The organism is Pseudonocardia lutea (assembly GCF_042658055.1).
GTDB lineage: Bacteria > Actinomycetota > Actinomycetes > Mycobacteriales > Pseudonocardiaceae > Pseudonocardia > Pseudonocardia lutea.
Genome location: NZ_JBHSQK010000018.1, coordinates 57,095 through 170,667, shown reverse-complemented (window position 1 = coordinate 170,667; position 113,573 = coordinate 57,095). Strand labels below are relative to the sequence as shown.

The window sequence follows — 113,573 nt, the reverse complement described above, 5'->3', positions numbered from 1 at the left end:
CCTGGTCCGGCTGGTCGCGGAGGGCGCGCTCGACCCGCACGTGACCCGGGTGCTGCCGTTCGACGAGGCCGGCACCGCGCTCGCCGAGGTGGAGGCGGGGCACGCGGAGGGCAAGGTCGTGCTGGTGATGACAACCGGGGCCGCGCCCGCCTAGCGTCCGGTCCGGGAGGCGCCGATGGAACGGGTCCCGGCCGAGCGGCTGGGTCCCCGGGCTCGCCGACCGGCTGCGCGCGGGGGCCCGCGTGCTCGACGTCGCGTGCGGCACCGGGCAGGTCGCCCGGCTGGTCGCCGACGCGTTCCCCACCAGCACGGTCACGGGCGTCGACGTCGTCCCCGAGGCCGTCGCGGCGGCGCGGGGCTGGGCGCGATGTGGGGGCACGAACGGGCCGAGGCGCTGCTCGCCGAGGCCGGTTTCACCGTGCAGGCCCGGCTGCCCAGCCCGCGCCCGCAGAACGCGATCTACGTCGCACGTCCGGCGGGGTCCTAGGCTGCGGGGAACCGATCCCGCCGCGCGCTCACCGGCGCGCCGGCGCGCGGGACTATCCGGGGACGCGAACCGGTTGACCAGCACGGGACTGCAGGACGAGAAGGGAGCAGTGATGAGCCGCTACGAGAAGGCGATCCTGGCAGGGGGCTGCTTCTGGGGCATGCAGGACCTCATCCGCAAGCGGCCGGGCGTGGTGAGCACCCGCGTCGGCTACACGGGTGGGGACGTCCCGAACGCCACCTACCGCAACCACGGCACGCACGCCGAGGGCATCGAGATCGTGTTCGACCCCGAGAAGACCAGCTACCGCGAGCTGCTGGAGTTCTTCTTCCAGATCCACGACCCGACCACGAAGAACCGGCAGGGCAACGACATCGGCCTGTCGTACCGCTCGGCGATCTACTACCTCGACGACGAGCAGAAGCGCGTCGCCGAGGACACCGTCGCCGACGTGGACGCCTCCGGGCTCTGGCCGGGCAAGGTGGTGACCGAGGTCGAGCCGGCCGGCGACTTCTGGGAGGCCGAGCCCGAGCACCAGGACTACCTGGAGCGCATCCCGTGGGGCTACACCTGCCACTTCCCGCGACCGGACTGGGTGCTGCCCAAGCGGGCGGACGCGAAGGCCTGATCCCGGGCCGGAGCCGGACCGCGGCACGGCGCCCCGCTCACCCGCGGTGAGCAGGGGCGCCGTGCGTGCGTTCAGGCGTGGTCGGCCCGGCCCCACTCCTGCGGCGATGTGTACTGCAGCAGCGAGTACAGCCGCTTCTGCACCGTGGCGATCTCCCGCACGGACTGGGCGACCAGGCTGCGGTCCAGCGGGGTGAGCCGGCGCATCCACACGACGTCGGACACCGGCTCGCCCCGGTCGAACTGGGCGAGCTGCTGGTGCAGCCGCACCCGCTGCAGCACCTCGAACACCTCGATCAGGGTCTCGGCCTGGTCACGGGACAGCAGCACCGAGCCCGCGGCCGCGGCGAGCCGGGCCCGGGTCGACAGCTCGGGGGAGCGCACGCTCAGCGCCGCCCAGCGGGCCATCTCGACGACCGGGCGCAGGGCGTGGGCCTTGAGGTCGAACGTGCCGCCGCGCCCCGCGAGCACGTCGCGCACCGAGCGCAGGTGGGCCCGGTGCGACAGCGACTCCCGGACGAGCAGCTTCATGGTCGCGGGGTGGTCGCGGACCCCGGCGAACACCTCGGTGACCACGGGCCGGGCCGGGTCGCCCTGGACGGGGCGGCCGTCGAGCAGCAACGAGGCCATGAGCATCCCCTGGTTGGCCAGGGGCTCGGTCAGCCACTGCTGCGCGGCGGCGCGCCACTGCGTGCGGGTGCGGGCGAAGAGGGGCGACGCCGGCGTGGCGCCGTGCGCGTCGACCCGCAGCCCCGCCCGCCGCAGCACGTCCGCCACCTCGGCGAACGCGCCCCGGTAGGTCTCGGCCCGGGGGCCGTCGACGGACTCGGCGAACACCACCGCGGAGTCGATGTCCGAGCCCAGGGTGGCCTCGCGGCGGGCGTTGCTGCCCAGCAGCATCCAGGTGACCTCGTGCTCGTCGAGCGCCGGGCGGTCGGCGAGGACGAGCGTCAGGACCCGCCGCAGGACGGCGTCGACGACCGTCGAGTAGACCGCCGTCGTCTCCGAGGCCGCCCGCCGCTGCCGGACCAGGTCCCCGAGCAGCAGCGGGAGTCGGCGGGCCAGGCCCACGACGTCGTCGAGCCGCTCGGCGCGGACCACCTGCTCGCGCAGCACCATCCCGGCGGCCGACGGCGAGGCGAGGAAGTCCTGCGGGTCGACCGCCCCGCGCAACCGGCCCTCGGCGTCGACGACCAGCAGCAGGTCCAGCCGGTGCTCGGTGAGCTCCTGCAGGACGTCGGCGGTCGGGGTGCCGGTCCGCACGGTCCGCGCCGCCGGCGTCATCACCTCGACGACGGGGGTGGCGCCGGGACGGCCCTCGGCCAGGACCCGCGCGCGCAGGACCGCGTCGGTGACCAGCCCGAACCGCCCGTCGCCGGCGGGGACGGCGAGGTAGCCGGAGCGCCGCTCCGTCATCAGCCGTGCCGCCTCGGCCACCGTGGTCGCCGGCGTGCCGAGCACCGGCTCGGACACGACCAGCTCGTCGACGGTCCGGAAGCGGGGCACGGCGTCGGCCCGGTTGCGCGCGGCGAAGAGGTCGTGGGCGAGCAGCCGCACGCCGGCGGGGGAGGAGAACGCCGCGGCCACGGCCTTGCGGGGGATCCGCACCAGCCGGACCGGGCCGAGCGCCACCACCCGCGGCCCGACGGCGGCACCGGTCAGCACCGAGGTCTGCCCGAAGACCCCGCCCCGCCCGACCGTCTCGTCGGCGGGCCGGTCGCAGGCGTCGTCGACGGTCCACATCTCGACCTGGCCGGACAGCACGACGTGCACCGCCTCGCCGGCCTGCGCGAAGGCGTCGAGGATCTGCGCACCCGGCGGATGGTCGACGATCTCGGCGGCCTCCGCGACCCGGCGCAGCTCGTGCTCGGGGAGCGAGCCGAACGGCGGGGTCCGCCCCAGGAAGCCCGCGAGATCCTCCACGGGCGCCATCGTGTCAGGCGGCCGTCCGGGCACCGCCGGGGCAGGTCGGCCGGGCGCGGGTCAGCGCAGGTCGGGCCAGGTCAGGGTGGCGGCGCCCCAGGTCGCGCCGCCGCCGAAGGCCGTGAGCACGACCTTCTCGCCGGGGCGCAGGCTCCCGTGGTCGTGCGCGTCGGACAGCGCGACGGGGATGGACGCGGCGGCGGTGTTGCCCACCCGGTCGAGGTTGGCCACCACCCGGTCCGCGGGCAGGCCCAGCCGGTGGGCCACGGCGTCGAGGATCCGGCGGTTGGCCTGGTGCCCGACGAACCGGTCGACCTCGCCGACGGTCCAGCCGGTGCGGGCGAGGACCTCCTCGGTGGAGCGGGTCATGCGGTCGACGGCCTGCCGGTACACGGCCTGGCCCTGCATGGTGAACCAGCGTTCGGGGGAGCCGGGGTCCCGCGAGCCGCCGCCGGGGGTGATGATCAGGTCCTCCTGGCCGCCGTCGCTGCCGAGGACGATGTGGTGGAGGGTGGGGTCGGTCACGGTGCCGCCGCCCGCCCGCAGCACCACGGCGCCCGCAGCGTCGCCGAACAGGAAGGCGGTGCGGCGGTCGCTGGGGTCGACGATGGTCGAGAACGTGTCGGCCGCGACCAGCAGCACGGAGTCGGCGGCGCCGCCGGTGATCATCGCGGCGGCGGTGGACAGGCCGTAGAGGAACCCGGAGCACACGGCGTTGACGTCGAAGGCCGGGACCGTGCCCAGGCCCAGCCGGTGCGCGACGAGCGGCGCGGTGGCCGGGCAGGTGCGGTCCGGCGTGGTGGTCGCGAGCACGACCAGGTCGACCGCACCGCTCCCGCCGGTGTGCAGGTCGGCCTTGAGCGCGCGGGCGCCGGCCTCGGCGGCCAGGTCGGAGGTCGCGGTGCCCGGGTCGACGTGGTGCCGGGTGGCGATGCCGCTGCGCGACCGGATCCACTCGTCGGAGGTGTCGAGGGTCGCGGCGAGATCGTCGTTGGTGACGACGCGGCCGGGCAACGCGTGCCCGAGCCCGGTGAGGCGCGGAGCGCGGTCCTGCATTTCGGGGCACCCGGTTCGGAGTCGGCGACGGCGGACCGGGTCGAGTCTGGTGCCTCGCCCCGCGTGCCACAACCGGGCTGTACCTGCGGATCTTCGAAGCAGCGCTCTACTGGTCGGTAGGCCGAGCGGGCGGGGGAGACCCGCGCCGCGGACGCTGCACCGACCGGCGGGGCGCCACATGGGTTTTCGTGCGAAACCCACTGTGCGAGACTCGACGCGCCGCCTTCCCCCGAGGACGAGGAGAGTCCCACCGATGGAGTGGACCGGAGCCCGCTACGCCGACGGGCCGACCGTGGAGGTCGAGACGTGGGTCGACGCGCCGCCGGAGCGGGTGTGGCCCGCGGTCGTCGACGTCGAGGCGATGCCCGGGCAGAGCCCCGAGGTGCAGCGGGTGGAGTGGCTGGAGGATGGCGCGCCGCGGGTGGGCGCGCGGTTCCGGGGCCACAACGCGCACGAGGCGCTGGGGGAGTGGTCCACGGTGTCGCACGTCGTCGAGTGCGAGGAGCCGCGGGTGTTCGCCTGGGCGGTCGAGGACGCCGACCACCCCACGGCGACCTGGCGCTTCACCCTGGAGCCCGCCGACGGCGGCACCCGGCTGCGGCAGTGGGTGCGGATGGGCCCGGCGCGCTCCGGGCTCAGCGTGGCCATCGACCGGATGCCGGACAGGGAACAGAAGATCGTCTTCGTCCGGCTGCGGGAGTTCGAGCGGAACATGAGCGGCACGGTGGAGGCGATCAAGAAGCGCGTCGAGGGCGTGTGATGCGCACCGCGACCACGGTCGAGGGATCGGCGGGCGACGTCCGGCAGACCGTCGAGCTCGTCGTCGAGGCGGAGAAGCTCGGCATGGACGCGGTGTTCGTCGCCGAGGCCTGGGGCTCCGACGCGCCGTCCGTGCTCGGCTTCCTGGCCGCCCGCACCGAGCGGATCATGCTCGGCTCCGGGATCGTGCAGGTCGGCACGCGTACGCCGGTGGCGATCGCGCAGGCGGCGCTCACCATCGCCGACCTGTCCGACGGCCGGTTCGTGCTGGGCCTCGGCCCCTCCGGCCCGCAGGTGATCGAGGGCCTGCACGGCGTGCCGTTCGCCCGGCCGCTCACCCGGACCCGCGAGGCCGTCGCCGTGATCCGGCAGGCGTTCGCCGGGGAGAAGGTCGCCTACACCGGCGAGACCGTGCGGATCCCGCTGCCCGGCGGCGAGGGCCGGCCGATGCGGCTGTCCACCGCCCCGAACCCGGACATCCCGATCTACCTCGCCACGATGTCCCCGCGCATGCTGCGGCTCACCGGCGAGACGGCCGACGGCTGGCTGGGCACGAGCTTCGTGCCCGAGGGCTCCGCGGCCTACTTCGGCCCGCTCGACGAGGGGCTCGCCGCAGCCGGCCGCACCCGCGCCGACCTGGACGTCTGCCAGGGCGCGGAGGTCGCGTTCGCCGCCGACGAGGAGGAGCTGCGCACCATGGTCGCCGACCGCCGCCAGGGGCTGGCGTTCAGCCTGGGCGGGATGGGCTCGGCCACCACGAACTTCTACAACGCCGCCTACAGCCGCCAGGGCTGGGCGGAGGTCGCCGCCGAGGTCCGCGCACGGTGGCAGGCCGGGGACCGGGCGGGAGCGGCCGGGCTCGTCACGGACGAGATGGTGCTGGGCACCACGCTGATCGGCACCGAGGAGATGGTCCGGGCACGCCTGCGGGTCTGGCGCGACGCGGGCGTGGACACCGTGCGGCTCTACCCCGCCGGCGAGACCCTCGACGAGCGGCTGACCACCCTCGGCCGCGCCCTCGACCTCGTGCGGGACATCGGCTAGGGGGGCGACCGGTCCGTCCTCCGGACGGTTGACCGGCCCCTTCGAACGGGTGAACAATCGTCGCCCTCGTGGAGGGAGCGGACGATGTCGTGGAGCCTCAGCGGACGGTACGTCGAGACGTGCTCGTGCGAGCTGATGTGCCCGTGCAACCTGACGTTCGACCACGGCGCCACCTACGACTTCTGCCGGGCGACCCTGGCCTTCGACATCCGCGACGGCGAGATCGAGGGGACCGATGTCCGGGGCCGCCGGGTGGTCGCGATCATCGACACGCCGAAGGTGATGACGGACGGCAACTGGCGCCTCGGGATGTTCGTCGACGACCAGGCCACGGACGAGCAGTTCGACAAGCTGACGCAGGTGTTCGGCGGCCGGCTCGGGGGCCCGATGGCCGCGCTGGCTCCGCTCGTCGGCGAGGTGGTCGGGATCGAGCGCGCCGCGATCGAGCTCGACCACGACGGGCTGCGGCACGGCGTGAGGGTGGCCGACGCGATCGACTTCGAGGTGGAGGACATCGTGCCGTTCGGGGTGGAGGACGGCAGGCCGGTGCGCTTCGACGGCATGTTCCACCCGGTGGGATCGAACCTGACCATGGCCGAGGCCCGTCGCTCGCGGATCGACGCCTTCGGCATCCGGTACGAGGGCAAGACCGGGCTGTCCACGTCCGAGTTCTCCTGGGCCGCCTGACGTGGGGGCCGCCCCGGCGCAGGATCCTCCCGCCGGAGGTGGCGGCCTCGCGCCGGCCTATGCCGCCGTACGCGCCCGGCTCGGCCTGGTCGCCGTCCTGCTCGCCGTCGCGGCGATCGGCTGGTGGTGGACGGCCCGCCAGATGCGGGGCATGGACCAGGGGCCGTGGACCGGCCTGGGGGAGCTCGGGTGGTTCCTGGGGACCTGGGTCGTGATGATGGCCGCGATGATGTTCCCGTCGGTCTCCCCGACCGTCGCCCTCTACTCCCGCCTGACCCGGCGGCGTTCCCCGGTGTCGCCGCTGTTGTTCACGGCGGGCTACCTCCTCACCTGGGCCGCGGCGGGACTGGGAGCCTTCGCGGTCGCCAGGCTCCTGAACCAGGTCCCGGGCGACCCGTTGACCTGGGACCGGGCCGGCCGGTGGATCGCGGGAGCCACGCTCGTCGTCGCCGCCGTGTACGAGCTCACCCCGCTCAAGGACGTCTGCCTGGGCAAGTGCACGAGCCCCCTGGGCCTCCTGCTGACCTCCTGGCGCGACGGTCGCTGGGGCGCGCTGCGGATGGGCGCGCGCAACGGCGCCTGGTGCGTCGGATGCTGCTGGGCGCTCATGGCCTCGTTGTTCGCGCTGGGGGTGATGAGCCTGGTCTGGATGGCGGTCGTCGCCGGGATCATCGCCGTCGAGAAGACCCTGCCGTGGCGGCGGGTGACCACCTACGCGACCGCGGCGCTGCTGCTCGCGCTCGGCGTGCTGCTCCTCGCCGCCCCCGACGTCCTGCCGGCCCTTACCGTGCCCGGGCAAGCGCCGATGGACGCCATGTCCTAGAGCCCGTACTCGCGGATCTTGCGGTAGAGCGAGGACCGGGCGATCTGCAGCTGCGCGGCGGCGGCGACCTTGTTCCCGGCGCACTCCCGCAGGGCCTCCCGGATCGCGTCGGCCTCGGCGGCCTCCATCGGGGTCAGCCGGGTCCGCGGCGTCGCGGCACGCAGCCGGGCGGGCAGGTCGTCGGCGTCGACGACGGCGCGGTCCTGCCGGGCGAGCCAGCGCGCCACGCCGGCGAGCTGGCGGAGGTTGCCCGGCCAGGGGTACCGGCGCAGCAGCTCGGTGGCCGCCGGGGTCAGCCGCGGCCGAGGTTCGCGGCGGTTCACGGTCAGCTCGTCGAGCAGGCCGTCGAGCAGGGCCGGGATCTCGTCCGACCGGCTGCGCAGCGGCGGCACCACCACGGCGTCGAGGCCGAACCGGTCGAGCAGCGCCTGCTGGGCGGGGGTGGCGCCGGCCGGGTCGCCGGACCACGTGCCGGCCAGGCGCACCGGGCTGCCGTCGCGGTCGTCGAGCAGGGCGCCGAGAGCGGCGCAGGCGCTTCCGTCGAGCGTCTCGAGATGGGTCAGCGCCACCGCGGAGCCGCCGTCGAGCGCCTGCCGGAGGGCGTCGAGCCAGGCGGGTAGGCCCGTCCCGGGCAGGCGCGCGGCGTCGTGGACCGCCAGGCCGAGCCCGGCGAGCAGGGTGGTCTTGCCCGTGCCCGGCTCCCCGTGCACGAGCAGCGGCTCCGCGCCGAGCCGGCGGCGCACGGTGTCGGCGAGCCCGTCGCCGGACGCACCGGCGGCCGCGAAGGCGGTGCGGGCGGGCGTGCCGGGCCGCTCCCCGGCCTCGGGAACCGTCACGATCAGCCCGACCGTGCGGCCGGCCGAGGTCACGGTGCGGCACCGCACCTCGGGGCCGTCCGGACCCGCGGGCACGGTCACCTCGGTGGCCCCGGCCAGCTCGTCCTGCGCCCGGGCCCACCACGCGCGGTGGTCGAGCTCGAGGCGCGCGCCGGCCCGGTTGGCGATGAGGATGTCGCCGTCGAGCACCACGACCGCCGCCGCGCTGCGGCGTCGGGCGCTGAGGTAGTGCCGGAACAGCTCGCGTTCGCGGGCGCTGCTCGTGCCGTAGAGCTCGGCCTCGATCTCCCGGACCAGCTTGAGCAGCGTGGGCCGGACCAGCGGGTTCGCGTCCTCGGCGCGGCAGGTCATGTTCAGCGCGCCGAGCACCCGCCGGGTCATCGGGTGCCGCACGGGCGCGGCCGCGCAGCTGAAGCCGTGCAGCGCCCCCGAGTAGTGGTCCGCCCCGGTCACGACGACCGGCCGGGCGGTCTCCAGTGCGGTGCCGATCCCGTTGGTGCCGACGTGCTCCTCGGCCCACTCGGTGCCGACCACGACCGAGCGGCGGTCCAGCCGCCGCCGCAGCTCGTCCGTGTCCGTCCAGCGCCACAGGACGGTGCCGGTCGGGCCGGTGAGCATCAGGCTGGTGTCCGCGCCGACCAGGGCGTCCGCCGCGGCCTCCAGGACGGGGGTCGCGGTGCGGCTGAAGCGGTTCTCCTCCGGCCGGGCCTGCGGCAGCTCCAGCTGGTCCGGGTCGACCCCGGACAGCCGCGACCGCCGCCAGGACTCCACGATCTCCGGCCGGCGCGGGATGCGCTCCACCTCGCCGGCCAGCAGCCGTTCCCGGTCCCTGTCGATCACCTGTGCTCCACCCGCCGCAGCGCCGCTCCGCAGCCTCGCGGCGACCCCGACGCCGCCGCCGCCGTCGCCGCCCGACGCTACACGGCGCGACCAGGCCGATCACCTCGGCGAAGGGCGGGGATCGCGCGCGCCGCCCCCGGGGGCCGCGTCAGGACAGCGCGCGCAGCTCGCCGCGGGCGGGTTCGGCCAGTGACCGCACCACGTCCCACAGCTGGTCCTCGTCCATCGCCATCACCGTGGGGGGCGCGGCCGGGACCACCGCGTCGTCGTTCTGGGGAAGCCGGTCGTCGTCGACCATCTCGCGTACCTCCGTGCTCGGACCAGAGGGTCACTACCCCCGGGAGGAACCCGGTATGCGGGCCGGCGATACCCGGATCCGGACGAGACGTCGTGCGACGCGCGACGTGTCGCCGGCGGCGGCCGCGGGTAACCCACCGGGTGGTTCGCAGGACTGCAGGACCACCGCACGCCCACCACGCACCGACACACCACACCACTCACGACACCGCGGCCGTCCGGCCGCGACGAGGAGGCGCATCCCCGGTGACGACAGCGCGCCCGCACCCCACCACGACCGACGCCGGCATCCCGGTCGAGAGCGACGAGCACTCGCTGACCGTCGGCCCCGGCGGCCCGATCCTGCTGCAGGACAGCTACCTCATCGAGCAGATGGCGCAGTTCAACCGGGAGCGCATCCCGGAGCGCCAGCCGCACGCGAAGGGCAGCGGCGCCTTCGGGTACTTCGAGGTGACCAACGACGTGAGCGCCTACACCAGGGCGGCGCTCTTCCAGCCGGGTGCGCGCACCGAGCTCGCGGTCCGCTTCTCCACCGTCGCGGGGGAGCGGGGCAGCCCCGACACGTGGCGCGACCCCCGCGGCTTCGCGATCAAGTTCTACACGTCCGAGGGCAACTACGACATGGTCGGCAACAACACGCCGGTCTTCTTCGTCAAGGACCCGATGAAGTTCCAGCACTTCATCCGGTCGCAGAAGCGGCGCGCCGACAACAACCTGCGCGACCACGACATGCAGTGGGACTTCTGGACGCTCTCCCCGGAGTCGGCGCACCAGGTCACCTGGCTGATGGGCGACCGCGGCATCCCGCGCACCTGGCGGCACATGAACGGCTACACCAGCCACACCTACATGTGGATCAACGCCGCCGGCGAGGAGTTCTGGGTCAAGTACCACTTCAAGACCGACCAGGGCATCGAGTGCTTCACCCAGGACGAGGCCGACCAGATGGCGGCGGTCGACACGGACTACCACACGCGTGACCTGTTCGAGCACATCCGGGACGGCGACCACCCCTCCTGGACGCTCTTCGTGCAGATCATGCCGTACGAGGACGCCAAGACCTACCGCTTCAACCCCTTCGACCTGACCAAGGTGTGGCCGCACGGCGACTACCCCCTGACCGAGGTCGGCCGGATGACGCTCGACCGCAACGCCACGGACAACCACACGGAGATCGAGCAGCTGGCCTTCCAGCCGAACAACCTGGTGCCCGGCATCGGCCCGTCGCCGGACCGGATGCTGCTCGCGCGGCTGTTCTCCTACGCCGACGCCCACCGCCATCGGCTGGGCGGCAACTACCAGCAGATCCCCGTCAACTCGCCCGTCGTGGAGACGCACTCGTACTCCAAGGACGGCGCGATGCGGGTGAAGAAGGTCTCCGACCCGGTGTACGCGCCGAACTCCTACGGCGGCCCGGCCGCGGACACGACGCAGCACGTGCCGACCTGGCAGGCGGACGGCGACATCATGCGCACCGCCTACGTCGACCACGCCGAGGACGACGACTGGGGCCAGCCCGGCACGCTCGTCCGCGAGGTGATGGACGACGCGGCCCGCGCCCGGCTGGTCGACAACGTGGTCGGGCACCTGCTCAACGGCGTGTCCGAGCCGGTCCTCGAGCGCGCGTTCGAGTACTGGCACAACATCGACAAGGAGATCGGCGACCGGATCGAGGCCGGGGTGCGGGAGAAGGCCGCCGAGAAGGACCCGAAGGCCGCCGACCAGGGCAACCCGGCGCGGGAGACCATGCAGGCCAAGGCCTGACGACCGCCCCGGGGGACCGGGGGACCACGGAGCGGCCGGGCTCAGCCCGCCCGCTCCGTCGCGTAGATCAGGTTGAGCGCCTGCCCGGGCGCCGGGGTCACCGTGACCTCCCCGAACCCGGCCTCGCCGAGCATGCGCACCGCCAGCTCCCTGCCCCACGCCGCGCCCAGCCCCGCGCCGCCGTCGGCGAGGGAGACCGTCATGCAGTGCAGGGTGCTGATCGTGTAGATCCACGGCGCGAACGGGTTGCCCACGTTGTCGGCCAGGTCGCTCGCCGCGGCCATGTCCACCATGACGAAGCGGCCGCCGGGCACCAGCGCGTCGTGGATCCCCCGCAGCATCGCGGCGGGGTCGACCTGGTCGTGCACCGCGTCGATGGCGAACGCGACGTCGACGGGCTCGGCCGGGCGGAAGGCGGCGGCGTCCGCGCGCTCGAACCGCACGTTCGTCAGCCCCTCGGCCGCCGCCTCGGCGCGGGCCCGCTCCAGCGCGTCCTCGGCGATGTCGTAGCCGGTGAACGTCGAGGCCGGGAAGGCCTTCGCCAGGATCACCAACGCGTGCCCGGTCCCGCACCCGACGTCGGCCACCCGCGCTCCCGCCGCCAGCCGCTCGGTCAGCCCGGGCACCAGCGGGAGCCAGACGTCGACGAGCAGCTCGTCGAGCGGGCGGCGGTTGAGCTGGTCCATCACGCCGGTGAAGTCCGGCGCGAACGCCTCGTAGGGCAGGCCCCCGCCGTGGCGGAAGGCCTCCGCGATCCCCTCGAGGTTGCGGCCGAGCAAGGGCACCATCGCGGCCATCGGCGCCATGTTCTTCGAGCCCGGCCCGGTCAGCGCGGCGGCGTGCGCGGCGGGCAGGGTGTACCGCCCGTCGTCGTAGGTCACGATCCCGCCGGTGACCATCGCGCCGAGCCATTCGCGCACGTAGCGCTCCTGCAACCCGGCCCGCTCCGCCAGCTCGGCCGAGGTCGCCGGGCCCTGCGCCGCGGCCTCGAACAGCCCCGTGCGGTGCCCGAGGTCGATCATGATCGTCAGCCCGCCGGCGGTGTAGACGCCGAAGAGGTGGCGGGCGAACTCGCGCACCGCGCGCTTGTCGGGGACGTCGGTGTCCGCGCTCCTGGTCATGCGGTGATCCTGCAACCTCGCTGCAACCGTTGCCCAGGCCCCGCCCGGACGTGACCGTGGACACATGAGAGCAGCGCGGTTCCACGGTCCCGGCGACATCCGCATCGACGAGGTCCCCGACCCGGTGGTGGGGCCGGGCCAGGTCGAGGTCTCGGTCGACTGGTGCGGCATCTGCGGCACCGACCTGCACGAGTTCCTCGAGGGGCCGATCTTCATCCCGGGCAAGGGCGAGCCCCATCCGCTCACCGGCGTGGAGATGCCGGTGGTGCTCGGCCACGAGTTCGCCGGCGTGGTGTCGGCGGTGGGCTCCGGGGTGACCGGGGTAAGCGAGGGGGATCGGGTCGCCGTCGAGCCGTACTGGGTGTGCGGGGAGTGCGTGGCCTGCCGGGCGGGCCGCTACAACATCTGCCGCAGCCTGGGCTTCGTCGGGCTGTCCGGCGACCAGGGCGGGTTCGCCGAGCGCTGCGTGGTGGACCGGCGCTGGGTGCACCCGCTCGGCGACCTGCCCACCGACCTCGGCGCGCTCGTCGAGCCGCTCGCCGTCGGCTACCACGCCGTGCGCCTGTCCGGGCTGCGTGAGGGCGGCACCGCCGTGGTCTACGGCGCCGGCCCGATCGGGCTCGTGACCACGGCGGCGCTCAAGGCCGCGGGCGCCGGGCAGGTGGTCGTCGTGGAGCCCGCGGCGGCACGCAAGGCCAAGGCCGGGCCCGCCGGCGCCGACGTGATCGTCGACCCGGTCGTCGACGACGCTCCCGCGGCGATCCTCGACCTCACCCGCGGCGGCGCGGACGTCGCCTTCGAGTGCGCCGGGATCGACGCCGTGCTGGCCTCGGCGATCGGCTCGGTCCGCCCGGGCGGCACCGTCGTCAACGTGGCGATCTGGGGCCACGTGCCGCAGGTCGCCGTGAACGACCTGGTCATGAGCGAGATCAGCCTGATCGGCTCGCTCGCCTACTGCGGCGACCACCCCGACACGATCGCCCTGCTGCGCGACGGGAGGGTCGACGCCGCCCAGTTCGTCACCGGCCGGATCGGCCTGGAGGACATCGTGTCCGGCGGTTTCCGGGAACTGATCGACAACAAGGAGGAGAACGTGAAGATCCTCGTCTCGCCGAAGGAGGTGCTGGCATGAGCGTCGCACTGGTGACCGGGGCCGGGCGGGGGATCGGCCGGGCGATCGCGCTGCGGCTGGCCAGGGACGGACACGCCGTGGCCGTCAACGACGTGAACAAGGCGAACGCCGAGGCCGTGGCCGGGGAGATCGTCGACGCCGGCGGGTCCTCGGTCGCGCTGCCGTTCGACGTGACCTCCCGCGACGCGGTCCTCGAGGGCGTCGCCGCGACCGTCGAGCAGCTCGGCGGTCTCGACGTGATGGTCAACAACGCCGGGATCGCCCAGGTCAAGACCCTGCTGGAGGTGACGCCCGAGGACCTGGAGGCGATCTTCGGCGTCAACGTCTTCGGTGTGGTCTACGGGATCCAGGCCGCCGCCGAGCACATGAAGGAGCACGGCGGCGGGAAGATCGTCAACGCCGCGTCGATCGCCGGGCACTCGGGCTTCGACTTCCTCGGGCACTACTCCGCCACGAAGTTCGCGGTCCGCGCACTGACCCAGGCGTCGGCGAAGGAGCTGGCCCAGTACAAGATCACCGTCAACGCGTACTGTCCGGGCATCGTCGGCACCGACATGTGGGACCTCATCGACGAGAAGATGGGCCCCTACCTCGGCAACGAACGCGGCGAGACGCTCAGGCAGTACACCGAGCTGATCGCCCTCAAGCGGGTCCAGACGCCCGAGGACGTCGCCGGGTTCGTCTCCTACCTCGCCGGCCCGGACTCGGACTACATGACGGGGCAGTCGGTGATGATCGACGGCGGGATCGTGATGGTCTGATCCCGGGGTTCCTCAGAACGGCGGCTCCTCGTCGAGGTCGACGGGCGGCGGTGGTCGTTCGGGCTCGGGTCGGACTCGTTCGATCAGACCGCAGGCCTCCTCGTCCGGGCGGACGAAGGGTCTCGGGCCGTCGTCCGTGCCGTGGGAAACCTGCGGCGGAGGTTCGGACAACAGCGGCTCCGCGGTCGTCTCGTAGGTCTGCCCGAGCGGGCTCGTCCAGCGGAAGACGCCGGGCTCGGGCTGGTCGAGGGACCAGCCCGCCTGCTCGAGACCGTGGTCGTGGCGACGCCGATCTGCGCCATCACCTCGTACAGCCCCGCCTGCTCGTGCGCGACCTGCCGGTACCGCGCCTGCAGCAGCACCGGGGGGTCCTCGTTCGCGGTCGCCGCGAGATCGATCGACGCCAGGACGGCGGCGAGCTCCGGGCCGGGCGGCATCGCCGCCAGGTCCTCCGGAATCGCCACCACCTGCTGCACGGATCGAACGTAGATTCGACCCCCGACAGTTTCCGGCCGTCGCCGCTCGACTCGGCGGGTGCTGCGCAGGTTCTGCCGCCGCGGTGGTCGCGGCCGGCATCGTCCTGGTCGAGCGCTGACCGTGGGCAGGATCAGAGCCCGTCCCGGACCACCCGGTACCAGAGCGTGGTGGCGTGCGGGAGCCCGGTCAGCCGGGTCCGCTCCAACCGCACCGACCTCCCGCCCGGCGAGTGGAGCAGCGGCACACCGTCGCCGAGCAACTCAGGAACGATCGAGACCGCGATCTCGTCGACGGCCCCGAGCGCGAGGCACTGCCGCGCGAGATCGGCGCCCAGGATGTTCACGGCCCGGTCGCCGGCGGCGGCGAGCGCCAGGGCGAGCCCCTCCTCGACGGACCCGGCGAAGGTGACGCCGGCCGGGGGCTCGGGGTCGGGATGGTGCGTCACGACGATCGACGGCCCGGACCACGTCCCGCCGAAGGCGCCCTCCGCGTCCGTCCCCGCGTTGGGGTCGTCCCCGCGGTAGGTCCGGGCCCCGACCAGCAGCGCCCCGGTGTCCGCGGCCAGCTCCTCCGCGTCGGGGTCCGGCCCGAAGTGCGGCGCGAGCCAGGACATGTCCCCGCCGGGCCCGGCGAGGTAGCCGTCGAGGGACATGGCGGCGGAGTACACGACGCGGGGCACGGGAGGCACCCTGCCAGCTCCGGCCCCGAGCTGCGAGGAACGTTGCGTGGCGTGATGATTCCCCGACACCGAGGCGCCGGAGGGAGCCGACATGGCGGGGGACTCGCAGCTCAGCGCGGGACTGAAGGACCGGCACGTCACGATGATCAGCATCGCCGGCGTGATCGGGGCGGGCCTGTTCGTGGGGTCCGGCACCGCGATCGCGACGGCGGGTCCCGCCGTGCTCCTGGCCTACGCCTTCGCCGGGCTGCTGGTCGTGCTGGTGATGCGGATGCTCGGCGAGATGGCGGCCGCGACCCCGGACTCCGGCTCCTTCTCCACCTACGCCGACCGCGCGATCGGCCGCTGGGCCGGGTTCAGCGTCGGCTGGCTGTACTGGTGGTTCTGGGTGCTGGTCATCCCGGTCGAGGCGACGGCGGCCGCGACGATCCTCAACTCGTGGATCACGGCCGTCCCGCAGTGGACGTGGGCACTGGTGATCACGTCGCTGCTCACCGTCACGAACCTGTTCAACGTCGCGAACTACGGCGAGTTCGAGTTCTGGTTCGCGCTGCTCAAGGTCGTGGCGATCGTCGCGTTCATCGCGATCGGCGTGCTGGCCGTGCTGGGCGTCCTGCCCGGTGGCCAGGTCAGCGGCGTGAGCCGGCTGTGGGACACCGGGGGCTTCCTGCCCAACGGCGTGGGCGCCGTCGTGGCCGCCGTGCTCGTCACGATGTTCAGCTTCATGGGCACCGAGATCGTCACCATCGCGGCGGCGGAGTCCGAGAACCCCGCGGAGAAGATCGGCCGGGCCACGCGCTCGGTGATCTGGCGCATCTCGGTGTTCTACCTGGCCTCGATCCTGCTGGTCGTGGCCCTGGTGCCGTGGAACGACCCGAGGCTGCCGGACAACGGCTCCTACCAGACGGCCCTCGACGCCATCGGCATCCCGAACGCCAAGCTGGTCGTCGACGTCGTGGTGCTGGTCGCCGTCGCGAGCTGCCTGAACTCGGCGCTCTACACCGCCTCGCGGATGATCTACTCGCTCGGCCGCCGCGGGCAGGCGCCGCGGGCGGTCATGCGGACCACCTCGACCGGGGTTCCCCGGATCGCGGTGCTCGCGTCCACGGCCGTCGGCTTCCTCACGGTGATCGCGAACTACGTGTTCCCCGAGGAGGTCTTCTCCACGCTGCTCGCCACCTCGGGGGCGATCGCGCTGCTCGTCTACCTGGTCATCGCCGTGTCGCAGCTGCGCATGCGGCGCCGGCTGGAGCGCGAGGACGTCGCGCTGCCCGTGCGGATGTGGGCCTACCCGGTGCTGACCTGGGCGGTCATCATCGTGATCCCGGTGATCCTGGTGTACATGGCCCTGCGCGAGGGCTCCCGCTTCGACCTCGCGATGACGGCACTGATCGCCGCGGTCGTGGTCGTCGTCGGGATCGTGCTCACCCGCCGGGCAGGGCCCGGCCCTGCTCAGAGCCAGGAGGGGTCGGTGTCGAGCGAGGTCCGGTCGAGCGAGGCCAACAGGTCCAGCTGAGGGCCGACCTTCGGCAGCTCGAACCGGAAGAAGTAGCGGGCGGCGGCGCGCTTGCCGTGGCCGAGCTCGTCCTCGCGCCCGGCCGCGGCGAGCAGCTGCTCCAGCCAGATCCACGCGACCACGAGGTGCCCGGCCGCCTCGAGGTAGACCGACGCGTTGGCCAGCCGCTCCTCGGCGTCCGGGTGGGCGTGCAGCACGGCGGTGACCTCGACGAGCCGGTCCAGCGCCGCGCGCAGCCGTGCGCCGTACTCGGCGGCCTCCCCGCCGGCGTCGGACGCCCGCGAGATGGTGGCGGCGACGGCCTCCTGCAGCGCGGTGAAGCCGGCACCCCCGGCCATGACGACCTTGCGGCCCAGCAGGTCGGCGGCCTGGATCCCGTGCGTGCCCTCGTGGATCGGGTTGAGGCGGTTGTCCCGGTAGTGCTGCTCGACGTCGTACTCGCGGGTGTAGCCGTAGCCGCCGTGCACCTGGATGGCCAGCGAGTTGGCCTCCGGTCCCCACTGCGAGGGCCAGCTCTTGGCGATCGGCGTGAGCGTCTCGAGCAGCAGGTGCGCACGGGTGCGCTCGGCCTCGGTGGGGGCGGTGCGCTCCTCGTCGACGAGCATCCCGCAGTAGAGGACCAGCGCGAGGGCACCCTCGGCGTAGGCCTTCTGCGCCAACAGCATCCGGCGCACGTCGGCATGCCGGACGATCGGGACCATCGGCGTCGCGGGGTCCTTCGCCCCGGCCGGGCGGCCCTGCGGGCGGGTCCTCGCGTAGTCCAGCGACTTCAGGTAGCCGGTGTAGGCCAGCGCCGCCGCGCCCGCCCCGACCCCGATCCGGGCCTCGTTCATCATGTGGAACATCGCGGCCAGGCCACCACCGGCCGTCCCGACCAGGTACCCGACGGCGCCGGGTTCGCCGCCCGGGGTGTGCGCGCCCTCGCCGAGGTTGAGCAGGGTGTTGACGGTGCCGCGGTAGCCCATCTTGTGGTTGAGCCCGACCAGCGCGACGTCGTTGCGCTCGCCGTTCTCCAGGTACTTGGGCACCAGGAACAGCGAGATGCCTTTCACCCCGGCCGCCCCGCCGGGGATCTTGGCCAGCACCAGGTGGACGATGTTCTCGCCCAGCTCGTGCTCCCCGCCGGAGATCCACATCTTGGTGCCGCGCAGGCGGTAGGAGCCGTCGGCCCGCGGCTCGGCCTTGGTCGTGATGTCGGCGAGCGACGACCCGGCCTGCGGCTCGGACAGGCACATCGTCCCGTGGTAGCGGCCCTCCAGCATCGGCGGCACCCAGGTCGCGATCTGCTCCGGCGTGCCGTGCGCGAGCAGGAGGTTCGCGTTCGCGACGGTGAGCATGGCGTAGGCCCAGGTACCGATGTTCGCCGCGTGGAACCACGCCTGCACCGCCGTGCCGACGACGTGGGGCAGCTGCAGGCCGCCCACCTCGGCGTCCATCGACGCCGACAGCAGCCCGGCCTCCGCCGCGGCGCGCAGGGCGGGCGCGACCTCGTCGTGCAGCCGGACGCGCCCGACTCCGTCCGTACCGACGAACTGCGGCTCCTCGGCGTCGTTGCGCTTGTTGTGCGGCGCGAACTTCTCCGCGGCGAGATCGGCGGCGAGCTCCAGCACCGCGTCGACCGTCTCCCGGGAGTGCTCGGCGAAGCGCTCGCGCTTGGTCAGCTCGTCCACGTGCAGCCAGTCGTGCAGCAGGAACTGCAGGTCGCGGCGGGACAGGATGAGATCGCGGTCGCCTCGTGGCATCGTCGCTCCCGGAGGGGTTACTGATCGATCAGTAAGTAGGGTGGGCGCGACGGGCGGCGGCGTCAAGGGGAGCGGGCCATGGGTCGGGTCACGGCGGACACCACGACGGCCGGCGAGCGGATCCTCGCCGGGCTCGACCTGTGGGCGGAGTGGGCGACGGCGACCCAGCGGGCGATCGTCGGGGCCGCACTGGAGTCCTTCGCCGAGCGGGGCTTCCACGGCACGTCGCTGAAGCACATCGCGCAGGGCTCGGGGCTCAGCACGGCCGCGCTGTACGTGCACTTCGCCTCGAAGGAGGAACTGCTCTTCGCGCTCAGCCGGCGCGGGCACGCCATCGCGCTCGACCTCGTGCGCGCCGCCGCCGCCGACCCGGACCCCGCCACGGCGGTGCGGGTGCTGGTCTACGCCTTCACCCGCTGGCACGCCGAGCAGCGCACGACCGCGCGGGTCGTGCAGTACGAGCAGGGCGCGCTCACGGCCGCGCACGCCGAGGTGATCGCCGGGCTGCGGCGGGACACCGAGCGGGTCGTCCGGGGGCTCCTCACCCGGGGGGCCGAGGACGGCGCGTTCACCGTGCCCGACGTCCGGGGCGCGAGCGCGGCCGTGCTCTCCCTCGGCATCGACGTCGCCCGGTGGTTCGTCCCGGGCGGCCCGTGGACGCCCGACGCGCTGGGCCTGCTGTACGCCGAGTTGGCGGGCCGCATGCTCGGGATGCCAGCCTGAGCACATGCGGATCGCCCTGGCCCAGATCGTCTCGACCCCGTCTCCGGAGGACAACCTCGGGCTCGTCGCGGACGGGGCCCGTGCGGCCGCGGAGGCCGGCGCGCGGGTCGTGGTGTTCCCCGAGGCCACGATGTGCTGCTTCGGCGTGAAGCTCGGCCCGGTCGCCGAGCCGCTCGACGGCCCGTGGGCGGGCCGGGTGCGGACGATCGCCGCGGACGCCGGCATCACGGTCGTCGCCGGCATGTTCACCCCGGCCGAGGACGGGCGCGTGCACAACACGCTGCTGGCCACCGGCGGCGAGGTCGAGGCGTCCTACGAGAAGATCCACCTGTTCGACGCCTTCGGCTTCGCCGAGTCGGACACCGTCGCCCCGGGCACCGGCCCGCGCACGATCCAGGTCGACGGGCGCACGATCGGCCTCACCACCTGCTACGACCTGCGCTTCCCGGGGCTCTACCAGGAGCTGGGCGACCGCGGGGCGCAGCTGGTCCTGGCGCCGGCGTCCTGGGGGGCGGGGCCGGGGAAGCGGGAGCAGTGGGACCTGCTCGTGCGGGCCCGGGCCCTGGACTCGACGGCCTTCGTCGCGGCCTGCGACCAGGCCGATCCGGTGACCGCGGGCCGCGAGCGCGGGAAGGCGCCGACGGGCATCGGCGCGAGCCTGGTCGCCGACCCGTACGGCGCCGTGCTCGGGCAGCTGGGGGCGGAGCCCGGGCAGCTGGTGGTCGACGTGGACCTGGACGAGGTCGACGCGGCGCGCAAGGCCATTCCCGTGCTGGCGAACCGCCGGTTCTGACCGTTCCTCGAAGCGCCCGCCCGCGGGTAGCCTGCGGCGGATGTCGTGGACGGTCGACGGAGTGCGCATCAGCCGGGTGGTGGAGCACGTCATGCCCTTCCCGGTCGACTTCTTCGCCGAGGCGACGCCGGCCGCGGTCGCCGCGGAACCGGACCTCGCGCTGGACTTCGTCGACGCCCACGGCCGGTACCGGATGAGCCTGCACGCCTACCTGCTCGAGGCGGGCGGCCGGCGCATCGTCGTCGACACCTGCTGCGGGAACGGCAAGGACCGCCCGCTGATCCCCGAGTTCGACCACCGCGACGGCCCCTTCCTCGACGACCTCGCGGCGGAGGGCTTCGCGCCGGACTCCGTCGACACCGTCGTCTGCACCCACCTCCACCTCGACCACACCGGCTGGAACACCCGGCTCGTCGACGGCGAGTGGGTGCCCACCTTCCCCCGGGCCCGGTACCTGCTCGGTGCGGAGGACCTCGACGCGTGGGGGCGGTCCGACGACCCGCTGCACGCCCCGGCCTTCGCCGACTCCGTTCGTCCGGTGCTCGACGCCGGGCTGGTCGAGGCCGTCCCCGGTGACCGGCCGCTCGCGGACGGCGTCGAGCTCCGGGCGACGCCCGGGCACACGCCGGGCCACCTCAGCGTCTGGATCGGCGACCGGTGCGTGATCACCGGGGACGTCCTGCACCACCCGATCCAGTGCCGGCACCCGGACTGGACGGCGACCGGCGACGGCGACCCGGACCTCGCCCGGCGGACGCGGCGGGAGCTGCTGGAGACGGCGGCCGCGTCCGGCGCGCTGGTGCTCGGCACGCACTTCGCCGGCAGCAGCGCGGGCCAGGTGGTGCGGGAGGGGAGCGCGTACCGGTTCGTGCCCGAGGACTGACGCGCGGACCGACCCGGCGGCGGATGGCAGGCTGCGCGGATGAGCGCGCCCACCCCACCTGCTCCGACCCCGCCCGCGGCCGAGCTGCACCTCCACGTCGAGGGCACGATCGAGGCCGAGCTGCTCGTCCGGCTCGCCGAGCGGCACGACCTCCCGCTGCCCTCCCGCGATCCCGCCGTGCTGCGCGCCCGCTACGCGCACTTCACCGACCTGCAGTCCTTCCTCGACGTGTACTACGCGAACCTCGCGGTGCTGCGGACCGAGGAGGACTTCCACGAGCTCGCCACCGGCTACCTCGACCGCGCGCGGGCGGCGGGCGTCCGCCGGGCGGAGGTGTTCTTCGACCCGCAGACCCACGTGGATCACGGCGTCCCGCTCGAGGCGGTGATCCGGGGGCTGAGCAGCGCGTTCGAGGCGGCCGAGGAGACGCACGGGGTGTCCGCGGCGATGATCCTGTGCTTCCTGCGCGACCTCGGCCCGGAGGCGGCGGAGGAGATCCTGCGGGCCGCCCTGCCCTTCCGCGAGCACTTCATCGGCGTCGGGCTGGACTCGGCGGAGGTCGGGTACCCGCCGTCCCTGTTCACCCGCGTCTACGCGATGGCGGCCGCCGAGGGCCTGCACCGGGTGGCGCACGCGGGGGAGGAGGGTGGGCCGGACTACGTGCGCGAGGCCCTCGACCTGCTGCACGTCGAGCGCGTCGACCACGGCATCCGGGCCATGGAGGACCCGGAGCTGGTGGCGCGGCTGCGCGAGGAGCGGATCCCGCTGACGGTCTGCCCGCTGTCGAACGTGTCCCTGCGCGCCGTGGACACCCTCGCGGAGCATCCCCTGCCGCGGATGCTCGACGAGGGCCTGGTCGCCACGGTGAACAGCGACGACCCCGCCTACTTCGGCGGGTACGTCGACGCGAACTACCGGGCCGTCGAGCGCGACCTCGGGCTGGACCGGGCTGGGCTCGCGCGGCTGGCCCGCAACTCCGTCGACGCCACCTTCGCGCCGGAGGAGGACAAGCGGCGCTGGCGGGCCGAGGTCGACGCCTGGGCGGGCTGACGGGGAGGACGACCGGCCGGGATCCCCCGTCGGATCCCGGCCGGTGCCGCCTCAGTTGTTCGCCGTGGCGAGCTCGAGGTACTCGGCGAACTTCTTGCGGGCGGCCTCGGTGCGCGTCGGCACGTGCTCGCTCGGCACGTCGTGCGCCTCGTAGCCGCGCAGGATGCGCTTGGCGACGGTGGCCTTGTGCACCTCGTCCGGGCCGTCGTAGATGCGGGCGGCGCGCGCGGCCCGGTACATCTGCTCCAGCGGCAGGTCGCCGGAGAACCCGAGCGAGCCGTGGATCTGGATGGCGCGGTCGATCACGTCGTGGAGCACCTTCGCGCCCCAGAACTTGATGATCGCGATCTCGTTCCGGGCGTTCGACGCGCCGACCTGGTCCATCTTCCACGCCGCCTGCAGGGTCAGCAGCCGCGCCGCCTGCATCTCCGCCGCCGAGGTCGCGACCCAGTCCTGGATCATCTGCTTGTCGGCCAGCACCGAGCCGTGCGCGTACCGCGACACCGCGCGCTCGCAGAGCATGTCGAAGGCGCGCTTCGACTGGCCGAGCCAGCGCATCGCGTGGTGGATGCGGCCCGGGCCCAGGCGCTGCTGGGCCAGCTTGAAGCCGTCGCCGGGGTTGCCGACGAGGTTCTCCTTCGGCACCCGCACGTTGTCGTAGACGATCTCCGCGTGCCCGCCCTCGAGCTGCGGGTGCACGGTGGAGTGGTCCATGACCGGGATGTCGCGCAGGATGTTCACGCCCGGCGTGTCCACCGGCACGATGATCATCGACGAGCCCTGGTAGGGCGAGACGTCCGGGTCCGTGACCGCCATGACGATGAGGAAGTCGGCGTGCGAGGCGTTCGACGAGAACCACTTGTGGCCGTTGATCACGTACTCGTCGCCCTCGAGCACCGCCCGGGTGGTGAGCAGCGTCGGGTCGGCGCCGGCGCCCGGCTCGGTCATCGAGAAGCAGGAGCGCAGCTCACCGCGCAGCAGCGGGTGCATCCACTGCTCCTTCTGCTCCGGCGACCCACCGATGGCCAGCAGCTCGGCGTTGCCCGAGTCCGGCGCCTGGTTGCCGAAGATGCCCGGGGCGAACTTGCACTGGCCCAGGATCTCGTGCATCAGGCCCAGCTTGACCTGGCCGAACCCGCCGCCGCCGAGCTCCGGCGGCAGGTGCGCCGCCCACAGGCCCTGCTCCTTCACCTTCTCCTTCAGCGGAGCGGTGATCCTCGCGTACGTCTCGCGGTCGATGTCCAGGGTCTCGAGCGGGATGATCTCCTCCCGGACGAACTCCCGCATCCACTCCAGCTTCTTCTCGAACTCCGGCTCCGTGGAGAAGTCCCACGCCATCGTGTCCGCACCTCCGCGACTCGCTTCGCCGACGCCTGCGCCGGCCGTTGCCTGCACGCTAGTTGATGCAGTCGCCTTACGGCAGTCCCCCTCGCCGAACGGCACGGCACGCCCCTCGCCGGGCCGAGCGCGACCTCGGGGTGGGCGGTGCTCCCGGTGCGCGCGACCACCGCGTCCGTGGCGGGATGATCGACGCCGGGTGCCGGTATTGGTTAGCCTCACCTCCGTTCCCCGACCGTCGTCCGTGGAGGTCCGCACGACATGGCCACCGAGCTGGAGAACGGCCCCGTCCCCGTGGTGACGGAGACCGTCGAACGGCTGTCCCCGAGCCTGGTGCGGGTGGGCCTCGGCGGGCCCGGCCTGGCCGGCTTCGCCACGCTCGGCGTGCCCGACGAGGCCGTGGTCCTGCAGGTCCCCGGCGCGGAGGCGGGCCGCTGGTACACCGTGCGGCGGTGGGAGCCGGGGCGGTTGACCGTCGACATCGTGCTGCACCCGGGCGGGCTCGGCGGCGAGTGGGCCGCGCGGGCGCAGGTCGGCGACCGGCTGACCATCACGCACCGGAACAGCTGGTTCCGCCGGCCCGACCCGGCCCGGTGGCAGCTGCTCGTCGGCGACGTCACGGCGCTGCCCGCGCTCGGCCGGATCGTGGAGGAGTCGGCCGACCGGCTGCCGACGACGGTCCTGGTCGAGGTGCCGCACCGCGAGGACGCCCAGGAGCTGCCCGGCGCCCAGGTGCGCTGGATGCACACCGCCGGGCTCGGGCGGGTGCCGAGCCGGCTCGGCGAGCTGGTGCGGGGCGCGCAGCTGCCGCCGGGCCCCGGCTACGTCTACGTGGCGGGCGAGGCCTCGGCGACCCGCGCGGTCCGCCGGCACCTGCGCCGGGAGCTCGCCCTGCCGGCCGGCAGCTACGGGGTGGTCGGGTACTGGCGGGCGGAGCAGGAGAAGTGGCTCGCCCGGGTGGCGGAGACCGGCACCGACACCGCCGCGATCTACGCCGAGGAGCTCGAGGCGGGCGGGGACCTCGAGGACGTCCGGGCCCGCTACGAGGAGCGGCTCGCCACCCTCGGCCTCTGAGGGGTCCTGACGGGGACGCGGCGACCGGGCCGGGCGTGCCGGCCGATCGACGTGCCGGCCGGCGGCCGGGTGTGAGGCCGACGGGCCGGACGTGCCGGCCGGCGGGTCGGGCGTAACGGCCGGGGTGGGCCCGGACGAGATCCCGGCCGTGGAGAGGCGACGGCGCGCCCGCGGTCTGCCGCGCAGGCGGACGGACCGGATCGAGGACGCCGTGGCCGTCCTGCTGTGTGCCCTCGGGGTGGTCGCGATGGTGCTCGCCGGGCTGGTCGGCTCCGCGGCGCACGGGGCGGTGTCCGCGCGGGCGTTCCAGGAGGCGGCGGACCGCAGCCGTGTGCTCGCGACCGTCGCCGACACTCCGGCCGTGCCGGAGACGACGGACGGCGTGGGCCCGGGCACCCGGCGCGCCACGGCGACCTGGACCCCGCCGGACGGCACCCCCCGCGCCGGCGAGGTGACCGTTCCGATGAGCGCGAAGGCGCACTCCGTCGTGCCGGTGTGGGTGGACCGCAGCGGGGCGCCGGCCCCGGCGCCGACCTCGCCGCGCGCCGGACTGCTGGTGGGCGTGGTCACCGCAGGCTGGGTCGCACTGGCCGGGGTGCTGCTGCTCCTGGCCGCGTGGCGGCTGGTCCGGCGCTGGACCGCGCGCAGCAACGACGCCGAGTGGACCCGCCGCTGGGCCGAGGTCGAGCCGGAGTGGTCCGGCCGGGCCCCCGCGGGCTGACCGCGGTTCCGCCGGCGTTCACGCACCGGCAACGAACCCGACGGGCAACTCCCGGCGCCCCCGCTCGTTGGACCGGGTGCCGGTATCGGCGGGGACTGGGGAGCCCCCTCGCCGATACCGGCAGATCTGTCTTGCGGTCCTCCTGTCGGCGCCGCTCGTCCACCGGCAGGAGCGGCACGGGCGCTCCGTCGGCGCCGCTCACCCGTCGGGCAGGATCGGCACCTCCAACCCCTGGTCCCGGCCCAGGCGCGCCGCCCGGGTCACGGACTCCGCCCCGAACCGGGTCCGCAACGAGTCCAGCGTGCGGTCCAGCTCCGGCCCGCTCGTGCGGTCGAACGGCAGGGCGAGCTGCATCGCGTCGTCCGTGTCGAGGTTCGTGAACGAGATCCCGATCAGGGTGAGCCCGCGCTCGAGGACCGTGCTCAGCGACTGCCGCAGCAGCAGGCGCGCCGCCTCGAGGAGCGTGGGGGTGTGGTCCGTGGCGCGGGCGAGGGTGTGCGAGCGGGTGGCGCGGGTGTAGTCGCCGAAGCGCAGCCGCAGCACCACCGTGCGGCAGGTGCGCTCGGCGCCGCGCAGCCGCTTGCCGAGCCGGTCGACGATCCCGGCCAGGATCGCGTCCATCTCCTCGGGCGCGCGGTACCGACGGCCGAGCGCGCGCTGCGACCCGATCGAGCGGCGGCGCCGGCCAGTCTCGACCACCCGCGGGTCGTGGTTGTGGGCCAGCGCGTGCAGGTGCCGGCCCGAGGCCCGGCCCAGCAGCGACACCAGCGCCGGCTCGCCCAGGGCGGCGACCTCGCCGACCGTGCGGATCCCCATCGCGTGCAGCTTGGCGGCGGTGACCGTGCCGACGCCCCACAGCCGCTCGACGGGCAGCGGGTGCAGGAAGTCCAGCTCGCCGCCCGGCGGGACCTCCAGCAGCCCGTCCGGCTTCGCGACGCCGCTCGCGACCTTGGCGAGGAACTTGGTGCACGCCACGCCGACCGTGATCGGCAGGCCCGCCTCCGCGAGCACCCGCGCCCGCAGCCGCTGCGCGATCGCCACCGGCGCGCCTGCGATCCGCCACAGGCCCCCGACGTCGAGGAACGCCTCGTCGATCGAGAGCCCCTCCACGACCGGCGTGGTGTCCCGGAAGATCGCGAAGACCGCATTGCTGGCCTCTGAGTAGGCGGAGAACCGCGGCGGCACCACGACCGCGTGCGGGCACAGTGCCCGCGCCTGCCGCCCGCCCATCGCGGTGCGCACCCCGAAGGCCTTGGCCTCGTAGCTCGCGGCCAGCACCACCCCGCCGCCGACGATCACCGGCCGCCCGCGCAGCCGGGGCGCGTCCCGCTGCTCGACGGACGCGTAGAAGGAGTCGAGGTCGGCGTGCAGGATGCTCGCCTCGGCGCGGCTCTCGATCCGGGACACGAACAGATGTTCGCATGCGCCCCCGACGGAAACCGCCCCCGTTCGTGCGGTCGGCCGGCGCTACCCGAGGGTGAAGGGGTCCCGGGTGCCGCCGGTGAGCTCCACCCAGACCGACTTGTTCTCCAGGTACTCGTCGACCGCCGCGACGCCGTTCTCCCGACCCAGCCCCGAGGCGCCGAACCCGCCGAAGGGCACACTGGGTGCCACGACCCGGTAGGCGTTGATCCACACCGAGCCCGCCCGGATCCGGGCGGCGACCCGGTGCGCCCGGTGCACGTCCTTCGTCCACACGGCGCCGGCCAGCCCGTACGGGGTGTCGTTGGCCAGCTTCACCGCCTCGTCCTCGTCGGTGAAGGTGTAGGCGGAGAGCACCGGTCCGAAGACCTCCTCGCGCACCACCGTCGACGTCGGCCCGACGCCGGTGAGCACGGTCGGCTTCACGAAGTACCCGCCGAGCCCGTCCTCGGCCGCGCCGCCGTACGCGACGGTCGCGCCCTCCTCCTGCGCCGTGCGCAGGTAGCCGAGGACCTTCTCGTACTGCGGGCCGTTGGCGACCGGGCCCATCTCGGTCTCCGGGTCGTTCGGGTCGCCCAGCCTGATCGTCGCCGCGCGCTCGGCCACCAGCCGGACCAGCTCGTCGTGCACCGACTCGTGCACGATCAGCCGGGACCCGGCCATGCAGGTCTGCCCGGTCGCCGCGAACACGCCGGCGATCAGCCCGTTGGCGGCGGCCTGCAGGTCCGCGTCCGGGAACACGATCTGCGGCGACTTGCCACCGAGCTCGAGGGTGACCTTGTTGAGGTTCTCCGCCGCGGCGTGCGCGACCGCACGCCCGGTGGCCGTGGACCCGGTGAAGGCGACCTTGTCGACGCCGGGGTGCCCGGCCAGGTGCGCGCCGACCTCCCGGTTCAGCCCGGTCACCACGTTCACGACGCCGGGCGGGAACCCGGCCCGCTCGATCAGCTCGGCGAAGCCCAGGGTCGAGGCCGGCGCGTGCTCCGAGGGCTTGACCACGACCGTGCAGCCCGCCGCGAGCGCCGGGGCGAGCTTCCACGTCATCAGCAGCAGCGGCGAGTTCCACGGCGTGATCGCCGCGACGACCCCGACCGGCTCCCGCCGCGTGTAGACGAGGTAGTTCGGGTTGGGCGAGGGGATCTGCCGGCCCTCGATCTTGTCGGCGAGCCCGGCGTAGTAGTGGTACCAGGACCCCAGCCCGTTCAGCTGCCCGATCATCTCCCGGTACAGCTTCCCGGAGTCGTTGACCTCGAGCCGGGCCAGCCGCTCCGCGTTCTCCGCGACGAGGTCGCCGAGCCGGCGGAGCAGGGCCGCCCGGGTGAACCCGGTGGTCCGGCCCCACTCGCCGTCGAGCGCGGCCCGGGCGGCCGCCACCGCGGCGTCGACGTCCTCGGTGCCGGCGTCGGGGATCTCGGCCCACGGCTCGCCCGTGAAGGGGTTCTGCGACTCGAAGGTCCGTCCCGACGCCGCGTCCGCGGGCTTGCCGCCGATCAGCATCCGGAACCGTTCCAGCCCTGCGCCCATGCCCGTCCTCCTCGACGCCGCCCTCGCTGCCGGCACCGACCCTAGGGGAGTGGCATGCCACACTCCAGACCCGTCACGCCGTCCCGTCAGAGCGCACCGTCGAGTCCCTTGCGCACCGCGTCGGCCAGCAGGTCCAGGTGCTCCTCGGTCGCGGTGAGCGGCGGCGAGAAGCCGAGCGAGGAGACCATCGGCCGGACCAGCACGCCGTGCTCGCGCACGGCGTTCGCGACCGCGCCGGGCAGCCCGGGCGTGCCCGCCAGCCGCTCGGGGTCGAGCTCCAGGGCGCCGAGGAAGCCGGTGCCGCCGCGGGCGTGGTCGACGAGGGGGTGGTCGGCGAGCCCGGCCAGCCGCTCGGCCAGCGGGGCCTCGAGGGCGGTGGCCCGCTCGAAGAGGGCGTCGCGCTCGTAGACGCCGATCGTGGCCAGCCCGGCGGCGCAGGCGGCCGGGTGCCCGGAGTAGGTCTGGCCGTGCCGGAACACCCGGCCCGGCTCGTCCCAGAACGGGGCCGCCACGCGCCCGGACGCGACGACGCCGCCCAGCGGCTGGACCCCGGACGTCACCCCCTTGGCGAAGACGACCAGGTCCGGCCGCACCCCGAAGCGCTCGATCCCGAACCAGTTCCCCAGCCGGCCGAAGCCGCAGATCACGGCGTCGGCGACGAGGAGCACGCCGTGCCGCGCACACACCTCGGCGGCGGCCTCGAGGTAGCCGGGCGGCGGCGGGAGCACCCCGCCCGCGCCGATCACCGGCTCGCAGAAGAACGCGGCGACCCGCTCGGCCCCCAGCTCGCGGATGGTCTCCTCGAGCATCTCCGCGTCGTTCCAGGCGGTCTGCACGACGTCCGGCACGAAGGGCGGCGCCACCCGGTTGCCCGGGATGCCCGCGAGCGACGTCCCGAGCCCGTGGGTGCCGTGGTAGCTGTGCTCGCGGTGCAGCAGGATCGTGCGCTCCGGCCGGCCGGTCAGCGCGAAGTACGCGCGGGCGATCTTCGCCGCGGTGTCGATCGAGTCCCCGCCGCCGCTGGTGAAGAAGACCTTCCCGTCCTCGACGGGCGCGCGGGCCGCGAGCGCGTCGGCGAGGGCGAGGGCGGGTTCGTTCGCGAAGTCGGTGAACAGGTGGTAGGCGTCGAGCTTCCCGAGCTGCTCGCTCACGGCGTCGACGATCTCCCGCCGGCCGTGCCCGGCGTTGGCGTACCAGAGGCTGGCGGTTGCGTCGAGGTAGCGGTTGCCGGCGTCGTCCCACAGCCAGACGTCCTCGGCGCGGGTGATCGTCACCTGCGACCGCCGGACCGCGTGCATGGCGGCGAACGGGTGCCACAGGGTTTCGGTGCCGGTCACGGCGTCTCCTTCGGATCGGTTCGGGCGGTTCGTCCACGACCTCGACGGGGCGCGTGCGGCGGAGGGGTCGCCGCGGGCGCACCCGGGAGGGTAAGCAGGGCTCGGACACGAGCTCTTCGAGGAGGCACGAAGTGGCGTACGACGCCGTGCTGGCCGAGACCGTGGGCATCCGCGGCCACGGCGACGACCTGGTCGAGGCCTACACCGCCCGGCCGATGGCCCCCGGACCCCGCGGCGGGGTCATCGTCATCCACCACATGCCCGGCTTCGACCGGGAGTCGAAGGAGGTCGTGCGCCGGTTCGCGGTGCTCGGCTACGACGCGATCTGCGTCAACCTCTACAGCCGCGAGGCGCCCGGCGCCGCCCCGGACGACGCCGCCGCGACCGCCCGCGCGCAGGGCGGCGTGCCGGACGAGCGGTTCGTCGGCGACGCGAAGGCCGCCGCGCGGTGGCTGCGCGACCTGCCCACCTCGAACGGGAAGGTGGGCACGATCGGCTACTGCTCGGGCGGCCGGCAGGCCTTCCTGACGAGCATCGAGGTCGACGTCCAGGCGGCCGTGGACTGCTACGGCGCGTTCGTGGTCGGGACGCCGCCCGAGGGGTTCCCGCTGCAGGTGAAGCCGCTGGCGGACCGGGTCGCCGAGGTGCGGGCGCCGATCCTGGGCCTGTTCGGCAACGAGGACTCCTACCCCACGCCGGAGCAGGTCGACGAGCTGGAGAAGCTGCTGCAGGAGCACGGCAGGACCTACGAGTTCCACCGCTACGACGGCGCCGGGCACGCCTTCTTCTCGGTCGACCGGCCGAGCTACCGACCGGAGGCGGCGGTCGACGGCTGGCGGCACGTCGAGGCCTTCTTCGCGACCCACCTGGCGGGCTGAGCCGTGTGCACCTACTCCACCGAGAAGATCGAGGTCGCCCGCAGCAGCGGGAAGGGGCCGGCGGGCTGGTTCCCGCTGCGCACCGCGACGGTGTACTACGACCACCCGGTGCACGCCCCGGACGAGCACACGGTCAACATCGACTTCCTGAACCCCGAGCAGGGGCCGGGGGCGCGGGTGGCCGTCGAGCTGAGCCTCGACACCGCCCGTGAGCTGCTCGCCGCCCTGCAGACCACGCTGGAGCGCGCCGCGCACCACTGAGTACGGACCGGGGGCCCTCGGTCCGTATCGCCGGGCCGCCGTCCGTGCTCTCCTCTCCCGGGGCGGGTGACGAGGGGAGCGCGGACGGTGACACGGACCCGAACGACGAAGAACCTGGCGGACTGCTGCAGCGACGTCACGAGCATCGCGGAGGTCGTGGCGGTGCTGAGCGCGATCCGCGACCTGTCGGCGGAGGACGTCGTCCGCCCGGAGGTCGACGGGATCTCCTGCTTCTCGCGGCTCTACACGATCATCACCCGGAACGTGCTGGACACCGTGGAGGGCCGCAAGCCGAAGCGAGCCTTCAAGGACCCGGAGTTCCTCACGCTGCTCGACCTCGAGTTCGCCAAGCGGTACATCGCGGCGGTCAAGGAGTACGAGGCCGAGGACGGGCGGCCGCCGAGGAGCTGGAACGTGCTGTTCGAGCGCCGCCGGGAGCCCGGCATCGGGCACGTCAACTTCGCGGCCGCGGGCGTGAACGCGCACGTGAACTACGACCTGACGTTCGCGCTGCTCGAGACCTGGAGGACCTTCCCGCCGAACGAGGACCGACGCTCCGACTACGACCAGGTCAACGAGATCTTCGCCGAGGAGATGGACCAGCTCCGCGAGGACTTCGACGCCTTCCTGGCCGAGGTCGCGCCGGACGGCAGCGCGGTCGACAGGTTCGGCAACGCTGCCTCCGACCTGCTCGTCCGGATCACCCGGGCGCTCGCCTGGGAGGCGGCGGAGGAGGTCTGGGCGCACCGCGACCCGAACCAGGCCGACGGCGGACCGGCGTACCGCAAGGCCTACGACCGGATGAGCCGCCGGCTGGACCGCACCGCCTGGATCCTGGGGTGGGGTGTGCTGACCGCGCCCGACCTCCCCTGAGACGTCCGAGCCCGACACCTCAGACCCCGCGCGGCTGGAGGATCTCCGGGTCGACGTCGAGGTGCAGCACCGCGGCCTTCCCCTCCGCGACGGCGGCCAGGGCGCGGTCCAGCGCGGCCGGGACGTCCCCGGTGCGCGAGAGCCGTTCGCCGTGCAGCCCGAAGGAGCGGGCCAGCGCCCCGAAGTCGGGGTTGACCAGGGCGGTGCCGCTGGGCCGACCCGGGTGGTGGCGCTGCTGGTGCTGGCGGATCGTGCCGTAGCCGGAGTTGTCGGCGACGACGACGAGCGGGGTGGCGCCGTACGCCGCGGCGGTGGCGAGCTCCTGGCCGTTCATCAGGAAGCAGCCGTCGCCGGCCATGCAGATCACCTGCCGTCCCGGGTGGACGAGCGAGGCGGCGACCGCGGCGGGCAGCCCGTAGCCCATCGCCCCGTTGCGCGGGGCGAGCAGCGAGGGGAAGGAGTGCCGGGGGAGGAACCGCTGCGCCCAGATCGCGTGCTGACCGGCGCCGTGCGCGACGATCGCGTCCGGCGTCATCCGCTCCGCCAGCGCGGCGGTCGCCCGGTCCAGGTCGACGAACTCGCCGTCGACCGGCGCACCGGGCGTCGCGAACCGCTCGCGCGCGGCCCGCAGCCCGTCCCACCAGGCCGGGTCGGCCGCGGGCCCCTCGGGCAGCGCGGCCGCGAAGGCGGCCGGGGTCGCGAGCAGGTGCAGGTCGACGCGGCGCTGGTGGGCCCGCAGGTCCGGGTCGGCCGAGACGACGACCGTCGGGGCCTCGGGGTTCCCGCGGGTGTAGCCGCCGGACAGGACGTCGCCGTACTGCCCGCCGACGAAGAGCAGCAGGTCGGCGCGGTCGAGCGCGTCGAGCAGGCCGGGGTCCGAGCCGTAGCCGAACCAGCCGGCGTAGGCCGGGCTGTCGTGGTCGACCATGTCCTGGCAGCGCCAGTCCGCGACGACCGGGAAGCGCCGCCGCTCGCACCAGGCGGTCACGGCGGCGGCCGAGCCGGCCGTCCACCCCGTCCCGCCCACGATCACGAGCGGCCGCTCGGCGCGCCCCAGCAGGACCTCCAGCTCCCCGGCCTGGGCGGGCGAGACCGCCCCGGTGGACACGGCCCGGGCCGGGACGACCGGCGCGGAGGTCTTGGCCGTCAGGACGTCCTCGGGCAGGCCGACGACCACGGGGCCCGGCCGCCCCGCCGTCGCCACGGCGAACCCCTCGGCCACCTGCTCGGCCGCCCGTTCGGGCCGGTCGAGGGTGATCACGCGCTTGGCCGTGGTGCCGAACCAGCCGGCCGGGGAGAACTCCTGGAAGGACTCCCGGTCCCGGTCGGCCACCGGGATCAGCCCGACGAGCAGGACCATCGGCGTGGCGTCCTGCCAGGCCGTGTGCACCGCGATGGCGGCGTTGGCGGCGCCCGGACCCCGGGTCACGGCGGCGACGCCGGGCCGCCCCGTCAGCCGGGCCTCGGCCAGCGCCATGAACCCCGCGCCGCCCTCCTGTCGGCACACCACCATCTCGACCGGGGAGTCGTGCAGCGCGTCGAGCACCTCGAGGTAGCTCTCGCCGGGCACGCCGTAGACGCGCGGCACCCCGAGCGCCTCGAGCTGGGCGACGAGCAGCGCCCCCGCGGTCCGTTCCGTCCCGTCAGCCACGGACGTCCTCCACGACCTCGTCGTCGCGCCCCAGCGCGAACCTCGGTGCGAGCATGCCGGAGATCGCGGTGATCAGGGCGATCACGATCAGCAGCACCGCCGCGGTCCACGACGCGCCGCCGGCCGCGGCGAGGAAGGCCGACGCGACGAGCGGCACGAACCCGCTGACCACCCCGGCGACGTTGGCGGACAGGGCGACGCCGGAGTAGCGCAGCCGCGCCGGGAACAGCTCGGTCAGCAGGGCGCCGGACACGGCGTAGGGGACGGACAGGCACGCGACGCCGAGCGTCACGCCGAGGATCACCAGGACGGTGCCCCTGGTGTCGATCAGCCAGAACATCGGGAACGCGGCGATCGCGGAAATCAGGCCGCCGGCGACGGTGATCCGGGCGGCGCCGTGGCGCTCCGCGAGCCGGCCACCGGTGACCAGCACGACGATCTCGACGGCGGCCGCGACGAGCGTGGCGCCCAGCATCAGCGACTGCGGCAGCTTCAGCGTCGCGGTGCCGTAGCTGATCACGAAGGTGGTGGCCAGGTAGAACCCGCCGACGCCGAGGAACGCCGACCCGGCACCGACCAGCAGCTGCGGGAGCGAGCGCACCAGCACGTCCTTGACCGGCGAGCTCGCCCGCTCGTCCTCGGCCAGCAGCTGCTCGAACAGCGGGGACTCCTCGACCCGGCGGCGCAGGTACAGCGCGATGCCCAGGAGCGGGAAGGCGATCAGGAACGGGATCCGCCAGCCCCAGGAGTCGAAGCTGTCCTTCGGCAGCGCGGACACCGCGAGGAAGGCGCCCGAGGAGAGCAGCGTGCCGATGGGCGAGCCGATCTGCGGCATCGCCGCGTACCGGCCGCGCTTGTCCTTCGGGGCGTGCTCCACCGCGAGCGTGACCGCGCCGCCCCACTCGCCGCCGACCGCGATGCCCTGCAGCAGGCGCAGCACGGTGAGCGCGATCGGCGCGAGGATCCCGATGGACAGGGCGGTCGGCAACACACCGATCAGGCCGGTGACGATGCCGATCATCGTGACCGTGACGATCAGGCAGGTGCGGCGCCCGATCCGGTCGCCGAGGTGCCCGAACAGGATCGCGCCCAGCGGCCGGGCGGCGAACCCGACGGCGAAGGTGGCGAACGCGGCGAGGGTGGCGGCCACCGGCGAGCCGGTGAAGAACAGCCGGTTGAACACCAGCGAGGCGGCGGTGCCGAAGAGGAAGAAGTCGTACCACTCGAGGGCGGTGCCGACGAAGGCGCCGAAGGCGACCTTCCTCGCCTCGCGGTCGCTGACGACCGCGGTGTGCGCCGGTGTGCTCATGACATCTCCTCAGGGTCGAGACCGAGCGTGGTGGAGCCGTGGGTGGGGCGGCCGCCGAGGAGCGTCGCGACCACCTGGGTCGCGCCGATCCGGTCGGCGGGCAGGGACAGCAGGTCGTCGCCGAGGACGACGAGGTCGGCGTGCTTGCCGGGGGTGAGCGAGCCGCGGACCCGCTCGTCGCCGGCGATCCACGCGGCGTCGAGGGTGTAGGCGCGCAGCGCCGCCTCGACCGGGACGCGCTCGTCGGGACCGAGCACGGTCCCGTCGCGCGTGCGCCGCTGGACCATGGACTGGATGCCGAGCAGCGGCGCGCCGAGCGCGACCGGCCGGTCCGAGCTGCCGGGGACGCGCAGGCCGGCGCGGTGGAACCCGCCGACCCGGTAGAGCGCGTCCGCCCGCTCCGGGCCGACCGCCGCGGCCATGGTGTCGCCGATCTCGTAGAGGAACCGGGCCTGCGGCACGGGCGTGACGCGGAGCTCGGCCATCCGCGCGATCTGCGCCTCGGTGGTCACCGCGGCGTGCTCGATGCGGTGCCGGACCTCCGGGCGCGGGCGCTCCTCCTGCGCCTCGGCGAACGTGTCGAGGGCGAGGTCGACGGCCCGGTCCCCGATGGCGTGCGCGGCGACGGTCCACCCGGACACGTGCGCGTCGACCACCCGCCGGCGCAGCTGCTCGGCGTCGTCCTGGAGGTAGCCGTGGGAGTGCCGGTCGCAGAAGGGGTGCAGCATCGCCGCGGTCCGCGCGACCAGCGAACCGTCGAGGAAGATCTTCATCGGCCCGAGCCGGAGCATGTCGTCGCCGAAGCCGGTGCGCAGGCCGAGGTCGAGGCCGAACCGGTCCGGGTCGGTCGTGTGGCCGCGCAACGGGTGCAGGGCGTCGGACACCGGCATGACCTGCACGCGGACGGGCAGCGGGCCCGCCTGCTGGTAGGCGCCGAGCTCGAGCCCGGAGCGCCCGATCCAGCCGCCGCCCACCCCGCACTCGGTGACGTGGGTGAGGCCCTCGGAGGCGTACACCGCGGCCGCCCGCCGGATCGCCGCCGACAGGTCGGCCAGCGGGTGCGGCACCGCGAGTGCGCCCACCAGGTTCTGGGCCTGCTCCTCCAGCGTCCCGGTCGGCCCGTCCGCGTCGGTCACGACCACGCCGCCCTCGGGCACCGGCCGGTCCCCGATCAGGGCGAGCACCGGCGAGTTCACCGTGCAGACGTGCCCGGAGCGGTGCTTGAGCCAGACCTTGCGGCCGCCGGCCGCCCGGTCCAGCTCCCGCCGGTGCGGGTGGCCGCCGAGGGTGGTGTCGTCGTAGCCGGAGCCGACGACCCAGGCGTCCCCGGGCAGGGTCGCCGCCCGCTCGGCGACGGCCGCGTAGAGCGCCTCGAGATCGGGCAGCCCGGCGAGGGCGATCTCCTCCAGGGACTGGCCGAACCACGCCATGTGGTTGTGCGCGTCGCCGAAACCGGGCACCACGGTCGCGCCCTGCAGGTCGATCTCCCGGCGCGCCCGCACCCCCTCGGGATCGAGGGCGAACACCCGCCCCTGGTGGATCGCGACGGACCGGGCGCGCGGGTGCCCCTCGTCGAGCGTGTGGACGACGGCGTCGGTCAGCAGCAGGTCGATCATGCTCATCCCAGGTGGTGGAGCCGGGTCAGGGGCAGGGTGGGCGAGCGGTGCAGCGGGACCTCACGCCCGTCGACGCGCACCGGGATCGGCTCGGGCGCGACCTCCACCCGCGGCGTCGCCGTGTTGTGGAGCATGTCCGCGCAGGTCAGGCCGCGGCTGTCCGCGATGGTCGAGTACACCCGCCCGGCCGGCAGGCTCGCCCGGTCGGCGTGCCCGGAGACGAAGACGTGCGCCAGGCGCGCGGGCGCGGTGCCGAGCCCGCCGTAGAAGGGCCGCATGCGCCGCGGCTGGGTGAGCCGGGTCGAGCCGGACCCCGAACCCGCGGCGCCCCACGCGACGAACCCGGACTTGAGCACCAGGTCGGGCTGCGCCCCGAACCAGGCCGGGTTCCACAGCACGAGGTCGGCGAGCATCCCCGGACGGACCGACCCGACGTGGTGGGCGAGCCCGTGCGCGACCGCCGGGTTGTGCGTGANGGCTGCGCCCCGAACCAGGCCGGGTTCCACAGCACGAGGTCGGCGAGCATCCCCGGACGGACCGACCCGACGTGGTGGGCGAGCCCGTGCGCGACCGCCGGGTTGTGCGTGAGCTTGGCCAGGTAACGCAGCACGCGGGCGTTGTTGACGACCTCCGGGCCGGTCTCGCCGGCCAGCGTCGCCTGCACGTGGGCGAGCTGCCAGGTGCGGCGGGCGGTCTCGCCGATGCGGCCCATGCCGAGGGCGTCGGAGTTGACGATCGCGATCGCACCGGAGTCGTGCAGGGCGTTCTCCGCGGAGATCGCGTGCTCGCGGATGCGGCTGGCGGCGATGCTCGCGTCGCTGGGCACGTGCGCGTGGCCGCGGTGCACCGTGAGGGTCATCGGGCCCAGCTCGGCGACGGTCGACGGGGTGAGCGGCAGCGTCGGCGTCGTCGAGGAGGTGAGGACGTTGGCCCGGGAGACGATCGTCAGCAGGTCGGGGTGCCCGCCGCCGCCCTCCACGTGGTAGGCGTGCACGGTGCGGCCGCCGACGGCGTCGAGGGTGTCTGCGAGGTAGCCGGACTCGTTGAGCGTGTCGGTGTGCAGCGCGACGGGCAGGTCCGCGGCCTCGGCGACGCCCAGGCACGTGTCGATCACCGGGGGAGTGGCGCCCCAGTCCTCGTGGATCTTGAACCCGCCGGCGCCCGAGGCCACCGCCTCCTCCAGCAGCGCGCCGCTGGTGGAGCTGCCGCGGGCGAGGAAGGCGGCGTTGATCGGCACGTCCGCCCAGCCCTCGATGAGGGTGTGCAGGTTCTGCCGGGGGTTCGCGCCGACGTCCCAGACGCCGCCCATCCCCATTCCGACCAGCGTGGTCACGCCGGCGGAGAGCGCGGCGGGGGCGAGGTCGGCGTTGGACAGGTGCACGTGCGAGTCGACGATCCCCGGGGTCGCGATCAGACCCTCGCCGGTGATCATCGCGGTGTGGGCGTCGACCTCCAGCTCCACCCCGGCCTGGACCTGCGGGTTGCCCGCGCGGCCGACGCCGACGACGCGGCCGTCCTTGATCCCGATGTTGGTCTTGCGCACGCCCAGCAGCGGGTCGACCAGCACCACCCCGAGGACGATCATGTCCAGGGCGCTCGCCCGGTCCGCCGAGCTGCTGACCAGCGCGCCGTGCCGGGCGGTCTTGCCGCAGCCGCCCAGCAGCTCCTCGCCGGGCTCGGTGTCGTCGGCCTCCACCTCGATCCACAGGTCGGTGTCGGCGAGCCGGATCCGGTCGCCCGTCGTGGGGCCGTAGAGGCGGGCGTACTCGCGGCGCTCGACCGTCGTCATGCCTCGGTCCTCCCCATCCGGACCACCGGGACTTCCCGTTCCGCGCCCGCTTCCACCTTCAGCGACGTCCCGGCCGGCAGGTCCAGCCGGAAGCTCCCCGCGTCGGCCAGGTCGACCTCCAGCGCCGGGTTGAGCCGGTCCAGCTGGACGTGCGAGGACACCCAGATCGCCAGGTGACCGCGGTTGTGCAGGCGCGCGGTGCCGCGCTCGCGGCCGGGCGCCAGCTCGCGCGGCGGGCCCTCGGCGCGGAAGGCCCCGGGCCCGTCGGCGGGCGGGGCGCCGAACGGGTGGTCGACGTGGACGAGCACCGTGCCGTGCGGGAACAGAGCCTCCACCTGCAGCGCCGGCACGGCGGCGGCGACGCCGTCGACGAGGCGCGCCGGGTCGACGACGGTGCGGGCACGGGCGACGACCTCCTCGTAGGGCAGGTCGTCCCATGCCATCTCGCAGATCTCGTCGCAGACCAGGGCGACGGCGTCGGGCGCGCCGAGCTTCGCGCCGCGCTCCAGCCGGCGACGCGCGAGCGAGGCCGCGCTGTGCAGCAGCAGCCGCTCGGTCTCTCGCGGGGTCAGGTGCACGGGCACAGAATGGCCGTCGCACGCCGCCGGGGGTAGCACTTCGCGCAGCGCGATGTGACCGGGATGATGGGCAGATGCACAACCCGCGTGACATCGGGCCGACCTCCGGGCCGACCTCCGGGTCGACCTCCGGGCCGAACCCGGGGCCGCCCCTGAGCGACGACGCCCGCTGGGCGGTGCTCGTGGGCCGGCTGCGCGCGGACTCGGGCGGGCTGGTCGACGAGTTCGTGCAGCGGGTCCGCCGGATCGCCCCGTACGGGCGCGGGCTGGTGCCGCCCGACCGCCTGGTCGCCGACGCCGACCTGACCTTCGACCACCTGCTGCGCCGGATCGCGGGACAGGACGTCCCGGAGCGGCTGGCGCACGTCGGCGAGGCCATCGGGCGGGACCGGGCCCGGCGCGGCGTCCCGCTCAACGAGCTGCTCTCGGCGGTGCGGCTCGACTTCCGGGTGCTGTGGTCGGCGCTGCGCGACCGGGCGACGCCGGAGGAGCGCGACGTCCTGGTCTCGCGGGTCGAGCACATGTGGGCGGTCGTCGAGGACTACACGCTGCAGATCCAGGCCGGCTACCAGGAGGAGGCGGCGTTCCTGGCGCGCGAGCGGCACGGCGAGCGGACCGCGCTGGTGGGCGAGCTGCTGGGCAGCGAGGACCCCGACCCGGACCAGGTCGAACGCGTGGCGCTCGCGCTGGCCGTCGACGTCGACGCGGACTTCCTGGTCGCCGCCGCCGGCGCGACGTCCGGTGCGGCCCTGCGGCGCGCGGCCGAGGCGCTGGCCGCCGGGGGCCGGGTGGCGCACGTGCAGTCCACGGGGCCGCACAGCGTCCTGATCGCGGCGTGGCAGGGCGGGACCGGGCCACCGGTGCGGGCGGTGCTCGACGGCGTCCCGTGCGGGGTCGGGCCGCTCGCCCACGGGCTGGCCAACGTCCCGCGCTGCGCACGGCTGGCGACCGAGGTCGCGTCGGTCGGCTCGGGTCCGGGGCCGGTCGAGCTGGGGGACGCCTGGCTGCCGCTCGCCGCGGGGCGGCTCTCGGACACCGCGGCCGAGCTCGTCGACTCCGTGCTGTCCGGGTTGGCGGCGGCGCCACCGGGGGAGCGGGACCGGCTGCTGGAGACCGTGCGGGCGTACGCGGAGTCGGGGTCGGTGAAGGAGGTCGCGGAGCGGTCCTTCTGTCACCGCAACACGGTGCTGAACCGGTTGCGCCGGTTCACCGCGCTGACCGGGCGGGACGTCACCCGGCCGGCCGACGCGGCCGTCGTGCTGCTCGCGTTGGCGGCGGTGCGGTGAGCGGTCTTGCCCCGGGCGGGTCCGCCCCCTAACGTACAACCATGTGGTTGTACGTGAGCTGAGCCCGGACGAGGTCGACCGGATCTTCCACGGCCTCGCCGACGCGACCCGGCGCGACATCGTCGAGCAGGTGCTGCGCGAGGCGCAGTCCATCTCGACGCTGGCCCGCCGGTACGACATGAGCTTCGCCGCCGTGCAGAAGCACGTGGCGGTGCTCGAGCGGGCCGCGCTCGTCACCAAGCAACGACGTGGACGGGAGCAGCTCGTGCACGGCAACCCGGAGGCCCTGCACCGCGCGGCCCGCCTGCTCGAGGACTACGAGCGGATCTGGCGGCACCGCGTGCGGGCGATCGAGGACATCCTCGCCGAGGACGCGCTCGCCGAGGACCCGGAGGAGAGGACGCAACCATGACCGTGATCGACGTCCGCAAGGACCCGGAGGCCCTGACCCTGACCTTCGTCGCCGAGTTCGACGCCCCCGTCGAGCAGGTGTGGCAGGTGTGGGAGGACCCGCGCCGGCTGGAACGGTGGTGGGGGCCGCCGACCTGGCCGGCGACCTTCGTGGAGCACCGGTTCGTGGTCGGTGGGCGGTCGCGCTACCACATGACCGGCCCGGAGGGGGAGAAGGCCCGCGGGTGGTGGCGGATCACCGCGATCGACGCGCCGACCAGGCTCGAGTTCGACGACGGCTTCGCCGACGAGGCAGGCGAGCCGGTCGACGAGAAGGACGTCACCCATGCCGTCGTCACGCTCGAGTCCACGGACGTCGGCACGCGCATGACGACCGTCACGACCTTCGTCAGCCTCGAGCAGCTGGAGCGGATGGCCGCGATGGGCATGGAGGAGGGGATGCGCGAGGCGATGGGCCAGATCGACGCCGTGCTGGCGAGCTGAGGGGTACCGGCGAGGCTGCGGGGGCGAGGGTCCGCGGGGGCGAGGGGTGCCCGCGGGGCCACGGGTGCGGCGGGGACCCTGTGCCGGGCGGAGAGTGGCGCGGCTGACAGTCGGCGGACCTCGGGAAACGGCGGGCGGCTCGTTAGCCTCGTCGCGTGTCCGCCCGTGCGTCGTCGCCCGCCACCGACCTGGCCACCACCGTGGTCTTCGCCGCGTTCATCGCGGTGCTCGGCCTCTTCCCGGGGGTGTACGTCGGCGCCACCGGGGTGCCGATCGTCGTGCAGAACATGGGGCCGTTCCTGGCCGGCGTGCTGGTGGGGGCGCGGCGGGCGGTGTTCGCGGTGGTGCTGTTCCTCGCCCTGGTGGCGATCGGCCTGCCGCTGCTGTCCGGGGGCCGCGGCGGGCTCGCCCCCTTCGTCGGCCCCAGCGGCGGCTTCCTGCTCGGCTGGATCCTCTCGGCGTTCGTCTCCGGTCTGATCGCGCAGGCCGGGGCGCGGCGCGGGCGGCCGGGGCTGCCCGTGCTCCTGCTCGCCGCGCTCGCCGGACTGGTCGCCGACTACGTGATCGGCGTGCCCTGGCTGGCGGTGCAGACCGGGTCGTGGAGCACGGCGGTCACCGGTTCGCTCGTCTTCGTGCCCGGTGACCTCGCCAAGGTCGTGGTCGCGGCGCTGATCGCGTCCGTGGTGCACCGTGCCCTGCCCGGACGCCTGGTCGGGACGGTGGGGACGCGGGCGCGGTGAGCGGCGGGGTGCGCGGCGGGGTGACCGGCGCAGCCGCCCGGCCGGCCACGCCGCCGGTCCTGGGCGGGGCCGCGGTGCCCGCCGGTCTGCTGGCCCGGGCGCACGCGGCCGCGGCGGAGCTGGCCCGGCGAGGGGTGCGGGAGGGCAGCCGGGTCGCCGTGGAGGGCGGTTCCCACGACCTACTCGCCTGGTTCCTCGGCGCGGACCTGCTCGGCGCCGCGACCCTCGTCGTCGAGCCGCGCTGGACGCCGCGCGAGCGGGCCGCCGTCGTCGTCGCCGCCGGTCCGGACCTGGTCGCGCACCCCGCCGAACCCGCCCCGGACGGCCACGAGGACACGAGCGCCGGGCACACCGCCGTCGCCCCGGCCGGGGAGGACCGCACCGCCTTCTACCTCCCGACCACCTCCGGCAGCAGCGGCCGCCCGACCGTGCTGCAGCGCTCCCGGGACTCGTGGCTGCGCAGCTTCGCCGCGCTCGGCCCGGTGTCCGGCCCCGTGCTGATCGCCGGGCCGCTCAGCTCGTCGCTCTTCCTCTTCGGCGCCCTCCACGCCCTGTGGTGCGGCGCCGAGCTCCGGCTCGGACGTGCGACGGACGCGCGCGGGGCGGCGGCCGTGCACGTCGTGCCGGCCATGCTCGCCGATCTGGTGGCCGCACAGGAACGCGCGCCCGCCCCGGCCGCGCTGCGCACCGTCGTCTGCGGCGGGGCGCACCTCGGCGAGGGCCTGCGGGCCCGGTTCGCCCGCGCCTTCCCCGGCGCCGAGCTCGTCGAGTACTACGGCTCGGCCGAGCACTCCCTGATCGCGATCCGGCGCGGCGCCGGACTTCGGCCGGTGCCGGGGGTCGATCTGCAGCTCCGGGACGGCACGCTCTGGGTCCGCTCGCCCCTCGCCGCCGACGGCGCCCTGCGCGCCGGCCGGCTCGACCCGGCCGCGGAGTGGACCACCGTGGGCGACCGGGCCGACCTCCACGACGGCACGCTCACCGTGCACGGCCGCGGCTCCGCGGTGATCTCCAGCGGCGGCCGGCTCGTCGCGGCCGAGGAGGTGGAGACCGTGCTGCGCGAGGTCCCGGGCGTCGACGACGTCGTGGTCACCGGGACCCCGCACCCCCGGCTCGGGGCGCTGGTCACCGCCGTGGTCGAGGGGGAGCCCGCGCTCGCCGACCTGCGCGCGGCGGCCCGCCACGCCCTCGAGCCCGGCAAGCGCCCCCGGGTGTGGCTGCGCGCGAAGGTCCTGCCGCGCACCGCCTCCGGCAAGCCCGCCCGGGCCGTGATCGCCGAGGAGCTGGTCGCCGGGGTGCTCGACGCGGAGCCGCTGCGGTGAGCGCCCCCGGGAGTGCTCCCGCGACCGCGCCCGCGCCCGCGCCCGCGACCGCGCCGGTGATCGTCGCGGCCCGGCGCACCCCGATCGGCACCGCGGGCGGCGTCCTGCGCGACCTGGCCGCGGACGAGCTGGCCGCCCCCGTGCTCCGCGCTCTCCTCGCCGACGCCGGGCTCACCACCGTCGACGACGTCCTGCTCGGCAACGTCTTCGGCCCCGGCGGCAACACCGCCCGGGCCGACGCGCTGCGCGCCGGGCTCGCCGCGGGGGTCCCGGGCCTCACCGTCGACCGGCAGTGCGCCAGCGGGCTCGCCGCGATCACGGTGGCCGCCGCGCTGATCCGCGCCGGGGAGGGCGAGGCCTACCTGGCGGGCGGCGTCGAGAGCGCCTCGACCGCCCCGCACCGGCTGTGGCGCACCGACCCGCCGCAGGCCTACACCCGCGCCCCGTTCGCGCCCGCCGAGCTCGGCGACCCGGAGATGGGGGAGGCCGCGGACCTGGTCGCGGCGGAGGCCGGGATCTCCCGCGAGCGGCAGGACCGCTTCGCGCTGCGCAGCCACGAGCGCGCGGTCGCGGCCCGGGCCGCCGGCCGGTTCGACGACGAGCTGGTCGAGGTGGCCGGGGTCCGTCGCGACCAGCGCCCCCGTGCGGGCTTCACCGCGGCCCGCCTGGCCCGGTTCCGCCCCGCCTTCACGGAGAACGGCACGGCGACCGCGGCCAACTCCTGCGGGGTCAGCGACGGCGCCGCCGCGGTGCTCATCGTGTCGGAGCGGGTGCGGCGGGAGCGGAACCTGCCCGGGCTGCGGCTGGTGGTGAGCGCGACCTCCGGCTGCGACCCCCGGCGGCTCGGGCTCGGCGTCGTGCCGGCCCTGCGCGAGGTGCTCGAGTACGGCACGCCGCAGGTCACCGAGTTCACCGAGGCCTTCGCCGGGCAGGCGCTGGCGTGCCTGGACGCGGCCGGTCTCGACGAGGAGACCGTCAACCGCGACGGCGGCGCCATCGCCCTCGGCCACCCCTGGGGCGCCTCCGGAGCCGTGCTGGCGGTGCGGCTGTTCGCGCAGCTCGTGCGGCAGGGGCGGGGCGGGTCCGGGCTCACCGCGCTGTCGGCGGGTGGCGGGCTGGGCGTCGCGGCCCTGTGGCAGGCCGTCGGGCCGGACGGCGAGCCGGTGCCACCGGGAGGGGCGCGGTGATCACGTTCGAGGGCGTCGGGCACCGCTACGAGGAGCGGGTGGTGCTGCACGAGGTCGACCTGGCGCTCCCGGAGCGGCGGATCGGCTTCGTCGGGGCCAACGGCTCGGGCAAGTCCACGTTGGCGCGCATGGTGAACGGGCTCGTCCTGCCGACCGAGGGCCGGGTGCTGGTCGACGGCCTGGACCCGGCCGAGAAGGGCCCGGCGGTCCGCCAGCGGGTCGGGTTCGTGTTCACCAACCCGGACAGCCAGATCGTGATGCCGACCGCGGGCGAGGACGTCGCGTTCTCGTTGCGCCGCAGCGGGTTGTCGCGCCCGGAGCGCGCCCGCCGCGCCGCCGAGGTGCTCGCCGCGCACGGCCTGGAGGGCTACGCCGACCATCCCGCCCATCAGCTCTCCGGGGGCCAGAAGCAGCTGCTCGCGCTGTGCGGGATGCTCGCCCTGGACCCCGACGTCCTGGTCTGCGACGAGCCGACCACCCTGCTCGACCTGCGCAACACCCGCCGCTTCGCCGAGATCGTGGCGGGGCTGCGCCAGCAGGTGCTGCTGGTGACCCACGACCTCGAGCTGCTGGCCGGCTTCGACCGGGTCGTCGTGCTCGACGAGGGCCGGGTCGTGGCCGACGACGAGCCGGAGCCGGCGATCCGGTACTACCGGAAGCTGTGCGAGACGTGACGCCGCTCGGGCTGTACTCGCCGGGGGACAGCGTGCTGCACCGCGCCCCCGCCGGGGCGAAGCTGCTGGTGCTGCTGGCGCTCGTGACCGCCGTCGTGCTCGTCGGGTCGGCGGCGTGGCTGGGCGGGGCGTGCGGGGTCGTCGCGGCCGGGTACGCGGTCGCGCGCATCCCCGTGCGGCGGGTCCTGCCGCTGCTGCGCACCCTGCTCCTGCTCGCCGTGCTGGTGGGCGCCCTGCAGGGCTGGCTGCTGGGGTGGCAGCCGGCGCTCGTCACCGTCCTGCGGCTCTCCGCCTCCCTCGCCGCGGCGGGTCTGTTCACCCTGACCACCCGGATCGACGCCGTCGTCGCCACGGTCGAGCGCGCGCTCGGCCCGCTGCGCCGGATCGGGGTGCGGGCGGACCGGCTCGGCCTGCTCGTCGGCCTCACCGTGCAGGCCGTGACCACCCTGTCCGCGATCGCGGGCTCGGTGCGCGAGGCCGCCCGGGCCCGTGGCGCGGAGCGCTCGCCGACCGCCTTCGCCGTGCCCTTCGTCGTCCGCACGCTGCGGCACGCCGACGAGCTGGGGGAGGCGCTCGCCGCCCGGGGGATCGGGGACGAGGCCGACGATCCCGATCACCTCGACACCACGGGCGGACGGGGCCGGGCCGGGCCGGGGGTGCCGTAACGTCCCGGGCACCCGACCACCGCCGGACCCACCCCTCACCGCGCCGCAGGAGCCGCCCGTGACCGCGCCACCCGTCCCGCAGGCCGACGCCCCGACCTGGTTCCGGGCCGCCCTCGCCGAGGAGCCCGAGACGGGTGCGGTCGAGGTCGACGGCGCCTCCGTCGCCTTCCGCGCGTGGGGCCCGCCCGGCGAGGGGGTGCTGCTGATCCACGGCGGCGCGGCCCACGCGCGCTGGTGGGACCATCTCGGCCCGCTGCTCGTCGGGCCCGAGGGCCGGCGGGTGGTCGCCCTGGACCTCTCGGGGCACGGGGACTCGGGCCGGCGCGAGCGCTACACGCTGCAGCAGTGGGCCGCGGAGGCCCTCGCGGTCGCCGGCGCGGCCGGGCTCGCCCCGCTGCCGGTGATCCTGGGGCACAGCATGGGCGGGATGGTCGCGCTGATCGCCGCACAGGAGTTCGGCGACCGGCTCGGCGGGGCCGTCGCGATCGACACCCCGGTGCGCGAGATGCCACCGGAGGACCGGGCCGCCCGGCAGCGCCGGGCCTTCGGCCCGCTGCGCGTCTACGCCGAGCGCGAGCGCGCGATCCGGCACTTCCGCACGGTGCCGCCGCAGCAGGGCGAGCCGTACGTGCTCGCGCACATCGCCGCGCACTCGCTGCGCGCGGTCGAGGGCGGATGGTCCTGGAAGTTCGACCCCAGGGTGTTCGCGCGCAACCCCCTGACCCCGGACGACCTCGACATCCCCGGCTGCCGGGTCGCGCTGTTCCGCGCCGAGCACGGGCTGATGCCGAAGGACATGGGCGAGCTGGTGAGCGACCGGCTGGGCCGCGGCGTGCCCGTCGTCGAGATCCCCGCGGCGGCGCACCACGTGATGATCGACTCGCCGATCGCGCTGGTCACCGGGCTGCGTACGCTGCTGGCCGACTGGCGGCACTCCCGTGCCGCGACCCCCGGGGAGGTTCTCGCATGACGACCGTCGGGCCCGCGCCGACGCTGCTGGAGCTGCTCGACCTCGAGCGCATCGACCGCGACCTGTTCCGCGCGTGCACGGTGTTCGAGGAGGAGCACGCGCTGTTCGGCGGGCAGGTGGCCGCGCAGGCGCTGCTGGCGGCCGGGCGGACCGTGCCGGAGGACCGGGCGCCCCACTCCCTGCACGGCTACTACCTGCGCGGCGGGCACTCCTCGCGGCCGACGGTCTTCCAGGTGCACCGGGACCGCGACGGCCGCTCCTTCACCGCCCGCCGGGTCGTCGCGATCCAGGACGGCGAGGTGATCTTCAACATGGCGGCCTCGTTCGCGGTGGACCAGGGCGGCCCCGACACCTCCGTGGATCCCGTGCCCGAGGCACCCGACCCCGACACGCTGCCGGGTGCGCCGGTGCCGCGGGTCTTCGGCTTCGAGGGCCGCACGGTGCGCACGCAGCCGGGTGCGCGCGAGTTCCCGATCCGGTACTGGACCCGCTGCACCGAGCCGCTGGCCGACGAGCCGCTCGTGCACGCCTCGGCGCTGACCTACATCTCGGACATGTTCGGCGCGTTCCCGCCGGTGAGGGGCGGGGTGCCCGGGCCGAGCCTGGACCACGCGCTCTGGTTCCACCGCCCGGTGCGGGCCGACGACTGGATGCTGATCGACCTCGTGCCGCGCAGCGCCGCGGGCGGCCGCAACTGGTACACGGGCACGCTGCACGACCGCGCGGGCCGGCACGTCGCGAGCCTGACCCAGGAGTGCCTGTTCCGCGAGCCGCGCTCCTGACCCGGCCGGGAGCACGACGGCGGCTCACCGCGACCCCGACCGCCGCCGTCGCGCGGCCGCTCCCGCCAGTGGTGCCGCGCGCCCTTCCCCGGTGCGCGGTCCCGTGCGGGGCGGAAGCCCTGCTGCTCGACCCGGTGCTACTCGACCCGGTGCGAGGGCCGCGCCTCCGGCGGCAGCACGCCCCAGTCGATGAGCTGGTCGGTCAGCTCGCCCGGGGTCATGTCGTAGATGATCGCCAGCGAGCGCAGGTCCTCGGCCCGGATGGAGAGGACCTTGCCGTTGTAGTCGCCGCGCTGGGACTGGATCGCGGCGGCGTAGCGGGCCAGCGGGCCCACCTTGTCCGCGGGCAGCTGCTGGAGCCGCTCGAGGTTGATGACGATCTTCGTGGCCGGCTCCGAGCCGGAGGGTACGCGGCCCTCGGGCAGCAGCTCGGCCACCGGGACCCCGTAGAAGTCGGCCAGCTCGGCGAGCTTCTGGACGGTCACCGCGCGGTCGCCGCGCTCGTACGACCCGACGACGACCGCCTTCCAGCGGCCCCCCGACTTCTGTTCGACGCCGTGCAGCGACAGCCCCTGTTGCTGCCGGATGGCCCGGAGCTTGCTCCCGAGCGCCTTGGCGTAGTCGCCCATGTGGCGATCTCCTCATTCCTGGTCTTCCCGGCCGGTGGGGCCGGAAGCGGACCTCGTACCGCTGAGTGGTGAGCGGGTGGTGCTGAGCGACGGTGCGCTCCGGTGATGCTCGCTGGTCTCGGCTGATCCCGTCGTGGGACGAGGTCGGTGTCCCCGCTGCCGCGGCCACCCTCGCCACTGTCGATCAATACGCAGAGTAATCATGCGCCGGTCTCGCGTCGCAGGTCAAGCCGGGTGGCCCCGGACGGGTGCCAGGTGGGGCATTCCCACCCGATCGAAGGACGCTTCGTCCCCCGACGGCGGTATCAATCCGGTGGGTCGCCCGCCCGGCCGCGACGCCCCGCGAGCGTTGGTGCGCATGGTGTCCGTGTGGGTGTGGCCCTGTGTGACGGTACGCGCCGTGACCGTCGCGGAGTCGTCGCGCGAGCCGGGGGCGACGGCGGGAGCCTGCCCGCGCGTTGCCCGATCGTGACTCGGCCGTGACCTCCCGCGGACCGGCCCGCGACCGGTTCGCGACCCGTCCCCGCCGGGTCCGGGAACGTGACGAACGGCGCCCCCGCCCGCGCGGCCCGCGGCCCGGCCGCTTGCTAACCTCGGGCCCCGACAGTCCTTTAACCCCGTCCCGTGAGGCGGGAAAGGAGAGCTCCTCGTGGCGAACCCTCGCCGCGGGGACGTCGGTGGGGGGCAGGGTCCTGCCCGGGAGCTGCTGAGCAGCGCCGACGTCACCCGCACCATCGCGCGCATCGCGCACCAGATCATCGAGAAGACCGCGTTCGGCCCCGGCAACACCGGCGACCTCGTGCTCCTGGGTATCCCCACCCGCGGCACCGTGCTGACCCGCCGGCTCGCCGCCGCCATCACCGAGTTCACCGGCGCCGAGCCGGCGGTCGGCTCGCTCGACGTCACCCTCTACCGGGACGACCTGCGCCGCGGCCCCACCCGCGCGCTCGTCGACTCCGCGGTGCCGGAGGGCGGGATCGACGGGAAGCTCGTCGTGCTGGTCGACGACGTGCTCATGTCCGGCCGCACCACCCGCGCCGCGCTCGACGCGCTGCGGGACGAGGGCCGCCCCCGCGCCGTCCAGCTCGCCGTGCTGGTCGACCGCGGCCACCGCGAGCTGCCGATCCGGGCGGACTACGTCGGCAAGAACGTGCCGACCTCGCGCACGGAGAAGATCCTCGTCCGGCTCACCGAGTCCGACGACCGGGACGGGGTGCTGATCGAGCGGGGTGCGGAGGCGGCAGCTGCGCAGCCGACCACCGGCCCCACCGGCACCGAGGCGCAGCCCACCACCGGCCCGGCGGCGGAGCCGGACACCGACGGGGGCGACGAGTGAAGCACCTGCTCTCGATCGCGGATCTCGACGCGGCCACCGCGACCGGGCTGCTGGACACCGCGAGCCGGCTCAAGGACACCCTGCTGGGCCGCGAGGTCCGCAAGCTGCCGACCCTGCGCGGCCGCACCGTCGTCACCCTGTTCTACGAGGACTCCACCCGCACCCGCGTCTCCTTCGAGATCGCCGGCAAGTGGATGAGCGCCGACACCATCAACGTCAGCGCCAAGGGCTCGTCGGTGTCCAAGGGCGAGTCGCTGCGCGACACCTCGCTGACCATCTCGGCGATGGGCGCGGACTGCGTGATCGTGCGGCACCCCGCCTCCGGCGCGGCGCACCGGATCGCCGGGTGGGCCGACAGGGACGCCGCGACGACCGGCACCCACACCTCGATCGTCAACGCCGGCGACGGCACCCACGAGCACCCCACCCAGGCCCTGCTCGACGCCGCCACCCTGCGGGAGAGGCTGGGCTCGGTCGCCGGGCGCCGGATCGGGATCGTCGGCGACGTCCTGCACAGCCGGGTCGCCCGGTCGAACGTGCTGCTGCTCTCGACGCTGGGCGCGGAGGTCGTGCTGATCGCCCCGCCCACCCTGCTGCCCACGGGCGTGGCCGAGTGGCCGTGCCGGGTCTCGCACCACCTCGACGCCGAGCTCCCGGCGCTCGACGCGGTGATGATGCTGCGCGTGCAGGCCGAGCGCATGCACGGCGGCTTCTTCCCCTCGGCCCGCGAGTACTCGATCGCCTACGGGCTCACCGAGAACCGGCTCGGGCTGCTGCCGGAGGGCGCGCCCGTGCTGCACCCCGGCCCGATGGTGCGCGGCATGGAGATCGCGCCCGCCGTGGCCGACGCCCCCAACGCCGCGGTCCTCGCCCAGGTGCGCAACGGCGTGCACGTGCGGATGGCCGTCCTCTACCACCTGCTGGCCGGAGCGCCCGAATGACGGATCTGCTGATCACCGACGCCAGGCCCTACGGCGAGGAGGCGGTCGACCTGCTCGTGCGGGCGGGCGTCGTCGCCGAGATCGGCACGGGGCTCACCGCGTCCGAGGGCGTCGCGACCCTCGACGCCGGCGGGCACGTCCTGCTGCCCGGGCTCGTCGACCTGCACGTGCACCTGCGCGAGCCGGGCGGCGAGGAGTCCGAGACGATCGAGACCGGCTCGCACGCCGCCGCGCTGGGCGGTTACACCGCGGTCTTCGCCATGCCCAACACCGACCCGGTGGCCGACACCGCCGTCGTCGTGGAGCACGTGCGGCGCCGCGGCGAGGAGGTCGGCCTGGTCGACGTGCACCCGGTCGGCGCGGTCACCACCGGGCTGAAGGGCGAGAAGCTCGCCGAGCTCGGGACCATGGCGCAGTCCGCGGCGCAGGTGCGGATGTTCTCCGACGACGGCCGCTGCGTGAACGACCCGCTGATCATGCGCCGCGCGCTGGAGTACGCGAGCGCGCTCGACGTCGTGATCGCCCAGCACGCCGAGGACCACCGGCTCACCGGTGGCGCGCAGGCGCACGAGGGCGCGATCGCCTCCCGGCTGGGCCTGGCCGGCTGGCCCGCCACGGCCGAGGAGACGGTCGTCGCGCGGGACTGCGCGCTGGCCCGCGAGGCGGGCGCGGCGCTGCACGTCTGCCACGTCTCCTCGCTGCACAGCGTCGCGGTGCTGCGGGCGGCCAAGGCGCAGGGCGTGCGGGTGAGCGCCGAGGTCACCCCGCACCACCTGCTGCTCACGGACGGACGGCTGACCGGCTACGACCCGGTCAACAAGGTCAACCCGCCGCTGCGCACCGGGGCGGACACCCAGGCCATGCGGGAGGCGCTGGCCGAGGGCGTGATCGACGTCGTCGCGACCGACCACGCCCCGCACGCGTCCCAGTACAAGGACACGGAATGGGCGGCCGCGAAGCCGGGCATGCTGGGCCTGCAGACGGCGCTGTCGGTGGTGATCCACACCATGGTCGAGCCGGGCCTGCTGGACTGGCACGGCGTCGCGCGGGTGATGTCGGAACGGCCCGCCGAGATCGGCAACCTGGCGGACCAGGGCCGGCCGATCGCCGTCGGGGAGCCGGCGACGTTCGCGCTCGTCGACCCGGACGCGCAGTGGACGGTCCGCGGCGCCGCGCTGGCGAGCAAGGCGGCGAACACGCCGTACGAGGGAATGCGACTGCCCGGAGCGGTGGTCGCCACGGTTCTGCGTGGCCGGATCACGGCCCGCGACGGGAAGGTTGTGGCGTGAGCGAGCGCGCGAGCGAACCATCGGCGCGGCACGGGCAGGCAGTCCTCGTGCTCGAGGACGGACGGATCTTCCGCGGTGAGGAGTTCGGCGCCGTGGGGGAGGCCCTCGGCGAGGCCGTGTTCACCACCGGGATGACCGGCTACCAGGAGACCCTCACCGACCCCTCCTACCACCGGCAGATCGTGGTGCAGACCGCGCCGCAGATCGGCAACACCGGCTGGAACGACGAGGACGACGAGTCCACCGGCATCCAGGTGGCGGCGTACGCCGTGCGCGACCCCGCCCGCCGGCCGTCGAACTGGCGGTCCAGCGGCTCGCTGGACGACGCGCTGCGCCGGCAGGGGATCGTCGGCATCGCGGGCATCGACACCCGCGCGGTCGTGCGGCACCTGCGCGAGCGCGGCGCCATGCGTGCCGGGGTCTTCTCCGGCACCTCGCTCGGCTCGGACGAGATGCTCGTCGAGCGGGTGCGGCAGAGCCCGGGCATGGAGGGCGCGGACCTCTACGGCGCGGTCACCACGAAGGCCCCGTACGTGCGGGAGGCGGTGGGGGACAAGAAGTTCACCGTCGCCGCGCTCGACGTCGGGATCAAGTTCAACACCCCGCGGATGATGGCCCAGCGCGGCATCGAGGTGCACGTGCTGCCCGCCGACACCTCGTTCGAGCAGCTGCTCGCGGTCCGGCCCGACGGCGTCTTCCTCTCCAACGGCCCGGGCGACCCGGCCACGGCCGACGTCCCCGTCGAGCTGACGAAGCAGGTGCTGGAGCGGCGCATCCCGCTGTTCGGCATCTGCTTCGGCAACCAGATCCTGGGCCGCGCGCTCGGCCGCGGCACCTACAAGCTGCGCTACGGGCACCGCGGGATCAACATCCCGGTCGTCGAGCACGCCACCGGGCGGGTCGCGATCACCTCGCAGAACCACGGCTTCGCCGTCGAGGGCAGCGCGGGGGAGCGCTTCGACACCCCGTTCGGCACCGGCGTCGTCAGCCACACCTGCCCCAACGACGGCTGCGTCGAGGGACTGACCGGGCTGGACTTCCCGGCCTTCAGCGTGCAGTACCACCCGGAGGCGGCCGCGGGCCCGCACGACGCCGCGGACCTGTTCGACCGCTTCTGCCAGCTCATGAGCGACAACCCGGTGACCCACGGGGACGCCGGCACCGAGGAGGCCGGCGGCCGACACCGCCTGCTCGACCAGAACGGGGGAGCGGTCTGATGCCGCGCCGCGAGGACATCCGGCACGTGATGGTGATCGGCTCCGGGCCGATCGTGATCGGCCAGGCCGCGGAGTTCGACTACTCCGGCACCCAGGCCTGCCGCGTGCTGCGCGCCGAGGGCCTGCGGGTCTCGCTGGTCAACTCCAACCCGGCGACGATCATGACGGACCCCGAGTTCGCCGACGCCACCTACGTCGAGCCGGTCACCCCCGAGTTCGTCGAGAAGGTCATCGCCGCCGAGCGGCCCGACGCCCTGCTGGCCACCCTGGGCGGGCAGACCGCGCTGAACACCGCGATCGCCCTGCACGAGAACGGGGTGCTCGAGCGCTACGGCGTCGAGCTCATCGGCGCGGACGTCGACGCCATCCAGCGCGGCGAGGACCGGCTCAAGTTCAAGGAGATCGTGCAGGCCGTCGGCGGCGACGTGCCGCGCTCGGCGGTCTGCCACTCGATGGACGAGGTCCGGGCGGCCGCCGCCGAGCTCGGGCTCCCGGTCGTGATCCGGCCGTCGTTCACCATGGGCGGCCTCGGCTCCGGCATGGCGCACACCGACGAGGAGCTCGAGCGGCTCGCCGGGGCGGGGCTGGCCGCGTCGCCGGTCACCGAGGTGCTGATCGAGGAGTCGGTGCTCGGCTGGAAGGAGTTCGAGCTCGAGCTCATGCGCGACCACCACGACAACGTGGTCGTCGTCTGCTCGATCGAGAACCTCGACCCGATGGGCGTGCACACCGGCGACTCGATCACCATCGCGCCGGCGATGACCCTGACCGACCGCGAGTACCAGCACATGCGGGACGTGGGCATCGCCGTGCTGCGCGAGGTCGGCGTCGACACCGGCGGCTGCAACATCCAGTTCGCGGTCCACCCGGACACGGGCCGGCTCGTCGTCATCGAGATGAACCCGCGGGTGTCCCGGTCCTCGGCGCTGGCCTCGAAGGCCACCGGCTTCCCGATCGCGAAGATCGCCGCGAAGCTCGCCGTGGGCTACACGCTCGACGAGATCCGCAACGACATCACCGGCGAGACCCCGGCCGCGTTCGAGCCGACGCTGGACTACGTCGTCGTCAAGATCCCGCGGTTCGCGTTCGAGAAGTTCCCGGGCGCCGACCCCGAGCTCACCACCACGATGAAGAGCGTCGGCGAGGCCATGGCGCTGGGCCGCTCCTTCCCGGAGGCGTTCGGCAAGGCGCTGCGCTCCATGGAGCGCTCCGCGATCGGCTTCTGGACCACGCCGGACCCGGCCGCGCCGCCGACGGACGACGAGATCCGCAACCCCACCGACGGGCGCATCTACGCCGTCGAGCGGGCGCTGCGGGCCGGGCGGACGGTCGACGAGGTCGCCGAGATCTCCGGCATCGACCCCTGGTTCGTCGACCAGGTCCAGCTGCTCGTCGAGCTGCGCGCGGAGATCGAGGCCGCGCCGGTGCTCGACGGCACCCTGCTGCGCCGGGCGAAGCGGGCAGGCCTCTCCGACCGGCAGCTCGCCGCGATCCGCCCCGAGTTCGCGGGCGAGGACGGCGTGCGGGCGCTGCGCCACCGGCTCGGCATCCGGCCGGTCTTTAAGACCGTCGACACCTGCGCCGCGGAGTTCGCGGCGCGGACGCCGTACCACTACAGCGCCTACGAGACCGATCCCGAGGCGGAGTCGGAGGTCGAGCCGCAGACCGAGAAGCCGAAGGTGCTGATCCTCGGCTCCGGCCCGAACCGCATCGGCCAGGGCATCGAGTTCGACTACTCGTGCGTGCACGCGGTGCAGGCGCTGCGCGAGGCCGGGTTCGAGACCGTCATGGTCAACTGCAACCCGGAGACCGTGTCCACGGACTACGACACCGCGGACCGGCTGTACTTCGAGCCGCTCACCTTCGAGGACGTCCTCGAGGTCGTGCACGCCGAGCAGCGCTCCGGGCACGTCGCGGGCGTGATCGTGCAGCTCGGCGGGCAGACCCCGCTGGGCCTGGCGCAGCGGCTCACCGCGGCCGGCGTGCCCGTGGTCGGCACCAGCGCGGCGGCGATCGACCTCGCGGAGGACCGCGGGGCGTTCGGCGAGGTGCTGCGCAAGGCGGGCCTGCCGGCCCCGGCCTTCGGCACCGCGACCTCGTTCGAGCAGGCCCGGGAGATCGCCGACCGGATCGGCTACCCGGTGCTCGTGCGGCCCTCGTACGTGCTCGGCGGCCGCGGCATGGAGATCGTGTACGACGAGTCCACGCTCGCCGGCTACATCGCCCGCGCCACCACGATCTCGCCGGACCGCCCGGTGCTCGTCGACAAGTTCCTCGACGACGCGATCGAGATCGACGTCGACGCCCTGTGCGACGGCGAGGAGGTCTTCCTCGGCGGCGTGATGGAGCACATCGAGGAGGCCGGAGTGCACTCCGGCGACTCCTCCTGCACGCTCCCGCCGATCACCCTCGGGCGCAGCGTGCTCGACGCCGTGCGGACCTCCACCGAGGCCATCGCGCACGGCGTCGGGGTGCGGGGCCTGCTCAACGTCCAGTACGCGCTGCACGGCGACACGCTCTACGTGCTGGAGGCCAACCCCCGGGCGTCGCGCACGGTGCCGTTCGTCTCCAAGGCCACCGCGGTGCAGCTGGCCAAGGCCGCGGCCCGGATCATGCTCGGCGCCTCGATCGCCGACCTGCGGGCCGAGGGCATGCTCCCGCAGCAGGGCGACGGCGGCGAGCTGCCGGCCGACGCGCCGGTCGCGGTCAAGGAGGCGGTGCTGCCGTTCAACCGCTTCCGCACCCCGACCGGCCAGGGCGTCGACCCGCTGCTCGGCCCGGAGATGAAGTCGACCGGCGAGGTCATGGGCATCGACGCCTCCTTCGGGCCGGCGTTCGCCAAGTCCCAGTCCGCCGCGTACGGCTCGCTGCCGGGCGCCGGCAAGGTGTTCGTGTCGATGGCGGACCGGGACAAGCGGGCCATGGTGTTCCCGGTGCGCCGGCTCGCCGACCTCGGCTTCGAGGTGCTCGCCACGGAGGGCACCGCCGAGGTGCTGCGCCGGCACGGCATCACGACCACCGTCGTGCGCAAGCACTCGCAGAAGGATGAGGGCGAGACGATCGTCGACCAGATCCTGGCCGGCGAGGTGGCGCTGATCGTCAACACGCCGTACGGCAACTCGGGCCCGCGCGTCGACGGCTACGAGATCCGCGCGGCGGCGGTCTCCCGCGGCGTCCCGTGCATCACCACGGTGCAGGGCGCCTCGGCCGCGGTGCAGGGCGTCGAGGCGATGCTGCGGGGCTCGATCGGCGTCCGCTCGCTGCAGGACGCCCACGCCGCGCTGAAGAAGGCGCGCCCGTGAGCGCGGTAGGGAACCATGACGCGATCTTCGGCGGCCTTTCCGAGCAGTGCGGAACCATGACGCGGTCGATTCGGGGTGGCTCGTGAGCTTCGGGCAGCGGCTCGTCGCGGCGGTCGACCGCTTCGGGCCGCTGTGCGCGGGCATCGACCCGCACCCCGGGCTGATCGCCGAGTGGGGCCTCACGGACGACGCGGACGGGCTCGCCCGGTTCTGTGCCGCCGCGGTGGAGGCACTGGCCGGGCACGTCGCCGTCGTCAAGCCGCAGGCGGCGTTCTTCGAGCGACACGGGTCGCGCGGGATCGCGGTGCTGGAGCGCACCCTCGCCGACCTCGCCGGCACCGGGACGTTGTCGCTGCTCGACGTCAAGCGCGGCGACATCGGCTCGACCATGGACGGCTACGCCGACGCCTACCCCGGCGTCGGCGCCGCCGGCGCGGCAGACGCGATCACCGTCTCGCCGTACCTCGGCTTCGGCTCCCTCGAACCGGCCTTCCGGGCCGCCGAGGAGGCCGGGCGCGGGGTGTTCGTGCTGGCCCGCACCTCGAACCCGGAGGGCGGGTCGGTGCAGCTCGCCACCGAGCCGGCGTCGGCGGAGGGGCGGACCGTGGCCCAGGCGATCGTCGACGGCGCGGCCGGCCGCAACGGCGGGGCGTCGCCGCTCGGCGGCGTCGGCGTGGTCGTCGGGGCGACCCACGACCACGGACTGCGGCTCGGCGCCCTCAACGGCGCCGTGCTGGCCCCGGGGCTCGGCGCGCAGGGCGCGACCCCGCGGGACGTCGCGGAGCGCTTCGCGGGCCTCTCCGGGCTCGTCCTGCCCGCGGCCTCGCGGTCGATCCTCCGGGCCGGGCCCGCGGTGGCGGACCTGCGGTCCGCCGCGGAGGCCCAGCGGGACGAGCTGGCCGCGGCACTCACCGCCCTGCGCTGAGGGTCGCTGCCGAGCCGCTCCCGCGGCCGGCTGATACCTCCGACCCGCAGGTTCACCCGTTCGGAGGGGATGGTGGCACCCTGGTGCCCCCCCGCCGGCGCCGGGCAGGCTGGCGGTCCGTGCGGCGCGGACCGGGTGCCGCGCGGGTCGGGGGACGCGGAGGTGGCGACAGTGGCCGGAGCGGCGGACGAGGTGGTGGACGTCCTGATCGTGGACGACCAGCGCCCGTTCCGGACGGTGGCGCGCACCGTCGTCGGGATGGTCGGCGGCTGGCGCGTCGCCGCCGAGGCGGAGACGGGCGAGCAGGCCCTGGTCGAGGCCGAACGGGTGCACCCCGCGGTCGTCCTCATGGACATCAACCTGCCCGGGATCAGCGGGATCGAGGCCACCCGGCGCATCCTCGCGAGCCACCCGGCCGCGGTCGTGGTGCTCCTGTCGACCTACGCCCTCGACGACCTGCCCGGCGACGCCGCGCAGTGCGGCGCCGTGGCGTACATCAACAAGGAGGACCTCACACCGGCCCGGCTGCGCGCCCTGCGGTCGGTGGAGCAGGCGGGCTGAGCGCCGGAGCGCCCCCGCACGCACGGTTCGTGACCGACACCACCGGTGACGCGCCGATCCCGAGCGCCCGGACGGGCGCGTCGCCGTAGCCTCTGCGCGGCCACTCGTGGTATCACCCGGACGGGTGGGGGCGACCGGGCCTGTGGCATCAAACCCACAGGTGGCACCCCCGTTGGCATCCCGAACGGGTGCGTGGGTACGTTCGCTCACGACCCCCGGCACAACCCACCGGGGACGGCGATCGCCCCCACCGGCGAACGCCCTCGCGCACGACGAAAGACGGAGGAGACCGTGGCCCTTCCCCAGCTGACCGAGGAACAGCGTGCCGCCGCGTTGGAGAAGGCCGCGGCCGCCCGCCGGGCCCGGGCAGAGCTGAAGGACCGGCTCAAGCGCGGCGGGATCACCCTCGCCGAGGTGCTGAAGCAGTCGGACACCGACGAGGTGCTCGGCAAGATGAAGGTGTCGGCCCTGCTCGAGGCCCTGCCGAGCGTCGGCAAGGTCCGCGCGGCGCAGATCATGGAGCGCCTCGAGATCGCCCCGAGCCGCCGGCTGCGCGGCCTGGGCGAGCGGCAGCGCAAGGCGCTGCTCAACGAGTTCCCCTCCTGAACGGAGGCGGCGTGCCGGCAGGACCGCCGCCCCGCCGGGGCCGGCTGATGGTGCTCGCGGGACCCTCCGGGGTCGGCAAGAGCAGCATCGTCGACCGGCTCCGCAGGGAGCTCCCCGACCTCCACTTCAGCGTCTCCGCGACCACGCGGGCGCCGCGGGAGGGCGAGGTCGAGGGGATCCACTACCACTTCGTCGACCCCGCCGAGTTCGACCGGCTGATCGCCGACGGCGAGCTGCTGGAGTGGGCCGAGGTGCACGGCGGCCTGCAGCGCTCGGGGACGCCGCGCGAGCCGGTCGAGCGCGAGCTCGCCGCCGGGCACCCGGTGCTCGTCGAGGTGGACCTGCAGGGGGCCCGCTCGGTCAAGCGGGTCATGCCGGAGTCGGTCACGGTGTTCGTCGAGCCGCCCTCCTTCGAGGAGCTGGCCCGGCGGCTCACCGACCGGGGCACCGAGACCCCGGAGGTGCGCGAGCGCCGGTTGCGCACCGCCGTCGAGGAGATGGCGGCACGTGACGAGTTCGACGTGGTCGTGGTCAACGACGAGGTGCAGGCCGTCGTCGACCGGTTGGTAGAGTTGCTGGTCGCACCCGCGGAAGTCCCGCACTCGTCCGTCTCTGGAGTTTCTGAGTGAGCATGCCGCTGACCGGCGCGGTCGCCGGTTCCACCCCTGAAGGCATCACCAACCCGCCCATCGACGACCTGCTCGACAAGGTCAGCTCGAAGTACGCGTTGGTGATCTACGCGGCCAAGCGCGCCCGGCAGATCAACGACTACTACTCCCAGCTCGGCGAGGGCCTGCTGGAGTACGTCGGTCCGCTGGTCGAGCCGGGCCCCCGCGAGAAGCCGCTGTCGATCGCCATGCGCGAGATCCAGAGCGGCCTGCTCGAGCACACCGAGGGCGAGTGAGCCCGGCCGGCTGCGCGAGGACGGCACGACCCCGGGCATGACGACGTCATGACGGCTCCCAAGGTCCTGCTCGGCGTGGCCGGCGGCATCGCCGCCTACAAGAGCGCCGAACTGCTCCGCCGGCTCACCGAGACCGGGCACTCCGTCCGCGTGGTGCCCACGGAGTCGGCGTTGCAGTTCGTCGGCGCCGCCACCTTCGAGGCGCTGTCCGGGCAGCCGGTGCACACCGGCGTGTTCACGGACGTGCCGTCGGTCCAGCACGTGCGGCTGGGCCAGGAGGCCGATCTCGTCGTCGTCGCCCCCGCCACCGCGGACCTGCTGGCCCGCGCGGTGCAGGGCCGGGCGGACGACCTCCTCACCGGCTCCCTGCTCGTCGCCCGCTGCCCGGTGTTCCTCGTCCCGGCGATGCACACCGAGATGTGGGAGCACCCGGCCACCCGGGCCAACGTGGCGACCCTGCGCGAGCGGGGTTCGATCGTCATGGAGCCCGCGTCCGGGCGGCTCACCGGCAAGGACACCGGCCCCGGCCGGCTGCCCGATCCCGCCGAGATCGCCGAGCTCGCCCGGCTGCTGCTGGAGCGCGCCGACGCCCTGCCCCGGGATTTGGAGGGCCGGCGGGTCGTCGTGTCCGCCGGCGGCACCCGCGAGCCGCTCGATCCCGTCCGCTATCTCGGCAACCGGTCGTCCGGGCGCCAGGGGTACGCGCTGGCGAAGGTCGCCGCCCAGCGCGGCGCGCGCGTCACCCTCGTCGCGGGGCACACGGCCGAGCTGGCCGACCCGGCGGCCGTCGAGGTCGTGAAGGTCGGGTCCGCGCTGGAGATGCGCGAGGCGATGCACGCGGCCGCCAAGGGCGCCGACGCCGTGGTGATGGCCGCCGCGGTCGCCGACTTCCGGCCCTCCTCGCTCGCCGAGCACAAGATCAAGAAGGACGGGTCGGAGCCCGAGGCGCTGCACCTGGCGCTCAACCCGGACATCCTCGCCGAGCTGGTCGCCGCCCGGGAGCCGGGCCAGGTCGTGGTCGGGTTCGCCGCCGAGACCGGCGACGCCACCACGGACGTGCTCGAGTACGGCCGCCGCAAGCTCGCGAAGAAGGGTTGCGACCTGCTGCTGGTCAACTGGGTCGGCGAGGGCGGGGCCTTCGAGAACACCGAGAACCAGGGCTGGCTGCTCGGCGCGGACGGCGGCGAGACGGTGGTCCCGAACGGCTCGAAGGCGCTGCTGGCCTCGCGGTTGTGGGACGCGGTGGCCGCGCGGCTCGCCTGAGCGCCGCACCGCCAGAACCAGCACCGGCACCCGAGAACGCACGAGGGGCGGTCCCGCGGGACCGCCCCTCGTCCGTGCGCGGCGGGCTCAGCCGCCGAGCAGGCCACCCACGCCGCCGCGGGCCGGGGCCTGCTCCGCCGGGGCGTCCTCGCCCGCCTCACCGTTGGCCGGGGCGTTCTCCGGCGAGTCGGTGCCGGAGGCCGACGGGGCACCGGTCGTCTCCGGGGCGCCGGCGTTCCCGCCGCGCGCACCGTCCCCACCCGAGGTGAGGCCGGCGTCGTCCGGGGTGTCGGCGTCGGAGGCGGTGCCGTCCGTCTTCACGTAGTCCTTGACGGCCCAGCCGTCGAGGTTCTCCAGCTTGACGAACCCGTTGCGGGTCTCGCCGACCTGGACCTCGGTGCCGCGGTCGCACACGGCGACGATGGCGGCGTCGGCCGCCGGCTGCTCGCGGACGTTGACGTTGTCGGTGCAGGTGCCCGTGGTCGCGGCGGACGCGGTGCCGGCGAGCACGGCCATCAGCCCGGCCGCGCCGACGGCGAGCACGCCGCCGACGGCCGCGGCGGCGCGGCCCGGTCCCTGCAGTGCAGTCACCTTCATGGGGAGGAACCTCCGAGAGTGGGTCGACCGCGACCCTGGGCGGGCGACGCGGGGGCGTCGGCCGGGTGCGGCTGCGGTGTCACCGGGCCCAACGACGCCGCCCGTTACCGATTCGGGACCTCGGCCGGGGTCCACCCGAAGGGGTGGTGGACGCGGCGTTCCCCACACGTTCCGTCACGCACGGTCACCGTGCGAGTGGGGTCGCCTGCGGAGGCCCCCGGTCGACTACCCTGCGGTCGACAGCAACCAGCGATCTGCACCCCGCCCCCCGCTTCGGCGGCGGAGCCGGCAACGCCGCCAGGGGAGCGACGACCTCGGCAGGAGTGGCGCGTGGCGAACGTGGGCCGTCGGCTCTTCACCAGCGAGTCGGTGACCGAGGGTCACCCGGACAAGATGTGCGACGCGATCAGCGACACGATCCTCGACGCGCTCCTGGCCCAGGACCCGAGGAGCAGGGTCGCGGTGGAGACCCTCGTGACCACCGGTCAGGTGCACGTGGCGGGCGAGGTCACGACCAGCGCCTACGCCGACATCCCCGGCCTGGTCCGGGACAAGATCCTCGAGATCGGCTACGACTCGTCGTCGAAGGGCTTCGACGGCAACTCCTGCGGCGTCAACGTCGCCATCGGCGCGCAGTCCCCGGACATCGCCCAGGGCGTCGACACCGCGTACGAGAGCCGCGTCGAGTCGAGCGAGGACGAGATCGCCCGCCAGGGCGCGGGTGACCAGGGCCTGATGTTCGGTTACGCGAACACGGACACGGACGAGCTGATGCCGCTGCCGATCGCGCTCGCACACCGGCTCTCGCGGCGGCTCACCGAGGTGCGCAAGAGCGGCGTGCTGCCCTACCTGCGGCCGGACGGGAAGACCCAGGTCACCATCGAGTACGACGGCGACAAGCCGGTCCGTGTCGACACCGTGGTGCTCTCCACGCAGCACGCGGCGGACGTCGACCTCGACGGGATGCTCGCGCCGGACGTGCTGGAGAAGATCGTCCAGCCGGAGATCGCGGACCTCGGGCTCGACACGTCGAACGTCCGGTTGCTGGTCAACCCGACCGGCCGGTTCGTGATCGGCGGCCCGATGGGCGACGCGGGCCTCACCGGACGCAAGATCATCGTCGACACCTACGGCGGGTTCGCCCGGCACGGCGGCGGCGCCTTCTCGGGCAAGGACCCGTCGAAGGTGGACCGCTCCGCGGCGTACGCCATGCGCTGGGTGGCCAAGAACGTCGTCGCGGCCGGACTGGCCGAGCGGATCGAGGTGCAGGTCGCCTACGCGATCGGCAAGGCGGCCCCGGTCGGGCTGTTCGTGGAGACCTTCGGCACCGCCCGCGTCGACCCCGCGCGGATCGAGAGCGCCATCACCGAGGTGTTCGACCTGCGGCCCGCCGCGATCGTCCGCGACCTCGACCTGCTGCGCCCGATCTACGCGCCGACCGCGGCCTACGGGCACTTCGGCCGCCGGGACATCGCGCTGCCGTGGGAGGACACCTCGCGCGCCGAGGCGCTCAAGTCCCTCGCCGGCGCCTGAGACCCTGGTGTGACCGCACGAACGGCGCTCCCGCTCACACCTGGTGAGCGAGAGCGCCGTTCGTGCGTGGTGGACGGACCCGGCCGAGCGGCGCAGTTGCGCCTACCTGGTGAGGGCGAGTGCCGTCCGTGCACTCCGGGACCGCGTGAGGGGTGGGTGTGAGCAGGCCCGTGCGGAAGGCCGCCCGGACGGCGTCGGCGGCACGGACCCGCGGGGAGTGGACCGCGGCGCCGGTGCAGCCGGTCGCCCGGGTGGCCGTCGACGTGCCGCTGCCCCACCTGGACCGGCCCTTCGACTACCGGGTCCCCACGCACCTGGACGAGCAGGCCCGCCCCGGCGTTCGGGTGCGGGTCCGGTTCGCGGGCCGGCCGGTCGACGGGTACCTGCTCGAGCGGGTCGAGGAGTCCGGGCACGCGGGGCGGCTGGCGTGGGTCGACAAGGTCGTCTCGCCCGAGCCCGTGCTCACCCCGGAGGTCGCGACGCTCTGCCGGGCGGTCGCGGACCGGTACGCGGGCGTGTTCGCCGACGTCGTGCGGATGGCCGTACCGCCGCGGCACGCCCGGGTCGAGGCGGAGACCCCGCCCGAGCGGGAGCTGCCGCCCGTCGAGGCGCCCGACCCCGCGGCCTGGGCGCGCTACCAGCACGGTGCGGCCTACCTCGACGCGCTCGCCGGCGGCCGGGCCGCGCACGCGGTGTGGCAGGCGCTGCCGGGCGAGTCGTGGCCCGCGCGGTTCGCCGAGGCCGCCGCGGCGACCGTCGTCGCCGGGCGCGGGGCGCTCCTCGTGGTCCCCGACCAGCGGGACGTCGACGCCGCCTGCGCCGCGCTCGGCGAGCGGCTCGGCGCCGACGCCGTGTTCGCCCTGACCGCCGAGCTCGGGCCGGCCGAGCGGTACCGGCGCTGGCTGGCCGTGCGCCGCGGGGCCGTGCGCGTGGTCGTCGGGACCCGGTCTGCGGCGTTCGCGCCCGTCGAGAAGCTGGGGCTGCTCGCCGTGTGGGACGACGGCGACGACAGCCACGCCGAGCCACGCGCCCCGTACCCGCAGGTCCGGGACGTGCTGGTGGCCCGGGCGCACGCCGCCGGCGCCGCGCTGCTGGTCGGCGGGTTCTCCCGCACCGCCGAGGCGCAGCTGCTGGTGGAGTCGCGCTGGGCCTCGGCGATCGTGGCCGACCGGGCGACCGTGCGGGCCGCCGCCCCACGGGTCACCGCGATCGGTGAGACCGACACCCAGCTCGCCCGCGACCCCGACGCCCGCGCGGCCCGGGTCCCGGCCGTCGCGTTCGAGGCCGCCCGGCAGGCCCTCGGCGCGGGCCGGCCGGTGCTCGTGCAGGTGCCGCGGGCGGGCTACCTGCCGTGGTTGTCCTGCGCGCACTGCCGCGAGCCCGCCCGCTGCCGGCACTGCGCCGGCCCGCTGGGCCTGCCGCGCGGGGGCACGGACGCCGACCCGGGGCTGCCGACCTGCCGCTGGTGCGGGCGGGCCGAACCGGCCTTCCGGTGCGGCGGCTGCGGATCGCGGCGGCTGCGCGCGGGCGTGGTCGGGTCGCGGCGGACGGCGGAGGAGCTCGGCCGCGCGTTCCCCGGGGTGCCGGTGAAGACCTCCGGGGGCGGGGCGCCGGTGCTGGCCTCGGTGCCGGCGAGGCCCGAGATCGTCGTCGCGACCCCGGGGGCCGAGCCCGCCGTGGCCGGCGGGTACGGCGCCGCGCTGCTGCTCGACGGGTGGGCCATGCTCTCCCGCGCCGACCTGCGGGTCGCGGAGGAGGCGCTGCGCCGCTGGCTCGCCGCGGCCGCGCAGGTCCGGCCGCACGGCGAGGGTGGGCGCGTGATCGTCGTCGCCGAGTCCGCGATCCCGGTCGTGCAGGCGCTCGTGCGCTGGGACCCGGCCGGGTTCGCGGCGGAGGAGCTGGCCTCCCGGGCGGAGGTCGGGTTCCCGCCGGCCGTGCGGATGGCGGCGGTGGAGGGCACGCCGGGGGCGGTCGCCGACGTCGTCGACGCCGTCCTCGCCGCCGCCCAGGACGGGGGTCCCGAGATCGAGGTCCTCGGTCCGGTGGAGATCGACACCCCGCCCGAGCCCGGAGAGGTCGCCGGCGAGGTGCGGGAGCGGGCGCTGCTGCGCGTGCCCCGCACGGAGGGGCGGGCGCTGGCCCGGCACCTGCACGCCGCGCAGGCCGCGCGCAGCACCCGCAAGGCGCTCGACGCCGTCCGGGTGCGGCTCGACCCGGCCGAGATCGGCTGACCGCTCCGGCGACCGGCCGCTCCCGGCCCGGGTGGCACAATCGGGGCAGATCCCGATCGTTTGGAGTTCCGTGTCCGTTCAGCCCGTCCGCCTGTTCGGCGATCCGGTGCTGCGCACCCCCGCCGCGCCCGTCACCACCTTCGACGCGGAGCTGCGCAAGCTCGTCGCCGACCTCACCGACACCATGCACGCCGAGGGCGGCGCCGGCCTGGCCGCGCCCCAGATCGGCGTCGGGCTGCGCGTGTTCACCTTCGAGGTCGACGGCGTGGCCGGGCACCTGGTCAACCCGACCTGGAACGCGCTCGACGGCGAGGAGCAGCTCGGCCCGGAGGGCTGCCTGTCCATCCCGGGGCTCGGCTGGGACTGCCGCCGCGCGCTGAACGTCGTCGCGACCGGCTGGAACATGCACGGCGAGCCGATCACGGTCGAGGGCACCGCGAAGCTGGCGCGGGCCCTCCAGCACGAGACCGACCACCTCGACGGCGTGCTGTTCGTCGACCGGCTCGACCCGGAGACCCGCAAGCGCGCCATGGCCGAGATCCGTGCCGCGGAGTGGTTCGGCCGGCCGGAGCCGACCGTCAAGGTCAGCCCGCACCCGATGTTCGGGAAAGCCCGTTGAGGCTGCTCTTCGCGGGCACCCCGGAGCCGGCCGTGCCGGCGCTGCGGGCGCTGCTCGACTCGCCGCGCCACGAGGTCGTCGGGGTGCTGACCCGGCCCGACGCCCCCGCCGGGCGCGGCCGGCGGCTCGTCCGCTCACCCGTCGGGGCGCTGGCCGACGAGGCCGGCCTGCCCGTGTTCACGCCGGCCAGGCCGCGGGACCCGGAGTTCCTCGACGCCCTGCGTGCGCTGGCGCCCGACTGCGCGCCCGTCGTGGCGTACGGGGCGCTGGTGCCGCGGGCGGCGCTCGACATCCCCGCTCGCGGCTGGGTCAACCTGCACTTCTCGCTGCTCCCGGCGTGGCGCGGTGCCGCGCCGGTGCAGGCGGCGATCAAGCACGGCGACGAGATCACCGGGGCCACGACCTTCCTGCTGGAGGAGGGCCTCGACACCGGCCCCACCTACGGCGTGGTCACCGAGGCGATCGGCGAGCGGGACACCTCGGGCGACCTGCTCGGCCGGCTCGCGCGCTCTGGTGCCGAGCTGCTCGTCGCGACCATGGACGGCATCGAGGACGGCACGCTGCGCGCGGTGCCGCAGCCGGCGGAGGGCGTGTCGCACGCGCCCAAGGTCACGGTGGCCGACGCCCGGGTGGACTGGTCCGCGCCGGCCGTGCCGCTGGACCGGCTGATCCGGTCGACCACGCCCGACCCCGGCGCCTGGACGGAGTTCCGGGGCCAGCGGTTGGGCCTCGGTCCGGTCACCCCGGTGCGCACCGGGGAGGTCGACCTCAAGCCCGGCGAGCTGCGGGCGGAGAAGAAGCGGGTACTGGTGGGCACGGCGACCGTGCCGGTGCAGCTGGGCGAGGTCCGCCCGGTGGGGAAGAAGGCGATGCCGGCGGCCGACTGGGCCCGCGGCGTCCGGATCGAGGCGGGGGAGTCGCTGTCGTGAGCGAGCAGGACGACGATCGCCGCTTCGACGAGCGCCGCCGTGACGATCGGCGGGGTGACGATCGGCGGGGTGAGGACCGGCGGGGTGAGGACCGGCGCGGTGAGGACCGGCGCGGTGAGGACCGGCGCGGTGAGGACCGGCGGGGTGAGGACCGGCGCGGTGGCGACCGGTACCGCGGGGATCGGCCCGGCGGCGACCGGTACCGCGGCGATCGGCCCGGCTCCGAGGGGCGCGGCGACCGTCGCGAGGACGGGCGTGGGGACGACCGGCGCGACTGGGGCGGCGATCCGCGCGGCGGCGGCCGGGGTGGACAGCGTGGCGACCGGCGAGAGGGCGCGTCGCGGGGTGGTCGGGGCGACGACCGCCGCGGCGACCGCGGCGGTGACCCGCGCGAGCGGAACGCCGACCCACGCGACCGGTACCGGAGCGACCGTGACGACCGCAGCCGCGACGACCGTGAGCGGGGCGACCGGGGCCGGGGCGACCGGGAGCGGGGCGACCGCGACCGGGGAGACCGCGACCGGGGCGACCGGTACAGGGGCGACCGGGGTGGCGACCGTCGGCAGGGCGGCCCCCGACGCGACCGCAGTGCGGGGCCCCGCAACTCCGGCCCGCCCCGTCGTCGGGCCGACCCGCCCGGCCCGCCCGCCGGCGACCCGGCGCGACAGTCCGCCTTCGAACTGCTCACCGCGGTGCGCGAGCGCGACGCCTACGCCAACCTCGTGCTGCCGTCCATCCTGCGCCGGTACCGGCTGAAGGACCGCGACGCCGGCCTGGCCACCGAGCTCGGCTACGGCACGCTGCGCGCCGCCGGCCAGCTCGACGCCGTGATCGAGGCCTGCGCGGACCGGCCGCTGCACCGGATCGAGGGCCCGCTGGTCGACGCCATGCGGCTGGGCACCTACCAGCTGCTGCGGATGCGGGTGCCCGAGCACGCGGCCGTCGCCACCTCGGTCGACATCGTCCGCGGCCTCGCGGGCTCCCGGTCGGCCGGTTTCGTCAACGCGATCCTGCGCAAGGTCGCCGAGACGGCCGCGGCCAAGGGGGCCGACGCCTGGCTCGCCGAGCTCGCACCGGACGAGAAGGAGGACCCGGTCGGGCACGCCTCCTTCGTGCACGCCCACCCGAAGTGGATCGGCCAGGCGTTCGCCGACGCGCTCGGCTCGCACGAGGAGCTGCCGGCGGCGCTCGCCGCCGACGACGCCCGTCCCGCGGTCCACCTGCTGGCCAAGCCGGGGGAGATCACCGCCGAGGAGCTGGCGCTGGTCACCGGCGGGACCGAGGCGCCGTACTCGCCGTACGGGGTGCACCTCGAGCCCGGCGGCGGCGAGGTCGGCGAGATCGACGCGATCCGCGAGGGCGTGGCGACGGTGCAGGACGAGGGCAGCCAGCTCGTCGCGCTGGCCCTGGCCCGCGCCGAGCTCGCGGGCGAGGACACCGGCCGCTGGCTGGACCTCTGCGCCGGGCCGGGAGGCAAGGCGGTGCTGCTCGGCGCGCTCGTCGGCCTCGACGGCGGCACGCTCGACGCCGTCGAGCAGACCGAGCACCGCGCCGACCTGGTGCGCAAGTCCACCGACGGGCTGCCGGTCACGGTGCACCACGCCGACGGCCGGGAGGCCCCACTGCCCGACGGCGCCTTCGACCGCGTGCTGGTCGACGCGCCGTGCACCGGGCTCGGGGCGCTGCGCCGCCGCCCCGAGGCGCGCTGGCGACGTCGACCCGAGGACGTCTCCGGGCTGGCCAAGCTGCAGCGGGAGCTGCTCCTCGCCGCGCTGCGCCACGTCCGGGTGGGTGGTGTCGTGGCGTACGTCACCTGCTCGCCGCACCTGTCGGAGACGGTGGGCGTGGTCGGCGGGATCGTCCGGCGCAAGGACCTCGGTGTCACCGTCGAGCGGCTCGACGCGCGGGAGTACCTGCCGGGCGTCCCGGAGCTCGGGCCGGGCCCGCACGTGCAGCTCTGGCCGCACCGCCACGGCACGGACGCCATGTTCCTGACCCTGCTCCGCCGGACCGCCTGACCGCACCGACTCGGCCGGGTAGCACACCCGCCCCGGGTGGCCGGGCTCGGCAGGGTGCACGCCCCGTCCCGGATGGCCGGGCGCCCGGCCGGCCGGACGCTCCGGCTGGCGGGCCCTCCGGCTGGCGGACGCTCCGGCTGGCGGGCCCTCCGGCTGGCAGGCCCTCCGGCTGGCAGGCCCTCCGGCTGGCAGGGCCCTGCGGATCGGCCGCGCTCCGGCCCGGCCGGCTCGCACACCCGCTCCGGCTCCGACGCGTCCGGGCGGGTCCCGCACATCCGTCATTCCCGCGTCGCACATCCGCAAGGTCGGTCGCACATCCGGTCGACGGGGTGTAGGACGCCGGAACGGATGTGCCGGGTCACACCCGGTCCCGGGCGACGTCCGCTCTGGTGCGGCCACCCCGCACCACTCCAGTGCGGCCGGCCCGCACACCCAGTCCGGCTCGATAGGTCCGGCGGGCCTCGCACACTCGCCGTTGTGGCGTTGCACATCCGCGAGATCGGTCGCACATCCGGTCGACGGGGTGTGGACGCCTCGACAGGTGTGCCGCCGTTCCCGGTCCCGTGCCACGTCCCCCGCTCCGGCGTGCCCGGCGGCATGGCGGTCCCGGCTTCGGGCCCCGGCTTGCACACCCGTCGAGGCGCGAGACAGGCCGTAGACGGGATGTGCCACCGACCTCCTCGGTGTGCGACAGCGCCTCGACGGGTGTGGCGCGCTCGGCGGGTGTGGGAACTCGGCGCATCCGGCGGCATGGCAGCCCCGGCTTTGGGCCCGGGCTCGCACATCCGTCGAGGCGCGAGACAGGCCGTCGACGGGATGTGGGAGCGATCTCCCGAGTGTGCGACAGCGCCTTGACGGGTGTGGTGCGCTCGGCGGGGTGCGGGGACTCCGCGGGTGCGCTCGCCGGGGGTGGGCGGGGTCGACGGGGTGAGGCGCGGTCGGGCCCAGGTGGCGCCCGACCGGAGGGGCCGGGCAGTACCCTGCGGGGGTGCGTCCCCTGATCGCTCCGAGCATCCTGTCCGCCGACTTCGCCCACCTCGCCGACGAGGCCGCGGCGGTCTCCGACCGGGCCGCCGGCGAGGGACGGGGCGCCGACTGGCTGCACGTCGACGTGATGGACGCGCACTTCGTCCCGAACCTCACACTCGGGCTGCCGGTCGTCGAGTCGCTGCTCAAGGCGACGGACATCCCGCTCGACTGCCATCTCATGATCGAGGACCCGGACCGCTGGGCGCCGGGGTACGCGGAGGCCGGGGCCTACAACGTCACCGTGCACGTCGAGGCCGCCACCGACCCGGTGATGCTGGCCAAGAACCTGCGGGCGGCCGGGGCCAAGGCCGGGTTGTCGGTCAAGCCGGGCACCCCGCTGGACCCGTACGTCGAGGTCCTCAAGCACTACGACACGCTGCTGGTGATGAGCGTCGAGCCGGGGTTCGGCGGCCAGGCGTTCATGCCCGAGGTCCTGGACAAGGTCCGCGAGGCGCGCCGGCTCGTCGACACCGGGCACCTCAACGTCCTCGTGGAGATCGACGGCGGGATCTCCGCCTCCACCATCGAGGCGGCGGCCGAGGCGGGTGTGGACTGCTTCGTGGCGGGCTCGGCCGTCTACGGCGCCGACGACCCCGGCCGGGCCGTGGCCGCGCTGCGGGAGCAGGCGGTGTCGGCGCACCCGCGGTGGTCGGGGTGACCGTTCCCGCGGGCCCGACCCCGCCGGTCCAGCGGGCGATGCGGCGCGCGCTGGAGGCCTCGGTGGCCGTGCACGGGGCCACCAGCCCCAACCCGCCGGTGGGCGCGGTCGTCCTCGACGCCGCCGGTGTGGTCGCGGGCGTCGGCGCCACCGCGCCGCCCGGCGGTCCGCACGCCGAGGTCGTGGCGCTCCGGGAGGCGGGGGAGCGGGCCCGCGGCGGCACCGCCGTCGTCACCCTCGAGCCGTGCGCGCACCACGGGCGCACCCCGCCCTGCACGGAGGCGCTGCTCGGGGCCGGGATCGCGACGGTGCACATCGCCGTCGCCGACCCGAACCCGCTGGCCGCGGGCGGGGCCGAGATGCTGCGCCGGGCCGGCGTCGAGGTCACGGTGGGCACGCTGGCCCAGGAGGTCGCGGCCGGGCCGCTGCGCGCCTGGCTGCACGCCGTCCGGGCCGGCCGTCCGCACGTCACCTGGAAGTTCGCCGCCACGCTCGACGGGCGCAGCGCCGCCGCGGACGGCACCAGCCGCTGGATCACCGGCCCGGAGGCGCGGGCCGAGGTGCACGAGTTCCGCGCGCACGTCGACGCCGTCGTCGTCGGCACGGGGACCGCGTGGGCGGACGATCCCGCCCTCACCGCACGCCACCCCGACGGCACGGACCGGGAGCGTCAGCCCCTCCGCGTTGTCGTAGGCCACAGTGACATTCGCCCGGGATCGCGGCTGGACGCGCCGGACGTGCTACACCTGCGGACACACTCGCCGGACGACGTGTTGAAGGCGCTCACCGACCGTGGCGCCGTCGACGTGCTGCTGGAGGGCGGCCCGCGGCTCGCGGGGGCCTTCCTCGCCGCCAACCGGGTGGACCGGGTGCTGGCCTACCTGGCGCCCGCCCTGCTCGGTGCGGGGCCGGCGGCGCTGGCCGACGCGGGTGTGGGAACGATCGCCGGGATCCGGCGGTTGCACGTGGACGGGGTGCGCACCGTGGGCGGGGACGTGCTGGTGGACGGGCGCCCCCTCGTCGGGTAGAGCACGACGTGGAGCGCAGCGGGAAGGCAGGAGAGGCGGAGCCCATGTTCACGGGGATCGTGGAGGAGGTCGGCGAGATCGTCGACGTCCGGCAGTCCGGTGAGGTGGTCGTGCTGACCGTGCGGGGACCGCGCGTGTCCGGCGACGCCGCGCACGGCGACTCGATCGCGGTGAACGGCTGTTGTCTCACCGTCGCCGATCCCGGCGGGGCGCAGGGCGACGAGTTCCGGCTCGAGCTGGTGCCGGAGACGCTCAAGCGGACCTCGCTCGGCGCGGCCGCCCCCGGGGTGAAGGTCAACCTCGAGCGGGCGCTGCAGGCCGGCGCCCGGCTCGGCGGGCACATCGTGCAGGGCCACGTCGACGGCGTCGGCACGCTGCTCGAGCGCACGCCGGGCGAGCGCAGCGACGAGGTCCGCTTCAGCCTCCCGCCCGACCTGGCCCGGTACGTGGTCGAGAAGGGCTCGATCACCGTCGACGGCGTGTCCCTGACGGTCGCCGGCACGGACGGCGACACCTTCTCGGTCGCGCTCATCCCCACCACGCTCGCCGACACCACGCTCGGCCTGCGCGCCCCCGGCGACCCGGTGAACCTCGAGGTCGACGTGGTCGCCAAGTACGTGGAGCGGCTCACCGCCGGCTACGTGGGCGGCCCGGCCGCCGCGCGACACGAGCCCGCGCAGCCCCAGGACCAGCACGGACAGGACGGTGCCAAGTGACCGAGATCGCTCACCAGGGGGCCGCCGCCGCAGCCGGCCTCACGGGCGGCTTCGAGCGGATCGAGCGGGCCCTGCGCGACCTCGCCGAGGGCAAGCCCGTCGTCGTGGTCGACGACGAGGACCGCGAGAACGAGGGCGACCTGATCTTCGCCGCGGAGAAGGCCACCCCCGAGCTGGTCTCCTTCGTGGTCCGCTACACCTCCGGCTACGTGTGCGTGGCGCTCACCGACACCGAGTGCGACCGGCTCGACCTCCCGCCGATGCACCACACGAACGCCGACGCCTTCCGCACGGCCTTCACCGTGACCGTCGACGCGAAGGAGGGCGTGACCACCGGCATCTCGGCGGCGGACCGCGCCCACACCATCCGGCTGCTCGCCGCCCCGACGACCCAGCCGACCGACCTGGTCAGGCCCGGGCACGTGCTGCCGCTGCGCGCCCGCGAGGGCGGCGTGCTGCGCCGCCCCGGGCACACCGAGGCCGCGGTCGACCTCACCCGCATGGCCGGGCTCTCGCCCGCCGGCGCGCTCTGCGAGATCGTGTCGCAGAAGGACGAGGGCGAGATGGCCCGCGGCGACGAGCTGCAGGTCTTCGCCGACGACCACGAGCTCACCCTGGTCACCATCGCCGACCTGATCGCCTACCGGCGCCGCTTCGAGAAGCACATCCAGCGCGTCGCCCAGGCCCGGATCCCGACCGCGCACGGCGAGTTCGTGGCCTTCGGCTACGACTCGCTGCTCGACGGCATCGAGCACATCGCCATGGTGAAGGGCGACGTCGGCACCCCCGAGGGCGACGGCGAGGACGTCCTGGTCCGGGTGCACTCCGAGTGCCTGACCGGCGACGTCATGGGCTCGCTGCGCTGCGACTGCGGCCCGCAGCTCGACGCCGCGCTGGAGGCCGTGGCCCAGGAGGGCCGGGGGGTGGTGCTCTACATGCGCGGGCACGAGGGCCGGGGGATCGGCCTGCTGCACAAGCTGCAGGCCTACCAGCTGCAGGAGGCCGGGGCGGACACCGTCGACGCCAACCTGGCGATGGGCCTGCCCGCCGACGCCCGGGACTACGGCATCGGCGCGCAGATCCTCTCGGACCTCGGCGTGAAGTCCATGCGGCTGCTCACGAACAACCCGGAGAAGCGTGCCGGGCTCGAGGGCTACGGGCTGCGCATCACCGAGCGGATCGCGATGCCGATCCGGCCCAACCCGGAGAACCTGCGCTACCTGCGGACCAAGCGGGACCGGATGGGGCACGACCTGCCGAACCTGGGCGAACCGGACGGACCGGGCAACCTGTCCGACGGCCTATCGGACGGCCTGGGCGGCTGACCGCCCCGGGCCCGCCCGGGTCCCCGGCCCCGTCCCGGCGCACGGCCTGGGAGACTGGGCGCGTGAACACTCAGGGTGCCGGAGACGGGCGATGAGCGGTGAGGGCAGGCCCGCGGACGCGGGCGACCTGGCGGGCGCGGCGGGGCTGCGGCTCGGTGTCGTGGCGGCCACCTGGCACGCCGAGATCGTCGACTCGCTGCTGGAGCGGGCGCTGGCCACGGCGGAGAAGGCCGGGGCGGTGCCCACGGTCGTGCGGGTGCCCGGGACGATCGAGCTGCCGGTCGTGGCCCAGGAGCTGGCCCGCACGCACGACGCCGTCGTGGCGCTGGGCGTGGTGGTGCGGGGCGGCACGCCGCACTTCGAGTACGTCTGCGACTCGGTGACGGCGGGGCTGACCCGGGTCTCGCTCGACGAGTCGACCCCGGTCGGCAACGGCGTGCTCACCACGAACACCGTCGAGCAGGCGGTGGACCGCAGCGGCGGGCCCGGCAGCAGCGAGGACAAGGGGGCCGAGGCCACCGTCGCCGCGCTGCGGACGGCGATCGTGCTCGCCGAGCTGCGGGAGCTGGCGTGAGCGGGATGTCCCCGGACGTGCGCGAGCGGCCGGCGCGCCCGGGCCGCGGGCCCGGCGCGGTGACGATCCGCCCCCGGCTGGCCTTCTGGCTCGGCTGGGTGTCGGCGGCGGCGATCATGGTGATCTTCGTCGTGATCGCGGTCGTCCTGCGGAACACGGCCACCGGGGTGTTCTTCCGCGTCGCGGACCAGGTGGCCATGGTGCTGCTCGGGCTGTTCATCGCGGCCGGCCTGGCGTTGTTCGCCCGGCCGCGGGTGCGGGCGGACGAGCACGGCATCGAGGTCCGCAACGTGGCCCTGCCGCGGTATCTGCCCTGGTCGGAGGTGGAACGGGTGTCCTTCCCCGACGGCGCCTCCTGGGCCCGGCTGGACCTGCCGGACTACGAGTACCTGCCCGTCCTGGCGATCCAGGCCGTCGACCGGCAGCACGCGGTCGACGCCATCCGCACGGTGCGGGCGCTGCACGCCGCCGCCCGCCGGCCGGGCGGGGACTGAGGGCCCGAGCGGGGGCGGGGCTCCCGCACCGCGGAAGGTGAGGGTTACCTTACGAACCATGGAGATCGCCCCCGCCCCGCCGGACGTGGCCGCCGCGCCGGACCTGCAGGTCGTCACGACCCTCGACGAGCTGCGGGAGGTGGTCCCCGAGCCGCACGTGTCGCTGTGGGAGAAGGACATCGGGCGCATCGACGGGTCTGCCCGCACCTTCATCGAGGCCTCGCCCTTCCTGCTCCTGTCGACCTCCGGGCCCGACGGCACCTGCGACGTCACGCCGCGGGGCGATCCCGCCGGCAGCGTCCTGGTGCTGGACGAGCACACGCTCGTGATCGCCGACCGGCGCGGCAACCGCCGGCTCGACGCCCTCCGCAACATCCTCGACAACCCCCACGTCGGTCTGCTGTTCGTGATCCCCGGTAGGCCGGACACGCTGCGGGTGAACGGCACGGCCCGGCTGGTTCGCGACGCCCCCTTCTTCGACCGGCTCACCGTCCAGGGCGTGCGCCCGGCACTGGCCGTCGTGGTGACGGTCCAGGAGCTGTTCCTGCACTGCGCGAAGGCCTTCCTGCGGGCGGGCCTGTGGGACCCGGAGACGTGGCCGGACCCCGCCGCGGTGCCGAGCATCGGCCAGATGGCCAAGGCGATGAGGAACCTCGACGTGCCGGCCGAGGAGATCGACGCGGCCCTGGCCCACGACGCCGAGCACCACCGGTACTGACCCGCGACCGCACCGCCCACCGTGTCCCTGCTCCTCCGCTGCCGATCCACCCCTGGTCCACTCGCGCCCTGCCCCGGCGCTGCTCGTCGCCGGATCGCGACCGCTCGGCGCCCACGGCAGGTTGGGGAGCCGTGCCCGGGTGAGGATGACCCCGCGTTGCGGAGCGTGATCGGACGTGTACGGAATGCCGGGGTCTTCCCGCCGCGACGCCCCGGCACGGTGAGGTGGACGCATGGCGACGGGTCACGGCGGGCGGCCCGCGGGACCGCGGGCGACGGGACCGACCGGGTCGCCCGGCCAGATCGGGTCGGCGGCCCCGCGGCGGCCGCGGCGCCCGCGGGCCGTGCTCGTGGACGTGTACGACACCCTGCTGCGGACGGACGGGCTCCGCCGCCGGTTCGTCGACGTGGGGCGGCCCGAGCACGAGTACGAGCTCTTCCTCGCGCACGCGCTGCGCGACGCGATGGGCTTCGCGCTGGCCGGCACCCCGGTCGCCTTCGCCCGGGTGCTGACCGACGCGCTGCGCACCGCGACCGGCCACAAGCTCTCCGACGACGCGCTCGCGCACATCGCCGAGGGCTTCACCGCGCTGCCCGCCTTCCCGGACGCCGAGCCCGCCCTCGCCCTGCTGGCCCGCTCCCGCATCCCCGCCTGGGCGGTGGCGCAGGGCAGCGGCGACCACACCTCGAGCGCGCTCGACGCCACCGGCCTGCGCACCTTCCTGCGCGGCACCGTGGCCAGCGACGACCTGGGCGTGCTGCCGCCCGATCCCGAGGCCTACCGGCTGGCCTGCGCCGCCGCGCGGATCGACCCGGAGACCACCGCGTTCCTGTCCGCGCACGGCTACCTCGTGCACGGCGCGATGCGGGCCGGCCTGGTCGGTGCGCTGGTGCTGCGCGACGGCGAGGGCGTGCCCGCCTCGATCGACCTGCCGCACGTCACCGGGACGACGCTGGTCGGCACGGTCGAGGCACTGCTCGACCTCCCCGGCTGACGGGCCGCCGCCCGGGCCCGGTCAGCCCGGCCCCGCCGCCAACCCGCGCGGACCCGCGCCCCGGGCCGCACGGAGGCGGCGCCCGCCCAGGTCGGCCCTACGGCCCGCCTGGGCGCCCTCGGCGAACCCGCTGCCCGAGAGCGACGGTCGCCGCGCCCGGGACAGGTGCGGGAACACCTCGAAATAGGCCCGGTCGACCTGTGCGCCGCGGTCCACCAGCACGAGCGCGGTGCCCGCCGCCCGCCCCCGGTCGCCGGCCCGCGCGCACGCCTCGGCCGCGGCCCGCTCCTCGGCCTCGAGCAGCCGCTGGTGCACCTGCGCGGCGAAGCCCTGCAGCCACGACCGCCGGTACGCCGCGACGGACTCGTCCGGCCACGGCGGTCTCAGCCGGACCAGCTGTCCCGTGGCCTGCAGCAGCAGCGAGGTGTACAGCAGCTCCACCCGCTCGCGGTCCGAGGCGAACCCGAAGACCGTGACCGCGGCGACCTTGCCGCCCCTCGCCCCGTGCATCACCCACCGGCAGCGCAGGGCCGCGGCGGTCCAGCCGAGCAACCGCGCCTTGCCCGCGGAGTACGGGTCCTCCATCCCGATGCGGAGCACGCCGATCTCGTCCCGCCGCGGGTCGTCCGCCGCGAGGAGCGCCTCGTCGATCCCGTGCCGGGCCATCAGCTCGACGGCCTTGGCGTTGTAGGTCTCGGCCTCCTCGGGCGTGCCCGCCCGCTCGGCCTTGGCCAGCAGCTTGCGCACGCGGTCGAGCCGGTCGGCGCGCCGGGCGCTGTCGGGGGGGACGCCGGGGGTGAGGGGGGTGCCGGTGGTCATCGGGGAGCCCTTCCTTCGAACGGCCGTTCGGATCGAGGCACGGTCTACCCGACCGCACCGACAGTTCCGGCCGGTCCGGGTTGGATACACCCCCGGCCCCCGCCCCCCGACACCGCCCGGGCGACACGGCGTGTCGGGGGGCCGCTCTACCCTGGGGAGGCCATGCCCGACCCCGCCACCTACCGCCCGGCTCCGGGGACGATCCCCGAGGCCCCGGGCGTGTACCGCTTCTCCGACCCGCAGGGCCGGGTGATCTACGTCGGCAAGGCGAAGAGCCTGCGCCAGCGCTTGAACAGCTACTTCGCCGACGTCGCCGGCCTGCACCCGCGCACCCGGCAGATGGTCACGACGGCCGGCCGCGTGCAGTGGACGGTGGTCCGCACCGAGGTCGAGGCGCTCCAGCTCGAGTACAACTGGATCAAGGAGTTCGATCCGCGGTTCAACGTCCGCTACCGGGACGACAAGACCTACCCGGTGCTCGCGGTCACCCTGAACGAGGAGTACCCGCGGCTGCACGTCTACCGCGGCCCGCGGCGCAAGGGCGTGCGGTACTTCGGCCCCTACGCGCACGCCTGGGCCATCCGGGAGACGCTCGACCTGCTGCTGCGCGTGTTCCCGGCGCGCACCTGCAGCGCGGGGGTCTTCCGCCGGCACGGCCAGATCGGCCGGCCCTGCCTGCTCGGCTACATCGACAAGTGCTCGGCCCCGTGCGTCGGGCGGGTCACCGCGGAGGAGCACCGCGAGATCGTCGAGGAGTTCGCCGAGTTCCTCTCCGGGCGCACGGACCGCATGATCCGCGAGCTCGAGCGGCGGATGCAGCAGGCCTCGGAGGACCTGGAGTTCGAGCGGGCCGCCCGCCTGCGGGACGACGTGGGCGCCCTCAAGCGGGCCATGGAGCGCCAGGCGGTCGTGCTCGGGGACGGGACGGACGCCGACGTCGTCGCGTTCGCGCAGGACGAGCTGGAGGCCGCGGTCCAGGTCTTCCACGTCCGCGGCGGCCGGGTCCGCGGCCAGCGCGGCTGGGTGATCGACAAGACGGACGAGACGCCGGACACCGCCGCGCTCGTCGAGCGGTTCGTCACGTTGTTCTACGGCGAGCAGGCGGCGTTGGCCGAGGCGGCCGACGACGCGTCGCAGCCGGTCCCGAAGGAGATCCTGGTCCCGGAGCTGCCGGCCGACGCGGGGACACTGCAGCAGTGGCTCACCGGGCTGCGCGGCTCCCGGGTGAGCCTGCGCGTGCCGCAGCGCGGCGACAAGCGCGCGCTGGCCGAGACGGTGGAGCGCAACGCCAAGGAGGCGCTGGCCCAGCACAAGCTGCGCCGCGCCGGGGACCTCACCGCCCGGTCGGCGGCGCTGCAGGAGCTGCAGGAGGCCCTGGGCCTGGACCAGGCGCCGCTGCGCATCGAGTGCATCGACGTCAGCCACGTGCAGGGCACCAACGTCGTGGCGTCGCTGGTCGTGTTCGAGGACGGGCTGGCGAAGAAGTCCGACTACCGCCGCTTCGAGGTCCGCGACGGCGCGCAGGGCGGCGACGTCGCGTCGATCGCCGAGGTGGTGCGCCGGCGGTTCCGCCGCTACCTCGCCGAGAACCGGGACGGCGCGGACGCGTCGCACGGGGCCGACGACCTCGACGGGACCGACGGGACCGACGGGTCCGGCCCGGAGCTCGTCGACGCCGAGTCCCTGCCGAAGGTGCGCACCGGCATCGACCCGGAGACGGGGCGGCCGAGGAAGTTCGCCTACGCCCCGAACCTGCTGGTGGTCGACGGCGGGCAGCCGCAGGTCGAGGCGGCCGCGGACGTGCTGGCCGACCTGGGCATCCACGACGTCGCGGTGTGCGGGCTGGCGAAGCGCCTGGAGGAGGTCTGGCTGCCCGGCGACCCGGACCCGGTGATCCTGTCCCGGACCAGCGAGGCGCTGTACCTGCTGCAGCGCGCGCGGGACGAGGCGCACCGCTTCGCCATCACCTACCACCGCCAGCGTCGTTCCAAGAGCATGGTGGCGTCCGAGCTCGACGGGATCCCGGGCCTCGGCCCGGCCCGGCGGCAGGCGCTGCTCCGGCACTTCGGCTCCATGAAGAAGATCCGGGCCGCGGAGGTCGACGAGATCGCCGGGCTGCCCGGGTTCGGGCGGCGCACGGCGGAGGCCGTGGTGGCGGCCCTCCACCCGGAGGCCGCTGCTCCGCCCGACGGCGGTAACCCGGGGGCCCGAGCGGACGAGCAGCACTCCGCCGAGCATCAGGCAGCAGCCGAACACCACACAGCGGGAACGAGCGCGGAGGGGGCGCCCGGCCGGTGAACGAGGACGGCGAGACGACGAGGGCGGCCGGCACACCGGCGGCCGGCACCACGGCGGGAACGACCGCGGGAACGACCGCGGGCACGACCGCGGGCACGACGGTCGACACCACCACCGGCGCGGGGACCGCGGACGCCCCGAGGGGCGCCTCCGCCGCCGCGGCGGCGGGGCGGCGGGCGCCGTCGGCCCCCGCAACGGGGGCCGACGGCGTGGGCGGTGCGGGGGTCGCGTCCCCGCACGCCCCGTCCGGCATCGAGGTCGCGCTGGTCAGCGGCCTGTCCGGGGCGGGCCGCAGCACCGCGGCGAAGGTGTTGGAGGACCTCGGCTGGTTCGTGGTGGACAACCTGCCGCCCGAGCTCATCGAGACCATGGTCGACCTGGGCGCCCGCTCGAGCGGCGGCGACGGGCCGGCCGTCACCCGGATCGCGGTGGTGATGGACGTCCGCAGCCGGGCGTTCACCCGGGACCTCAGCGCGGTGATCCGGGACCTCGACGCCCGCGGCTACAAGCCACGGCTGCTGTTCCTCGAGGCCTCCGACGCGGTGCTGGTCCGCCGCTTCGAGCAGAACCGCCGCAGCCACCCGCTGCAGGGCTCGGGCCGGCTCGTCGACGGCATCACCGCCGAGCGCGAGCTGCTGCGCCCGCTGCGGGAGAACGCGGACCTGCTCGTCGACACCTCCACGCTGTCCGTGCACCAGCTGCGGTCCCGCATCGAGCAGGGCTTCGAGACCGGCGCCCCGGAGCCGACCCGGGTGAACTTCCTGTCCTTCGGCTACAAGTACGGCCTGCCGATGGACTCCGACCTCGTCGTGGACATGCGGTTCCTGCCGAACCCGCACTGGATCCCGGAGCTGCGCGAGCACACCGGGCGGGACGCGGACGTGCGCGACTACGTGCTCTCCCAGGAGGGCGCCGAGGAGTTCCTCGGCCGCTACGTCGAGCTGCTGACGCTGATGGGCGCCGGGTACCGCCGCGAGGGCAAGCGGTACCTCGCGGTGTCCGTCGGCTGCACCGGCGGCAAGCACCGCAGCGTGGCGATCAGCGAGGAGCTCGCCCGGCGGCTGGCCGGCGCGGAGGGGGTCGCGGTGAGCGTGACGCACCGCGACCTGGGCCGCGAGTGACGGGCCCGCGGGTGACGGGGCGAGGGACGGACCCCCGGGTTCCCGGGCCGCGCGGCAACGGGGCGGACGTCGAGGGGGCCGGGCTGCGCGCCGTGGCGCTGGGTGGCGGCCACGGGCTGTCCGCGACGCTGTCCGCGCTGCGCCACATGCCGGAGGTCGCCGACGTGACCGCCGTGGTCACCGTGGCCGACGACGGCGGCTCGTCCGGCCGGATCCGTCGCGAGCTCGGTGGCCTGCTGCCGCCGGGCGACCTGCGGATGGCGCTCGCCGCGCTGGCCGCGGACGACGACGGGGGCCGGCGCTGGGCCGAGCTCGTCCAGCACCGCTTCGGCGGCACGGGCGCGCTGGCCGGGCACGCGGTGGGCAACCTGCTGCTGGCCGGGCTGATGGAGACCCTCGGCGACCCGGTCGAGGCGCTCGACGAGGTGTGCCGGCTGCTCGGCGTCCGGGGCCGGGTGCTGCCGATGAGCCGGGTGCCGCTGGACATGGAGGCCGAGGTCAGCGGCCTCGACGAGACCGACCCGGCGCGCACCCACCGGATCCGCGGCCAGGTCGCGGTGGCCTCGACCCCGGGGCGGNGGGGGGGGGGGGGGGGGGCGCCCGACCCGCCCGCCGGCCTGCGAGCAGGCGGTCGACGCCGTCCGTGCGGCGGACCTCGTGCTGCTCGGGCCGGGCTCGTGGTTCACCAGTGTGCTCCCGCACCTGCTGGTCCCGGCGCTGCGCGAGGCGCTGCGCGACACCGCGGCCCGCCGGGTGGTGGTGCTGAACCTGGCGCCCGAGCCGGGGGAGACCGCGGACTTCTCCCCGGAGCAGCACCTCGCGGTGCTGGCGGCGCACGCCCCGGAGCTGCGGGTCGACGCCGTGCTGGCCGACGCGGCGGCGGTGGCGGTACCCCATCGGCTGCGCCGGGCGGCACGGGCGATGATGGGTCCCGGCGGCCGGGTGCATCTGGCCCCGGTCGCGGCGGAGGACCCGCTCGTGCCGCGGCACGAGCCGGCGGCGCTGGCGGCGGCGCTGCGGGAGGTCCTGGCGGCGTCCGCGCCGGTGCCGGCCGGGAGGCGGGCATGAGGGGGCAGGCGCACGCGCGGGGTGTGCGGACGGACCGGAGGGGGAGGCGCACGGCATGGCGATGACCGCGGCGGTGAAGGACGAGCTCAGCAGGCTCACCGTGACCAAGCCCTCCTGCCGGCGGGCGGAGGTCGCGTCGCTGCTCCGGTTCGCCGGCGGCCTGCACATCGTCGGCGGCCGCGTGGTGATCGAGGCCGAGGTCGACACCGGCTCCGTCGCGCGCCGGCTGCGCAAGGAGATCCACGACCTCTACGGCCACCAGGTCGAGGCGCACGTCATCACCGCGGGCGGGCTGCGCCGCGGCAACCGTTACGTGATCCGCGTGGTCCGCGACGGCGAGGGCCTGGCCCGCCAGACCGGGCTGCTCGACCAGCGCGGCCGGCCGGTGCGCGGCCTGCCGCCGGCGGTCGTCTCCGGCGACCTGGACGACGCCGAGGCGGCCTGGCGCGGCGCCTTCCTCGCCCACGGCTCGCTCACCGAGCCCGGCCGCAGCTCCGCGCTGGAGGTGACCTGCCCGGGCCCGGAGGCGGCGCTGGCCCTGGTCGGCTCGGCGCGCCGGCTCGGGGTCACGGCGAAGGCGCGCGAGGTGCGCGGGGCGGACCGGGTCGTCGTCCGGGACGGGGACGCCATCGGTGCCCTGCTGACGCGGATGGGCGCGCACGAGTCGGTGATGGCGTGGGAGGAGCGGCGGATGCGCCGCGAGGTGCGGGCCACCGCCAACCGGCTCGCCAACTTCGACGACGCCAACCTGCGCCGCTCGGCCCGCGCCGCGGTCGCCGCGGCGGCCCGGGTGCGGCGGGCGCTGGAGATCCTGGGCGACGAGGTGCCGGAGCACCTGCTGGCCGCCGGCCGGCTGCGCGCCGAGCACACGCAGGCCTCGCTGGAAGAGCTCGGCCAGCTCGCCGACCCGCCCATGACGAAGGACGCCGTCGCCGGCCGGATCCGCAGGCTGCTGCACATGGCCGACAAGCGCGCGGCCGACCTGGGGATCCCGGACACGGAGTCCGCGGTCACCGCGGAGATGCTCGAGGACACGTGACCCGGGACGCACCCACGTGCGCACCGACCTGCGCAGATGCCGCACAGGTCACGCCCGCCGGGCCCCTGTGAACGGCGGCCGATGCCGATAGGGTTGGGCCGATCCCCAAGACGACACCAGTGGAGGTTCGTGTGACGGTCCGGGTAGGCGTGAACGGCTTCGGCCGCATCGGCCGCAACTTCTGGCGGGCGGTGGACGCCCAGCGCGCCGCCGGCACGAGCGACATCGAGATCGTGGCGGTGAACGACATCACCGACAACGCGACTCTGGCGCACCTGCTGAAGTACGACTCGATCCTCGGCAGGCTGCCGTACGAGGTCTCCTCGACGGACGAGGAGATCGTCGTCGACGGCAAGGGCTTCAAGGGCCTCGCGGTCCGCGACCCCGCCGAGCTGCCCTGGAAGGACCTCGGCGTCGACGTCGTCGTGGAGTCGACCGGCCTCTTCACCAAGCGCGAGGCCGCGTCCAAGCACCTCGACGCGGGCGCCAAGAAGGTCGTCATCTCCGCGCCGGCCACCGGCGAGGACATCACGATCGTCAAGGGCGTCAACGACGACCGGTACGACGGCAGCCAGACCATCGTCTCCAACGCCTCGTGCACCACCAACTGCCTCGCGCCGCTGGCGAAGGTGCTCGACGACCTGCTGGGGATCGAGAAGGGTCTGATGACCACGATCCACGCGTACACGCAGGACCAGAACCTGCAGGACGGCCCGCACAAGGACCTGCGCCGCGCCCGGGCCGCCGCGCTGAACATCGTGCCGACCTCGACCGGCGCCGCCAAGGCGATCTCGCTGGTCCTGCCGCACCTCAAGGGCAAGCTCGACGGCTACGCGCTGCGGGTGCCGATCCCCACCGGCTCGGCCACCGACCTCACGGTCGAGGTCCGCAAGGAGGCCTCCGCCGAGGAGATCAACGCGGCGTTCAAGGCCGCCGCCGAGGGTCCGCTCAAGGGCATCCTCAAGTACACCGAGGACCCGATCGTCTCGTCGGACATCGTGACCGACCCGCACTCGACGATCTTCGACGCCGGCCTGACCAAGGTCATCGGCAACCAGGTCAAGGTCGTCGGCTGGTACGACAACGAGTGGGGCTACTCGAACCGGCTGGCCGACATCACCGCCCTGGTCGCGTCGAAGCTCTGAGACGGGCCGTGAAGACTCTCGAGGACCTCGTCGCCGAGGGCGTTCGCGGGCGTGCCGTGCTGGTGCGCTCCGACCTGAACGTCCCGCTCGACGGCGGGACCATCACCGACGACGGCCGCATCCGCGCGTCGGTGCCGACGATCTCCACCCTGGCCGACGCCGGGGCGCGGGTCCTCGTCACCGCGCACCTCGGCCGGCCGAAGGGCGGGGCGGATCCGAAGTACTCGCTGGCCCCGGTGGCCGAGCGGCTCGGCGAGCTGCTCGGCGCCGAGGTCCCGCTGGTGCCGCACGGGCAGCGCCCCGAGCTCGCCGACGGGCGGGTCGCGCTGCTGGAGAACATCCGGTTCGACGCGCGCGAGACCAGCAAGGACGACGACCAGCGCGCCGAGTTCGCCCGCGAGCTGGTCGACCTGGTCGGGGCCGGCGCGGCGTTCGTGTCGGACGGCTTCGGCGTGGTGCACCGCAAGCAGGCCTCGGTGTACGACGTCGCGCAGGACCTCCCGGCCTACGCCGGCGGGCTGGTCCTGGCCGAGGTCGAGGTGCTGCAGAAGCTCACCGGCACGGCGTCTGACGGAACTGCGGTGGAGCGGCCGTACGCGGTCGTGCTGGGCGGCTCGAAGGTCTCGGACAAGCTCGCCGTGATCGAGGCGCTGCTGCCGAAGGTGGACTCGCTGCTGGTCGGCGGCGGGATGTGCTTCACCTTCCTCGCGGCGCAGGGCTACGGCGTCGGCTCGTCGCTGCTCGAGCAGGACCAGATCGACTCGTCCCGCAAGCTCCTGGAGTCCGGGAAGATCGTCCTGCCCACGGACGTCGTGGTCGCGGACAGGTTCGCGGCGGACGCGAACACCAAGACCGTGCCGGTCGACGCGATCGAGGAGGGCTGGATGGGCCTGGACATCGGCCCGGAGTCCGTCGCCGCGTTCGCCGAGGTGCTGTCCGGGGCGCGGACGGTGTTCTGGAACGGGCCGATGGGCGTGTTCGAGATGGCGCCGTTCGCCGAGGGCACCCGCGGCGTGGCGCAGGCGATCGTCGACAGCGACGCGTTCTCGGTCGTCGGCGGGGGCGACTCGGCCGCGGCCGTGCGCGCGCTCGGCCTGCCCGAGGACGGGTTCTCGCACATCTCCACCGGCGGCGGCGCGTCCCTGGAGTTCCTCGAGGGCAAGTCCCTGCCCGGTGTCGCGGTCCTGGAGCGGTAGATGGCACGCAAGGTGTTGATCGCCGGCAACTGGAAGATGAACCTGAACCACCTCGAGGCAATCGGGCTGGTGCAGAAGATCGCCTTCGCGTTGCCGGAGAAGTACTACGACCACGTGGACGTGGCGGTGATCCCGCCGTTCACGGACATCCGCAGCGTGCAGACGCTGATCGACGGGGACAAGCTCAAGCTGGTCCACGGCGCGCAGGACCTCTCGCCGCACGACTCCGGGGCCTACACCGGGGACGTGTCGGGGCCGATGCTCGCCAAGCTCGGCTGCACCTACGTCGTCGTCGGGCACTCGGAGCGGCGCGAGATCCACGGCGAGGACGACGGTGTCGTCAACGCCAAGGTGCGCGCCGCGCTGAAGCACGGCCTGCAGCCGATCCTCTGCGTCGGCGAGGGGCTCGACGTCCGCGAGTCCGGCGCCCAGGTCGCGCACACCACCGCCCAGCTGGTCGCGGCGCTGGAGAAGGTCACGGCCGAGCAGATCGGCCGGGTCGTCGTGGCCTACGAGCCGATCTGGGCGATCGGCACCGGCAAGGTGGCGAGCCCGGCCGACGCGCAGGAGGTCTGCCACGCGCTGCGCGAGGCGGTCCGCGAGAAGTACGGCGACCAGGTCGCCGACGCGCTGCGGATCCTCTACGGCGGCTCGGTGAAGGCGAAGAACGTCGGCGAGATCGTGGCCGAGGCGGACGTCGACGGCGCGCTCGTCGGCGGGGCCTCGCTCGACGCGGACGAGTTCGCGCAGCTCTGCGCCATCGCCGCGGGCGGCCCGCTGCCCTAGTCGGGCCCGGCCGGTATCCGGCGGACGGCGCTTCCGCTCACCAGGTACGAGCGAGAGCGCCGTTCGCCCGTTCTCGGGGCGGGTCGTCCCAGACGGGGGAACCCGGACCGCCCGGCGGCCGTTGGACGGGCGGCGGGGTGCGCCGAACGGCCCGGTAACGGAGCACCCGTCCCCCGCGACCCACGGAACACGGCCCGGGGCGAGCGGGCGAGCGGGGCTGGGTACAGTGGACACCCCTGCCGGGCTTCGAGAGGGCGGATGAGAACGGGATGATCCTGGCACTCCAGATCGTGCTGATCGTGTCCAGCGTCGTGCTGGTGCTGCTGATCCTGCTGCACCGCGGACGCGGCGGCGGGCTGTCGAGCCTCTTCGGCGGCGGCGTCCAGTCGAGCCTCTCGGGGTCGAGCGTCGTCGAGAAGAACCTGGACCGGCTGACGCTGTTCACCGCGGCGATCTGGCTGGTCGCCATCATCGGGACCGGCCTGCTGGTCAAGGTCGGGGCCTGACCCAACGCCCTGCAGTCAACGCCCTGCTGTGCAGTGGCGTCGAGCGGAGGAGAGCACCATGGCGATGTCCGGCGGCAACGCGATCCGGGGTACCCGGGTCGGGGCCGGCCCGATGGGGGAGTCCGAGCGCGGTGAGACCGCCCCCCGCGCGCGGATCCCGTACTTCTGCGCCAACGGGCACGAGACGCGGCCGTCGTTCGCGGCCGACGCGGAGATCCCGGAGTTCTGGGACTGCCCGCGCTGCGGCCTGCCGGCCGGTCGCGAGCAGTCCGCACCGCCCGCGGCGCCGCGCAACGAGCCGTACAAGACGCACCTCGCGTACGTGAAGGAGCGCCGCTCGGACGAGGACGGCGCCGCCATCCTCGAGGAGGCCCTGGCCCGGCTCCGCGCCTCCCGGGAGCTCTGAACCGGAGCGCCGAGCCGGACCTCCCGGCCGGACCCGTCGGACCGGAGCGCCGGACCGACACACGCCGACGGCCCCGCGGATCTCGCGGGGCCGTCGGCGTTCTCCGTGCGTGCCCGGGGCCGTCGTCGCGCCCTCAGCCGGTCCCGCTGCCCCAGATGTCCTCGAGGAACCGGTCGGCGGCGCGCAGCCCGGTGAGCCACGCGTCCGCGTCGGCCTCGGAGGCGCCCGTCCGGTCCCGGAAGACCTGCCGCAGCGCCGCCCGCACCCCGGGGGCGATCGTCGAGGCGTTGCCGCACACGAACACCGCGGCCCCCTGCTGGAGCAGCTCCCACACCTCGTCGGCGTGCTCGAGCAGCGCGTCCTGCACGTACTGCCGCGGGGTGCCGGGACAGCGCGAGTACGCCGGGACGACGTGCACGAGGCCCTGCTCCTCGAGCCCGCGCAGCTCGTCGGCGTAGAGCTCGTCGGAGTCCGGGGCGCGGCAGCCGAAGAACAGCAGCGACCGGCCGACCGTGCGGCCCTCGGCCTGGTCGGCGGCGCGGTCCTGCAGGAACCCCCGGAAGGGGGCGAGCCCGGTCCCGGCCCCGATCATGATCATCGGGGTGGTCGGGTCGGCCGGCGGGCGGAAGGCGATCGTCGGCTTGCGCACGAAGACGAACGCCGTCCCCTGCTCGGGCAGCTCCGAGAGGTGCCCGGAGCAGGTGCCGCGGTACACCCCGGAACCGGAGCGGGCCGGCCCGCGGACGACGCCGACGGTGATGCTGCAGTCCCCGGCGCCCGCCCGCGGCGACGAGGAGATGGAGTAGTACCGCGGGCGCAGCGGCGGCAGCAGGTCGAGGAACTCGGCGAAGGGCAGCGCGCACGAGGGGAACGCCTCGAGCAGGTCGAGCACCGAGCGGTACGGCTCGGCCACCCCGGCCCGGTACCCGTCGCCTGCGAGCGCCTCGAGCTCGGCCCGCTCGCCCGGGTCCGCGGTGTACCGGGCCAGGGTCTCGACGTCCCCGCGGGTCGCCACGTCCTGCAGCTCCACACAGGTGGCGAGCACGCCCAGCAGCGGGGCGGGCTCGTCGATCGGCAGATGGGTCGGCGCCGTGCCCGTCGGGATGATCGTGGCGTACTGCGCGCCGTCGAGGCCGAACCGCGTGATCACCCGCCGGATCGGGTCGATCCCGTTCCGGGGCAGGACGCCGAGGTGGTCGCCCGCCCCGTAGCCGACGCCCTCGGGCAGGGCGATCTGGACGTGCCGGGTCGACCGCTCCGGCGGCTTGCCGTCCTCCCCGAGGATCAGCTCCCGGTTGACGGTGATCTTCGCCGGCCGGGCGCGGTACGACAGCACGACCGGGTTGGTGACCTGGCGGTTCGTCAACGTGACCGTCAGCCGCGGACCCTGCCGCAGCTCCGCGCCCACCTCATCCGGCAGGTCGAGGGACTGCGCGAGATCGGCCCAGAGGCCCGCGTGCCAGTCGCGGTAGGCCGCGTCGAAGTCGCCGCTGGCGTCGCCGCCGCCCCGCGGGTGGACGCGCCGCCCGCCCGCCGCGGCGAGCCCCTCGTCCAGCCGGGTGGGTACCGCCTGGTAGGTCCCGGCCCACTCGCTGTCGCCACAGCCGAAGACCGCGAACGCCGTGCCGGGCGCCCGGGCGTCGGGCCCCTCGAGCCACGCGCAGAACGCCGCCGCGTTGTCGGGCGGGGTGCCGTTGTACGACGAGCTGACCACGATCGCGGCGCCCTTCTCCGGCAGCGCGCCGACGGCGTCGTCGAGCGGGGAGAGGGTGACGTCGAAGCCGCGGGCGGTGCCCTCGCCGGCGAGGGTGGTGGCCAGCGCCTCCGCCGTGCCGAGGTTGGAGCCGAACAGCACCGCGAGCGGGGTGCCGTGCCGCGTCACCAGCGGCTCCGGCGCGGCGACGGGCACGGCCTCGCGGGCCACGGTGGTGCCCGTCCCGTTCGTCGCCGGAGCGGCCTGGAGGGTGCGGCCGGCGCGCGGGCGGACCCGGATCCGGAACTCGTCCGGCTTCACGGTCAGCGTGGTCCTGGTGTGCAGCCGGTAGTCGAGGTGGTCCTCGAGCTCGAAGCGCTGCAGCAGCATCCCGAGCACGAGGGTGGCCTCCTGCAGGGCGAACTGCCGGCCGATGCAGGCCCGCTGCCCGGTGCCGAAGGGCTTGTAGGCGTGCGGCGGGAGCGCGGCGATCTTCTCCGCGGCCATCCGGTCGGGGTCGAAACGTTCGGGGTCCTCCCACACCGTGGTGTCCCGGTGCAGCGCGCCGGCCAGCACGGTGATCGGTGTGCCCGCGGGGATCGCGTACCGGCCGCCGATCACGGTGTCCTCCCGCGGGGTGCGGGTGAAGCCGGGCGCGGTCGGCCACAGCCGCAGCGTCTCGTCGAGCACCTGCCGGACGTACCGCAGCCGGCCGATCTGCTCGAAGGTCGGTGCGGCGGTGTCGCCGAGGATCTCGTCGGCCTCGGCGTGCGCCCGCTCGAGCGCGTCGGGGTTCTTCAGCAGCTCGTAGACCGCGAAGGAGAGCAGGCCCGAGGTGGTCTCGTGGCCGGCGATGAGGAACGTGATGCACTGCGCGCGGATGTTCTCGTCCGGCAGCGACTCGCCGTCGCGGGTGCGGCCGACGAGCATGCGCCCGAGCAGGTCGGTGTTCTCGGCGGCCTCGCCCTCGGCCCGGCGCTCGCGCACCAGCCCCTCGACCAGGTCGCTCATGAAGGTCGCGTCCTCCTCGAGCTGCCGCTGCGCGCGGACCCGCAGGCGGGTCTGGATGGGCAGCTGGCGCTGGCGGCCCTGCGCCTCCGCCAGCACCCGGTTCATGGCCTGGACGAAGGGGTGCGGGGTGTCGCGGTAGAAGGAGTTGAACCGGTAGCCGAACCCGCACAGCGCGATGGTGTCGAGGGTCAGCCGGGTCATGTCGGCCGGGACGTCGACCTCCTCGCCGGGGTTGAGCCGGGCCCACTTCTCCATGAGCTGCTCGCCGATGTCGACCATCCGCGGCACGTAGTCCCGCATCGCGCGCATCGAGAAGGGCGCCATGAGGATCTCGTGCGCCCGGTGCCAGAGCGGGTCGTCGGTCTGGGAGGTGAACAGCCCGTTCCCGATCGGCCCCTCGCTGAGCTGGGCGAGCCCGCCGCCGAGCGCCTTGTCGAAGCGGGCGTCGTCGAAGACCTCCTGGGCGAGCTCGGCGCCGGAGAGGATCAGCCGCGGCCCGCTCGGCATGCTGAGCCGGAAGATCGGGCCGTACTCCTTCGCCATCCGCAGGAAGCCGTCCATCGGGGCGGTGCTGTCGATGTCGAGGAGATTGCCGAGCAGGGGCAACGAGTGCGGGCCCGGCAGCTCGTCGATGCCGACGACATCCTGGGCGCCGGTCGCGGGGCCGGTCTCACTGCTCATCCTTGTCCTCCTTCGTTCGGCCGTCCTCCCGCCCGGGTCGGCGCACCAGGAGCAGGACGCCCAGCACGAGCACCCAGCCGGGGAACACCAGCAGGACCGAGGGATGGAAGGTGGTGCTGACCAGCAGGAACGCTGCGGCCAGGTACGAGACGACGGCGAGCGGCCGGGGGAGCGCACGACCCAGCCCGGTCGTCGTGGTGATCATGAACATGCCCGCGGCGCGGACGCCGTAGACGAAGACCATCGTGAAGCCGATCGTCATCAGCGTGCGGACGACGTCCGGCGGCGGGGGCGCGGCGGAGGAGAAGCGGGTGAGCAGCGCGGCGCCGCCCGCGGTGGCGGTCCCGGCGAACAGCAGGCAGACGAACACGACGCCCGAGGCCAGGTGCAGCCAGTGCGGGATCCGGGCCCACGAACGCGGCGTCACGACCTGCAGGTACGTCCGGGTGGCGACCATGTGCCAGAGGAACGCGATGCCGGCGAACGGCACCACGTACAGCCCGACGGAGACGAGCAGCGAGGCCTGCCCCGAGGTGAAGAAGGCGGTGTACGCCTCGTCGGGGGCGTCGAGGCCCGGGCCCTGCGACACCAGCACCAGCGCGACCACGAAGAGGGCGGCGAACACCACCCCCGACCCGCCGGCGGCACGGGCGAGGGCGACGACCTCGGCGCGGTCGGGTCCGACGGCGGGAGCGGCGTGCGGATCGGGGCGGACCGGTGCAGGCATGGCGTCTCCCGCGGCAGCGCCGGCCGCGACCCCGCCGGGCACGTCGCCCGACCGGCCGTCGCGACCGCGCGGCCCTGCTGTCCGGGCGATGCTTGGCCCGCCGCCGCGGGACGGTCAAGGACCGTTGGGCCCGATTCGGCCGCCCCGCCCCCACGATCGCCACCGCGGCGACGTGCGTACGCAGGTCCGTCCGGCCCAGCCGGAGGGCCCTTCCACGCCGCGTGCGTGATCGCTAGCCTGCGCGCCATGACTCGCTGGACGCTGCCGCCCGACCGGATCCCGAGCGCCTGGTTCAACGTGGCGCCGCACCTGCCGGAGCCGGTGGACCCGCCGCTGCACCCGGGCACGCGCGAGCCGGTCGGCCCGGCGGATCTCGCGCCGCTGTTCCCGATGGAGCTGATCGGGCAGGAGGTCTCCACGGCGCCCTGGATCGACGTGCCGGGCGAGGTCCTGGACATCCTGCGGCTGTGGCGGCCCACCCCGCTGGTGCGCGCGGAGCGGCTGGAGAGAGTGCTCGGCACGCCCGCGCGGATCTACTTCAAGGACGAGTCCGGCTCGCCGTCGGGCAGCCACAAGACCAACACCGCCGTGCCCCAGGCGTTCTACAACGCCAAGGAGGGCATCACCCGTCTCACCACGGAGACCGGGGCCGGGCAGTGGGGCACCGCGCTGTCCTACGCCGCCGCGCAGTACGGCCTGGAGCTGCAGGTCTACATGGTCCGCGCCTCGTACGAGCAGAAGCCGTACCGCCGGATCGCGATGGAGACCTGGGGCGGCTCGGTGGTCCCGTCCCCGGTGGACGAGCCCGGCCACCCCGGCTCGCTCGGCGCCGCGATCTCCGACGCCGTGCGGGACTGCGTGGGTCGCGAGGACACGCACTACGCGCTGGGCTCGGTGCTCAACCACGTCCTGCTGCACCAGACCGTGATCGGGCTCGAGGCCAAGGAGCAGCTGGAGCTGGCGGGCGAGCGGCTGCCGGACGTCGTTCTCGCCTCCTGCGGCGGCGGCTCCAACCTGGGTGGGATCACGTTCCCGTTCGTGCCGGACGAGGGCGTGCGACTGCTCGCCGTCGAGCCGCTGTCCTGCCCGACCCTGACCCGGGGCCGGTTCGAGTACGACTTCGGGGACGTCGCCGGGCTGACCCCGCTGATGCCCATGTACACCCTCGGGCACGACTTCGTGCCGCCGTCCATCCACGCCGGCGGGCTGCGTTACCACGGCGACTCGCCGCTGGTGTCCGCGCTGGTCAAGGCGGGTCGGATGGAGGCGGTGGCCTACCCGCAGGGCAAGGTGTTCGAGGCGGCGGTGCAGTTCGCCACGGTCGAGGGCAAGATCCCGGCGCCCGAGTGCGCGCACGCGATCCGCGCCGCGATCGACGAGGCGTTGGCCGCCAAGGAGACCGGGGAGGAGAAGGTCATCCTCTTCAACTACAGCGGACACGGCTTCCTCGACCTGTCGGCCTACGACGATCACAACAACGGTCGGCTGCCGGAGGAGCAGGGCTGATCCCGGCGCCGGATCAGCCGCCGAGTCGGACACCGGGAGCGCGAATTCCTGTTCCGGGCGGGGACTAGCCTGGGTTCGGGAGCGAGCACCGGGAGGGACGATGGCGGCGGGACGGCTGCGCTCGGCGGTGTCCGCGGCCGTGTCCTGGCCGTTGCGGCACGTCAAGACGGTGCTGCACTGGATCCTGGTGGCCGCCGCGCTGGGCTACATCGCCTGGCAGCTGCCGGAGATGGTCCGGGCGGTCCGCGAGGCGGGGGATCCGCTGTCCCACCTCCGGCCGGGCTGGCTCGGGCTCGCCGTGCTGCTCGCCGTGGCCGCCCTCGTCCTCTACGGCGAGCTGCACCGGGTGATGCTCGCGATCGGCGGGGCCCGGGTGCCGGGTCGCACGGTGCAGGCCATCACCTTCGCCGAGAACGCGATCGCCAACACCGTCCCGGTCGTGGGCGGGGCCGGTGCGCTGGCCTACTCCATCGCCCGGCTCCGCAGCCGCGGGGTCGACGCCGCGCTGGCCTCCTGGTCGGTGTTCCTGCCCGGCGCCCTGTCCACGATCGTGCTGCTGGTCGGGGCGGTCTTCGTCGTGGCGGCGGCCGGCTGGATGCCGATGTGGCTGGCCGTGCTGGTCGGCGCGGCGATCACGATCGGGACGATGGGGTTCTGGTCGGTGCTCACGCACGCCTCCGTGCTGCACCGGATCCTGCTCGGCCTCGTGCACCTGTGGCGCCGGGTGCCGGGCGTGTGCCACGACTGCCGCAACAGCTGGGCGTCGGACCCGGAGGCCACGGCGAACCGGCTGGCCGAGCGCATCAACATCCTGCACCCGACGCCCCTGCAGTGGCTGCTGCTCGCCGGCACCGCCCTCGCCAGCTGGGCCGCGGACTTCCTCGCCCTGCACGCCTGCTCCGTCGCGCTGGGGCTCGACGCCCGGTGGGAGACCCTCGCACTCGGCTTCCTCGTCGTGCAGCTCAGCATCGCGCTGCAGGTCCTGCCGGGCGGCGCCGGGCTGGCGGAGACCGGGCTGCTGGGCGTGCTGCTCGCCGCGGGCGCCCCGGCCGCGCCGGCCGCGGCGACCGTGCTGGTCTACCGGCTGATCACCTGGTTGGGGCTGTCGGTGGCCGGGTGGGTCGTCTACGCCGTGCAGATCCACCTCACCCCGCCGCACTGGCACCGGCACCGGGCCGCCGCGACGGAGGAGGAGCACGGACTCCCACCCGGCACGGTGCCCGGCACCTGAGTGGGGGGCCGGGTCAGCAGCCGCAGGGCGCGGTGAGCGGGTCCGGCTCGGCCCGGCAGGCTCCCGCGACGGTCTCCACCGGGAAGCCCTCGCGGATCCAGTACTCGATCCCGCCGAGCATCTCCTTGACCCGGAAGCCGGCGCGGGCCAGGGCGAGCGCGCCGCGCGTGGCGCCGTCGCAGCCGGGACCCCAGCAGTAGGTCACGACGGGGACGGCCGGGTCGAGGTCCCCGGGGAGCCCGGCGTGCGGGCGGTGCACCGCGCCCGGCACGTGCCCCTGGTCCCACGCCGCGCGGCTCCGCGTGTCGACCAGCACGAACCCGGGTTCGCGGTCCGGTTCGCCGGCGAGGGCGGCGTGCACGTCGGCGACGTCGGTGAAGCAGGCCAGCCGCGCCGCGAAGAAGGCCGCCGCCTCGGAGGGGGCGGCGGGCGGGGTGGCGAGGACGGGCGAAACCGGTGAGGTGAGGGTCATGTCCGGGACGCTAAGCGCGGCCGGCCGTCGGGAGAAGGCAGGATCCACGGCCCCCACGTACTTCTACCGTGGATTCGACGGTCAATCGGCGACGACGCTGATCAGTCGAGCGGCCTCGGCAGCACGCGAGCGGGCGGTCTCGACGTCGTCGGCTGCGGCGACCACGACGCCCATCCGGCGCTTCGCGAAGCTCTCGGGCTTGCCGAACAACCGGAGGTCCGTGCCCGGGACGGCCAGCGCGGCGTCGACCCCCTCGAACGCGACCGCCTTCGCGTCCACCCCGCCGTAGAGCACGGCCGAGGCCCCGGGCGAGCGCAGGGCGACGTCGACCGGCAGGCCCAGGACCGCGCGGGCGTGCAGCTCGAACTCGGAGAGCCGCTGGGTCGCCAGCGTGACCAGCCCCGTGTCGTGCGGGCGCGGCGAGACCTCGGAGAACAGCACCTCGTCGCCGCGCACGAACAACTCCACGCCGAAGATCCCGCGGCCGCCGAGGGCCTCGGTGATGCGCCCGGCCACCTCGCGGGCCCCGGCGAGCGCCGCCTCGGACATCGCCTGCGGCTGCCAGGACTCGACGTAGTCGCCGTCGCGCTGGACGTGCCCGATGGGGTCGCAGAAGTGCGTCCCGGTCGTCCCGTCCGGCCCGGCCGCGCGCACGGTCAGCTGGGTGATCTCGTAGTCGAAGTCGACGAACCCCTCGACGATCACGCGGGTCCCCGCGACGCGGCCGCCGGCCATCGCGTGGTCCCACGCCGGCTGCAGGTCCGCCGCGGAGCGCAGCACGGACTGCCCCTTGCCCGACGACGACATCACCGGCTTGAGCACGCACGGGTAGCCGATGCCGCCCCCGGCGCCGCCGGTACCACCACCGGGGCCGCCCTCGATCGCCGCGCGGACCTCGTCGGGCGAGTCGGCGAACGCGTACGGCGAGGTGGGGAGGCCCAGCTCCTCGGCGGCGAGCCGGCGGATGCCCTCGCGGTCCATGGTCAGCCGGGTGGCGCGCGCGGTCGGGACCACCGTGGAGGTGCCGGCCTCCTCGACGGCCAGCAGGGCGCTGGTCGCGATCGCCTCGATCTCGGGGATCACGTAGTGCGGCTGCTCCTGCTCGATCAGCGCCGTGAGGGCGACCGGGTCGGTCATGTCGACCGTGTGGGCGCGGTGCGCGACCTGGTGGCCGGGCGCGTCCGGGTACCGGTCGACCGCCACGACCTCGACCCCGAGGCGCTGGAAGGCGACCACGACCTCCTTCCCGAGCTCGCCGGCGCCGAGCAGCATGACGCGGGTCGCGGAGGGGGAGAGCGGGGTGCCGAGACGCACGTGGCCGGTCATGGCGCCAGCTTAGGTTCCGCGCGGATCGGCACCCCCACCCGTCAGGCGTCCGCGGTCTCGCCGAGGTACGCCTTGCGCATCGCCTCGACGTCCGGCTTGCCGAACTGGGAGAGCATGGCCTGCATCGTCCGGTTGGCCTTCGCGGGATCGGGGTCCTTCATCCACTCCTCGGCCTCGAGCGACACGACCTGCCACGAGACGCCGAACCTGTCCTTGAGCCAGCCGCACGGCTGGGGCTCGCCGCCCTCGACGAGGGCGGCCCAGTACCGGTCGATCTCCTCGGTGCTCTCGCAGGGCACCACGAACGAGATCGCCTCGCTGTGCGGGAACTGCGGCCCGCCGTTCAGCCCGGCGAAGTCCCGGCCGTCGAGGCTGAAGTACACGATCATGACCTCGCCGGCGGGCCCGGGCGCGCCCTCCGGGTAGTACTGGATCTCGGTGATCTCCGAGTTCGGGAACACGGAGGTGTAGAACTCCGCGGCCTGCTGCGCCTGACCGTCGAACCACAGGCAGGTGGTGATCGGCTTCATCGGGGACTCCTCGTGCTCGGATCGTGGTGCGGATCAGGTGCAGGGGAGACCGCGCCGATCGGACGAACTCGTCGGTGCGCGGACGGCGGCCGTGGATTCGACGGCTAGGGTGCCGGTATGGGCGCGGATTCCCTCGACGACACGGACTGGCGCCTGCTGGAAGCGCTGCAGCGCGACGGGCGGGCGAGCTACGCCGACCTGGGGCGGCTCGTCGGGCTGTCGCCCAGCGCCGTCACCGAGCGGGTCCGGCGGCTCGAGGAGACCGGCGTGATCACCGGCTACGGGTGCGAGGTCGACCCCGAGAAGCTCGGGCTGCCGATCATGGCGCTGGTGCGGCTGCGCTACCCGAGCGGCAACTACACGCCCTTCCGCGACCTGCTCGCCACCACGCCGGAGATCATCGAGGCGCACCACGTGACGGGGGAGGACTGCTTCGTGCTCACCGTCCGCACCCGCACCATGCGGCACCTGGAGGAGGTCACCGGGCGAATCGCCGGGCTCGGCGGGGTCACCACCAGCGTCGTCTACTCGAGCCCGCTGCCGCGCCGGTCGGTGGTGGCGGGCGCGGTGCACGCCCGCGCCGCCGCGGCCGCCCGCTCGCCCCGCCGCCGCTAGCACCAGGGCACCCTGATGCGCATCTTCCCGCCCCCGAGACGCGACACGGAACCACAACGCGGAAATCCAGCCGGCTGGGACGCGTCAGGGAACCATGGTGCGATCAGGGGTCGAGGAGGGCGAGCAGGGCGCCGGGCTTCACCGTGCGCGCGCCGACGGCGTGCAGGAGCCGGGTGAGCTCGCGGTCGGCGGTGACCACACAGACGTGCTCGTCCCGCTCACCGAGGTCGTGGGCGAGCTCGACCATCGCCGAGTCCCCGTCCCGCGGTGCGCGCAGCACGGCGAGGTCCTCGGGGACCTCCGCCCGCCTGGCCGCGCCCTCCAGCACCAGCAGGACCCGGTCGCCGAGCGGGCCCAGCGACCCCGCCCGCTGCGCCTCGGCGAGCTGCGCGGCGAGCCGGCCCGCCGCACCCGCCCGGTCGCGCCACCAGCCGTCCGGCCGGGAGCCGACCACATTGGCGCCGTCGACGATCAGGTGCCGCACGGGGCCGTTCCCGGAGGGCGGGGACCGTGCGAGCGACCCGCCCGGCAGGCGCTCACGGGTTGCGGAGGTCCTTCGGCAGCTTCGACGCCGACGCGCGGTCCAGCAGCCAGCGGGTGCGCAACCGGCCGCGGGCGCCGGCGACGGGGATCGCGACCTCGCCCGCCCCGCCGAGCGCCATGCTGACCGCCGCGGCCTTCTCCTCGCCGGCCGTCACGATCCACACCTCCTGCGAGGTCCGGATGGCCGGCAGGGTCAGCGAGACCCGCGTCGGCGGGGGCTTCGGGCAGTTGTAGACCGGCACCACGGTCCGCTCGGTCTCGTAGACCGCCGGCGACTCCGGGAAGACCGACGCCGTGTGCCCCTCGCCGCCCATGCCGAGCAGCATGATCTCGAACGCCGGCACGTCCCCGTGGTCCTCGGGCCGCGCCTTGCGGGCGAGCAGGTCCGCATACTCGGCCGCGGCCTCGTCGGCGCCCGAGGGCCCGGTCCCGACGTCGGCGCCCATCGGGTAGACGAGCGACGGGTCGACGTCGACGTGGTCGAGCAGCGCCTCGCGGGCCTGGGTCTCGTTGCGCTCCGGGTCGCCGGCGGCCAGGAACCGCTCGTCGCCCCAGTAGAACTCGACGCGCGACCAGTCCACCGCCGCCCGCGCCGGCGAGTCCCGGATGTGCGCGAGCAGCTTGGTGCCCACCCCGCCGCCGGTCAGCACCAGCCGCGGGATGCTCCCGGTGGCCTGCAGGTCGACGAGCCGGGTGACCAGCCGGGCCGCCGTGGCCGCGGCCAGCACGTCCGCGTCGGTGTGGATCGCGATCTCGGGGGTGGCGCCGCTCGGGGTCACACCTGCACCGCCGTCCGGCCGCGGGAGATGTTCTCGACGCCGGCGAGGGCCTCGCCGTAGGTGTCGTCCGGGTCGAGCCGGCGCAGCTCCTCGGCGAGGCAGTCCGGCACCCCCCGGCGGGCCAGGGCGATCATGCGGTCCGGCTGGCCGGGCTGCGACAGGGTGGCCGTCTTGCCGTCCGGGCGGATCAGCTCGATCGCGCCCGACGACCGGGTGAGCCGCACCAGCGACATGCCCTGCCCGCGGGAGGCGGGGGAGCGCTTGACCTTCACCCCCAGCCGGGTGACCAGCCAGCCCGCGAGCAGGTCGGTCGACGGGGAGACCTGCTCGCCCGCGACCAGCGCTCCGGTGACCTCGTCGTGCGGCGGGAAGTCCAGCGCCGCGGCCAGCAGCGCGCGCCACTGGGTCAGGCGGGTCCAGGTGAGGTCGGTGTCGCCGGCGACGTGGTGCGCCCGGCGCTGCTCGAAGGACCTGAGCGGGTTCTTCGACGACAGCGCGTCCGTGATGCGGCGCTGCGCGAGCTGCCCGATCGGGTCCTCGGCCGGCACCGCCGGGGCCTCCTCGGGCCACCAGGCGACGACCGGGGCGTCGGGCAGCAGCAGCGGCGTGACCATGCCGGCCCCCGCCTCGCCGCCCGCCAGCGCGCCGTAGCCGCGCAGCACGATGACCTCGCTGGCCCCGGCGTCGCCGCCGACCCGGATCTGCGCGTCCAGCCGCGCGGCGGCCTTGCGCTGCCCGCGGGCCAGGACGATCACGCGGCAGGGGTGCTCGCGGCTGGCGGTGTTGGCCGCCTCGATGGCGCTCTCGATCGCGGCGCCGTCGTCCGTGACGACGACGAGGGTCAGCACCCGGCCGAGGGCGAGCACGCCGCCGCGCTCGCGCAGCTCGACGAGCTTCTTGTTCACCACCGAGGTGGTGCTCGACGGCAGGTCGACGATCATGTCCTCGGGCTCCTCGTGCTCAGGGGCTGGGCCGGTGCGGCGGGTGCGGCCGGGCGCACGCTCACGGCCGGCGCCAGCTGCGGCCGGTGCGGGCGAGCATCTCGTTGGCCTGGTCGGGGCCCCAGCTGCCGGCCGCGTACGGCGGCGGGCCCTCGGGCAGCGAGTGCCAGTAGTCGATCACCGGGTCGAGGATCTCCCACGACCGCTCGACCTCCTCGTTCACCGGGAACAGCGAGGGCTCGCCGAGCAGCACGTCGAGGATCAGCCGCTCGTAGGCCTCCGGGGAGGCCTCGGTGAAGGCGGTGCCGTAGCCGAAGTCCATCGTGACGTCCCGGACCTCCATCTGGCTGCCCGGCACCTTGGACCCGAACCGCATGGTCACGCCCTCGTCCGGCTGCACCCGGATGACCAGCGCGTTCTGCCCCAGCTCCTCGGTCATCGTGGAGTCGAAGGGCAGGTGCGGCGCGCGCTTGAAGATCACCGCGATCTCGGTGACCCGGCGGCCCAGCCGCTTGCCGGTGCGCAGGTAGAACGGCACGCCGGCCCAGCGCCGGGTCTCGATCGCGCAGGTGATCGCGGCGAAGGTCTCGGTGGTGGAGTTCGGGTCGTAGCCCTCCTCCTCCTTGAGGCCGCGGACCAGCTCGCCGCCCTGCCAGCCGCCGCTGTACTGGCCGCGCGCGGTGGTCTCCGACAGCGGGTGCACCAGCTTGGTCGCCCGCAGCACCTTGATCTTCTCGCTGCGCAGCTCGTCGGAGGAGAAGGAGGTCGGCTCCTCCATCGCCGTGAACGCGAGCAGCTGCAGCAGGTGGTTCTGGATGACGTCCCGGGCCGCGCCGATGCCGTCGTAGTAGCCCGCGCGCCCGCCCAGGCCGATGTCCTCGGCCATGGTGATCTGCACGTGGTCGACGTAGTTGGCGTTCCAGATCGGCTCGAACAGCTGGTTGGCGAAGCGCAGCGCCAGGACGTTCTGCACCGTCTCCTTGCCGAGGTAGTGGTCGATCCGGAAGACCGAGTCCTCGGGGAAGACGTCGTTGACGATCGCGTTGAGCTCCTTGGCCGACTGGAGGTCGTGGCCGAAGGGCTTCTCGATGACGACGCGGCGCCACTGGTCGTCGTTCTGCGCGGACAGCCCCGAGCGCGCGAGCTGCTTGCACACGACGGGGAAGGCCGACGGCGGGATCGACAGGTAGAAGGCGTGGTTGCCGCCGGTGCCGCGAACCCGGTCGAGGTCGCGCACGGTCTGCTCGAGCCGGTCGAAGGCGTCGTCGTCGTCGAAGGACCCCTGCACGAACCGGAAGCCCTCCGCGAGCCGGTCCCACACCTCCTGGCGGAACGGCGTGCGCGCGTGCTGCTTCACGGCCTCGTACACGACCTGGCCGAAGTCCTGCTCGTCCCAGTCGCGGCGGGCGAAGCCGGTGAGCGCGAAGCCCGGCGGCAGCAGCCCCCGGTTCGCCAGGTCGTAGATGGCCGGCATGAGCTTCTTGCGCGACAGGTCGCCGGTCACCCCGAAGATCACCAGCCCGCACGGGCCGGCGATGCGCGGGAGCCGCTTGTCGCGGGGATCCCGCAGCGGGTTCACCCAGTTCGCGGTGCTCGCCGGGATGCCCTTGGTCCCGCTGGTCATGACACGCTCCGTCTCTCGGCTGGTCTCGGCTGGTCTCGGCTCGTTCGGTCGGCCCGCAGGGGCCGACCCGGTTCAGTCGGCCCCGGTCCCGCGGTGCGGGCTCAGTCCCTGGATCGCGTGGGCGAGCGAGACCAGCCCGGCCACCCGGTCGGTGAGGTGCAGCCGCAGCACGGGCACGCCCCGCGCCGCGACGTCGGCCGCGACGCCGCCTGCCTCGGTCAGCGCCAGACTAGCCAGGGCGGGCCCCGGGTCGGGAACGAGATCGTCCGGCGGGTCGCCCGTGACCAGGCACAGCGCACCCGGTCGGGGGGCGTCCCGGCGGAACGGGGCCAGCACGCCGCGGTCCCGCGGGCCCCACCCGAAGGTCACGGGCAGGCCCGCGCGGCGGGCGAGCTCGCCGCGCAGCACGGCGAGGGAGGCGTCGTCGACGGGGTCCAGCCACACCGACACCGCCAGGTGCCCGCCGGGTGGGACGGCCGCGACCAGGGCCCGCAGCGCGGCCGCCGGGCCGCTGTCCCCGGACGGCACGAGCGACGCCGCGGCGTGGACGTCGACGAGCCCGTCGGAGCCCCGCAGCCCGAGCGGTTCGGGCGTGGCGCTCCCGGTCGCCCCCGCCGGCCCGGGCGGGGCCGGCGTCGTGCTCGTCGCGGGGGCGTCGGGACCGAACGCCTCGCCGTCGAGCAGGCGGGCGGCGGCCGCCGCGGCGTACTGCCACAGCAGCAGCTCGGCGCCCAGCGGCCCGCCGGTACGGACGACCTCGTCGGCGAGGTCCGCGGCCTCGTCCCCGTCGCCGGGATCGTCGGGCTCGGCACCGGCCTCGTCGGGCTCCGCCCCGGTGACCCGGGCGAGCAGCGCGTCGACCGTCGGCTCGACCTCCCGGCCGGCGGCGAGGAGCCCGGACAGGTCGTCGGGCGCCGCGTCGGGGTGCCGCGCGGCCGCGGGCGCCAGCGTGGGGCCGGTGGGCAGCCCGTCGGGGTCGGTGTCGTCGACGAGCACCGGCGCGCCCCCGGCCGCGGCGATCAGCGCCGCCACCCACTCCGCCAGGGCCGGCGGCCCCTCGGCGGGATCGAGGCGGACCGCACCCGCGCCGACGGCGACGAGCACCCCCGCCAGCTCCAGCGCGGGGTTCCCCGCCTCGTCGGCGGAGAGCAGCTCGGCCACGGCCCGGGCGTCGTCGAGGACCTCGCCGATCGGCGCCCCGGCCAGCCCGGCCGGCACCAGCCCGGGCGCCCCGAGGAGCGACCAGGCGCCGGGGACGTCCCGCTCGGTCGTGATCACCACGGACCCGGCGGCGCGGGCGGTCTCGTCGAGCGGTGAGCCGGCCTCGGTCAGTACCACCGTGCGCTCGGCGGCCCGGCGGGGGCCGACCTCCTCGGCGACCGCCGCGGCGAGCAGCTCGTGCACCGTGGCGATCCAGGGCGTGTCGCCCGCGGGATCGGTGACGACGAGCACGGTGCCGCTCAGGTCGGCGGCGAGGGCGTGCGACACGGCACCCGGATCGGGGGAGTCGAGCACCTGCAGCAGGCCCGACCCGCCGGCGAGGACCTGGGCGCCGAGGGTCCAGCGCGCGTCGCCGACGAGCAGCACGCGGGCCGCGCCCTCGACCCGGAACGCCTCGCGCAGCGCGTCGACCTGGCCGACGAGCGGGCGGGAGGTGCGCGGCAGCGCCGCCCAGCCCAGCCCGTCGCCGGCGGCCGGACCCCACGCGGACGGGTCCGCGTCGGTGATCCGGGACGCGACGACGTCCGTGGCCAGCGCGGCGGCGATCCGCCGGGCCTGACGGGCGAGCGGTCCGGGGGCGGGACGGGAACCGCCGCCGAGCTCCACGACGGGGAGCCCGACGGCGGGTCGCGAGGTCACGGGGGTGAGCCTCCTGCGATCGGACTACTTGGCGGCGTCGAGCTGCTCCTGCACCGACTCCTGCAGCTCGGACCAGGACTTCTCGAACTTGTCGACGCCCTCGTTCTCGAGGGTGAGGAAGACGTCCGTGAGGTCGATGCCGACCCGCTCGAGGTCGTCGAACACCTGCTGCGCCTCGGCGGCGGTGCCGGTGACCTTGTCGCCCTCGACCTCGCCGTGGTCGGCGAAGGCCCGGAGCGTCTTCTCCGGCATCGTGTTGACCACGTTCGGGACCACGAGCTCGGTCACGTACAGCGTGTCCGGGTACTCGGGGTTCTTCACGCCGGTCGAGGCCCACAGCGGCCGCTGCCGCCGGGCGCCCTTGGCCTCCAGCGCGGCCCAGCGGTCGGAGCCGAAGACCTCCTCGTAGGCGGCGTAGGCCAGGCGCGAGTTCGCGACGCCCGCCCTGCCCTTGAGGGCCTTCGCCTCGTCCGTGCCGATCCCGTCGAGCCGCTTGTCGATCTCGGTGTCCACCCGGGACACGAAGAACGAGGCGACGGACGCGATCCGGGAGAGCTCCTGGCCGTTCTTCTCGGCCTGCTCCAGGCCCGCCAGGAACGCGTCCATCACGGCCCGGTACCGCTCGACCGAGAAGATCAGGGTGACGTTGACGCTCACGCCCTCGGCCAACGCGCGGGTGATGGCCGGCAGGCCGGCCTCGGTGGCCGGGATCTTGACCAGCAGGTTCGGCCGGTCCACGGCCTTCCACAGGTCGAGGGCCTGCGCCACGGTGGCCTCGGTGTCGCGGGCCAGCGAGGGGTCGACCTCGAGCGACACGCGCCCGTCGATCCCCTGGGTGGCCTCCCAGGTGCCGCTGAAGACGTCGCAGGCCTGCTGGACGTCGGACACGGTGATCTCGCGGATCGAGGCGGCGACGTCCGCGCCGCGGCCCGCCAGCTCGTTCACCTGGGTGTTGTAGGACGCGCTGTCCTTGAGCGCGGCCGCGAAGATGGTCGGGTTGGTGGTGACGCCGACGACGTTCCAGTCGCTGATCAGCTCGGCCAGGTTGCCGGAGGTGAGCCGCTCCCGGGACAGGTCGTCGAGCCAGATCGAGACGCCCGCCTCGGACAGCGCGGCGAGCCGTTCGTGGGTGCTCATTGCCGGTACTCCTTCTTCAGGTGGCGGGTTCAGGACTTGCCGAGGCTCGCCCGGGCCGCGTCGACGACGGCCTCGGGCGTGAAGCCGAACTTCTCGAACAGGGTGGCCGCGTCGGCGCTGGCCCCGAAGTGCTCGATGCTCACGATCCGCCCGGCGTCGCCGACGAACCGGTACCACGGCATCGCGATGCCGGCCTCGACCGCGACCCGTGCCTTCACCGACGGCGGGAGCACGGAGTCGCGGTACGCGGCGTCCTGCGCGTCGAACCATTCCACGCAGGGCATGGACACCACACGGGTGGGAACGCCCTCCGCCTCCAGCGTCTTCCGCGCGGCGACGGCCAGCTGGACCTCGGACCCTGTGCCGATGATCACGACCTGCGGTGCGCCGTCGGACGCGTCGGCCAGGACGTAGCCGCCCTTCTTGACGCCCTCGGCCGAGGTGCCCTCCAGCACCGGCACGTTCTGCCGGGTCAGCGCGAGGCCGACCGGGCCGTCCTGCCACTCGAGCGTGGCCTTCCACGCGGCGGCGGTCTCGTTCGCGTCGGCCGGGCGGACCATCGACAGGTTCGGGATGGCGCGCAGCGCGGCCAGGTGCTCGATCGGCTGGTGCGTCGGGCCGTCCTCGCCCAGGCCGATCGAGTCGTGCGTCCAGACGAAGACGGCGGCGCTCTTCATCAGCGCACCCAGCCGCACCGCGCCGCGCATGTAGTCGCTGAACTGCAGGAACGTGCCGCCGTAGGGGCGGGTGGGGCCGTGCAGGGCGATGCCGTTGAGGATCGCTCCCATCGCGTGCTCGCGGACGCCGAAGTGCAGCGTGCGGCCGTACGGCGTGGCGTTCCACATCTTGGTGGCGGCGTCCTTGGGGCCGAACGAGTCGGCGCCCTCCATGGTGGTGTTGTTGCTCTCGGCCAGGTCGGCCGAGCCGCCCCACAGCTCGGGCAGCACGGGGGCGAGGGCCTTGAGCACCTCGCCCGACGCCTTGCGCGTGGCGATGCCCTTGGGGTCCGGCTCCCAGGTGGGCAGGGCGTCGGCCCAGCCCTCGGGCAGGGCGTTGGCCAGCAGCCGGTCGAACAGCTGCTTGCGCTCCGGCTCGCGCATGGCCCAGTCGTCGAACGCGTTGCGCCAGTGGTCGATGGCACCGCCCTGCCGCTCGCCCACCGACCGGGTGTGCTCGAGCACCTCGGGCTCGATCTGGAAGCTCTTGTCCGGGTCGAAGCCGAGGATGCGCTTGACCTCGGCGACCTCGTCGGCGCCCAGCGCGGCGCCGTGCGCCTTGCCGGTGTTCATCTTGGTGGGCGCCGGGTAGCCGATGACCGTCCGGAGCAGGATGAACGACGGCCGGCCGGTCTCGGCCTTGGCCTTCTCGATCGCCTCGAGGATCCCGCTGACGTTCTCGCCGCCCTCGACGACCTGCACGTGCCAGCCGTAGGCCTCGTAGCGCATCGCGGTGTCCTCGGACAGCGCGATGGTGGTGTCGTCCTCGATGGAGATCTTGTTGTCGTCGTAGAAGACGATGAGGTTGCCCAGCTCCTGGCGGCCCGCGATCGACGAGGCCTCGCTGGTGATGCCCTCCTCGATGTCCCCGTCCGAGGCGATGACGTAGATGAAGTGGTCGAACGGGGAGGCGCCCTCGGGGGTGTCCGGGTCGAACAGGCCGCGCTCGCGGCGCGAGGCGATCGCCATGCCGACCGCGGAGGCCAGGCCCTGGCCGAGCGGCCCCGTCGTCATCTCGACGCCGTTCGGGGTGGCCTCCAGCTCCGGGTGGCCCGGCGTCTTGGAGCCCCAGGTCCGCAGCGCCGCCAGGTCCTCCATCTCCATGCCGTAGCCCGCGAGGAAGAGCTGGATGTAGAGGGTGAGGCTGGAGTGGCCGGCGGAGAGGACGAAGCGGTCGCGCCCGACCCAGCCCGGGTCGGTGGGGTCGTGCCGCATGACGCGCTGGTAGAGGAGGTAGGCGAGCGGCGCCAGGCTCATGGCCGTGCCCGGGTGGCCGCTGCCGCACTTCTGCACGGCGTCGGCGGCCAGCACGCGGATCGTGTCGACGGCGCGCCTGTCCAGATCGGACCAGTCGTCCGGAACGTGCGCCGTGGTCAGTGCCTCGATCTCGGACTCCGTTACAGACACGCCTGAAGCTCCTGTCCTCGTGGGTGGGGGCGCCGACCTACCCGGTGGGGGCCGTCTTCATTCCTCTGTCCCCCGCGTCCGCCACGACGTCGGCGGCGTGGACCGGTCGGCGCGTCCGGCTCGACCCCGGACTCTAGCGGCCGGGGGCCCGACGCCGCCCGATCCTGCGTCGACCGGACACCGACCGGACTACCCCGGGACCCCCGGCCGCATTCCACCGGTTAGCATCGACGCGTTGTAGAAGTCGGTCCGTGGGCTGTGGGTTCGATACGGGCCGGTGGACGCGGCACCACCACAGTCCGTCGGCGAGCGAGGTAGCAACTGGTGAGCGCACCCGTCTCACACCGGGGAGCGGCCGAGAGGCCCGACCGGACGGGATCCCCGGGGCCGGCGGCACCGGCGCCGGGCCGCGGCCTGCTCGCCCGGTTCCGGGACACGGCTCGCGCCTACCTCGGGCTCACGAAGACCCGCATCATCGAGCAGCTGCTCGTGGTCACCGTGCCGGCGATGATCCTGGCCGAGCGCGCGATCCCGTCCGTGTGGCTGATCCTGGCCACGCTCGTCGGCGGGGCGATGGCGGCGGCCAGCGCGCACGCGCTCAACTGCGTGGTCGACGCCGACATCGACGCCAAGATGAAGCGCACGGCGCGCCGGCCCACGGCGCGCGGCGAGGTGCCCCGGCGCAACGCCCTGATCTTCGGCCTGGTGCTCGGTGCGTTGTCGGCGGCGTGGCTCTGGGCCACCACGAACCTGCTGTCCGCGCTGCTGTCGGTGGCGGCGATCGCGTTCTACGTGCTCGTGTACACGCTGGTGCTCAAGCGGCGGACCTCGCAGAACATCGTGTGGGGCGGCGCCGCGGGCTGCATGCCGGTGGTCATCGGCTGGTCGGCGGTCACGGGCACGGTCGGCTGGCCCGCCCTGGTGATGTTCGGTGTGATCTTCTTCTGGACCCCGCCGCACTTCTGGGCGCTGGCCATGAAGTACAAGGACGACTACGCCGCGGCCGAGGTGCCGATGCTCCCGGTCGTGGCCACGCCGCGGCAGGTGTCGGTCCGGATCGTCGCCTACTCGTGGGTGATGGCGGCCTGGACCTTCCTGCTGCTGCCGGTCACGTCGTGGATCTACGCCGCGTTCGCGCTGGTCGGCGGGGTCTACTTCGTGGTCACCGCGCACCGGCTGCACGCCGGTGTGAAGGCCGGCCGGGAGGTGGCGCCCATGCGGCTGTTCCACCTCTCCAACCTCTACCTCTGCGGCCTCTTCCTGGCCCTCGCCGTCGACGCCGCGATCGGCCTGCCCACCGTCTTCTGACGCGCGAGTCGGCACTGTCCGTCCACCGAACCCCACATCCCCGTCGCCCGGGATGTGGGGTTCGGTGTTCCCGGAGTGCCGGCTCGCGGGTTCAGCGCAGCAGGTCCGGCGCCCGCCAGGGCTCACCGAGGACGTGGTGGGCGAGGAAGGCGTGGACCGTCTCGTACCAGAGCGCCGCGTGCTGCGGCGTGAGCACCCAGTGGTTCTCGTCCGGGAAGTAGAGGAACCGGTGCGGGTTCTGCGCCGGGTCCGCGACCCGGGACTGCAGGTCCCACCACAGCCGCAGGCCCTCGCCGATCGGGACCCGGTAGTCCTTGTCGCCGTGGATCACCAGCATCGGCGTGGTGATCGCGTCGGCGTGGTGGTGCGGGCTGTTCGCCGCCGCCATCTCCGGCGTCATCTCGACGAGCCAGTAGTCGGCCAGGTCCGTGGTCGGCCCGAACTGGTCGAGGGCCCAGAGGCTGGCGTGCGTGACGATCGCGCGGAAGCGGTCGGTGTGCCCGGCGATCCAGTTGGCCATGTAGCCGCCGAAGGAGCCGCCCATCGCCGCGGTGCGGGCGGCGTCGATCTCGGGCAGCGCCTCGGCGGCGTCGGTCAGCGCCATCAGGTCGGTGTAGGGCGTGCCGCCCCACGCGCCCCAGCCGCGCTGCACGAAGTCCTGGCCGTAGCCGGTGGACAGGGCGGGGTCGGGGAGCAGCACGGCGTAGCCGCGGGCCGCCATCAGCCACGGGTTCCACCGCCACTGCCAGGCGTTCCAGCTGTTCAGCGGCCCGCCGTGCACCCACAGCAGCAGCGGGACGGGCTCGGCGGCCGTCGCCGCCTCGGGCAGCACCAGCCAGGCGCGAAGCGGTGAGCCGTCCTCGCCGGTCGCGGTGACCTCGGTGAGCGTGCCCGGCAGGGCGGGCGGCTCGGCGGGTCCGGGCAAGGGCGCGGGCTCCTGGTCGGGCGCGCGGGCGTCGAGCCGGACCGGGGTCGGCGGGCTGTCGACGGCCGAGCGCAGCGCGTAGACGGAGGCGCCGTCGGGCGAGAGGACCGGGTCGGTGTAGGCGCCGTGGTCGCCGGTCAGCCGGGTGACGGCGCCCGTCCCCACCTCGACGCGGAACAGCGGGCCGCGGCCCTGCTCGTCGGCCGTCACGACCAGGGCGGACGAGTCCGGGGCCCAGGCTAGGCCGGTCGGCCAGCGGTCCCAGTCGGCGGCGAGCTCGCGCGCCCCTGCCTCGGGTCCGCCGCCGTCGAGCGGGACGAGCACGAGCGTCTGGCGGGGGGCCCGCTCGGGGGTGGAGCGGCGGGTGCGGATCGCGGCCACGGTCCGCCCGTCCGGGCTGACGCGCGGGGTGCCGAAGTCGTGGCCGGGGTCGTCGAGCAGGGTGCGCCGCTCGCCGGTCGTCGTGTCGAGGGCGACCACGGTGGCGCGCGAGGCGCCGTGGCCGTTCGGGACGACCCAGCCGGTCACGGCGGTGCGGCCGTCCTGGGCGATGTCGGCCGAGGTGTCGAGGAGCGCGCGGCCGGGCGCGGGGGTGAGGTCGGTCCACGCCTCGCCGGGTCGGGCGGCCAGCAACCGGGCCTCGTCCGGGCCCAGGTCGTGGTCCCAGAACCGGACCGGGTAGCCGCCGTGCAGGACGGCCGAGATCTTCTTCTCCCGGCGCGCCGCGCGGCGGGTGGCGTCGTCGTCGCCGGTCACGGCCCCGGGGAGGGTCGGCGAGGTGACGAGCAGGGTGCCGGACTCGCGGGCGACGAGCGGGCTCCCGATCCCGCCCGGGCGGGTCCGGACGACCTGCGCCTCGCCGCCGCCCGCGGGCAACGACCACAGCGCGGCGGTCTCCGGCGCGTCCGGCGCCGCCTCGGGATCGGGACGGGCGGAGACGAAGAGGAGATCACCCTCGGGGGTGAAGGCGGGCGAGGACTCGCCCATCCCGCCCCGGGTCAGCCGGCGTGCCGGGGCCTCGCCCGCGGGGTCGACCTGCCAGAGGGCGCCCCGCCACGCCGTCCGGTCGCGGTCGAGGTGGGCGACCGTCGTGACCAGCCGGGACCCGTCGGGGGAGAGCGCGAGACCGGCGAGGCGGGGGAGCGCGACGAAGGACTGCAGGTCGGCGAACGGGGTGGCGGGCGGGGCGGCGGGCTCGGTGGGGGAGGCAGGCTCGAACACGTGCCATGCCTACACCGTCCCGTCCGTCCGGAGGGGTCGGCCGCCACGGCGTGCCGTGCCACGGCGGACAATGGTCCGGGCACGACGGAAGGGGACGCGCAGTGACGTCAGCGGAGGCGACGGCCGGCCGGACGGTGATGAGCCGGGGCGCCGGCACGGCGGTGGTCGCCGTCACGTTCGTCGTCACGATGATCGGGACCACGCTCCCGACCCCGCTCTACCCGTTGTACGAGCAGCGGTACGGGTTCGGCGGGCTGATGGTCACCGTGGTCTTCGCGACCTACGCGGTGGGCGTCGGCGCCGCGCTGGTGGTGCTCGGCAACCTCTCCGACCGGATCGGGCGGCGGCCGGTGCTGCTCGCCGGGCTCGCGTTCGCGCTGGTCAGCTCGTTGGTCTTCCTCATCCCGGCGGAGCCCGCGCTGTTCGTGGGGCGCTTCCTGTCCGGGGTCTCGGCGGGCATCTTCACCGGTACCGCCACCGCCACGATCATCGACCTGGCCCGCGAGGACCGGAAGGCCCGGGCCGGCCTGGTCGCCGCGGCTGTGAACATGCTGGGGCTGGGCCTCGGACCGGTGCTGGCCGGGGTCCTCGCCCAGTACGCGCCGCTGCCGCTGGACCTGTCCTATCTCGTGCACGCGGCGCTCGTGGTCGCCGCGACGGTCGCGCTGTGGTTCGTGCCCGAGCCCGTCGGGCGGCGGGGGCGCTTCCGGATCGAGCCGCTGCGGGTGGGCGGGGTGCCGGAGGAGGTGCGCGGGGTGTTCGTGCGCGCCGCGATCGGCGGGTTCGCGGGCTTCGCCGTGCTCGGTCTGTTCACCGCCGTGTCGCCGTCCGTGCTGGTCCAGGTGCTGGGCCGGACCAGCCACGTGGTCGTCGGGCTCGTGGTCTTCCTGATGCTCGGCGCCTCCGCGCTCGGTCAGGTGCTGTCGGCGTCCGTGCCCGAACGAGTGGCGCTCCCACTGGGCTGCGGCGGGCTGGCCGTCGGCGCCGCACTGATCGGCACCGGGATCGCGACGGCCTCGCTCGCCCTGTTCTGCACCGGCGCCGCGATCGCCGGGCTGGGCCAGGGGATGAGCTTCCGGGCCGGGCTGGGCGCGGTCGGCTCGCGGGCCCCGCAGGAGGTCCGCGGGGCGGTGGTCGCGACCTTCTTCCTGGTCCTCTACGTCGCGATCTCGCTGCCGGTGATCGGGGTCGGCGCGGCCGCACAGGCGTTCGGCCTGGTGCCGGCGGGCGTGGTGTTCTCCGCGATCGTCGCGCTGCTCGCGCTGGCGGCCGTGGTGCTGACGGTGCGGGCGAGCCGCCGGGAGGAGGCCTGAGCCGCCGGGAAGACCGGGCGTGGTGCTCGGACCCGGTACGCCCGGAGGACCGGCCTGAGCCGCCGGAAGGAGGCCTGAACCCGGTCTCCGACGGATCCGGGCCGGTTCACGACACCCGCCCGGGCGCGGACACACGCGCTGAGTCCCGGCACACCCACTCGCGCAGCGGGACACCCGCTGAGTCCCGGCACACCCGTTCGGGAGCCACCTCACACCCCACCGGAGCGCCGCACACACCGTCGACCGGATGTGCAGCGCTCCTGGAGGTGTGCGGGAGGCACGGGCAGGCTGCCGCTCTTCCGCGCCTCCACGACCGGCCACGGTCCGGGTAGGCGGCATCGAGAGGCGACGGGCGCGGCGCACGAACGCGGTTCGATCCCCGACCCGGTGGCTCGCACACCCGATCGGTCCTTCCGCACGCCGTCGACCGGGTGTGGCGCGAGCGTCGTCGGTGTGGGAAGCGGCTCGAGCAGGTGTGGATCGATCGGACGGTTGTGCGCGGGCCCGCCGGGAGGTGCGCGGGCCCGGCGGGATGTGCGCGGGCCGAGATGAGCGCGCGGGCGGGATGCGAGCGCCCTGGCCACTCGTGGGTCCGAGGGCCGAGCCGTCGTCCGGCGGGTCCTCGGCGCGGGTCCGGGCTCCTCGGCCCGTGCGGCTCGGGAAGGTCAGTGCGCGCCGCCGGCGCGCCTCAGCGGCTCGCGGCGAGCGTGGGCTCCGAGGAGGACGGCGCGTCGAGCGCCGGTTCGGGCGGGGCGCGGTGGCTGGTGGCGGCCCAGACGCCCGCGGCGGCCGCCGTGGTGAGCGCCGCGCCGAGCACGTGCAGGGCCACCAGGACCTCGGGCACACCGAGGGCGTACTGGACCCCGCCCAGCGCCCCCTGCGCGAGCACGACGGCGACGAGCAGGCCGTAGCGGCGCGTGAGCCTGGCGGGGGCGCCGGCCGTCCAGAGCGCGAAGCCGAGGCCGACGAGCAGCCCGAGGTAGGCGAACAGCAGGTCCGCGTGCAGCTGGGCCAGCGCGGGCACTCCGATGCCCAGGCGCGGGGTGGCCGCGTCGCCGGCGTGCGGGCCCGCGGCGGTGACCAGCGTGCCGGCGACCAGGAGCGCACCGAGCACCACGCTGCTCACCACGGCCAGCATCCGGACCGGGCGCGGCACGGTCCGCGTGACGGGGCCGCCGGCGGTCGCCTCGTCGACCAGCTCGACGGCCAGCCACACGAGGATCGTCGACGCCAGGAAGTGCGGCATGACGCTCCACCACACCAGGCCCGCGAGCACGGTGAACCCGCCGATCACGGCCTGCGCCACGACCCCGAGCGGCATCGCGAGCGCCAGCCAGGTGAGCCGGCGCCGTCGCGGCCGCACGTTCAGCGCGGCCAGGAAGGTCAGCCCGGCAACGATCACGAGGAACACCGACAGGAGCCGGTTGCCGAACTCGACCCACTGGGTCAGCGGCGCGATCTCGGGGTGCGGCTCGGGGACGAGCGAGCCTGGGAAGCAGTTCGGCCACGTCGGGCAGCCCAGGCCGGAGCCCGTCACCCGCACCACCGCGCCGGTGACCATGATCCCGGCCTGGCCGATCAGCGACAGGATCGCCAGCCGCCGCATCCAGGGCGGGGAGGTGGCCGGCAGGCGCCGCAGCAGGTTCACACTACAGATGGTAGAAGATGCGGTTCAGCGCAGGCGGACGGCCTTCACCGCGACCCCTCCGGCCACCGCGGCCCACGCCAGCAGCACCAGGATCGGGCCGACGCCGGGCGCGGTGCCGGCCACGAGCGGTGCGCGCAGCCCTTCGGCCAGCGCCCCCGAGGGCAGCGCGGCGGCCACGGCGGCGATCCCTCCGGGCAGCTGGTCGAGCGGGATCACGATCCCGCCGCCGAGCAGCAGCACGAACCACACGAGGTTGGCCACGGCCAGCACGATCTCGGCACGCAGCGTGCCACCGAGCAGGATCCCCAACGCGCCGAACGCGGCACAGCCCAGCAGCACCATGAGCAGGGCCCAGCCCAGGCCGGCGGCGTGCGGCCGCCACCCGAGCAGCGCCGCGACCACCCCGAGGATCACCAGCTGCACCACGACGACGGCGAGGACGGCCGCGAGCCGCCCGGCCACAAGCAGCCAGCGGGGCAGCGCGGTGGCGGCGAGCCGGCGGATGACGCCGTACCGGCGGTCGAAGCCCAGCGCGATGGCCTGGCTGGTGAACGCGGTGGACATCACGGCCAGCGCCAGCACGGCGGGCACCACCGACGCCACCCGCGGCTCCGGCAGCGGCACGACCCGCAGCACGGACAGCCCGACGAGCAGCACGACGGGGATCAGCAGGGTGAGCAGCACCTGCTCGCCGTTGCGCAGCGCCAGGCGCGTCTCGGTGCCCGCCTGGGCCAGCAGCATCCGGCCGAGCCGGCCCCGCCCCGGCGCCGGGGCGAACGTCCCGGGCGCAAACAGCTCGCTCACGACCGCAGCTCCCGTCCGGTCAGGTCCAGGAAGACGTCCTCGAGGCTGCGCCGGGCCACCTGGACGTCGTCGGCGAGGGCGCCCTGGCCCGCGCACCACCCGGTGATCGCGGACAGGACGTGCGGGTCGATGCGCCCGCGGACGACGTAGCGGCCCGCCACGGTCTCGGCCGCGCGGTAGCCCGCGGGCAGCGCGGCGGTGAGCGCGTCGACGTCCATCCCGGTGCGGGCGCGGAAGCGCAGCTCCTGCTCGTCGCCGCCCGCGGTGAGCTCCGCGGGGCTGCCCGCGGCCACGACCCGCCCGTGGTCGACGATCACGACCTCGTCCGCCAGCGCCTCGGCCTCCTCCATGAGGTGCGTGGTCAGCAGGACCGCGACCCCGTCCCGGCGCAGCGCGGAGACCAGCTCCCAGACCACCCGTCGGGCCTGCGGGTCCATGCCCGCGGTCGGCTCGTCGAGCACCGCGACCTCGGGTCGCCCGACGACCGCGCACGCCAGCGCGAGCCGCTGCTGCTGCCCGCCGGAGAGCCGCTTGTACGGGGTCCGGGTGGCGCCCGAGAGGCCGAGCACGTCGATCAGCCAGGCAGGGTCGAGCGGGTCGGCCGCGCACGCGGCGACGAGCCGGAGCATCTCGCCGGCCTTGACCCCCGGGTAGGCACCGCCGCCCTGCGGCATGATCCCGATGCGGGCCCGCAGCGCGTCCGGCGCGCCGGCCGGGTCGAGCCCGAGCACGCGGACCTCGCCCTCGTCCGCGCGCAGGAAGCCGGTGCAGACCTCGATCGTGGTGGTCTTGCCGGCGCCGTTCGGGCCGAGCAGGGCGAGCACCGTCCCGCGGCGCAGCGTCAGGTCCAGCCCCGCGACGGCCGTGGTCGCGCCGAACCGCTTGACCAGGCCGCGCACCGACACCGCGGTGTCCGGAGCGTCGTCCGCGACGAGCGCGGCAGGGTCCGGCACGGCCTCGCCCGACCGGGCCGACGGGGGGATCTGCACAGCCGACGAGTCTAGGCAGGGGTCCGCGCGGCGGGCGCGGCACCCGGATCGCGGGCGGCCTCGCGGCGCAGCGTCCGGCGGACCAGGAGCAGCCCGACGAGCAGGATCACGGCGCCCGCCACGATCCCGAAGGGCAGCTGGTAGGCCCGGAAGTTGAAGTCCGCGCCGGTGGGCGGGACCATCAGCGCGATGATCGCCGACGCGGCCAGCGCGATCCGCCGGTAGCGCGGCATCCCGCGGGTGGCGGCGAGCGGGATCGCCGCCCACAGCAGGTACCAGGGGTGCACCACCGGCCCCAGCAGCACCACGGCTCCCAGCCCGACGCCCACCCCCGTCACGGGGTCGACCAGGCCCTTCAGGCACAGCCACAGCAGCCAGCCGCAGGCCAGCGCCGCGGCGAGCCCGCCCAGTCCGCGGGTGAGGGTGAGCGTGGTGTCGGTGTGGTCGCCGAGCCCGGCGAGGATGCCGATCTGCCCGGAGAGCTGGCCGAGGTCGGTGGACAGCGACATCCAGCTGCGGATGGTGTTGGCCGTGCCCTGGGTGGAGATCCAGCCGAAGCCCAGCCCGGTGCCCAGGCCGATGACGGCGTAGACCCCGACGGCCACCCCGACGAGGGCCGCGGCCGCCACCGCGACGTCCCGGACCCGGCCGCCCCACCGCCGGGCCAGGTCCACTCCCAGGAAGCCGAGCGCGAGCAGCGCGGGCAGCTTGACCGAGGCCCCGAGCGTGATCAGCACCGCGCCCGCGACCCAGCGGGGCCAGGGGACCGGTTCGTCCGGGTCGCCGAGCGCCAGGTGCAGCCCGGCGAGCAGCAGCCCGAGCATGAGCGCCTCGT

The 113,573-nt window shown here is 74.7% G+C and carries 101 protein-coding genes and 5 pseudogenes (2 of these 106 running past the window's edge); 68 read left to right on the top strand and 38 right to left on the bottom strand.

Annotated elements, in window-relative coordinates; genetic code table 11:
- The 3 genes and pseudogenes from ACFQH9_RS09840 to msrA form a co-directional block, all read left to right on the top strand.
- Positions 1–154, top strand: partial view of an NADP-dependent oxidoreductase gene (locus tag ACFQH9_RS09840; RefSeq protein WP_379565617.1) — the final stretch only. It extends 770 nt beyond the left edge of the window; 154 of the gene's 924 nt are visible here — the last part of the coding sequence; the start codon falls outside the window, past its left edge; it ends in the stop codon at positions 152–154.
- An 88-nt stretch (positions 155–242) separates the two neighbouring features.
- Positions 243–353, top strand: a pseudogene (locus ACFQH9_RS09835) (methyltransferase domain-containing protein); the annotation flags it as partial.
- Positions 354–599: 246 nt separating this feature from the next.
- Positions 600–1,115, top strand: coding sequence for a peptide-methionine (S)-S-oxide reductase MsrA (msrA, locus tag ACFQH9_RS09830; protein WP_379565647.1), 516 nt, complete (start codon positions 600–602; stop codon positions 1,113–1,115).
- Positions 1,116–1,186: 71 nt separating this feature from the next.
- Here msrA and ACFQH9_RS09825 read toward each other — a convergent pair whose 3' ends face one another.
- Entirely contained in the window at positions 1,187–3,037 is a 1,851-nt protein-coding gene (locus tag ACFQH9_RS09825) for a putative nucleotidyltransferase substrate binding domain-containing protein (RefSeq protein WP_379565616.1), read from the bottom strand.
- Positions 3,038–3,097: 60 nt separating this feature from the next.
- Positions 3,098–4,093 (bottom strand): beta-ketoacyl-ACP synthase III, encoded by a 996-nt coding sequence (locus ACFQH9_RS09820; protein WP_379565614.1) that lies wholly within the window; start codon positions 4,091–4,093, stop codon positions 3,098–3,100.
- Between the two features lie 253 nt (positions 4,094–4,346).
- On the opposite strand from ACFQH9_RS09820, the gene ACFQH9_RS09815 reads away from it, so the two are divergent.
- The 4 genes from ACFQH9_RS09815 (at position 4,347) to ACFQH9_RS09800 (ending at position 7,406) form a co-directional block, all read left to right on the top strand.
- Positions 4,347–4,853: an SRPBCC family protein gene (locus ACFQH9_RS09815; RefSeq protein ID WP_379565613.1), complete on the top strand. Its 507-nt coding sequence runs from the start codon at positions 4,347–4,349 to the stop codon at positions 4,851–4,853.
- On the top strand, positions 4,853–5,896 hold the full coding sequence (locus ACFQH9_RS09810; RefSeq protein ID WP_379565612.1) for an LLM class flavin-dependent oxidoreductase: 1,044 nt from the start codon (positions 4,853–4,855) through the stop codon (positions 5,894–5,896). Before ACFQH9_RS09815 ends, ACFQH9_RS09810 begins: the two co-directional genes overlap by 1 nt.
- Before the next feature lie 84 nt (positions 5,897–5,980).
- Positions 5,981–6,583, top strand: coding sequence for a DUF1326 domain-containing protein (locus ACFQH9_RS09805; protein ID WP_379565611.1), 603 nt, complete (start codon positions 5,981–5,983; stop codon positions 6,581–6,583).
- Position 6,584: 1 nt separating this feature from the next.
- Positions 6,585–7,406 (top strand): DUF2182 domain-containing protein, encoded by an 822-nt coding sequence (locus ACFQH9_RS09800; RefSeq protein ID WP_379565610.1) that lies wholly within the window; start codon positions 6,585–6,587, stop codon positions 7,404–7,406.
- Here the strand turns inward: ACFQH9_RS09800 and ACFQH9_RS09795 are convergent.
- Both ACFQH9_RS09795 and ACFQH9_RS09790 read right to left on the bottom strand, forming a co-directional pair.
- The gene (locus tag ACFQH9_RS09795) at positions 7,403–9,082 is read right to left on the bottom strand and encodes a sigma-54-dependent Fis family transcriptional regulator (protein WP_379565609.1); all 1,680 of its coding nucleotides are present in this window, start codon (positions 9,080–9,082) and stop codon (positions 7,403–7,405) included. The two genes, ACFQH9_RS09800 and ACFQH9_RS09795, sit on opposite strands and share 4 nt — an antisense overlap.
- Before the next feature lie 148 nt (positions 9,083–9,230).
- A complete protein-coding gene (locus ACFQH9_RS09790) occupies positions 9,231–9,380 on the bottom strand; it encodes a hypothetical protein (RefSeq protein WP_379565608.1) in 150 nt (49 codons plus the stop codon).
- 245 nt (positions 9,381–9,625) lie between these two features.
- On the opposite strand from ACFQH9_RS09790, the gene ACFQH9_RS09785 reads away from it, so the two are divergent.
- Complete coding sequence (locus tag ACFQH9_RS09785) at positions 9,626–11,143, top strand: catalase (RefSeq protein WP_379565607.1); 1,518 nt, start codon at positions 9,626–9,628, stop codon at positions 11,141–11,143.
- Between the two features lie 41 nt (positions 11,144–11,184).
- Here the strand turns inward: ACFQH9_RS09785 and ACFQH9_RS09780 are convergent, their stop codons facing one another.
- Entirely contained in the window at positions 11,185–12,264 is a 1,080-nt protein-coding gene (locus tag ACFQH9_RS09780; RefSeq protein WP_379565605.1) for a class I SAM-dependent methyltransferase, read from the bottom strand.
- Between the two features lie 64 nt (positions 12,265–12,328).
- Between ACFQH9_RS09780 and ACFQH9_RS09775 the strand changes: the two genes are divergently transcribed.
- Together ACFQH9_RS09775 and ACFQH9_RS09770 are read left to right on the top strand one after the other, a co-directional pair.
- Positions 12,329–13,396, top strand: a complete 1,068-nt coding sequence (locus ACFQH9_RS09775) for a 2,3-butanediol dehydrogenase (protein WP_379565603.1) — start codon at positions 12,329–12,331, stop codon at positions 13,394–13,396.
- Entirely contained in the window at positions 13,393–14,157 is a 765-nt protein-coding gene (locus tag ACFQH9_RS09770) for an acetoin reductase (protein WP_379565601.1), read from the top strand. Before ACFQH9_RS09775 ends, ACFQH9_RS09770 begins: the two co-directional genes overlap by 4 nt.
- A 607-nt stretch (positions 14,158–14,764) precedes the next feature.
- Here ACFQH9_RS09770 and ACFQH9_RS09765 read toward each other — a convergent pair.
- Positions 14,765–15,313 carry a dihydrofolate reductase family protein gene (locus ACFQH9_RS09765; protein WP_379565600.1) on the bottom strand — a complete coding sequence of 183 codons (549 nt, stop codon included), beginning with the start codon at positions 15,311–15,313 and terminating at the stop codon, positions 14,765–14,767.
- A gap of 91 nt (positions 15,314–15,404) precedes the next feature.
- On the opposite strand from ACFQH9_RS09765, the gene gabP reads away from it, so the two are divergent.
- Positions 15,405–16,829, top strand: a complete 1,425-nt coding sequence (gabP, locus tag ACFQH9_RS09760) for a GABA permease (protein ID WP_379565599.1) — start codon at positions 15,405–15,407, stop codon at positions 16,827–16,829.
- On the opposite strand, the gene ACFQH9_RS09755 is transcribed toward gabP, so the two are convergent.
- Entirely contained in the window at positions 16,766–18,571 is a 1,806-nt protein-coding gene (locus tag ACFQH9_RS09755; protein WP_379565598.1) for an acyl-CoA dehydrogenase, read from the bottom strand. The two genes, gabP and ACFQH9_RS09755, sit on opposite strands and share 64 nt — an antisense overlap.
- 78 nt (positions 18,572–18,649) lie before the next feature.
- On the opposite strand from ACFQH9_RS09755, the gene ACFQH9_RS09750 reads away from it, so the two are divergent.
- The 4 genes from ACFQH9_RS09750 to ACFQH9_RS09735 are packed head-to-tail and all read left to right on the top strand — an operon-like array spanning position 18,650 to position 22,020.
- Positions 18,650–19,294, top strand: a complete 645-nt coding sequence (locus tag ACFQH9_RS09750; RefSeq protein ID WP_379565597.1) for a TetR/AcrR family transcriptional regulator — start codon at positions 18,650–18,652, stop codon at positions 19,292–19,294.
- A 4-nt stretch (positions 19,295–19,298) separates the two neighbouring features.
- Positions 19,299–20,087, top strand: a complete 789-nt coding sequence (locus ACFQH9_RS09745) for a carbon-nitrogen hydrolase family protein (RefSeq protein WP_379565596.1) — start codon at positions 19,299–19,301, stop codon at positions 20,085–20,087.
- 40 nt (positions 20,088–20,127) lie between these two features.
- The gene (locus tag ACFQH9_RS09740; RefSeq protein WP_379565595.1) at positions 20,128–20,970 is read left to right on the top strand and encodes an MBL fold metallo-hydrolase; all 843 of its coding nucleotides are present in this window, start codon (positions 20,128–20,130) and stop codon (positions 20,968–20,970) included.
- 39 nt (positions 20,971–21,009) lie between these two features.
- Positions 21,010–22,020, top strand: a complete 1,011-nt coding sequence (locus ACFQH9_RS09735) for an adenosine deaminase (protein WP_379565594.1) — start codon at positions 21,010–21,012, stop codon at positions 22,018–22,020.
- A 51-nt stretch (positions 22,021–22,071) separates the two neighbouring features.
- Here ACFQH9_RS09735 and ACFQH9_RS09730 read toward each other — a convergent pair whose 3' ends face one another.
- A complete protein-coding gene (locus ACFQH9_RS09730) occupies positions 22,072–23,358 on the bottom strand; it encodes an acyl-CoA dehydrogenase family protein (RefSeq protein WP_379565593.1) in 1,287 nt (428 codons plus the stop codon).
- A 261-nt stretch (positions 23,359–23,619) separates the two neighbouring features.
- Between ACFQH9_RS09730 and ACFQH9_RS09725 the strand changes: the two genes are divergently transcribed.
- On the top strand, positions 23,620–24,432 hold the full coding sequence (locus ACFQH9_RS09725) for a siderophore-interacting protein (protein WP_379565592.1): 813 nt from the start codon (positions 23,620–23,622) through the stop codon (positions 24,430–24,432).
- A 148-nt stretch (positions 24,433–24,580) separates the two neighbouring features.
- Positions 24,581–25,153 (top strand): Rv1733c family protein, encoded by a 573-nt coding sequence (locus tag ACFQH9_RS09720; RefSeq protein ID WP_379565591.1) that lies wholly within the window; start codon positions 24,581–24,583, stop codon positions 25,151–25,153.
- Positions 25,154–25,351: 198 nt separating this feature from the next.
- On the opposite strand, the gene dinB is transcribed toward ACFQH9_RS09720, so the two are convergent.
- The 3 genes from dinB to ACFQH9_RS09705 all read right to left on the bottom strand — a co-directional run bounded on the left by dinB (position 25,352) and on the right by ACFQH9_RS09705 (position 29,436).
- Positions 25,352–26,566 (bottom strand): DNA polymerase IV, encoded by a 1,215-nt coding sequence (dinB, locus tag ACFQH9_RS09715; RefSeq protein ID WP_379565646.1) that lies wholly within the window; start codon positions 26,564–26,566, stop codon positions 25,352–25,354.
- A gap of 54 nt (positions 26,567–26,620) precedes the next feature.
- Complete coding sequence (locus ACFQH9_RS09710) at positions 26,621–28,099, bottom strand: aldehyde dehydrogenase (protein ID WP_379565590.1); 1,479 nt, start codon at positions 28,097–28,099, stop codon at positions 26,621–26,623.
- Positions 28,100–28,185: 86 nt separating this feature from the next.
- On the bottom strand, positions 28,186–29,436 hold the full coding sequence (locus tag ACFQH9_RS09705) for an aminotransferase family protein (protein ID WP_379565589.1): 1,251 nt from the start codon (positions 29,434–29,436) through the stop codon (positions 28,186–28,188).
- Positions 29,437–29,567: 131 nt separating this feature from the next.
- Between ACFQH9_RS09705 and ACFQH9_RS09700 the strand changes: the two genes are divergently transcribed.
- From ACFQH9_RS09700 to ACFQH9_RS09690, 3 genes are all read left to right on the top strand, one after another.
- The gene (locus ACFQH9_RS09700) at positions 29,568–30,314 is read left to right on the top strand and encodes a dienelactone hydrolase family protein (protein ID WP_379565588.1); all 747 of its coding nucleotides are present in this window, start codon (positions 29,568–29,570) and stop codon (positions 30,312–30,314) included.
- 3 nt (positions 30,315–30,317) lie between these two features.
- Positions 30,318–30,575 carry a DUF6295 family protein gene (locus ACFQH9_RS09695; RefSeq protein ID WP_037038656.1) on the top strand — a complete coding sequence of 86 codons (258 nt, stop codon included), beginning with the start codon at positions 30,318–30,320 and terminating at the stop codon, positions 30,573–30,575.
- A gap of 87 nt (positions 30,576–30,662) precedes the next feature.
- Positions 30,663–31,448: a DUF5995 family protein gene (locus ACFQH9_RS09690; RefSeq protein WP_379565587.1), complete on the top strand. Its 786-nt coding sequence runs from the start codon at positions 30,663–30,665 to the stop codon at positions 31,446–31,448.
- 19 nt (positions 31,449–31,467) lie between these two features.
- Here ACFQH9_RS09690 and ACFQH9_RS09685 read toward each other — a convergent pair whose 3' ends face one another.
- The 7 genes and pseudogenes from ACFQH9_RS09685 to ACFQH9_RS09655 all read right to left on the bottom strand — a co-directional run bounded on the left by ACFQH9_RS09685 (position 31,468) and on the right by ACFQH9_RS09655 (position 38,391).
- Positions 31,468–33,099, bottom strand: coding sequence for a thiamine pyrophosphate-dependent enzyme (locus tag ACFQH9_RS09685; protein WP_379565586.1), 1,632 nt, complete (start codon positions 33,097–33,099; stop codon positions 31,468–31,470).
- Positions 33,092–34,408, bottom strand: coding sequence for an MFS transporter (locus ACFQH9_RS09680; protein ID WP_379565585.1), 1,317 nt, complete (start codon positions 34,406–34,408; stop codon positions 33,092–33,094). The genes ACFQH9_RS09685 and ACFQH9_RS09680 overlap by 8 nt, the downstream gene beginning before the upstream one ends.
- Positions 34,405–36,024 (bottom strand): amidohydrolase, encoded by a 1,620-nt coding sequence (locus tag ACFQH9_RS09675; protein WP_379565645.1) that lies wholly within the window; start codon positions 36,022–36,024, stop codon positions 34,405–34,407. Before ACFQH9_RS09675 ends, ACFQH9_RS09680 begins: the two co-directional genes overlap by 4 nt.
- Before the next feature lie 2 nt (positions 36,025–36,026).
- Positions 36,027–36,158 (bottom strand): hypothetical protein, encoded by a 132-nt coding sequence (locus ACFQH9_RS09670; protein WP_379565648.1) that lies wholly within the window; start codon positions 36,156–36,158, stop codon positions 36,027–36,029.
- A 261-nt stretch (positions 36,159–36,419) separates the two neighbouring features.
- A pseudogene (locus ACFQH9_RS09665) lies at positions 36,420–36,530 on the bottom strand (hypothetical protein); the annotation flags it as partial.
- Positions 36,531–36,553: 23 nt separating this feature from the next.
- Positions 36,554–37,813, bottom strand: a pseudogene (locus tag ACFQH9_RS09660) (urease subunit alpha); the annotation flags it as partial.
- Positions 37,810–38,391 carry an urease subunit gamma gene (locus ACFQH9_RS09655; RefSeq protein ID WP_379565584.1) on the bottom strand — a complete coding sequence of 194 codons (582 nt, stop codon included), beginning with the start codon at positions 38,389–38,391 and terminating at the stop codon, positions 37,810–37,812. The pseudogene ACFQH9_RS09660 and the gene ACFQH9_RS09655, both read right to left, overlap by 4 nt.
- 74 nt (positions 38,392–38,465) lie before the next feature.
- Between ACFQH9_RS09655 and ACFQH9_RS09650 the strand changes: the two genes are divergently transcribed.
- The 10 genes from ACFQH9_RS09650 to ACFQH9_RS09605 all read left to right on the top strand — a co-directional run bounded on the left by ACFQH9_RS09650 (position 38,466) and on the right by ACFQH9_RS09605 (position 46,911).
- The gene (locus ACFQH9_RS09650) at positions 38,466–39,677 is read left to right on the top strand and encodes a PucR family transcriptional regulator (RefSeq protein ID WP_379565583.1); all 1,212 of its coding nucleotides are present in this window, start codon (positions 38,466–38,468) and stop codon (positions 39,675–39,677) included.
- 43 nt (positions 39,678–39,720) lie between these two features.
- Positions 39,721–40,089 (top strand): ArsR/SmtB family transcription factor, encoded by a 369-nt coding sequence (locus ACFQH9_RS09645; protein WP_379565582.1) that lies wholly within the window; start codon positions 39,721–39,723, stop codon positions 40,087–40,089.
- On the top strand, positions 40,086–40,571 hold the full coding sequence (locus ACFQH9_RS09640) for an SRPBCC family protein (RefSeq protein WP_379565581.1): 486 nt from the start codon (positions 40,086–40,088) through the stop codon (positions 40,569–40,571). Before ACFQH9_RS09645 ends, ACFQH9_RS09640 begins: the two co-directional genes overlap by 4 nt.
- Positions 40,572–40,726: 155 nt before the next feature.
- On the top strand, positions 40,727–41,311 hold the full coding sequence (locus ACFQH9_RS09635; RefSeq protein ID WP_379565580.1) for a biotin transporter BioY: 585 nt from the start codon (positions 40,727–40,729) through the stop codon (positions 41,309–41,311).
- Positions 41,312–41,331: 20 nt separating this feature from the next.
- A complete protein-coding gene (locus tag ACFQH9_RS09630; protein WP_379565579.1) occupies positions 41,332–42,633 on the top strand; it encodes an AMP-binding protein in 1,302 nt (433 codons plus the stop codon).
- Positions 42,630–43,820, top strand: a complete 1,191-nt coding sequence (locus ACFQH9_RS09625; protein ID WP_379565578.1) for a thiolase family protein — start codon at positions 42,630–42,632, stop codon at positions 43,818–43,820. Before ACFQH9_RS09630 ends, ACFQH9_RS09625 begins: the two co-directional genes overlap by 4 nt.
- Positions 43,817–44,494, top strand: a complete 678-nt coding sequence (locus tag ACFQH9_RS09620) for an energy-coupling factor ABC transporter ATP-binding protein (protein ID WP_379565577.1) — start codon at positions 43,817–43,819, stop codon at positions 44,492–44,494. Before ACFQH9_RS09625 ends, ACFQH9_RS09620 begins: the two co-directional genes overlap by 4 nt.
- Positions 44,491–45,159 (top strand): energy-coupling factor transporter transmembrane component T family protein, encoded by a 669-nt coding sequence (locus ACFQH9_RS09615; protein ID WP_379565576.1) that lies wholly within the window; start codon positions 44,491–44,493, stop codon positions 45,157–45,159. The genes ACFQH9_RS09620 and ACFQH9_RS09615 overlap by 4 nt, the downstream gene beginning before the upstream one ends.
- Positions 45,160–45,217: 58 nt before the next feature.
- A complete protein-coding gene (locus tag ACFQH9_RS09610; protein ID WP_379565575.1) occupies positions 45,218–46,129 on the top strand; it encodes an alpha/beta fold hydrolase in 912 nt (303 codons plus the stop codon).
- Entirely contained in the window at positions 46,126–46,911 is a 786-nt protein-coding gene (locus ACFQH9_RS09605) for an acyl-CoA thioesterase (protein ID WP_379565574.1), read from the top strand. Before ACFQH9_RS09610 ends, ACFQH9_RS09605 begins: the two co-directional genes overlap by 4 nt.
- 137 nt (positions 46,912–47,048) lie before the next feature.
- Here the strand turns inward: ACFQH9_RS09605 and bldD are convergent, their stop codons facing one another.
- Positions 47,049–47,540 carry a transcriptional regulator BldD gene (gene bldD / locus ACFQH9_RS09600; RefSeq protein ID WP_037038677.1) on the bottom strand — a complete coding sequence of 164 codons (492 nt, stop codon included), beginning with the start codon at positions 47,538–47,540 and terminating at the stop codon, positions 47,049–47,051.
- A 649-nt stretch (positions 47,541–48,189) separates the two neighbouring features.
- On the opposite strand from bldD, the gene pyrR reads away from it, so the two are divergent.
- From pyrR to coaBC, 11 genes are all read left to right on the top strand, one after another.
- Entirely contained in the window at positions 48,190–48,876 is a 687-nt protein-coding gene (gene pyrR, locus ACFQH9_RS09595; RefSeq protein ID WP_379565573.1) for a bifunctional pyr operon transcriptional regulator/uracil phosphoribosyltransferase PyrR, read from the top strand.
- Positions 48,873–49,817, top strand: coding sequence for an aspartate carbamoyltransferase catalytic subunit (locus ACFQH9_RS09590; RefSeq protein ID WP_379565572.1), 945 nt, complete (start codon positions 48,873–48,875; stop codon positions 49,815–49,817). Before pyrR ends, ACFQH9_RS09590 begins: the two co-directional genes overlap by 4 nt.
- Entirely contained in the window at positions 49,814–51,106 is a 1,293-nt protein-coding gene (locus ACFQH9_RS09585) for a dihydroorotase (RefSeq protein ID WP_379565571.1), read from the top strand. Before ACFQH9_RS09590 ends, ACFQH9_RS09585 begins: the two co-directional genes overlap by 4 nt.
- Positions 51,103–52,323, top strand: coding sequence for a glutamine-hydrolyzing carbamoyl-phosphate synthase small subunit (gene carA / locus ACFQH9_RS09580; protein WP_379565570.1), 1,221 nt, complete (start codon positions 51,103–51,105; stop codon positions 52,321–52,323). The genes ACFQH9_RS09585 and carA overlap by 4 nt, the downstream gene beginning before the upstream one ends.
- Entirely contained in the window at positions 52,323–55,625 is a 3,303-nt protein-coding gene (gene carB / locus ACFQH9_RS09575; protein WP_379565569.1) for a carbamoyl-phosphate synthase large subunit, read from the top strand. The genes carA and carB overlap by 1 nt, the downstream gene beginning before the upstream one ends.
- 82 nt (positions 55,626–55,707) lie before the next feature.
- Complete coding sequence (pyrF, locus tag ACFQH9_RS09570) at positions 55,708–56,550, top strand: orotidine-5'-phosphate decarboxylase (RefSeq protein WP_379565568.1); 843 nt, start codon at positions 55,708–55,710, stop codon at positions 56,548–56,550.
- A gap of 171 nt (positions 56,551–56,721) precedes the next feature.
- Positions 56,722–57,111 carry a response regulator transcription factor gene (locus tag ACFQH9_RS09565; protein WP_379565567.1) on the top strand — a complete coding sequence of 130 codons (390 nt, stop codon included), beginning with the start codon at positions 56,722–56,724 and terminating at the stop codon, positions 57,109–57,111.
- Positions 57,112–57,402: 291 nt separating this feature from the next.
- Positions 57,403–57,717, top strand: a complete 315-nt coding sequence (gene mihF / locus ACFQH9_RS09560) for an integration host factor, actinobacterial type (RefSeq protein WP_345378868.1) — start codon at positions 57,403–57,405, stop codon at positions 57,715–57,717.
- A gap of 47 nt (positions 57,718–57,764) precedes the next feature.
- A complete protein-coding gene (gene gmk / locus ACFQH9_RS09555) occupies positions 57,765–58,346 on the top strand; it encodes a guanylate kinase (protein WP_379565644.1) in 582 nt (193 codons plus the stop codon).
- 2 nt (positions 58,347–58,348) lie between these two features.
- Positions 58,349–58,621 carry a DNA-directed RNA polymerase subunit omega gene (rpoZ, locus tag ACFQH9_RS09550; protein WP_051736485.1) on the top strand — a complete coding sequence of 91 codons (273 nt, stop codon included), beginning with the start codon at positions 58,349–58,351 and terminating at the stop codon, positions 58,619–58,621.
- Between the two features lie 48 nt (positions 58,622–58,669).
- Positions 58,670–59,884, top strand: a complete 1,215-nt coding sequence (gene coaBC / locus ACFQH9_RS09545; protein WP_379565566.1) for a bifunctional phosphopantothenoylcysteine decarboxylase/phosphopantothenate--cysteine ligase CoaBC — start codon at positions 58,670–58,672, stop codon at positions 59,882–59,884.
- Between the two features lie 87 nt (positions 59,885–59,971).
- Here the strand turns inward: coaBC and ACFQH9_RS09540 are convergent, their stop codons facing one another.
- Positions 59,972–60,481, bottom strand: a complete 510-nt coding sequence (locus ACFQH9_RS09540) for an SH3 domain-containing protein (RefSeq protein WP_379565565.1) — start codon at positions 60,479–60,481, stop codon at positions 59,972–59,974.
- 330 nt (positions 60,482–60,811) lie between these two features.
- Between ACFQH9_RS09540 and metK the strand changes: the two genes are divergently transcribed.
- The 13 genes and pseudogenes from metK (at position 60,812) to ACFQH9_RS09475 (ending at position 75,347) form a co-directional block, all read left to right on the top strand.
- Positions 60,812–62,014, top strand: a complete 1,203-nt coding sequence (gene metK, locus ACFQH9_RS09535; RefSeq protein WP_379565564.1) for a methionine adenosyltransferase — start codon at positions 60,812–60,814, stop codon at positions 62,012–62,014.
- Between the two features lie 158 nt (positions 62,015–62,172).
- Positions 62,173–64,245, top strand: coding sequence for a primosomal protein N' (locus ACFQH9_RS09530; protein ID WP_379565563.1), 2,073 nt, complete (start codon positions 62,173–62,175; stop codon positions 64,243–64,245).
- 70 nt (positions 64,246–64,315) lie between these two features.
- Entirely contained in the window at positions 64,316–64,864 is a 549-nt protein-coding gene (gene def / locus ACFQH9_RS09525; protein WP_379565562.1) for a peptide deformylase, read from the top strand.
- Entirely contained in the window at positions 64,861–65,793 is a 933-nt protein-coding gene (gene fmt, locus ACFQH9_RS09520) for a methionyl-tRNA formyltransferase (RefSeq protein ID WP_379565561.1), read from the top strand. The genes def and fmt overlap by 4 nt, the downstream gene beginning before the upstream one ends.
- 572 nt (positions 65,794–66,365) lie before the next feature.
- A pseudogene (locus tag ACFQH9_RS09515) lies at positions 66,366–67,811 on the top strand (RsmB/NOP family class I SAM-dependent RNA methyltransferase); the annotation flags it as partial.
- A gap of 988 nt (positions 67,812–68,799) precedes the next feature.
- Complete coding sequence (gene rpe, locus ACFQH9_RS09510; protein WP_379565560.1) at positions 68,800–69,498, top strand: ribulose-phosphate 3-epimerase; 699 nt, start codon at positions 68,800–68,802, stop codon at positions 69,496–69,498.
- Between the two features lie 38 nt (positions 69,499–69,536).
- A complete protein-coding gene (ribD, locus tag ACFQH9_RS09505) occupies positions 69,537–70,526 on the top strand; it encodes a bifunctional diaminohydroxyphosphoribosylaminopyrimidine deaminase/5-amino-6-(5-phosphoribosylamino)uracil reductase RibD (RefSeq protein WP_379565643.1) in 990 nt (329 codons plus the stop codon).
- 44 nt (positions 70,527–70,570) lie between these two features.
- Entirely contained in the window at positions 70,571–71,242 is a 672-nt protein-coding gene (locus ACFQH9_RS09500; RefSeq protein WP_379565559.1) for a riboflavin synthase, read from the top strand.
- A 5-nt stretch (positions 71,243–71,247) separates the two neighbouring features.
- Positions 71,248–72,567 carry a bifunctional 3,4-dihydroxy-2-butanone-4-phosphate synthase/GTP cyclohydrolase II gene (locus ACFQH9_RS09495; protein ID WP_379565642.1) on the top strand — a complete coding sequence of 440 codons (1,320 nt, stop codon included), beginning with the start codon at positions 71,248–71,250 and terminating at the stop codon, positions 72,565–72,567.
- A gap of 91 nt (positions 72,568–72,658) precedes the next feature.
- A complete protein-coding gene (ribH, locus tag ACFQH9_RS09490) occupies positions 72,659–73,141 on the top strand; it encodes a 6,7-dimethyl-8-ribityllumazine synthase (RefSeq protein WP_379565557.1) in 483 nt (160 codons plus the stop codon).
- Between the two features lie 5 nt (positions 73,142–73,146).
- Positions 73,147–73,635: a PH domain-containing protein gene (locus ACFQH9_RS09485; RefSeq protein WP_379565640.1), complete on the top strand. Its 489-nt coding sequence runs from the start codon at positions 73,147–73,149 to the stop codon at positions 73,633–73,635.
- 58 nt (positions 73,636–73,693) lie between these two features.
- The gene (locus tag ACFQH9_RS09480; protein WP_379565556.1) at positions 73,694–74,353 is read left to right on the top strand and encodes a pyridoxamine 5'-phosphate oxidase family protein; all 660 of its coding nucleotides are present in this window, start codon (positions 73,694–73,696) and stop codon (positions 74,351–74,353) included.
- 232 nt (positions 74,354–74,585) lie between these two features.
- Positions 74,586–75,347 (top strand): HAD family hydrolase, encoded by a 762-nt coding sequence (locus ACFQH9_RS09475; protein ID WP_379565555.1) that lies wholly within the window; start codon positions 74,586–74,588, stop codon positions 75,345–75,347.
- 21 nt (positions 75,348–75,368) lie between these two features.
- On the opposite strand, the gene ACFQH9_RS09470 is transcribed toward ACFQH9_RS09475, so the two are convergent.
- Positions 75,369–76,166: a DUF2786 domain-containing protein gene (locus ACFQH9_RS09470; protein ID WP_379565554.1), complete on the bottom strand. Its 798-nt coding sequence runs from the start codon at positions 76,164–76,166 to the stop codon at positions 75,369–75,371.
- A 162-nt stretch (positions 76,167–76,328) separates the two neighbouring features.
- On the opposite strand from ACFQH9_RS09470, the gene uvrC reads away from it, so the two are divergent.
- The 9 genes and pseudogenes from uvrC to ACFQH9_RS09425 all read left to right on the top strand — a co-directional run bounded on the left by uvrC (position 76,329) and on the right by ACFQH9_RS09425 (position 85,731).
- A complete protein-coding gene (gene uvrC / locus ACFQH9_RS09465) occupies positions 76,329–78,464 on the top strand; it encodes an excinuclease ABC subunit UvrC (RefSeq protein ID WP_379565553.1) in 2,136 nt (711 codons plus the stop codon).
- 209 nt (positions 78,465–78,673) lie between these two features.
- Entirely contained in the window at positions 78,674–79,585 is a 912-nt protein-coding gene (gene rapZ / locus ACFQH9_RS09460) for an RNase adapter RapZ (RefSeq protein ID WP_379565639.1), read from the top strand.
- A gap of 83 nt (positions 79,586–79,668) precedes the next feature.
- Positions 79,669–80,653: pseudogene (locus tag ACFQH9_RS09455) on the top strand (gluconeogenesis factor YvcK family protein).
- Between the two features lie 55 nt (positions 80,654–80,708).
- Positions 80,709–81,692 (top strand): DNA-binding protein WhiA, encoded by a 984-nt coding sequence (gene whiA / locus ACFQH9_RS09450; RefSeq protein ID WP_379565552.1) that lies wholly within the window; start codon positions 80,709–80,711, stop codon positions 81,690–81,692.
- A 131-nt stretch (positions 81,693–81,823) separates the two neighbouring features.
- Entirely contained in the window at positions 81,824–82,837 is a 1,014-nt protein-coding gene (gene gap, locus ACFQH9_RS09445; RefSeq protein WP_379565551.1) for a type I glyceraldehyde-3-phosphate dehydrogenase, read from the top strand.
- 8 nt (positions 82,838–82,845) lie between these two features.
- Positions 82,846–84,033, top strand: a complete 1,188-nt coding sequence (locus ACFQH9_RS09440) for a phosphoglycerate kinase (protein WP_379565550.1) — start codon at positions 82,846–82,848, stop codon at positions 84,031–84,033.
- Positions 84,034–84,819, top strand: a complete 786-nt coding sequence (gene tpiA, locus ACFQH9_RS09435) for a triose-phosphate isomerase (protein WP_379565548.1) — start codon at positions 84,034–84,036, stop codon at positions 84,817–84,819.
- A gap of 269 nt (positions 84,820–85,088) precedes the next feature.
- Positions 85,089–85,325 (top strand): preprotein translocase subunit SecG, encoded by a 237-nt coding sequence (secG, locus tag ACFQH9_RS09430; protein WP_037038713.1) that lies wholly within the window; start codon positions 85,089–85,091, stop codon positions 85,323–85,325.
- A gap of 64 nt (positions 85,326–85,389) precedes the next feature.
- Positions 85,390–85,731 carry an RNA polymerase-binding protein RbpA gene (locus tag ACFQH9_RS09425; RefSeq protein WP_379565638.1) on the top strand — a complete coding sequence of 114 codons (342 nt, stop codon included), beginning with the start codon at positions 85,390–85,392 and terminating at the stop codon, positions 85,729–85,731.
- 133 nt (positions 85,732–85,864) lie between these two features.
- Here ACFQH9_RS09425 and ACFQH9_RS09420 read toward each other — a convergent pair whose 3' ends face one another.
- Together ACFQH9_RS09420 and ACFQH9_RS09415 are read right to left on the bottom strand one after the other, a co-directional pair.
- Positions 85,865–89,116 (bottom strand): bifunctional cytochrome P450/NADPH--P450 reductase, encoded by a 3,252-nt coding sequence (locus ACFQH9_RS09420; protein ID WP_379565547.1) that lies wholly within the window; start codon positions 89,114–89,116, stop codon positions 85,865–85,867.
- Positions 89,106–89,843, bottom strand: coding sequence for a hypothetical protein (locus ACFQH9_RS09415; protein WP_379565546.1), 738 nt, complete (start codon positions 89,841–89,843; stop codon positions 89,106–89,108). Before ACFQH9_RS09415 ends, ACFQH9_RS09420 begins: the two co-directional genes overlap by 11 nt.
- A gap of 237 nt (positions 89,844–90,080) precedes the next feature.
- Between ACFQH9_RS09415 and ACFQH9_RS09410 the strand changes: the two genes are divergently transcribed.
- Positions 90,081–91,349 (top strand): TrpB-like pyridoxal phosphate-dependent enzyme, encoded by a 1,269-nt coding sequence (locus tag ACFQH9_RS09410; RefSeq protein ID WP_379565637.1) that lies wholly within the window; start codon positions 90,081–90,083, stop codon positions 91,347–91,349.
- 100 nt (positions 91,350–91,449) lie between these two features.
- A complete protein-coding gene (locus tag ACFQH9_RS09405; protein WP_379565545.1) occupies positions 91,450–92,580 on the top strand; it encodes a lysylphosphatidylglycerol synthase transmembrane domain-containing protein in 1,131 nt (376 codons plus the stop codon).
- Between the two features lie 13 nt (positions 92,581–92,593).
- Here ACFQH9_RS09405 and ACFQH9_RS09400 read toward each other — a convergent pair whose 3' ends face one another.
- The 3 genes from ACFQH9_RS09400 to ACFQH9_RS09390 all read right to left on the bottom strand — a co-directional run bounded on the left by ACFQH9_RS09400 (position 92,594) and on the right by ACFQH9_RS09390 (position 94,908).
- Entirely contained in the window at positions 92,594–93,052 is a 459-nt protein-coding gene (locus ACFQH9_RS09400) for a rhodanese-like domain-containing protein (protein WP_379565544.1), read from the bottom strand.
- A gap of 81 nt (positions 93,053–93,133) precedes the next feature.
- A complete protein-coding gene (purT, locus tag ACFQH9_RS09395; protein WP_379565543.1) occupies positions 93,134–94,378 on the bottom strand; it encodes a formate-dependent phosphoribosylglycinamide formyltransferase in 1,245 nt (414 codons plus the stop codon).
- A 41-nt stretch (positions 94,379–94,419) separates the two neighbouring features.
- Positions 94,420–94,908: a VOC family protein gene (locus ACFQH9_RS09390; RefSeq protein ID WP_379565542.1), complete on the bottom strand. Its 489-nt coding sequence runs from the start codon at positions 94,906–94,908 to the stop codon at positions 94,420–94,422.
- A 117-nt stretch (positions 94,909–95,025) separates the two neighbouring features.
- Between ACFQH9_RS09390 and ACFQH9_RS09385 the strand changes: the two genes are divergently transcribed.
- Complete coding sequence (locus ACFQH9_RS09385) at positions 95,026–95,523, top strand: Lrp/AsnC family transcriptional regulator (RefSeq protein ID WP_379565541.1); 498 nt, start codon at positions 95,026–95,028, stop codon at positions 95,521–95,523.
- Positions 95,524–95,626: 103 nt separating this feature from the next.
- Here ACFQH9_RS09385 and ACFQH9_RS09380 read toward each other — a convergent pair whose 3' ends face one another.
- The 7 genes from ACFQH9_RS09380 to tkt all read right to left on the bottom strand — a co-directional run bounded on the left by ACFQH9_RS09380 (position 95,627) and on the right by tkt (position 104,530).
- Positions 95,627–96,007 carry a PIN domain-containing protein gene (locus ACFQH9_RS09380; RefSeq protein ID WP_379565540.1) on the bottom strand — a complete coding sequence of 127 codons (381 nt, stop codon included), beginning with the start codon at positions 96,005–96,007 and terminating at the stop codon, positions 95,627–95,629.
- Between the two features lie 52 nt (positions 96,008–96,059).
- Positions 96,060–96,845, bottom strand: coding sequence for a 6-phosphogluconolactonase (gene pgl / locus ACFQH9_RS09375; protein WP_379565539.1), 786 nt, complete (start codon positions 96,843–96,845; stop codon positions 96,060–96,062).
- Positions 96,842–97,786 carry a glucose-6-phosphate dehydrogenase assembly protein OpcA gene (gene opcA, locus ACFQH9_RS09370; RefSeq protein ID WP_379565538.1) on the bottom strand — a complete coding sequence of 315 codons (945 nt, stop codon included), beginning with the start codon at positions 97,784–97,786 and terminating at the stop codon, positions 96,842–96,844. The genes pgl and opcA overlap by 4 nt, the downstream gene beginning before the upstream one ends.
- 61 nt (positions 97,787–97,847) lie before the next feature.
- Positions 97,848–99,410, bottom strand: a complete 1,563-nt coding sequence (gene zwf / locus ACFQH9_RS09365) for a glucose-6-phosphate dehydrogenase (RefSeq protein ID WP_379565537.1) — start codon at positions 99,408–99,410, stop codon at positions 97,848–97,850.
- Between the two features lie 72 nt (positions 99,411–99,482).
- Positions 99,483–101,270: a hypothetical protein gene (locus ACFQH9_RS09360; RefSeq protein WP_379565536.1), complete on the bottom strand. Its 1,788-nt coding sequence runs from the start codon at positions 101,268–101,270 to the stop codon at positions 99,483–99,485.
- A gap of 24 nt (positions 101,271–101,294) precedes the next feature.
- A complete protein-coding gene (gene tal, locus ACFQH9_RS09355; protein WP_379565534.1) occupies positions 101,295–102,407 on the bottom strand; it encodes a transaldolase in 1,113 nt (370 codons plus the stop codon).
- Between the two features lie 29 nt (positions 102,408–102,436).
- A complete protein-coding gene (tkt, locus tag ACFQH9_RS09350) occupies positions 102,437–104,530 on the bottom strand; it encodes a transketolase (protein ID WP_379565533.1) in 2,094 nt (697 codons plus the stop codon).
- A gap of 414 nt (positions 104,531–104,944) precedes the next feature.
- On the opposite strand from tkt, the gene ACFQH9_RS09345 reads away from it, so the two are divergent.
- A complete protein-coding gene (locus ACFQH9_RS09345) occupies positions 104,945–105,838 on the top strand; it encodes a heme o synthase (RefSeq protein ID WP_379565636.1) in 894 nt (297 codons plus the stop codon).
- Between the two features lie 91 nt (positions 105,839–105,929).
- Here the strand turns inward: ACFQH9_RS09345 and ACFQH9_RS09340 are convergent, their stop codons facing one another.
- On the bottom strand, positions 105,930–107,984 hold the full coding sequence (locus tag ACFQH9_RS09340) for a S9 family peptidase (protein WP_379565532.1): 2,055 nt from the start codon (positions 107,982–107,984) through the stop codon (positions 105,930–105,932).
- 101 nt (positions 107,985–108,085) lie between these two features.
- Between ACFQH9_RS09340 and ACFQH9_RS09335 the strand changes: the two genes are divergently transcribed.
- Complete coding sequence (locus ACFQH9_RS09335) at positions 108,086–109,297, top strand: MFS transporter (RefSeq protein ID WP_379565530.1); 1,212 nt, start codon at positions 108,086–108,088, stop codon at positions 109,295–109,297.
- A gap of 688 nt (positions 109,298–109,985) precedes the next feature.
- Here the strand turns inward: ACFQH9_RS09335 and ACFQH9_RS09330 are convergent.
- The 4 genes in view from ACFQH9_RS09330 to mptB are tightly spaced (at most 59 nt apart) and all read right to left on the bottom strand, a layout consistent with a single transcriptional unit that may run on beyond the window.
- Positions 109,986–110,945, bottom strand: coding sequence for a COX15/CtaA family protein (locus tag ACFQH9_RS09330; protein WP_379565528.1), 960 nt, complete (start codon positions 110,943–110,945; stop codon positions 109,986–109,988).
- A 24-nt stretch (positions 110,946–110,969) separates the two neighbouring features.
- Complete coding sequence (locus tag ACFQH9_RS09325; RefSeq protein ID WP_379565635.1) at positions 110,970–111,686, bottom strand: ABC transporter permease; 717 nt, start codon at positions 111,684–111,686, stop codon at positions 110,970–110,972.
- 59 nt (positions 111,687–111,745) lie between these two features.
- A complete protein-coding gene (locus ACFQH9_RS09320) occupies positions 111,746–112,702 on the bottom strand; it encodes an ABC transporter ATP-binding protein (protein WP_379565634.1) in 957 nt (318 codons plus the stop codon).
- Positions 112,703–112,749: 47 nt separating this feature from the next.
- A protein-coding gene (gene mptB / locus ACFQH9_RS09315; RefSeq protein WP_379565527.1) for a polyprenol phosphomannose-dependent alpha 1,6 mannosyltransferase MptB crosses the window boundary here: on the bottom strand, positions 112,750–113,573 show its 3' portion. The gene runs 745 nt beyond the window's last position; only the last 824 of its 1,569 coding nucleotides appear in the window; its start codon lies beyond the right edge, outside the window; it ends in the stop codon at positions 112,750–112,752.

What these genes read in the sequence shown, in the direction of transcription:
- coaBC (WP_379565566.1), top strand. Translation starts at nt 58,670, where the DNA reads ATGACGGCTCCCAAGGTCCTGCTCGGCGTGGCCGGCGGCATCGCCGCC.
- purT (WP_379565543.1), bottom strand. Translation starts at nt 94,378, where the DNA reads ATGACCGGCCACGTGCGTCTCGGCACCCCGCTCTCCCCCTCCGCGACC.
- ACFQH9_RS09745 (WP_379565596.1), top strand. Translation starts at nt 19,299, where the DNA reads ATGCGGATCGCCCTGGCCCAGATCGTCTCGACCCCGTCTCCGGAGGAC.
- ACFQH9_RS09675 (WP_379565645.1), bottom strand. Translation starts at nt 36,024, where the DNA reads ATGATCGACCTGCTGCTGACCGACGCCGTCGTCCACACGCTCGACGAG.
- ACFQH9_RS09420 (WP_379565547.1), bottom strand. Translation starts at nt 89,116, where the DNA reads ATGAGCAGTGAGACCGGCCCCGCGACCGGCGCCCAGGATGTCGTCGGC.
- ACFQH9_RS09400 (WP_379565544.1), bottom strand. Translation starts at nt 93,052, where the DNA reads ATGACCCTCACCTCACCGGTTTCGCCCGTCCTCGCCACCCCGCCCGCC.
- rpoZ (WP_051736485.1), top strand. Translation starts at nt 58,349, where the DNA reads ATGCCGCTGACCGGCGCGGTCGCCGGTTCCACCCCTGAAGGCATCACC.
- ACFQH9_RS09725 (WP_379565592.1), top strand. Translation starts at nt 23,620, where the DNA reads ATGGCCACCGAGCTGGAGAACGGCCCCGTCCCCGTGGTGACGGAGACC.
- zwf (WP_379565537.1), bottom strand. Translation starts at nt 99,410, where the DNA reads ATGACCAGCGGGACCAAGGGCATCCCGGCGAGCACCGCGAACTGGGTG.
- ACFQH9_RS09770 (WP_379565601.1), top strand. Translation starts at nt 13,393, where the DNA reads ATGAGCGTCGCACTGGTGACCGGGGCCGGGCGGGGGATCGGCCGGGCG.
- ACFQH9_RS09540 (WP_379565565.1), bottom strand. Translation starts at nt 60,481, where the DNA reads ATGAAGGTGACTGCACTGCAGGGACCGGGCCGCGCCGCCGCGGCCGTC.
- gabP (WP_379565599.1), top strand. Translation starts at nt 15,405, where the DNA reads ATGGCGGGGGACTCGCAGCTCAGCGCGGGACTGAAGGACCGGCACGTC.
- tal (WP_379565534.1), bottom strand. Translation starts at nt 102,407, where the DNA reads ATGAGCACCCACGAACGGCTCGCCGCGCTGTCCGAGGCGGGCGTCTCG.
- uvrC (WP_379565553.1), top strand. Translation starts at nt 76,329, where the DNA reads ATGCCCGACCCCGCCACCTACCGCCCGGCTCCGGGGACGATCCCCGAG.
- ACFQH9_RS09480 (WP_379565556.1), top strand. Translation starts at nt 73,694, where the DNA reads ATGGAGATCGCCCCCGCCCCGCCGGACGTGGCCGCCGCGCCGGACCTG.
- ACFQH9_RS09820 (WP_379565614.1), bottom strand. Translation starts at nt 4,093, where the DNA reads ATGCAGGACCGCGCTCCGCGCCTCACCGGGCTCGGGCACGCGTTGCCC.
- ACFQH9_RS09475 (WP_379565555.1), top strand. Translation starts at nt 74,586, where the DNA reads ATGGCGACGGGTCACGGCGGGCGGCCCGCGGGACCGCGGGCGACGGGA.
- ACFQH9_RS09680 (WP_379565585.1), bottom strand. Translation starts at nt 34,408, where the DNA reads ATGAGCACACCGGCGCACACCGCGGTCGTCAGCGACCGCGAGGCGAGG.
- ACFQH9_RS09740 (WP_379565595.1), top strand. Translation starts at nt 20,128, where the DNA reads ATGTCGTGGACGGTCGACGGAGTGCGCATCAGCCGGGTGGTGGAGCAC.
- ACFQH9_RS09470 (WP_379565554.1), bottom strand. Translation starts at nt 76,166, where the DNA reads ATGACCACCGGCACCCCCCTCACCCCCGGCGTCCCCCCCGACAGCGCC.
- ACFQH9_RS09485 (WP_379565640.1), top strand. Translation starts at nt 73,147, where the DNA reads ATGTCCCCGGACGTGCGCGAGCGGCCGGCGCGCCCGGGCCGCGGGCCC.
- ACFQH9_RS09640 (WP_379565581.1), top strand. Translation starts at nt 40,086, where the DNA reads ATGACCGTGATCGACGTCCGCAAGGACCCGGAGGCCCTGACCCTGACC.
- tpiA (WP_379565548.1), top strand. Translation starts at nt 84,034, where the DNA reads ATGGCACGCAAGGTGTTGATCGCCGGCAACTGGAAGATGAACCTGAAC.
- ACFQH9_RS09710 (WP_379565590.1), bottom strand. Translation starts at nt 28,099, where the DNA reads ATGGGCGCAGGGCTGGAACGGTTCCGGATGCTGATCGGCGGCAAGCCC.
- bldD (WP_037038677.1), bottom strand. Translation starts at nt 47,540, where the DNA reads ATGGGCGACTACGCCAAGGCGCTCGGGAGCAAGCTCCGGGCCATCCGG.
- ACFQH9_RS09735 (WP_379565594.1), top strand. Translation starts at nt 21,010, where the DNA reads ATGAGCGCGCCCACCCCACCTGCTCCGACCCCGCCCGCGGCCGAGCTG.
- ACFQH9_RS09670 (WP_379565648.1), bottom strand. Translation starts at nt 36,158, where the DNA reads ATGCTCCACAACACGGCGACGCCGCGGGTGGAGGTCGCGCCCGAGCCG.
- gmk (WP_379565644.1), top strand. Translation starts at nt 57,765, where the DNA reads ATGGTGCTCGCGGGACCCTCCGGGGTCGGCAAGAGCAGCATCGTCGAC.
- ACFQH9_RS09805 (WP_379565611.1), top strand. Translation starts at nt 5,981, where the DNA reads ATGTCGTGGAGCCTCAGCGGACGGTACGTCGAGACGTGCTCGTGCGAG.
- ACFQH9_RS09810 (WP_379565612.1), top strand. Translation starts at nt 4,853, where the DNA reads ATGCGCACCGCGACCACGGTCGAGGGATCGGCGGGCGACGTCCGGCAG.
- ACFQH9_RS09815 (WP_379565613.1), top strand. Translation starts at nt 4,347, where the DNA reads ATGGAGTGGACCGGAGCCCGCTACGCCGACGGGCCGACCGTGGAGGTC.
- ACFQH9_RS09780 (WP_379565605.1), bottom strand. Translation starts at nt 12,264, where the DNA reads ATGACCAGGAGCGCGGACACCGACGTCCCCGACAAGCGCGCGGTGCGC.
- ACFQH9_RS09500 (WP_379565559.1), top strand. Translation starts at nt 70,571, where the DNA reads ATGTTCACGGGGATCGTGGAGGAGGTCGGCGAGATCGTCGACGTCCGG.
- ACFQH9_RS09755 (WP_379565598.1), bottom strand. Translation starts at nt 18,571, where the DNA reads ATGCCACGAGGCGACCGCGATCTCATCCTGTCCCGCCGCGACCTGCAG.
- ACFQH9_RS09650 (WP_379565583.1), top strand. Translation starts at nt 38,466, where the DNA reads ATGCACAACCCGCGTGACATCGGGCCGACCTCCGGGCCGACCTCCGGG.
- ACFQH9_RS09750 (WP_379565597.1), top strand. Translation starts at nt 18,650, where the DNA reads ATGGGTCGGGTCACGGCGGACACCACGACGGCCGGCGAGCGGATCCTC.
- ACFQH9_RS09425 (WP_379565638.1), top strand. Translation starts at nt 85,390, where the DNA reads ATGTCCGGCGGCAACGCGATCCGGGGTACCCGGGTCGGGGCCGGCCCG.
- ACFQH9_RS09775 (WP_379565603.1), top strand. Translation starts at nt 12,329, where the DNA reads ATGAGAGCAGCGCGGTTCCACGGTCCCGGCGACATCCGCATCGACGAG.
- ACFQH9_RS09585 (WP_379565571.1), top strand. Translation starts at nt 49,814, where the DNA reads ATGACGGATCTGCTGATCACCGACGCCAGGCCCTACGGCGAGGAGGCG.
- ACFQH9_RS09605 (WP_379565574.1), top strand. Translation starts at nt 46,126, where the DNA reads ATGACGACCGTCGGGCCCGCGCCGACGCTGCTGGAGCTGCTCGACCTC.
- ACFQH9_RS09415 (WP_379565546.1), bottom strand. Translation starts at nt 89,843, where the DNA reads ATGCCTGCACCGGTCCGCCCCGATCCGCACGCCGCTCCCGCCGTCGGA.
- ribD (WP_379565643.1), top strand. Translation starts at nt 69,537, where the DNA reads ATGCGGCGCGCGCTGGAGGCCTCGGTGGCCGTGCACGGGGCCACCAGC.
- ACFQH9_RS09385 (WP_379565541.1), top strand. Translation starts at nt 95,026, where the DNA reads ATGGGCGCGGATTCCCTCGACGACACGGACTGGCGCCTGCTGGAAGCG.
- whiA (WP_379565552.1), top strand. Translation starts at nt 80,709, where the DNA reads ATGGCGATGACCGCGGCGGTGAAGGACGAGCTCAGCAGGCTCACCGTG.
- ACFQH9_RS09405 (WP_379565545.1), top strand. Translation starts at nt 91,450, where the DNA reads ATGGCGGCGGGACGGCTGCGCTCGGCGGTGTCCGCGGCCGTGTCCTGG.
- ribH (WP_379565557.1), top strand. Translation starts at nt 72,659, where the DNA reads ATGAGCGGTGAGGGCAGGCCCGCGGACGCGGGCGACCTGGCGGGCGCG.
- ACFQH9_RS09390 (WP_379565542.1), bottom strand. Translation starts at nt 94,908, where the DNA reads ATGAAGCCGATCACCACCTGCCTGTGGTTCGACGGTCAGGCGCAGCAG.
- carB (WP_379565569.1), top strand. Translation starts at nt 52,323, where the DNA reads ATGCCGCGCCGCGAGGACATCCGGCACGTGATGGTGATCGGCTCCGGG.
- opcA (WP_379565538.1), bottom strand. Translation starts at nt 97,786, where the DNA reads ATGATCGTCGACCTGCCGTCGAGCACCACCTCGGTGGTGAACAAGAAG.
- ACFQH9_RS09730 (WP_379565593.1), bottom strand. Translation starts at nt 23,358, where the DNA reads ATGGCGTGGGACTTCTCCACGGAGCCGGAGTTCGAGAAGAAGCTGGAG.
- msrA (WP_379565647.1), top strand. Translation starts at nt 600, where the DNA reads ATGAGCCGCTACGAGAAGGCGATCCTGGCAGGGGGCTGCTTCTGGGGC.
- secG (WP_037038713.1), top strand. Translation starts at nt 85,089, where the DNA reads ATGATCCTGGCACTCCAGATCGTGCTGATCGTGTCCAGCGTCGTGCTG.
- ACFQH9_RS09790 (WP_379565608.1), bottom strand. Translation starts at nt 9,380, where the DNA reads ATGGTCGACGACGACCGGCTTCCCCAGAACGACGACGCGGTGGTCCCG.
- ACFQH9_RS09325 (WP_379565635.1), bottom strand. Translation starts at nt 111,686, where the DNA reads ATGCTGCTGGCCCAGGCGGGCACCGAGACGCGCCTGGCGCTGCGCAAC.